Origin of the sequence: Microbacterium ginsengiterrae (genome assembly GCF_014205075.1) — a bacterium.
Classification (GTDB): Bacteria; Actinomycetota; Actinomycetes; order Actinomycetales; family Microbacteriaceae; genus Microbacterium; species Microbacterium ginsengiterrae.
The window spans coordinates 1,691,271-1,801,558 of the sequence record NZ_JACHMU010000001.1 but is presented as its reverse complement, the minus strand read 5'-3'; the positions used below and the strand labels follow the sequence as shown (position 1 = coordinate 1,801,558).

At 68.2% G+C, this 110,288-nt stretch carries 114 protein-coding genes, 3 tRNA genes and 2 pseudogenes (1 of these 119 only partly in view); 54 read left to right on the top strand and 65 right to left on the bottom strand.

Annotated elements, in window-relative coordinates; genetic code table 11:
• Positions 1-39: 39 nt before the first annotated feature.
• Complete coding sequence (locus HD600_RS08965; protein ID WP_184283097.1) at positions 40-963, bottom strand: TetR/AcrR family transcriptional regulator; 924 nt, start codon at positions 961-963, stop codon at positions 40-42.
• A 118-nt stretch (positions 964-1,081) separates the two neighbouring features.
• On the opposite strand from HD600_RS08965, the gene HD600_RS08960 reads away from it, so the two are divergent.
• Together HD600_RS08960 and HD600_RS08955 are read left to right on the top strand one after the other, a co-directional pair.
• Positions 1,082-2,008, top strand: coding sequence for an ATP-binding cassette domain-containing protein (locus tag HD600_RS08960; protein WP_184283094.1), 927 nt, complete (start codon positions 1,082-1,084; stop codon positions 2,006-2,008).
• Complete coding sequence (locus HD600_RS08955) at positions 2,005-2,817, top strand: ABC transporter permease (RefSeq protein WP_184283092.1); 813 nt, start codon at positions 2,005-2,007, stop codon at positions 2,815-2,817. The genes HD600_RS08960 and HD600_RS08955 overlap by 4 nt, the downstream gene beginning before the upstream one ends.
• 52 nt (positions 2,818-2,869) lie before the next feature.
• On the opposite strand, the gene HD600_RS08950 is transcribed toward HD600_RS08955, so the two are convergent.
• Positions 2,870-3,286 carry an ArsR/SmtB family transcription factor gene (locus HD600_RS08950; RefSeq protein ID WP_184283090.1) on the bottom strand — a complete coding sequence of 139 codons (417 nt, stop codon included), beginning with the start codon at positions 3,284-3,286 and terminating at the stop codon, positions 2,870-2,872.
• A 95-nt stretch (positions 3,287-3,381) separates the two neighbouring features.
• On the opposite strand from HD600_RS08950, the gene HD600_RS08945 reads away from it, so the two are divergent.
• Entirely contained in the window at positions 3,382-4,812 is a 1,431-nt protein-coding gene (locus tag HD600_RS08945; RefSeq protein ID WP_184283088.1) for a TrkH family potassium uptake protein, read from the top strand.
• The gene (locus tag HD600_RS08940) at positions 4,805-5,476 is read left to right on the top strand and encodes a potassium channel family protein (RefSeq protein WP_144794840.1); all 672 of its coding nucleotides are present in this window, start codon (positions 4,805-4,807) and stop codon (positions 5,474-5,476) included. The genes HD600_RS08945 and HD600_RS08940 overlap by 8 nt, the downstream gene beginning before the upstream one ends.
• 18 nt (positions 5,477-5,494) lie before the next feature.
• Here HD600_RS08940 and proC read toward each other — a convergent pair whose 3' ends face one another.
• Positions 5,495-6,334 (bottom strand): pyrroline-5-carboxylate reductase, encoded by an 840-nt coding sequence (proC, locus tag HD600_RS08935; RefSeq protein WP_184283086.1) that lies wholly within the window; start codon positions 6,332-6,334, stop codon positions 5,495-5,497.
• Positions 6,335-6,414: 80 nt separating this feature from the next.
• Between proC and HD600_RS08930 the strand changes: the two genes are divergently transcribed.
• Positions 6,415-6,723: a cation transporter dimerization domain-containing protein gene (locus HD600_RS08930; protein ID WP_144794817.1), complete on the top strand. Its 309-nt coding sequence runs from the start codon at positions 6,415-6,417 to the stop codon at positions 6,721-6,723.
• Positions 6,724-6,747: 24 nt separating this feature from the next.
• Here HD600_RS08930 and tadA read toward each other — a convergent pair whose 3' ends face one another.
• Positions 6,748-7,203: a tRNA adenosine(34) deaminase TadA gene (tadA, locus tag HD600_RS08925; protein WP_144794815.1), complete on the bottom strand. Its 456-nt coding sequence runs from the start codon at positions 7,201-7,203 to the stop codon at positions 6,748-6,750.
• A 42-nt stretch (positions 7,204-7,245) separates the two neighbouring features.
• Between tadA and upp the strand changes: the two genes are divergently transcribed.
• Entirely contained in the window at positions 7,246-7,878 is a 633-nt protein-coding gene (upp, locus tag HD600_RS08920; protein WP_144794813.1) for a uracil phosphoribosyltransferase, read from the top strand.
• Positions 7,879-8,048: 170 nt separating this feature from the next.
• On the opposite strand, the gene HD600_RS08915 is transcribed toward upp, so the two are convergent.
• Positions 8,049-11,522 carry a TM0106 family RecB-like putative nuclease gene (locus HD600_RS08915; protein WP_184283084.1) on the bottom strand — a complete coding sequence of 1,158 codons (3,474 nt, stop codon included), beginning with the start codon at positions 11,520-11,522 and terminating at the stop codon, positions 8,049-8,051.
• A 174-nt stretch (positions 11,523-11,696) separates the two neighbouring features.
• Positions 11,697-12,515: an ammonia-dependent NAD(+) synthetase gene (gene nadE, locus HD600_RS08910; RefSeq protein WP_184283082.1), complete on the bottom strand. Its 819-nt coding sequence runs from the start codon at positions 12,513-12,515 to the stop codon at positions 11,697-11,699.
• A 118-nt stretch (positions 12,516-12,633) separates the two neighbouring features.
• Here nadE and HD600_RS08905 point away from each other — a divergent pair, with 118 nt between their 5' ends.
• Positions 12,634-13,584, top strand: a complete 951-nt coding sequence (locus HD600_RS08905) for an aldo/keto reductase (protein ID WP_184283080.1) — start codon at positions 12,634-12,636, stop codon at positions 13,582-13,584.
• A gap of 35 nt (positions 13,585-13,619) precedes the next feature.
• On the opposite strand, the gene HD600_RS15190 is transcribed toward HD600_RS08905, so the two are convergent.
• The 4 genes from HD600_RS15190 to HD600_RS08885 form a co-directional block, all read right to left on the bottom strand.
• Complete coding sequence (locus HD600_RS15190) at positions 13,620-16,598, bottom strand: AAA family ATPase (protein ID WP_184283078.1); 2,979 nt, start codon at positions 16,596-16,598, stop codon at positions 13,620-13,622.
• Positions 16,598-17,755, bottom strand: coding sequence for an exonuclease SbcCD subunit D (locus tag HD600_RS08895; RefSeq protein ID WP_184283076.1), 1,158 nt, complete (start codon positions 17,753-17,755; stop codon positions 16,598-16,600). The genes HD600_RS15190 and HD600_RS08895 overlap by 1 nt, the downstream gene beginning before the upstream one ends.
• A gap of 69 nt (positions 17,756-17,824) precedes the next feature.
• On the bottom strand, positions 17,825-19,279 hold the full coding sequence (locus HD600_RS08890) for an MFS transporter (RefSeq protein WP_184283074.1): 1,455 nt from the start codon (positions 19,277-19,279) through the stop codon (positions 17,825-17,827).
• A 149-nt stretch (positions 19,280-19,428) separates the two neighbouring features.
• Positions 19,429-19,737 (bottom strand): GNAT family N-acetyltransferase, encoded by a 309-nt coding sequence (locus HD600_RS08885; protein WP_144794799.1) that lies wholly within the window; start codon positions 19,735-19,737, stop codon positions 19,429-19,431.
• 328 nt (positions 19,738-20,065) lie between these two features.
• Here HD600_RS08885 and HD600_RS08880 point away from each other — a divergent pair, with 328 nt between their 5' ends.
• The 3 genes from HD600_RS08880 to HD600_RS08870 are packed head-to-tail and all read left to right on the top strand — an operon-like array spanning position 20,066 to position 22,043.
• Entirely contained in the window at positions 20,066-20,788 is a 723-nt protein-coding gene (locus HD600_RS08880) for a winged helix-turn-helix domain-containing protein (RefSeq protein ID WP_184283072.1), read from the top strand.
• Between the two features lie 55 nt (positions 20,789-20,843).
• Positions 20,844-21,800 carry a DNA-3-methyladenine glycosylase family protein gene (locus HD600_RS08875; RefSeq protein WP_184283070.1) on the top strand — a complete coding sequence of 319 codons (957 nt, stop codon included), beginning with the start codon at positions 20,844-20,846 and terminating at the stop codon, positions 21,798-21,800.
• Between the two features lie 33 nt (positions 21,801-21,833).
• Positions 21,834-22,043 carry a hypothetical protein gene (locus tag HD600_RS08870; RefSeq protein WP_144794793.1) on the top strand — a complete coding sequence of 70 codons (210 nt, stop codon included), beginning with the start codon at positions 21,834-21,836 and terminating at the stop codon, positions 22,041-22,043.
• Positions 22,044-22,094: 51 nt separating this feature from the next.
• Here the strand turns inward: HD600_RS08870 and HD600_RS08865 are convergent, their stop codons facing one another.
• From HD600_RS08865 to HD600_RS08850, 4 genes are all read right to left on the bottom strand, one after another.
• Positions 22,095-22,850 carry an ATP-binding cassette domain-containing protein gene (locus HD600_RS08865; protein ID WP_184283068.1) on the bottom strand — a complete coding sequence of 252 codons (756 nt, stop codon included), beginning with the start codon at positions 22,848-22,850 and terminating at the stop codon, positions 22,095-22,097.
• The gene (locus HD600_RS08860) at positions 22,847-23,896 is read right to left on the bottom strand and encodes an iron chelate uptake ABC transporter family permease subunit (protein ID WP_338402195.1); all 1,050 of its coding nucleotides are present in this window, start codon (positions 23,894-23,896) and stop codon (positions 22,847-22,849) included. The genes HD600_RS08865 and HD600_RS08860 overlap by 4 nt, the downstream gene beginning before the upstream one ends.
• Positions 23,889-24,890: an ABC transporter permease gene (locus HD600_RS08855; RefSeq protein WP_144794789.1), complete on the bottom strand. Its 1,002-nt coding sequence runs from the start codon at positions 24,888-24,890 to the stop codon at positions 23,889-23,891. The genes HD600_RS08860 and HD600_RS08855 overlap by 8 nt, the downstream gene beginning before the upstream one ends.
• A 62-nt stretch (positions 24,891-24,952) precedes the next feature.
• Positions 24,953-25,945, bottom strand: a complete 993-nt coding sequence (locus HD600_RS08850) for a siderophore ABC transporter substrate-binding protein (RefSeq protein ID WP_184283066.1) — start codon at positions 25,943-25,945, stop codon at positions 24,953-24,955.
• 81 nt (positions 25,946-26,026) lie between these two features.
• Here HD600_RS08850 and HD600_RS08845 point away from each other — a divergent pair, with 81 nt between their 5' ends.
• Positions 26,027-26,791 (top strand): siderophore-interacting protein, encoded by a 765-nt coding sequence (locus HD600_RS08845; RefSeq protein ID WP_184283064.1) that lies wholly within the window; start codon positions 26,027-26,029, stop codon positions 26,789-26,791.
• A gap of 22 nt (positions 26,792-26,813) precedes the next feature.
• Here HD600_RS08845 and HD600_RS08840 read toward each other — a convergent pair whose 3' ends face one another.
• Together HD600_RS08840 and HD600_RS08835 are read right to left on the bottom strand one after the other, a co-directional pair.
• Complete coding sequence (locus tag HD600_RS08840; protein ID WP_184283063.1) at positions 26,814-28,286, bottom strand: MFS transporter; 1,473 nt, start codon at positions 28,284-28,286, stop codon at positions 26,814-26,816.
• A 28-nt stretch (positions 28,287-28,314) separates the two neighbouring features.
• Positions 28,315-29,658 carry a M20/M25/M40 family metallo-hydrolase gene (locus HD600_RS08835; RefSeq protein ID WP_338402194.1) on the bottom strand — a complete coding sequence of 448 codons (1,344 nt, stop codon included), beginning with the start codon at positions 29,656-29,658 and terminating at the stop codon, positions 28,315-28,317.
• 108 nt (positions 29,659-29,766) lie between these two features.
• Here HD600_RS08835 and HD600_RS08830 point away from each other — a divergent pair, with 108 nt between their 5' ends.
• Entirely contained in the window at positions 29,767-30,783 is a 1,017-nt protein-coding gene (locus HD600_RS08830; RefSeq protein ID WP_184283061.1) for an FUSC family protein, read from the top strand.
• A 32-nt stretch (positions 30,784-30,815) separates the two neighbouring features.
• Here HD600_RS08830 and HD600_RS08825 read toward each other — a convergent pair whose 3' ends face one another.
• Positions 30,816-31,775, bottom strand: coding sequence for a LysR family transcriptional regulator (locus HD600_RS08825; protein ID WP_184283059.1), 960 nt, complete (start codon positions 31,773-31,775; stop codon positions 30,816-30,818).
• Positions 31,776-31,846: 71 nt separating this feature from the next.
• Between HD600_RS08825 and HD600_RS08820 the strand changes: the two genes are divergently transcribed.
• Entirely contained in the window at positions 31,847-33,577 is a 1,731-nt protein-coding gene (locus tag HD600_RS08820) for an L-aspartate oxidase (RefSeq protein ID WP_184283057.1), read from the top strand.
• An 85-nt stretch (positions 33,578-33,662) separates the two neighbouring features.
• On the opposite strand, the gene HD600_RS08815 is transcribed toward HD600_RS08820, so the two are convergent.
• From HD600_RS08815 to HD600_RS08800, 4 genes are read right to left on the bottom strand one after another with little or no spacing between them, the layout of a single operon-like run.
• A complete protein-coding gene (locus tag HD600_RS08815) occupies positions 33,663-34,427 on the bottom strand; it encodes an ABC transporter permease (protein WP_144794777.1) in 765 nt (254 codons plus the stop codon).
• A gap of 1 nt (position 34,428) precedes the next feature.
• Entirely contained in the window at positions 34,429-35,184 is a 756-nt protein-coding gene (locus HD600_RS08810; RefSeq protein WP_184283055.1) for an ABC transporter ATP-binding protein, read from the bottom strand.
• Positions 35,181-35,564, bottom strand: a complete 384-nt coding sequence (locus HD600_RS08805) for a DUF1048 domain-containing protein (RefSeq protein WP_184283053.1) — start codon at positions 35,562-35,564, stop codon at positions 35,181-35,183. The genes HD600_RS08810 and HD600_RS08805 overlap by 4 nt, the downstream gene beginning before the upstream one ends.
• Before the next feature lie 2 nt (positions 35,565-35,566).
• The gene (locus tag HD600_RS08800) at positions 35,567-35,914 is read right to left on the bottom strand and encodes a PadR family transcriptional regulator (protein WP_184283051.1); all 348 of its coding nucleotides are present in this window, start codon (positions 35,912-35,914) and stop codon (positions 35,567-35,569) included.
• Between the two features lie 235 nt (positions 35,915-36,149).
• Here HD600_RS08800 and HD600_RS08795 point away from each other — a divergent pair, with 235 nt between their 5' ends.
• Positions 36,150-36,974, top strand: coding sequence for an aggregation-promoting factor C-terminal-like domain-containing protein (locus HD600_RS08795; protein ID WP_184283049.1), 825 nt, complete (start codon positions 36,150-36,152; stop codon positions 36,972-36,974).
• 54 nt (positions 36,975-37,028) lie between these two features.
• The gene (locus HD600_RS08790) at positions 37,029-37,925 is read left to right on the top strand and encodes an SMP-30/gluconolactonase/LRE family protein (protein ID WP_338402193.1); all 897 of its coding nucleotides are present in this window, start codon (positions 37,029-37,031) and stop codon (positions 37,923-37,925) included.
• 17 nt (positions 37,926-37,942) lie between these two features.
• On the opposite strand, the gene HD600_RS08785 is transcribed toward HD600_RS08790, so the two are convergent.
• The gene (locus HD600_RS08785; RefSeq protein ID WP_184283048.1) at positions 37,943-38,827 is read right to left on the bottom strand and encodes an alpha/beta fold hydrolase; all 885 of its coding nucleotides are present in this window, start codon (positions 38,825-38,827) and stop codon (positions 37,943-37,945) included.
• A gap of 94 nt (positions 38,828-38,921) precedes the next feature.
• Here HD600_RS08785 and HD600_RS08780 point away from each other — a divergent pair, with 94 nt between their 5' ends.
• Positions 38,922-39,395: a MarR family winged helix-turn-helix transcriptional regulator gene (locus HD600_RS08780; RefSeq protein WP_184283046.1), complete on the top strand. Its 474-nt coding sequence runs from the start codon at positions 38,922-38,924 to the stop codon at positions 39,393-39,395.
• 25 nt (positions 39,396-39,420) lie between these two features.
• On the opposite strand, the gene HD600_RS08775 is transcribed toward HD600_RS08780, so the two are convergent.
• The 6 genes from HD600_RS08775 to HD600_RS08750 form a co-directional block, all read right to left on the bottom strand.
• The gene (locus tag HD600_RS08775; RefSeq protein WP_206705713.1) at positions 39,421-40,035 is read right to left on the bottom strand and encodes an HAD family hydrolase; all 615 of its coding nucleotides are present in this window, start codon (positions 40,033-40,035) and stop codon (positions 39,421-39,423) included.
• Positions 40,036-40,061: 26 nt separating this feature from the next.
• A complete protein-coding gene (locus HD600_RS08770; protein ID WP_184283044.1) occupies positions 40,062-40,466 on the bottom strand; it encodes a hypothetical protein in 405 nt (134 codons plus the stop codon).
• 108 nt (positions 40,467-40,574) lie between these two features.
• On the bottom strand, positions 40,575-41,213 hold the full coding sequence (locus HD600_RS08765; RefSeq protein ID WP_184283042.1) for an ABC-2 transporter permease: 639 nt from the start codon (positions 41,211-41,213) through the stop codon (positions 40,575-40,577).
• Positions 41,210-42,058 (bottom strand): ABC transporter ATP-binding protein, encoded by an 849-nt coding sequence (locus HD600_RS08760; RefSeq protein ID WP_184283040.1) that lies wholly within the window; start codon positions 42,056-42,058, stop codon positions 41,210-41,212. The genes HD600_RS08765 and HD600_RS08760 overlap by 4 nt, the downstream gene beginning before the upstream one ends.
• Complete coding sequence (locus tag HD600_RS08755; RefSeq protein ID WP_184283038.1) at positions 42,051-42,434, bottom strand: GntR family transcriptional regulator; 384 nt, start codon at positions 42,432-42,434, stop codon at positions 42,051-42,053. The genes HD600_RS08760 and HD600_RS08755 overlap by 8 nt, the downstream gene beginning before the upstream one ends.
• 80 nt (positions 42,435-42,514) lie before the next feature.
• Positions 42,515-43,267, bottom strand: coding sequence for a phosphotransferase (locus HD600_RS08750; protein WP_184283036.1), 753 nt, complete (start codon positions 43,265-43,267; stop codon positions 42,515-42,517).
• Positions 43,268-43,310: 43 nt separating this feature from the next.
• Between HD600_RS08750 and HD600_RS08745 the strand changes: the two genes are divergently transcribed.
• The gene (locus HD600_RS08745; protein ID WP_206705712.1) at positions 43,311-43,760 is read left to right on the top strand and encodes an NUDIX domain-containing protein; all 450 of its coding nucleotides are present in this window, start codon (positions 43,311-43,313) and stop codon (positions 43,758-43,760) included.
• A gap of 110 nt (positions 43,761-43,870) precedes the next feature.
• On the opposite strand, the gene HD600_RS08740 is transcribed toward HD600_RS08745, so the two are convergent.
• Positions 43,871-44,278, bottom strand: a complete 408-nt coding sequence (locus tag HD600_RS08740; protein WP_184283032.1) for a Rid family hydrolase — start codon at positions 44,276-44,278, stop codon at positions 43,871-43,873.
• Between the two features lie 67 nt (positions 44,279-44,345).
• Positions 44,346-44,798: an AAA family ATPase gene (locus HD600_RS08735; protein WP_184283030.1), complete on the bottom strand. Its 453-nt coding sequence runs from the start codon at positions 44,796-44,798 to the stop codon at positions 44,346-44,348.
• 63 nt (positions 44,799-44,861) lie between these two features.
• Between HD600_RS08735 and HD600_RS08730 the strand changes: the two genes are divergently transcribed.
• Positions 44,862-45,668, top strand: coding sequence for a class I SAM-dependent methyltransferase (locus tag HD600_RS08730; protein WP_184283028.1), 807 nt, complete (start codon positions 44,862-44,864; stop codon positions 45,666-45,668).
• Between the two features lie 94 nt (positions 45,669-45,762).
• Entirely contained in the window at positions 45,763-46,143 is a 381-nt protein-coding gene (locus tag HD600_RS08725; RefSeq protein ID WP_184283026.1) for a hypothetical protein, read from the top strand.
• Positions 46,144-46,176: 33 nt separating this feature from the next.
• Here HD600_RS08725 and HD600_RS08720 read toward each other — a convergent pair whose 3' ends face one another.
• The gene (locus tag HD600_RS08720) at positions 46,177-46,587 is read right to left on the bottom strand and encodes a hypothetical protein (protein ID WP_184283025.1); all 411 of its coding nucleotides are present in this window, start codon (positions 46,585-46,587) and stop codon (positions 46,177-46,179) included.
• 80 nt (positions 46,588-46,667) lie between these two features.
• Here HD600_RS08720 and HD600_RS08715 point away from each other — a divergent pair, with 80 nt between their 5' ends.
• The gene (locus tag HD600_RS08715; protein WP_184283023.1) at positions 46,668-47,654 is read left to right on the top strand and encodes an arsenic resistance protein; all 987 of its coding nucleotides are present in this window, start codon (positions 46,668-46,670) and stop codon (positions 47,652-47,654) included.
• Position 47,655: 1 nt separating this feature from the next.
• On the opposite strand, the gene HD600_RS15050 is transcribed toward HD600_RS08715, so the two are convergent.
• Both HD600_RS15050 and HD600_RS15255 read right to left on the bottom strand, forming a co-directional pair.
• A complete protein-coding gene (locus tag HD600_RS15050) occupies positions 47,656-48,060 on the bottom strand; it encodes an alpha/beta hydrolase fold domain-containing protein (RefSeq protein WP_206705711.1) in 405 nt (134 codons plus the stop codon).
• Positions 48,061-48,073: 13 nt separating this feature from the next.
• Positions 48,074-48,493: pseudogene (locus tag HD600_RS15255) on the bottom strand (alpha/beta hydrolase); the annotation flags it as partial.
• Between the two features lie 398 nt (positions 48,494-48,891).
• Between HD600_RS15255 and HD600_RS08705 the strand changes: the two are divergent.
• From HD600_RS08705 to hrpB, 3 genes are all read left to right on the top strand, one after another.
• Positions 48,892-49,320 (top strand): MarR family winged helix-turn-helix transcriptional regulator, encoded by a 429-nt coding sequence (locus tag HD600_RS08705; protein WP_184283021.1) that lies wholly within the window; start codon positions 48,892-48,894, stop codon positions 49,318-49,320.
• Between the two features lie 91 nt (positions 49,321-49,411).
• Positions 49,412-51,046, top strand: a complete 1,635-nt coding sequence (locus HD600_RS08700; protein WP_184283019.1) for an SPFH domain-containing protein — start codon at positions 49,412-49,414, stop codon at positions 51,044-51,046.
• A 104-nt stretch (positions 51,047-51,150) separates the two neighbouring features.
• Entirely contained in the window at positions 51,151-53,715 is a 2,565-nt protein-coding gene (hrpB, locus tag HD600_RS08695) for an ATP-dependent helicase HrpB (protein WP_184283017.1), read from the top strand.
• Positions 53,716-53,757: 42 nt separating this feature from the next.
• Here hrpB and HD600_RS08690 read toward each other — a convergent pair whose 3' ends face one another.
• From HD600_RS08690 to HD600_RS08680, 3 genes are all read right to left on the bottom strand, one after another.
• Entirely contained in the window at positions 53,758-55,254 is a 1,497-nt protein-coding gene (locus tag HD600_RS08690; RefSeq protein WP_184283015.1) for an L-serine ammonia-lyase, iron-sulfur-dependent, subunit alpha, read from the bottom strand.
• A gap of 67 nt (positions 55,255-55,321) precedes the next feature.
• A tRNA-Arg gene (locus HD600_RS08685) sits at positions 55,322-55,394 on the bottom strand.
• 73 nt (positions 55,395-55,467) lie between these two features.
• On the bottom strand, positions 55,468-56,028 hold the full coding sequence (locus tag HD600_RS08680; RefSeq protein ID WP_144794741.1) for an asparagine synthase: 561 nt from the start codon (positions 56,026-56,028) through the stop codon (positions 55,468-55,470).
• A 129-nt stretch (positions 56,029-56,157) separates the two neighbouring features.
• Between HD600_RS08680 and HD600_RS08675 the strand changes: the two genes are divergently transcribed.
• Complete coding sequence (locus tag HD600_RS08675; protein ID WP_184283013.1) at positions 56,158-56,994, top strand: SDR family NAD(P)-dependent oxidoreductase; 837 nt, start codon at positions 56,158-56,160, stop codon at positions 56,992-56,994.
• A 2-nt stretch (positions 56,995-56,996) separates the two neighbouring features.
• Here HD600_RS08675 and HD600_RS08670 read toward each other — a convergent pair whose 3' ends face one another.
• The 6 genes from HD600_RS08670 to HD600_RS08645 form a co-directional block, all read right to left on the bottom strand.
• Positions 56,997-57,701 (bottom strand): GntR family transcriptional regulator, encoded by a 705-nt coding sequence (locus HD600_RS08670; RefSeq protein WP_184283011.1) that lies wholly within the window; start codon positions 57,699-57,701, stop codon positions 56,997-56,999.
• Between the two features lie 27 nt (positions 57,702-57,728).
• Positions 57,729-58,370, bottom strand: a complete 642-nt coding sequence (locus HD600_RS08665) for an NADPH-dependent F420 reductase (RefSeq protein ID WP_184283009.1) — start codon at positions 58,368-58,370, stop codon at positions 57,729-57,731.
• 35 nt (positions 58,371-58,405) lie between these two features.
• A complete protein-coding gene (sufU, locus tag HD600_RS08660) occupies positions 58,406-58,849 on the bottom strand; it encodes a Fe-S cluster assembly sulfur transfer protein SufU (protein WP_184283007.1) in 444 nt (147 codons plus the stop codon).
• Positions 58,846-60,141 (bottom strand): cysteine desulfurase, encoded by a 1,296-nt coding sequence (locus HD600_RS08655; protein ID WP_184283005.1) that lies wholly within the window; start codon positions 60,139-60,141, stop codon positions 58,846-58,848. Before HD600_RS08655 ends, sufU begins: the two co-directional genes overlap by 4 nt.
• 47 nt (positions 60,142-60,188) lie before the next feature.
• Positions 60,189-60,374: a hypothetical protein gene (locus HD600_RS08650; RefSeq protein ID WP_184284880.1), complete on the bottom strand. Its 186-nt coding sequence runs from the start codon at positions 60,372-60,374 to the stop codon at positions 60,189-60,191.
• Positions 60,375-60,451: 77 nt separating this feature from the next.
• Positions 60,452-60,784: a DUF6804 family protein gene (locus HD600_RS08645; RefSeq protein WP_184283003.1), complete on the bottom strand. Its 333-nt coding sequence runs from the start codon at positions 60,782-60,784 to the stop codon at positions 60,452-60,454.
• 125 nt (positions 60,785-60,909) lie between these two features.
• On the opposite strand from HD600_RS08645, the gene helR reads away from it, so the two are divergent.
• Positions 60,910-63,045 (top strand): RNA polymerase recycling motor ATPase HelR, encoded by a 2,136-nt coding sequence (gene helR / locus HD600_RS08640; protein ID WP_184283001.1) that lies wholly within the window; start codon positions 60,910-60,912, stop codon positions 63,043-63,045.
• 3 nt (positions 63,046-63,048) lie between these two features.
• On the opposite strand, the gene HD600_RS08635 is transcribed toward helR, so the two are convergent.
• From HD600_RS08635 to HD600_RS08625, 3 genes are all read right to left on the bottom strand, one after another.
• Positions 63,049-63,351: a hypothetical protein gene (locus tag HD600_RS08635; protein WP_184282999.1), complete on the bottom strand. Its 303-nt coding sequence runs from the start codon at positions 63,349-63,351 to the stop codon at positions 63,049-63,051.
• A 2-nt stretch (positions 63,352-63,353) separates the two neighbouring features.
• Positions 63,354-64,238 (bottom strand): SDR family oxidoreductase, encoded by an 885-nt coding sequence (locus HD600_RS08630; protein WP_184282997.1) that lies wholly within the window; start codon positions 64,236-64,238, stop codon positions 63,354-63,356.
• 117 nt (positions 64,239-64,355) lie between these two features.
• A complete protein-coding gene (locus tag HD600_RS08625; protein ID WP_144794720.1) occupies positions 64,356-64,688 on the bottom strand; it encodes a DUF7882 family protein in 333 nt (110 codons plus the stop codon).
• Between the two features lie 18 nt (positions 64,689-64,706).
• On the opposite strand from HD600_RS08625, the gene HD600_RS08620 reads away from it, so the two are divergent.
• From HD600_RS08620 to HD600_RS08600, 5 genes are all read left to right on the top strand, one after another.
• The gene (locus HD600_RS08620; RefSeq protein ID WP_144794718.1) at positions 64,707-65,024 is read left to right on the top strand and encodes a DUF7882 family protein; all 318 of its coding nucleotides are present in this window, start codon (positions 64,707-64,709) and stop codon (positions 65,022-65,024) included.
• Positions 65,025-65,101: 77 nt separating this feature from the next.
• Positions 65,102-65,623: an FHA domain-containing protein gene (locus HD600_RS08615; protein ID WP_144794716.1), complete on the top strand. Its 522-nt coding sequence runs from the start codon at positions 65,102-65,104 to the stop codon at positions 65,621-65,623.
• Positions 65,624-65,714: 91 nt separating this feature from the next.
• Positions 65,715-66,140 carry a CBS domain-containing protein gene (locus HD600_RS08610; RefSeq protein ID WP_184282995.1) on the top strand — a complete coding sequence of 142 codons (426 nt, stop codon included), beginning with the start codon at positions 65,715-65,717 and terminating at the stop codon, positions 66,138-66,140.
• Positions 66,137-66,625, top strand: coding sequence for a CinA family protein (locus HD600_RS08605; protein ID WP_184282993.1), 489 nt, complete (start codon positions 66,137-66,139; stop codon positions 66,623-66,625). Before HD600_RS08610 ends, HD600_RS08605 begins: the two co-directional genes overlap by 4 nt.
• A gap of 39 nt (positions 66,626-66,664) precedes the next feature.
• A complete protein-coding gene (locus HD600_RS08600; RefSeq protein WP_144794710.1) occupies positions 66,665-66,937 on the top strand; it encodes a DUF7218 family protein in 273 nt (90 codons plus the stop codon).
• Positions 66,938-66,962: 25 nt separating this feature from the next.
• Here HD600_RS08600 and HD600_RS08595 read toward each other — a convergent pair whose 3' ends face one another.
• Together HD600_RS08595 and HD600_RS08590 are read right to left on the bottom strand one after the other, a co-directional pair.
• The gene (locus HD600_RS08595; RefSeq protein WP_144794708.1) at positions 66,963-67,097 is read right to left on the bottom strand and encodes a methionine/alanine import family NSS transporter small subunit; all 135 of its coding nucleotides are present in this window, start codon (positions 67,095-67,097) and stop codon (positions 66,963-66,965) included.
• Entirely contained in the window at positions 67,094-68,716 is a 1,623-nt protein-coding gene (locus HD600_RS08590; RefSeq protein ID WP_184282991.1) for a sodium-dependent transporter, read from the bottom strand. The genes HD600_RS08595 and HD600_RS08590 overlap by 4 nt, the downstream gene beginning before the upstream one ends.
• A 59-nt stretch (positions 68,717-68,775) precedes the next feature.
• Between HD600_RS08590 and HD600_RS08585 the strand changes: the two genes are divergently transcribed.
• Complete coding sequence (locus HD600_RS08585) at positions 68,776-69,969, top strand: PIG-L family deacetylase (protein WP_184282989.1); 1,194 nt, start codon at positions 68,776-68,778, stop codon at positions 69,967-69,969.
• Between the two features lie 21 nt (positions 69,970-69,990).
• On the opposite strand, the gene HD600_RS08580 is transcribed toward HD600_RS08585, so the two are convergent.
• Positions 69,991-70,836 carry a substrate-binding domain-containing protein gene (locus tag HD600_RS08580; RefSeq protein ID WP_338402191.1) on the bottom strand — a complete coding sequence of 282 codons (846 nt, stop codon included), beginning with the start codon at positions 70,834-70,836 and terminating at the stop codon, positions 69,991-69,993.
• Positions 70,837-70,875: 39 nt separating this feature from the next.
• A pseudogene (locus HD600_RS15250) lies at positions 70,876-71,037 on the bottom strand (LacI family DNA-binding transcriptional regulator); the annotation flags it as partial.
• Positions 71,038-71,239: 202 nt separating this feature from the next.
• On the opposite strand from HD600_RS15250, the gene HD600_RS08575 reads away from it, so the two are divergent.
• The 8 genes from HD600_RS08575 to HD600_RS08540 all read left to right on the top strand — a co-directional run bounded on the left by HD600_RS08575 (position 71,240) and on the right by HD600_RS08540 (position 79,469).
• Positions 71,240-72,289: an autoinducer 2 ABC transporter substrate-binding protein gene (locus HD600_RS08575; protein WP_184282985.1), complete on the top strand. Its 1,050-nt coding sequence runs from the start codon at positions 71,240-71,242 to the stop codon at positions 72,287-72,289.
• A 65-nt stretch (positions 72,290-72,354) separates the two neighbouring features.
• Positions 72,355-73,869, top strand: a complete 1,515-nt coding sequence (locus HD600_RS08570) for a sugar ABC transporter ATP-binding protein (protein WP_184282983.1) — start codon at positions 72,355-72,357, stop codon at positions 73,867-73,869.
• A gap of 1 nt (position 73,870) precedes the next feature.
• Positions 73,871-74,884, top strand: a complete 1,014-nt coding sequence (locus HD600_RS08565) for an ABC transporter permease subunit (RefSeq protein ID WP_184282981.1) — start codon at positions 73,871-73,873, stop codon at positions 74,882-74,884.
• Positions 74,885-74,898: 14 nt separating this feature from the next.
• Positions 74,899-75,942 carry an ABC transporter permease gene (locus HD600_RS08560; RefSeq protein WP_184282979.1) on the top strand — a complete coding sequence of 348 codons (1,044 nt, stop codon included), beginning with the start codon at positions 74,899-74,901 and terminating at the stop codon, positions 75,940-75,942.
• Positions 75,939-76,502, top strand: a complete 564-nt coding sequence (locus HD600_RS08555) for an RpiB/LacA/LacB family sugar-phosphate isomerase (RefSeq protein ID WP_184282977.1) — start codon at positions 75,939-75,941, stop codon at positions 76,500-76,502. Before HD600_RS08560 ends, HD600_RS08555 begins: the two co-directional genes overlap by 4 nt.
• Positions 76,503-76,519: 17 nt before the next feature.
• Positions 76,520-77,272: a glutamine amidotransferase gene (locus HD600_RS08550; RefSeq protein WP_184282975.1), complete on the top strand. Its 753-nt coding sequence runs from the start codon at positions 76,520-76,522 to the stop codon at positions 77,270-77,272.
• Positions 77,245-78,678: a rhamnulokinase gene (locus tag HD600_RS08545; RefSeq protein WP_241731651.1), complete on the top strand. Its 1,434-nt coding sequence runs from the start codon at positions 77,245-77,247 to the stop codon at positions 78,676-78,678. Before HD600_RS08550 ends, HD600_RS08545 begins: the two co-directional genes overlap by 28 nt.
• A 29-nt stretch (positions 78,679-78,707) precedes the next feature.
• Complete coding sequence (locus HD600_RS08540; protein ID WP_184282973.1) at positions 78,708-79,469, top strand: class II aldolase/adducin family protein; 762 nt, start codon at positions 78,708-78,710, stop codon at positions 79,467-79,469.
• A gap of 42 nt (positions 79,470-79,511) precedes the next feature.
• On the opposite strand, the gene HD600_RS08535 is transcribed toward HD600_RS08540, so the two are convergent.
• From HD600_RS08535 to HD600_RS08525, 3 genes are all read right to left on the bottom strand, one after another.
• Positions 79,512-81,014 carry an MFS transporter gene (locus tag HD600_RS08535; protein WP_241731650.1) on the bottom strand — a complete coding sequence of 501 codons (1,503 nt, stop codon included), beginning with the start codon at positions 81,012-81,014 and terminating at the stop codon, positions 79,512-79,514.
• A gap of 135 nt (positions 81,015-81,149) precedes the next feature.
• A complete protein-coding gene (locus tag HD600_RS08530; protein WP_184282971.1) occupies positions 81,150-81,935 on the bottom strand; it encodes an ABC transporter permease in 786 nt (261 codons plus the stop codon).
• Complete coding sequence (locus HD600_RS08525; protein ID WP_184282970.1) at positions 81,935-82,684, bottom strand: ABC transporter ATP-binding protein; 750 nt, start codon at positions 82,682-82,684, stop codon at positions 81,935-81,937. The genes HD600_RS08530 and HD600_RS08525 overlap by 1 nt, the downstream gene beginning before the upstream one ends.
• Before the next feature lie 112 nt (positions 82,685-82,796).
• Here HD600_RS08525 and HD600_RS08520 point away from each other — a divergent pair, with 112 nt between their 5' ends.
• From HD600_RS08520 to HD600_RS08510, 3 genes are read left to right on the top strand one after another with little or no spacing between them, the layout of a single operon-like run.
• Complete coding sequence (locus HD600_RS08520; RefSeq protein WP_184282968.1) at positions 82,797-83,987, top strand: sensor histidine kinase; 1,191 nt, start codon at positions 82,797-82,799, stop codon at positions 83,985-83,987.
• Positions 83,984-84,640, top strand: a complete 657-nt coding sequence (locus HD600_RS08515) for a response regulator (protein WP_184282966.1) — start codon at positions 83,984-83,986, stop codon at positions 84,638-84,640. The genes HD600_RS08520 and HD600_RS08515 overlap by 4 nt, the downstream gene beginning before the upstream one ends.
• 57 nt (positions 84,641-84,697) lie before the next feature.
• Positions 84,698-85,738 carry a 1-aminocyclopropane-1-carboxylate deaminase gene (locus tag HD600_RS08510; RefSeq protein ID WP_184282964.1) on the top strand — a complete coding sequence of 347 codons (1,041 nt, stop codon included), beginning with the start codon at positions 84,698-84,700 and terminating at the stop codon, positions 85,736-85,738.
• 33 nt (positions 85,739-85,771) lie between these two features.
• On the opposite strand, the gene HD600_RS08505 is transcribed toward HD600_RS08510, so the two are convergent.
• Positions 85,772-85,863 (bottom strand) — tRNA-Ser (locus tag HD600_RS08505).
• 264 nt (positions 85,864-86,127) lie between these two features.
• On the opposite strand from HD600_RS08505, the gene HD600_RS08500 reads away from it, so the two are divergent.
• The 6 genes from HD600_RS08500 (at position 86,128) to HD600_RS08475 (ending at position 91,616) form a co-directional block, all read left to right on the top strand.
• A complete protein-coding gene (locus HD600_RS08500) occupies positions 86,128-86,322 on the top strand; it encodes a ferredoxin (RefSeq protein WP_144794698.1) in 195 nt (64 codons plus the stop codon).
• On the top strand, positions 86,319-87,548 hold the full coding sequence (locus tag HD600_RS08495) for an NAD(P)/FAD-dependent oxidoreductase (RefSeq protein ID WP_184282961.1): 1,230 nt from the start codon (positions 86,319-86,321) through the stop codon (positions 87,546-87,548). Before HD600_RS08500 ends, HD600_RS08495 begins: the two co-directional genes overlap by 4 nt.
• A gap of 53 nt (positions 87,549-87,601) precedes the next feature.
• Positions 87,602-88,855 (top strand): cytochrome P450, encoded by a 1,254-nt coding sequence (locus HD600_RS08490; RefSeq protein WP_184282959.1) that lies wholly within the window; start codon positions 87,602-87,604, stop codon positions 88,853-88,855.
• 17 nt (positions 88,856-88,872) lie between these two features.
• Complete coding sequence (locus HD600_RS08485; protein ID WP_184282957.1) at positions 88,873-89,739, top strand: helix-turn-helix domain-containing protein; 867 nt, start codon at positions 88,873-88,875, stop codon at positions 89,737-89,739.
• A gap of 156 nt (positions 89,740-89,895) precedes the next feature.
• Positions 89,896-90,876 (top strand): aldo/keto reductase, encoded by a 981-nt coding sequence (locus HD600_RS08480; protein WP_144794691.1) that lies wholly within the window; start codon positions 89,896-89,898, stop codon positions 90,874-90,876.
• Positions 90,873-91,616, top strand: coding sequence for a creatininase family protein (locus HD600_RS08475; protein WP_144794689.1), 744 nt, complete (start codon positions 90,873-90,875; stop codon positions 91,614-91,616). Before HD600_RS08480 ends, HD600_RS08475 begins: the two co-directional genes overlap by 4 nt.
• Positions 91,617-91,680: 64 nt before the next feature.
• Here HD600_RS08475 and rhaS read toward each other — a convergent pair whose 3' ends face one another.
• From rhaS to HD600_RS08450, 5 genes are all read right to left on the bottom strand, one after another.
• Positions 91,681-92,724 carry a rhamnose ABC transporter substrate-binding protein gene (gene rhaS / locus HD600_RS08470; RefSeq protein WP_184282955.1) on the bottom strand — a complete coding sequence of 348 codons (1,044 nt, stop codon included), beginning with the start codon at positions 92,722-92,724 and terminating at the stop codon, positions 91,681-91,683.
• Positions 92,725-92,784: 60 nt separating this feature from the next.
• Positions 92,785-93,843 carry an ABC transporter permease gene (locus HD600_RS08465; protein WP_184282953.1) on the bottom strand — a complete coding sequence of 353 codons (1,059 nt, stop codon included), beginning with the start codon at positions 93,841-93,843 and terminating at the stop codon, positions 92,785-92,787.
• A complete protein-coding gene (locus HD600_RS08460) occupies positions 93,840-94,871 on the bottom strand; it encodes an ABC transporter permease (protein WP_260980424.1) in 1,032 nt (343 codons plus the stop codon). Before HD600_RS08460 ends, HD600_RS08465 begins: the two co-directional genes overlap by 4 nt.
• Positions 94,868-96,382 (bottom strand): ATP-binding cassette domain-containing protein, encoded by a 1,515-nt coding sequence (locus HD600_RS08455; protein WP_184282951.1) that lies wholly within the window; start codon positions 96,380-96,382, stop codon positions 94,868-94,870. Before HD600_RS08455 ends, HD600_RS08460 begins: the two co-directional genes overlap by 4 nt.
• Before the next feature lie 180 nt (positions 96,383-96,562).
• Complete coding sequence (locus HD600_RS08450; protein WP_184282949.1) at positions 96,563-97,567, bottom strand: LacI family DNA-binding transcriptional regulator; 1,005 nt, start codon at positions 97,565-97,567, stop codon at positions 96,563-96,565.
• A 150-nt stretch (positions 97,568-97,717) separates the two neighbouring features.
• Between HD600_RS08450 and HD600_RS08445 the strand changes: the two genes are divergently transcribed.
• From HD600_RS08445 to HD600_RS08430, 4 genes are read left to right on the top strand one after another with little or no spacing between them, the layout of a single operon-like run.
• On the top strand, positions 97,718-98,086 hold the full coding sequence (locus HD600_RS08445; protein WP_144794680.1) for an L-rhamnose mutarotase: 369 nt from the start codon (positions 97,718-97,720) through the stop codon (positions 98,084-98,086).
• Positions 98,083-99,249 carry an L-rhamnose isomerase gene (gene rhaI / locus HD600_RS08440; protein WP_184282947.1) on the top strand — a complete coding sequence of 389 codons (1,167 nt, stop codon included), beginning with the start codon at positions 98,083-98,085 and terminating at the stop codon, positions 99,247-99,249. Before HD600_RS08445 ends, rhaI begins: the two co-directional genes overlap by 4 nt.
• Positions 99,250-99,284: 35 nt before the next feature.
• The gene (locus HD600_RS08435) at positions 99,285-101,321 is read left to right on the top strand and encodes a bifunctional aldolase/short-chain dehydrogenase (RefSeq protein WP_184282945.1); all 2,037 of its coding nucleotides are present in this window, start codon (positions 99,285-99,287) and stop codon (positions 101,319-101,321) included.
• Complete coding sequence (locus tag HD600_RS08430; RefSeq protein ID WP_184282943.1) at positions 101,318-102,748, top strand: rhamnulokinase; 1,431 nt, start codon at positions 101,318-101,320, stop codon at positions 102,746-102,748. The genes HD600_RS08435 and HD600_RS08430 overlap by 4 nt, the downstream gene beginning before the upstream one ends.
• 16 nt (positions 102,749-102,764) lie before the next feature.
• Here HD600_RS08430 and HD600_RS08425 read toward each other — a convergent pair whose 3' ends face one another.
• The 4 genes from HD600_RS08425 to serS all read right to left on the bottom strand — a co-directional run bounded on the left by HD600_RS08425 (position 102,765) and on the right by serS (position 106,289).
• Entirely contained in the window at positions 102,765-104,015 is a 1,251-nt protein-coding gene (locus tag HD600_RS08425) for an LCP family protein (RefSeq protein WP_144794673.1), read from the bottom strand.
• An 18-nt stretch (positions 104,016-104,033) separates the two neighbouring features.
• Positions 104,034-104,118, bottom strand: a tRNA-Ser gene (locus HD600_RS08420).
• Between the two features lie 48 nt (positions 104,119-104,166).
• Complete coding sequence (locus tag HD600_RS08415) at positions 104,167-104,994, bottom strand: HAD hydrolase family protein (protein ID WP_184282941.1); 828 nt, start codon at positions 104,992-104,994, stop codon at positions 104,167-104,169.
• The gene (gene serS, locus HD600_RS08410) at positions 104,991-106,289 is read right to left on the bottom strand and encodes a serine--tRNA ligase (protein WP_184282939.1); all 1,299 of its coding nucleotides are present in this window, start codon (positions 106,287-106,289) and stop codon (positions 104,991-104,993) included. Before serS ends, HD600_RS08415 begins: the two co-directional genes overlap by 4 nt.
• 55 nt (positions 106,290-106,344) lie before the next feature.
• Here serS and HD600_RS08405 point away from each other — a divergent pair, with 55 nt between their 5' ends.
• Positions 106,345-107,343 (top strand): diacylglycerol/lipid kinase family protein, encoded by a 999-nt coding sequence (locus HD600_RS08405; RefSeq protein ID WP_184282937.1) that lies wholly within the window; start codon positions 106,345-106,347, stop codon positions 107,341-107,343.
• A 30-nt stretch (positions 107,344-107,373) separates the two neighbouring features.
• On the opposite strand, the gene HD600_RS08400 is transcribed toward HD600_RS08405, so the two are convergent.
• The 3 genes from HD600_RS08400 to HD600_RS08390 form a co-directional block, all read right to left on the bottom strand.
• Complete coding sequence (locus HD600_RS08400; RefSeq protein ID WP_184282935.1) at positions 107,374-108,108, bottom strand: hypothetical protein; 735 nt, start codon at positions 108,106-108,108, stop codon at positions 107,374-107,376.
• Positions 108,109-108,138: 30 nt separating this feature from the next.
• On the bottom strand, positions 108,139-109,593 hold the full coding sequence (gene cls, locus HD600_RS08395) for a cardiolipin synthase (protein WP_338402189.1): 1,455 nt from the start codon (positions 109,591-109,593) through the stop codon (positions 108,139-108,141).
• Positions 109,594-109,675: 82 nt separating this feature from the next.
• Positions 109,676-109,849, bottom strand: a complete 174-nt coding sequence (locus tag HD600_RS08390) for a hypothetical protein (RefSeq protein WP_184282934.1) — start codon at positions 109,847-109,849, stop codon at positions 109,676-109,678.
• 117 nt (positions 109,850-109,966) lie between these two features.
• Between HD600_RS08390 and HD600_RS08385 the strand changes: the two genes are divergently transcribed.
• Positions 109,967-110,288 carry the start of a DUF4192 family protein gene (locus tag HD600_RS08385; RefSeq protein ID WP_184282932.1) on the top strand. 809 nt of this gene lie beyond the right edge of the window, so the window shows 322 of its 1,131 coding nt (coding positions 1-322); the start codon lies at positions 109,967-109,969; its stop codon lies beyond the right edge, outside the window.

Genomic DNA, 110,288 nt, shown 5'->3' with positions numbered 1-110,288 from the left:
AACCCACGGGGAGGATGTGACGGATGTGACTGACGGCGGTCAGTTCCGGCGTACTGAGCGCTCGCGCGCCTCCTTCCGCACTTGCCGCTCGTGCTTGCGCGCGTCACGCAATGCCTTCTCCGCCGCGCGCACCGCCTTCGCCGCCTCCCTGACGCGCTTGTCCGACGCCACTTCCGCGTGTTCCTCCGGAAGCCAGGCCGTCTCGACCTCGTGCGTCTCGCCCCGGTCGAGAGCGGCGATATACGACTCGAGGCCATCGAGAGTGCGCTCGAGCGCGAACCGGAAGGGGTCGTCCTCAGCGGTGAAGATCCCCGCGTCGATCGCGTGGCGCAGGTGCGGGAATTCCTCCTCGGTGATCACCCGGTCGAAGAGGGCGGCCTCGCGCGCACTGACCTGCTCCGCCGTCAGCCCGGTGAGCCGCGACTGCTCGGCGTACCCCGAGAGGACCATCCCGTACCAGCGCGCGTGGCCGGACACGGCGAGCGCCGCGGCCATCCGCTCCCGCTCGTTCAGCGGCGTGCCCGACAGCGCCTCCAGACCGGCGTCCATCCATGCGGAACTGTTCGGCGTGATCGGGGACCCGGTGATCGGCAACGACAGGATCCACGGGTGCTGAAGGAAGATCAGGGTCTGCGCCTCGAACAGCGCCCGCAGCTTCGCCCGCCAACCGTCGTGGTCGCGGAAGGCCTCCGGCGGGAGGCCGGTCGCCTCCTCCTGCATCAGCAGCAGCAGGTCGTCCTTGGCACTGACGTAGCGGTAGAGGGACATCGGGGTGAACCCGAGTTTGGCGGCCACCGCCGCCATGGACACCGCACTGATTCCTTCGGCGTCGGCGAGTGCGACCGCGGCCTCGACGATCTTCTCCACGCTCATCTCTCGCTTCGGGCCGCGCTGCGGGTTCGCAGCGACGCCCCAGGCGAGCGCGATGCCCCTGGGGAGTTCGGGAGTCTCGTCGTCCGTCATGTCGACCATCCTAGGTCTGTTTATCTCGTAAACAGTGTGTTACCGTCATACACCAAAGTATGCGACATACACAGTTTCGCGTCTACACAGAAGGACAGCGACAGGAAGAGAGAACGACATGACGACATCCGCCATCGAGGTCCGCGCGCTCCGCAAGGCATTCGGGTCGAAACCCGTGATCGACGGACTGGACCTCACCGTCGCCCGCGGCGAGATCTTCGCCCTGCTGGGCCCCAACGGCGCAGGCAAGACCACGACGATCAACATCCTCACCACACTCATCCCGCCGGACTCCGGCAGCGCCACGGTCAGCGGGTTCGACGTGGCATCCGCACCGGCACAGGTGCGCCGGCGGATCAGCCTCACCGGTCAGTCCGCCGCGGTCGACGACGCACTCAGCGCGACCGAAAACGTCGTGATGTTCGGGCGTCTCGCCGGACTCTCCGGCTCCGCAGCGCGACGCCGCGCGAAAGACCTCCTGCACGGCTTCGGATTGGACGACGTCGCGTCCCGGCGCGTCGCGACATTCTCCGGCGGGATGCGCAGACGTCTCGATCTCGCGCTGAGCTTCGTCGTCACCCCCGAGGTGCTCTTCCTCGACGAGCCCACCACAGGGCTGGACACCCGCAGTCGCCGCGACCTGTGGGGCATCATCCGCGCGCTGGCATCGGCGGGGACCACGGTGTTCCTGACCACGCAGTATCTGGAGGAGGCCGACCAGCTCGCCGACCGCATCGCGGTGCTGCACGACGGGAGGGTGGCGGCCCTCGGGACCGCCGCAGAGCTGAAATCCCGCATCGGCGGAGACACCGTCGAGCTGCACGATTCGTCCGGTGACCTGCTGCGGGAGATCGCCACCGACGGCTCGGTCACCGGGCTGCGACGCGCGCTCGACGAACTCGACCGCGAGGGAGCCGACGGCGTCATCACCCTGCGGCGACCGACACTCGACGACGTGTTCCTCGCCGTCACCGGCTCCATCGACTCCGGTGCGTCGTCGAGGCATGACCCACATGACACGCTGAGCGAAGGGACATCGAGATGACCACTGCACTGTCCGCCGTCGCGGCATCCACCCCCGCCGTCCGCCCGCCGCTGCGCGGCCTCACCGCCGAGTCCGTGTTCTTCGGTCGGAGCCTTCGCCATTCGCTCCGCGACGGCGAATCGCTCCTGATGGCGATCCTGCTGCCGGTGATGCTCATGCTGATGTTCACCTGGGTCTTCGGCGGTGCGATCGACCCGTCCGGGGCCTACGTCGACTACGTCGTCCCCGGGATCATCCTCACGTGTGCCGGCTTCGGGGCCTCCTCCACCGCCGTGTACGTGGCCAATGACATGCGTACCGGCATCATCGATCGCTTCCGCACCATGCCCGTGCGGGCGGGAGCCGTGCTCACGGGGCACGTCATCGCCAGCCTTGTGCGCAACCTCGTGGCCACGTCGATCGTCGTCGGGGTCGGCGTACTGGTGGGCTTCCGACCGACGGCGTCGTTGGGCGACTGGATCCTCATGGCGCTGTTCCTCACGCTGTATCTGCTGGCGATCACCTACCTCTTCGCCGCGATCGGGCTCGCGGCGGGGTCGCCGGAGGGCGCCAACGGGTACGGCTTCATCCTGCTGTTCCTGCCGTACCTCTCCAGCGCGTTCGTGCCGGTGTCGAGCATGCCGGACTGGCTGCAGCCGATCGCTGAGCATCAGCCGATCACCCCGATCGTCGAGACGATCCGCAGTCTGTTGATGGGATCCTCGGCGGGCACGCAACCCGCCTGGGCCATCGTGTGGTGCATCGGCATCCTCGCCACGGCAGTGGTGTGGGGAGCGTGGCTGTTCCGCCGGAAGGCGGGAGCGCGCTGACCGCCCCGCGCATGCGCAGGGTCCTCGGCGCAGCCGGGGGCCCTGTCCCGCGTCAGGCGCCGAGGCGCCGAAGCGCGGTGGTGACGACGTGCTTGGCGGATGCCGCGGCGCGGCCGACGACCTCTGCGGCGTGCGCCGCGCCGTCGGGCAGCGGCACCGTGGTCCAGTCGATGTCCGGCGCGTCCTCGCCGAACGCATCGACGAGGAAGGGGACCAGCCAATCGTCGACGACCTCGAGGGGGTCGACTTCGAGGCTGTAGAAACGGCGCTGCCCGTCTTCGCGGACGCTGACGAGTTCGGCATCCCGGAGGACCTTGAGGTGCTTCGACACGGTCGGCTGGCTGATGCCGAGCTCACTGACGATCTGCGACACGCTCGTGCCGGACTCCCCCTCCGTCGACCGCCGCAGCAGAAGCTGGAGGATGTCTCGCCTCGTGCCGTCCGCGATCACGTCGAAGATGTCCGTCATGAAGTTCAGATTAGCCGCCCCCTGGTCGGAGTACCATGACGAGGGCTCGTTACGACGCCGTGTCGAGCGGCCACTGACGAGCACGGGAGGATGCGATGTCCGGCAACAGCTGGTCGGCGTCCTCTCGCGGGCGCTGGGGGGACCTGGCGCACGCGGTGCGCCGGCTCATCACATCGTCGCCGTCGCGCTTCGCGATCCTCATCTTCGCGACGCTGATCCTGCTGTTCACCGCCCTGTTCTCCCTGCCGATCGCATCGGCCTCGGGAACCGTGACACCGCTGAACGATGCACTCTTCACCGCGGTGTCCACCATCTGCGTCACAGGGCTCTCGACGGTGGACATGGCGACCCACTGGTCGCCCTTCGGCCATGTGCTCACGTTCCTCGGCGTGAACATCGGCGGAATGGGCGTGCTGACCCTCGCCTCCGTGCTGGGCCTGGTGATCTCGAAGAAGCTCGGCCTTCGGGCCAAGCTCCTGGCAGCGGGAGACAGCAACCCGCTGCGCGCGCACGGCGGGGTCGTGAACGAGGGGCAGACCGTGCGACTCGGCGAGGTCGGTCAGCTGCTGATGACCGTCGCCATGTCGCTGATCCTCATCGAACTGGTCGTGGCCGCTCTGCTGTACCCGGGCCTCGTGATGGCGGGCATCCACCCGCTCACCGCCCTGTGGGAGGCGCCGTACTACTCCGCGATGGCGTTCACGAACACCGGCTTCGCCCCGAACGCCACCGGCGTCGTCGAGTTCGTGGACGACTACTTCGTGCTCACCGTGCTCATGATGGGCGTCTTCCTCGGCAGCATCGGCTTCCCGGTCATCTACACGCTCGCCAAGCACCACTTCCATGTCAAGCGGTGGTCGCTGCACTCGAAGCTCACCCTCATCACGACGGCGATCCTGCTCGTCGTCGGCGCGGTCGTGTTCATCATCCTCGAGTTCGACAACCCGAAGACGTTCGGGGCGATGGATGCCGTCGACACGACGTTCCAGTCCTTCTTCCTCTCCGCCATGACGAGGTCGGGCGGTTTCAGCGTGATCGAGATCAGCGAGCTGAACGGATCGTCGAAGCTCGCGATCTCCATGCTCATGTTCGTCGGTGGAGGGTCGGCGTCCACCGCCGGCGGCATCAAGGTCACCACGCTCGCCGTGCTCGCCCTCGCCGTGTGGTCCGAGGCGCGCGGCCGGCAGTCCGTGCAGGTGTTCGGTCGCCGCATCCCCAGCGACGTGCAGCGCGTCGCTCTGAGCGTCGTCGCATGGGGCGCGACGATCGTCGCTCTGTCGACGATCGTGATCACCCAGATCACGAAGGCCTCGACCGAGGACGTGCTCTTCGACGTCATCTCCGCGTTCGGCACCGTCGGCCTCTCGACGGGACTGACCGCGGAGCTGCCCCAATCCGCGACGTACGTCATGGCCGCGACGATCTTCATGGGGCGCGTTGGTACAGTGACACTCGCCGCGGCGGTCGCCGCGACGACGAGAACGCAGCTCTATTCGCTGCCCGTCGAAAGGCCGATCGTTGGTTGAAGGAATCCGCGGCGACGCACCGGTCCTCGTCATCGGACTGGGCCGTTTCGGCGCAGCCTGCGCGGGAGAACTGGACCGTCTCGACCGCGAGGTGCTCGCGATGGACGCGAACCTCGAACTCGTGCAGAAGTGGTCGGATCGGGTCACCCACACCGTGCAGGGCGATGCGCGCAACATCGACGCGCTCAAGCAGATCGGCGCGCAGGACTTCCAGGTCGCTGTCGTCGCCGTCGGCTCGCTGATCGAGGCATCCGTCCTCATCACCGCGAACCTCGTGGACCTGAAGGTCCCGCAGATCTGGGCGAAGGCGGTCTCGCAGTCGCACGGCAAGATCCTCGCCCGCGTCGGAGCGAACCACGTGATCTATCCGGAGCGCGAGGCCGGCGAGCGCGTCGCCCACCTCGTGAGCGGCCGGATGCTCGACTTCATCCGCTTCGACGATGACTTCGTCCTGGCGAAGATGTACCCGCCGAAGTTCATCCGCGGCGTCGGTCTGAACGAATCCGGCGTGCGGACGAAGTACAAGGTGACCGTCGTCGGTGTGAAGAGCCCCGGCAAGCCGTTCCGATACGCGGAGGCGAACACGGTGGTCACCAACCACGACCTCATCATCGTGTCCGGCACCAACAGCGACATCGAACGGTTCGCGTCGCTCGACCGTTGAGCGCGTGACGGGCAGGGACTACCTCCCGGCGGCCATCTCCTTCGCCCGCGCGAGCGCGGCATCCGTGGCGCGGGCGAACACCTCATCGAGGCCGGCATCCTGCAGCACGGCGACCGCACGCTCCGTCGTCCCCTTCGGGCTGGTGACGCGACGGCGCAGTTCGGCGGGCTCCTCGCCGGAGGACTCCAGTAGCGCCGTCGCGCCGATGAACGTCTGCTCGACCATGAGCCGCGCGTCGGCCTCAGTGAAGCCCTTGCCGATCGCCGCCTTCGTGAGTTCCTCGATGAGAAGGAACACGTAGGCGGGGCCCGAGCCGGAGATCGTCGACAGCGCGTCGATCTTGTCCTCCGGCACCTCGATCACCGCACCGACGAGCTCGAAGAGCCGCCGCACGATCGCGAGGTCGTCCCCGCTCACCCCGGCACCGGGCGCGAGGCCGGTGACGCCCTTGCCGACCGTGGAGGGGGTGTTGGGCATGGAGCGGATGACGCGCGCATCGTCGCCGAGGCCCTCGGCGAAGGTCGCGAGCGTGACCCCGGCGGCGAGGCTCACGACGATGGCGTCCTCACGCAGCACCGGTGCGACCTCGCGGAGCAGATCGGGAACCATCGCCGGCTTCACACCGACGAGGACGATGCGGGCGGATGCCGCGGCATCCGTGTTCCCGGATGGGGTGTCGGCGAGGGCGACGGCACGGACGCCGTGGAGACCGTCGAGCGTCGCCGCCTTCTCCGCCGTGCGGTTGGTGGCGACGATCCCGCCGTCGACGGGGATGCCGGAGGCGACGACGCCACGGAGGATCGCGCCTCCCATGGAGCCGGCACCGAGGAACGCGAGGGACGGGAGGGAAACGACCATGCGGCAATCCTATGCGGGCCGCGCGGACGGTCCCCGAGGTGCCTCATGCGGATCATGGACGGCGGAACTAGACTCGCCGCATGAGCGGATCTGCCAGCACACACGACCTCGACCAGATCATGGATGCCATCCTCGGGTGCTCCGACGTCGAGAAGCTCATCAGCCTCAAGACGTACCCCGTCGACGACGCGTTCGTCGTCGCGGCGAAGATCGCCCTCCCCGCGGAGAAGACCGTCCGCGACGTCGCGGACTGCATCAACGACATCGACGAACGCATCCGTGCGACGGTCCCCGCGGCCCGCGCGGTGTACGTCCAGCCCGACATCTACCGCCCGTCGCTGGATCCCGAACCGTCGACCGACGTCTTCGTGCTGAAGTCGGAGGACTGAGCGGGCTCGTCTCCGAGGTGCTGCTCAGCGCCGCTGCTCGAAGAAGTCGCGCAGCAGCCGGGTGGCCGGGACCTCCGCCACTCCCCCGATCACCTCTGCGCGATACGGCAGTCGCCGATCGCGCAACACGTCGTACATGGAGCCGGCGGCACCGGCCTTGTCGTCCCACGCGCCGAAGACGACGCGCCCGACACGCGCCTGAAGGATCGCTCCGGCACACATGATGCACGGCTCGAGCGTGACGACGAGCGTGTGATCTTCGAGGTTCCACGACCCGATGGCCGCTGCCGCCGCGCGAAGGGCGATGATCTCCGCGTGACCGGTCGGGTCGTGCGTCGTCTCGCGAAGGTTCCGCCCTTCGCCGACCACGCGACCGGCCGCATCGAGGACCACGGCTCCGACCGGAACCTCGCCCGCCGCGGCTGCCTCCTCGGCGAGCTCGAGGGCGCGCAGCATCCCGTCGTCGTCCGCTCTGGCCATGATCCGAGCGTATCCGCAGCCGCGGCGCATTACCCTATGGGTATGCGTGTTCACGTCGCCGACCACCCTCTCATCACTCACAAGCTCACGGTGCTGCGCGACGCGCGCACCTCGTCACCGGTGTTCCGCCAGCTGACCGAGGAACTCGTGACCCTGCTCGCCTACGAGGCGACGCGCAGCGTCAAGGTGTCCCCCATCGAGATCCAGACGCCCGTGACGACGACGATGGGTGTGAAGATCTCCGAGCCGCGCCCGATCGTCGTGCCGATCCTGCGTGCCGGACTCGGCATGCTCGAGGGCCTGGTCAAGCTGCTCCCCACGGCCGAGGTCGGTTTCCTCGGCATGGTGCGCGATGAGACGACGTTCGAGCCCACGACCTACGCCGAGCGTCTGCCGGACGATCTCAGCGACCGCCAGTGCTTCGCGATCGACCCGATGCTCGCCACCGGCGGATCGCTCGGCGCCGCGATCCAGTTCCTGTTCGACCGCGGGGCGAAGGACGTCACCGCGATCTGCCTGCTCGGCACCCCTGAGGGTGTCGCGGCGATCGAAAAGCTCGTGGGCGACCAGGACGTCACACTCGTGCTCGGTGCGCTGGACGAGCGCCTCAACGAACAGGGATACATCGTCCCCGGTCTCGGCGACGCCGGAGACCGCCTCTACGGCACCGTCTGACTCGCACGGTCTGACCGCGGCCTGAACCGCGGCGACCGAACGACCCTCAGCGACCTCGTCGGGACAGCCTCGTCGCGTGGGCGGCATGGCGCCGTCAGTCGCGACCGGCTCCGTCAGTCGCGACCGGCGCCGTCAGTCGCGGTCGGCGCCGTCGGTCGCGACCGGCGCCGTCAGTCGCGGTCTGCGCCGACGAGGTGCGCGAAGGCGCTGAGCCGCGCGACCCCTTCCGGCGTCCGCGGGAGGTCGTCGAGCAGTGCCGGCGAGTACACGAGGTACGCCGCGACCTGCGCGCGTGAGATCGCCACGTTGAGCCTGTTCTGCAGGAGCAGGAACTCGGGGCCGCGAGGTGCATCCCGTCCGCTGGAGGCGGCGAGGGTCGTGATGGAGACGACCGCTTCCTTGCCCTGGAAGTTGTCCACCGTACCGACGGGCACCTCGGGGAACCCTGCCGCCGCCAGAGCGTCGTGCACGAGCTGTTTCTGCGCGTTGTACGGTGCGACGACGATGAGGTCCGTCTCGCGCAGCGGTCGGGGCCGGCCCTCATCGACGGTGTCGACGAAGTATCGGCCGATGAGGTCCTGGACGATCCGCACGACCTCCTGCGCCTCTTCAGGAGACTGGGTGGCGTTGCCGCGGTGCCGCAACGGTCGGAGGTGGAGTCCTGCCTCGACCCCCTCGACCGCGCGGCCCTCTGTGCCGGGCGCCGACGCCAACTGCCCCGCGTACGACAGCCGGGACACCGGCGCCGCGACGGCCGGATGCATGCGCCAGCTGCGGTCGAGGAAGTATCCGTACTCGGGGCGGACGACGGCGTCGCCGTCCATCACCCAGCCGAGCGCCGACGTGTCGACCGGCTCAGGGTGCGCGCCCTGGCTGACCTGCGGGAGCTGCTGCGGGTCCCCGAGCAGCAGCAGGCGCTTCGCTCCGGCCGCGACGGCGATGGTGGAGGCGAGGGAGAACTGGCCCGCCTCGTCGATGACGATGAGGTCGAGGCCGCCGCGCTCCACGCGGGTCGTGTTGCTGAAGTCCCACGCGGTTCCCCCGACGACGACGCCCTGCCCTTCCCGCTCGGCGAGGAATGCGGCCATCCCTGACTTCGGGATGGGCGTGTATGCAGGGTCGGACCCCTTCTCCTTCGGGCTCTTGGCGACCTGACCGGCCGGCACACCGGCGGCGACGACGCGTTCCAGCAGCGTCTCGATGATCGCGTGAGATTGCGCCACCACACCGATGCGGAAGCCGTGCTCGTTCACGAGCCGCGCGATCACGTGCGAGCCGGTGTAGGTCTTGCCCGTTCCCGGGGGCCCCTGCACAGCGAGGTAGCTGCGGTCGAGATCGCGGACCGCCCGCACGATCGCGTCGATGACGTCGCCGTCGGCCGGCGGCAGCCCCGCGCCGGTGATCGTCCGCGGGGGCGTGCGCCGGAGGATGTCTGTGGCGGCGTCGGCGGGGAAGGACGGAGCAGCGTCGTGCACGGCATCCGCCCACTCATCGATCGCACCCTGCAGCGACACCACGCGAGGCGGCGCGGCCGGCGTGAGCGCCAGCGGGAACTCGTCCCAGGTCTGCCCTCCCACCGACGTCTCGGCGATGACGTAGCCGTCGTCGAGAACCTCGATCACCGTGACCGTGCGTGCCACATGCACCGCGCGCGACGGCGCCTCGACGTCGAACGGGGCGGGGATCGGGTACAACGCGAACGGGTTCGCCCCCTCACCGAGCGTCGTGCCGGGAGAGATCTCGCCGCGGATCTCGATCTCGCGCGACGTGACCCGTCGGCCCTCTTCGATGCTCCAGTCCCGACGCAGCGTGGAGGCGGCGGCATCGATGCGCACGACATCCCTCGTCTGGTCCCACATCGATACCGGCTCGCGCAGCCGCTGGAAATGGCCGATCCAGAAGCTCTTCGCCTCGCGCGGGTAGTAGTCGATCGCGGCGGCGGCGACCCGATGTGCCTCACCGTCCCCGCCGGCGGCGACGTCGCGCTCGGCATCGGCCAGGAGCGCCACCGACCGAGGGGACGGCTCGTAGATCAGTTCGTCCGGCACGTCGGGCGGCGCGGGGTGGACGCCCTTCTGCCGCGCGATGTCGATCAGCCAGTTGCGCAGCCTTCTCGTCGACACGCAGTCGTAGCGGTTGTAGTCGGCGAGGTCGGCGAGCACGGCCTCCGCCTCACCGGTCTCGCCTGCAGCGGCGAGCTGCCGCGCGGCGACGTACTGCACGATCGAGTCGTCGCCCTTCTGGACGTCGCTCGTGCGCACCTCATCGCCCATGTACAACGGCTCGAGCTTCTTGATCGAGTATGACCTCGACCCCACGCGCACCGTGCGCAGCACGAGCGGGTAGAGGTCGACGAACACGCCCTCGCGCAGGAGCTGATCCACTTCGCCCTCACGGATGCCGTGTCTCGCGGCCATCGCGACGAGGTGCGAGGTCTCGTAGGGCGCGTAGTGGTAGATGTGCATGTCGGGGTGCGCTGTTCGACGCGCATGCACGAAGTCGAGGAACAGTTCGAGCGCGCGCTTCTCGTCAGCGAAGGTGTGCGCCCACAGCGGCGTGTACTGATCGTCGTTGTCGACCCAGCCGAACAGGTAGTCGATGCCCCACTGCGCGTGGCCGTCGGTGACCGCTTCGGTGTAGAGCGGGTCGCCCTCGAAGTCGAAGAAGATGTCGCCGCGGCTGGGGCGGGGCAGGGTGTGGATGGCGTCGGGGTGGTAGACGTCATACGTGGGGGAATCCGCAGCCTCCGCGCGGATCTGCAGCCGCGCCTGTGCCCGCAGCGACTCGAAGGTGTCGACGTTCATGCCGGCCGGCGGAAGGGTCGCCGCCGCGAGGGCGTCGATCGTGTCGATGCCGGCGTCGCGCAGCCGCGCGCGTTGCACCGGTCGCATCCGCGCCACCATCAGGAGGTCGCGCGCCGCGTCGACCTGCTCGGTGCAGGTGGCGCAGCGACCGCACGCGACGATGCCGATGTCGCCGCGCTCATCGCCCCACGCCAGCGGCGCGCCGGCGGATCCTGCTGCGATGTCGCGGTCGGTGATGAGCGTGCGCAGCCGAGCGCGGCGCACGTGGAAGAGCGGGAGCAGGTCGGCGACGCAGTGCGTGCTGGTCGTCCCGTCGCCGAGCAGGAGGTCGACTTCGTCGGACCGAGGGATACCGAGCCGGTCGAGCTGGTCGACATATGCCGCGAGCTGCATGAGAGCCGTGACGCGCGCGGTGCGGGCGAGCTTGGAGTCCTGGACTCGCCAGCGGCCGTCGTCTTGACGCAGCAGGAAGTCGGCGAAACCAACGAACTCGTCCGTCGCGAAAGCCGCCTGGAACACGAGCTTCGCGTCGGATCGCAGCGCCGAGATCGTCTCTTCGACCACCGCGGCGAGTGCGTCCGCGTCCCCGGAGTTCACCCGGGAGAGCTCGTGCACGGCATCCGCGCCGAGCTGCTCGCGATACGCGGCGAGTACGGCCGCCTCATGACGGTCTCCGAGCTCCGCTGCCCGCGCGAGCGTCGCGTCTTCCGGCTCTTCCACGGCGGGCACCCGACCGAGCTTCGCGTCGATCGCCCGCGACCACGCGAACTCGCACTCAGCGGCCGCTTTCAGGTCGCTCGCGCTGAAGATGACGCGCTGCGCCTGAGTGTCGATCCGCATGTTTCGAGCGTAGCCGGGGGCGCGGACACCGGACTTCGGTGTCCGGCTTCGACTCGCTGCGCTCGCTCACCCCGTTTCGGCACTTCGGCTCGCTTCGCTCGCTCAGCACACCGCTGCGGCGCTTCGCGCCTTCGCTCAACGACCCGTGGCTATACGCTCGAGGACCGCCTTAGCTCAGCGCCACCAGTCGTCATCCGGCCCGACGGGCATCTCGCGCTTGTGCCTGGTCGCGAGGTACTTCTGTTCGATGCGCTCCGCGGCCTCGGCATCCACCTGCTTGCCGAGGAGGTAGTCGTCGATCTGCTCGTAGGTGAGACCGAGCTCGTCCTCGTCGGCGCGGCCGGGCTGATCGTCGAGCAGGTCGGCGGTGGGGACCTTCATCCAGAGTCGCTCCGGCGCGTCCAACTCGCGCAGCAGCTGCTTGCCCTGCCCCTTGGTCAGCCCGGAGAGCGGCAGCACGTCCGCTGCGCCGTCGCCGAACTTCGTGTAGAAGCCGGTGACGGCCTCGGCGGCGTGATCGGTTCCGATCACGAGGCGGCCGTCATGCCCGGCGAGGGCGTACTGGGCGACCATGCGGATGCGCGCCTTGATGTTGCCGCGGTTGAAGTCGGAGACCTCGGCGCCTGCCGCCTGAGCGATGTCCTTCTCGACGCCGTCCACGCCGTTCTGGATGTTCACCTCGACCACTCGATCCGGGGCGATGAACTCGACGGCCGCCTTCGCGTCGTCCTCGTCATGCTGCACCTTGTACGGTAGCCGGACGGCGATGAACTCGGCCGTGCCGCCCCCGTCGCGCACCCGCTCGACAGCGAGCTGCGCGAGGCGACCGGCGAGAGTGGAGTCCTGTCCACCGGAGATGCCGAGCACGAAGCCGCTGCTGCCGCTTGCGACGAGATAGTCCGCGAGGAACTGCACCCGCCGTTCGATCTCACCTGCCGGCTCGATCTCCGTCCGTACACCGAGGGTCTGAGCGATCTCCTGCTGAAGCGTCATGCGACCAGTATCACCCGAGGCTGTTACAGGCGGATGACGCTTGACAGATCCACCGTCGGTAGGGTGGCGAGCGGCCGATCGCATCCGCGATCGCCACCCGAGAACGAAAGCGAGCACCATGCCCCTCATCGGCACCAGCGACCTCGATGTCTTCCCGCTCGCCCTCGGCGGCAACGTCTTCGGATGGACCGCCGACCGCGACGCGTCCTTCGAGATCCTCGATGCCTTCACCGAGGGAGGCGGCGATTTCATCGACACCGCCGACTCGTACAGCGCCTGGGTCGACGGAAACAGCGGCGGAGAGAGCGAGCGCATCATCGGCGAGTGGCTCGCCTCTCGCAGGCCGAAGGGCGTGACCGTCGCGACCAAGGTGAGCCAGCACCCCGAGTTCCGCGGGCTGTCGGCGAAGAACGTGCGCGCCGCCGCGGAGGCGTCTCTGCAGCGCCTCGGCGTCGAGGCGATCGATCTGTACTACGCGCACTTCGATGACGAGGAGACGCCGCTCGCGGAGACCGTCGCCGCCTTCGGAGCGCTCGTCTCGGACGGGCTCGTGAAGCATGTCGCCGTCTCGAACTACACCGCCGACCGCATCCGCGAATGGATCGAGATCGCACAGGCCTCGGGAACCGCACTCCCCGTCGCGGTGCAGCCGCACTACAACCTCGTGCACCGCAACGACGTCGAGGAGGACATCATCCCCCTCGCGCAGGAGTTCGGCATGAGCCTCGTGCCGTATTACGGGCTGGCCAAGGGATTCCTCACCGGGAAGTACCGCTCGACGGACGCCGCTGGGGCGTCGCCGCGGGCTGCCGGAGCCGCGCAGTACGCGACGGCCCACGGTCTGAGGGTCATCGGCGAGCTCGAGCGCATCGGTGACGAGCACGGCTCGTCCGTGGCCGCCACCGCCCTCGCATGGCTGCGCTCCCGCCCGACGGTCGCCGCTCCCATCGCGAGCGCATCGCACGCCGGGCAGGTGGCGGATCTGCTCGCCGGCGGACGGCTGGAGCTCACGCCGGAAGACATCCGGGCACTGGATGCCGTGTCGGCGTGGAGTCCGCAGACGGCCTAAGCCGACGACGGCGAGGGGCGCTCCCCCGCCGGCCGTCAGTCGCGGATGCGGCTCGGACCGGCGGCGGTCTGCTCGACCACGAGTTGTGCGGGGATCTGCTCCTGCATCGACTCGACGTGGCTGATGATGCCCACCGTCCGCCCGCCGGAGCGCAGTTCGTCGAGCGCGCGCATGGCGACTTCGAGGGTGTCGGCGTCGAGAGAGCCGAATCCTTCGTCGATGAAGAGGGTGTCGAGTTGGATGCCGCCGGCACGCGCGGTGACGACCTCGGCGAGGCCGAGCGCCAGCGCGAGCGAACTGAGGAAGGTCTCCCCGCCGGAGAGAGACTGCGGCGGACGCGTCTGCCCGGTGAAGGCGTCGAACACGACGATCCCCAGGCCGGATGCCGCGCCCCGGGAGGCGAGCGCGTCCGAATGCTGCAGACGATAGCGTCCGGTCGACATGTCGCTCAGGCGACGGTTGGCGGCGTCGACGATCTCTTCGAGTTCGGCGGCGAGCACGAAGGTCTCGAGCGTCATCTTGTGGGTGTTGCCTGCGCGGCCGGCGATCGTGTCGGCGAGAGCGCGGAGCACCTCGTGCTCGTCGCGCTGTCCGGCGCTCCGGGCGTGCGCGGATGCGGCCGACTCGATGAGACTCGCGAGCTGCTCCGACGTCGCCGTCGCTCGGCCGGCCTCGGCGACGGCGGCCTTCCAGGCCGTACGTGCCTCGGTCGCGGCGAGCTCCGCCGGAGCGATGTCGATCAGCTCCTCCGGCAGCGTGCGGAGTTCGAGGTCGAACAGCGTCGCCCGCTCCTTCTCGCGCTGCGCCGCGTGGGCGGTGATGCGGGCTTCGAGTGATTCCTGCTCCTGGGCGGAGCGCATCGCCTGCTCGGCCGCCTCGACGTCCTCGAAATCCGACGCGGCGAGAGCGTCGCTCTGTCGGCCGATGGCCTCCGAATGCGCCTGCGTGGCCCGCCTGCTCTCGGCGAGAGCGGCGGCCAGTGCACGGGCGGCCTCGATGTGGCCCCGTGTGGTGTCGATCCGTTCGGCGACGGTGGCGAACCCGCCGCGCGCCTCGATGATCTGCTGTGCGGCCTGCTCGTCGCGCTGGCTCGCCAGGGCGAGGGATTCGTGCGCGGCGGCCAGGGTCGCGGCGGCCTCTTCGCGGGTCTCGTCGAGCCGTGCGATGCTCGTGCCGACCTCCGCCACCTGCGCGTCGACGGCGGCGAGGGCGTCCGCGGCGGCGACAGCCTCCGCATGCGCGCGTTCGGCTTCGGCCTGTTCTTCCTGCGCCGCGGCGGTCGTGCGTCCGTCGGCGACGGCGTGGGCCGCCGCCACATCGCTCCGCGCCGTGCTGACGCGTTCCTGCGCCGCCTTCTCAACGGACTGGGCGGCGTCCCGCGCCTGTTCCGCCGCGTTGATGTCGTCGGCCGAGACAGGGTCGCTGTGCTCGGCGGGCGCCGGATGTTCGGTCGCGCCGCAGACGGCGCACGGCTCGCCCGCGACGAGGGCGATGGCGAGCTCTCCGGCGAACCCGTCGAGGCGTCGCCTCCTCAGCTGCGCGAGAGACGCCTGGGCGCCGGCAAGGGCCTCGCTCGCTTCAGCGAGGCTTCGCTCGGCGGTCTGCAGGGCGACCTCCGCGGCTGCGGCCCTCTTCGCCGCCGACGTCCGCGTTTTCGCAGCGGCGAGCGCGCTCGCGAGGTCGTCCACGCGGTCCGCGCTGCGCCGCAGCGCATCGCGCCGCTCGGTCAGTTCCTGCAGCCGTGCGGGCAGCTCGGCGCGCTCCGCTTCTCCGGCTTCGACGAGAGCGGCTGCGACGGACACCTGCCGTTGCGCCTCCTCGAGCTCCGCCGCGCGCGCAGGCGTGTCGCGTTCGAGCGTCGCGGCGTTCTGCCAGCCGCCGGTCTCCCGCGTGCGGTCGGCCGCCCACGCTTCGAGAGCCTCCGCGGAGGTCTCATCGATCGTCATGCCTGCGGCGTCCCACTCGGCGCGCGCTTCCCCCTCCGCCGTGAGGGCGGCGTCACGCACCTGCTCGGCCCGCCACACGGCCGCGATCGTCGCCCGCAGCGCCTCGGCCGCTCGCGCGCGCTGCAACGTCGACTTCGCCTCGTCGATGCTCGGCTGTTCGGCGTCCAGTCGCGCCAGCGCGGCGCGTGCTCTGTCGCGCTCCTCCTGCGCTCGTCGGTCGTCGCGCTGCGCCGCCAGTGCCGCATCCGCGAGGCTGAGGCGTTCTTCGGCCGCGTCGCGGTCCGCGGCCCGACGCTCCGCGCGATATTCGGCTCTGGCCAGGGCGGCCCGGAGCGCATCGATGCGTTCCGACGTCGTGGCGACGAGCGACGCGTCGTGCTCTCCCCACAGTTCTCCGTCGGTGATCACCCGCTCCGCCTCATCGATGCGCGCATCGACGGTCGCCATCACACCGGAGAGCGCGCTCTCCGATGCCCGACGACGCTCATCGAAGCGGGATTGCACGTCCTCGAAGCGCTCGGTGCCGAACAGCCGTCGGAGCAGCCCCTGACGTTCCTTGCTGTCGGCGAGGAGGAACCGCGCGAACCGGTTCTGCGCGAGCAGGATGACCTGCAGGAACTGCTCACGACTCAGCTGGAGGATCTCGTCGAGCTCGTCTGCGACCCGCTTCTCCTTGGTCGCGCGCGTCACCCAGTCGCCGCCGGCGTCGAGCATGTCGAGGCGTACGGCGGACGCCTGCTTGGTCAGTCCACCGCCGCGCTTGGCGGGGCGCAGGTACTCGGGCGATCTCACCACCCGGTACCGGCCGGAGCCCGTGCTGAACTCCACCACGACCTCGGTGGGGTCGTCCGGTTCGCAGTGGTCGCTGCGCAACCTCTTGTCACCGCTCTCGTAGCGCGGGACCGACCCGTAGAGCCCGAAGCAGACGGCATCGAGGATGCTCGATTTGCCGGCGCCCGTCCGCCCGGCGATGAGGAAGATCCCGTCATCGGAGAAACTGTCGAAATCGACGACCTGCCGATCGAGGAAGGGACCGAACCCCTCGATCTCGAGGCGATGGAGGCGCACTATACGAGCGCCTCGGCGATGACGCGATCGTCGAGCACTTCGCGGATGAGTTCGCTCTCGCGCTCCTTCGGCCCCTGCCCTGCGCGCACGTGCTCGAGGAACGCCTCGATGCGCTCGACGTCGGTGACCGCGGCCTTCAACCGAGCGGAGTACGACTGTCGGCTCGCGTCGTCCGTGGACTGCGCCGGAGTGTGCTGCACCATCGCGCAGTAGGGAAAGCGCTCCTTCAGCCGCCGCATCGGCTCGGCCTGGGGCAGGGTGTCGGTGTACTCGGCGCACACCCAGTCGTCGGCATGCGCGGTCACGTTCTCGTCCGACAGGATGTCGTCGAGCGGGCCCGTGAGCGTGACCAGACGCCGCGGCACCGGCAGCGCCGACCAGCGCACCTCGGCGAGGCCGTCGGCGTCAAGATCGATGATCCAGGAGCCGCGCTCCTTGTGCTGCTCGCCGAAGCTGTAGTGGAGCGGCGCACCCGCGTAGCGCACGCGGTCACTGAGAGCCTGGCGGCCGTGGATGTGGCCGAGAGCGACGTAGTCAGGGCCGTCGAAGACCTCGAGCGGAACGACGTCGAGGCCGCCCTGGCGCACCTCGCGTTCGAGACCGACCGTCGCGTCGACCCCGGCGGCGAAACAGTGCGCGATCGCGACCGAACGCCCCTCGCGCTCGGCCATCGCGCCGCGCACCAGACCCATCGCATGCGACATGGTCTGTGCCTGCGTGCGCAGCCCGGCCTCCGGCCAGTGCTGACGCACGATGGCCGGCTCGAGGTACGGGATGCCGAAGAAGTGCACGGGGCCTGCCTCGTCGTCGATCGTGACGGGACGAGCGATCGCCTCGGGATCCGTGAGCACGTGGATCCCGTCGCGCAGCAGCCCTGCCTGGAATCCGAGGCGGGCGGCGGAGTCATGGTTGCCGCTCGTGACGATGACCTTGGCCCCGGTCTCGTGCAGGCCGACGAGCGTGTCACCCAGCAGCGTGTACGCCGGACCGGCAGGCGTCGCGGAGTCGAACACATCACCGGCGATGATGACGACGTCAACGTCGTTCTCTCGCACCTGCGCGATCAGCGCACCGAAGACCTCGGCCAGCGCATCCATGGTCGAGTTGCCATGGAAGGTGCGGCCGATGTGCCAGTCGGAGGTGTGCAGGATTCGCATACTCACACCGTAGATTCGCCCACGGACATTCCCGCCGAGGCGTGCCGCAGCACGCCTCGGCGGGACGGCTCAGCGGCCGGCGACCGGCTCCGCACTCGAGGCGACCGACCCCTGCGGGAGCAGATCCTCCTTGCGTCCGCGCACCATCACGATGGCGATGCCCGATGCGATCAGCATCCCGATCGCCGCCGCGACGAACGTCGCACCGTATCCGTCTGCCAGCGCCTCAGGCGACACGCCACCGGCGCTTCCGCCGACAGCGACGGCGTACACGGCCGTGAAGACCGACAGGCCGATCGAACCACCGATCTGCATCGCCGAGTTCGTGACGGCCGAGGCGACACCGGCGTCATGCGGCGCCACACCCGTGAGCGCGACGTTCTGCAGCGGGATGAAGACGAACGACATGCCCAGCCCCATCACCAGCAGCGCAGGAGCCACCTGCACGAAGTACTCGCCGTCCGCAGTGATGAACGAGAGGTAGAAGAGCCCGGCGGCGACCACGAGCGGTCCGGTGATGAGCATCGGACGCGGTCCGATCCGGCCGAGCATCTTCGTCGCGAGCGGAGCGAGCACCATCGTCCCGAGCGGAAGGGGGAGGCTGGCCAGTCCCGCCTGCAGCGCACTCTGACCGAGGACGATCTGCAGGTGGAAGGTGAGGTACACGGTCGCGCCGATCATGACAGTGCCGGCGACGGCCTGAATGAGGAACGCTCCGCCGCGGACGCGGTTCGTCACCACCCGCAGCGGCAGCAGCGGGTTGGCGACCTTCGTCTGCACCCGGACGAACAGCGCCAGAAGCAGGATGCCGGCAGCGAGGAATCCGATCGTGAGCGGGTCACCCCAACCGGACTCGGCGATGCTGAACCCGTAGACGAGCGCGCCGAGGCCTGCCGTGACGAGCAGCGCGCCCCAGATGTCGTAGCGGTTGTCACCGGCGGCCTTGCTCTCGGCGAGGAACAGTGCTCCGCCGATCAGTCCGATCGCGACGAAGAAGAGGTTCACCAGAAGGCACCAGCGCCAGTCGAAGAACTCCGTGAGGAACCCGCCGAGGACCAGACCGACAGCGGCGCCGGCACCGGCGACCGTTCCGAACACGGCGAAGGCGGTGTTGCGCTCCGTGCCGGACGGGAACAGGGTCGTCAGCAGCGCGAGGGCTGCGGGCGCGAGCATGGCGGCGAAGACACCCTGCAGACCGCGACCGAGGATGAGCTCCCCGCCGGTACCGGCGACACCGGCGTACAGCGAGGCGAGCCCGAAGCCGATCATGCCGACCATGAAGGTGCGCTTGCGCCCCCAGTAGTCGGCGATGCGACCGCCGAGCAGCAACAGCGCGCCGAAGGCGAGCGCGTACGCGGTGACGACCCACTGACGCAGATGATCGTCCATGTTCAGCGCGATCTGCGCCTGAGGGAGGGCGATGTTGACGATGGTCCCGTCGAGGACGACGACGAGCTGCGTCAGAGAGATGACGAACAGCGCCCACCATTTCGCCGAGGGGCGTGCGCGCAGGGATGACGACATGGAAGAACCTCCGGTGTCTTGTGAAGGATGCCGGAGGTTTCAAGCCTCGGACCAGCCGCCGTTCCCGGGGCCGACCGCCTCAGCGAACGGTGCTGAGCAGACCTGCATCTTATCGGAGGTCGTGTCGCAGTCCCTGGCGCGGCGAGGGCTCAGCCGCGGCGGAGCAGGCCCTCGTGGCCGGGGTTCTGAGCGAACCACTCGGCGACGTACCAGCACACCGGTTCGACCTTCCGGTCCCCTCGGCTCTCGATGTCGGCGATCGCGCCGGCGACCACCTTCGCCGCATAGCCGTTGCCCCGGTACGTCGGGATCGTGAACGCCCTGGTGAGCGCCATCGTCTTGCCGTCATCCCGGTAGTCCAGAGCGCTCACGAGCACTCCGTCCCTCGTGAGGGTGTAGCGCGAGGCATCCTTCTCGTCAGTGACCAGGAACCCGTCGACCATCATGGAATCCGTCATCCCCCCACGCTATGCCACGCCGGAACGGGCGGACTCGCTTTGACACGGGGGGACATCATCGGACATAATCGCCCCCATGACCACCAACGCGCGCCCTTTGTCCGCCCAGGAGGCGAACAGGACTGCCGGGATGATGATGCCCGGCTGCGTTGGCATGTGTTGCCGAATGTGTCGCTGATCTCTCAGCCACTCTGTCCGGTTCCGCCCTTCGCCATCTGCGAGGTGTGAACCCCGAGCATCCACCCGTGTGCTCGCTCTCGGCCCTCAGGGTCATTCACGCAACACATCGGAGCCGTATCGGCTCACCCGTCCAAGGACTCCCATCATCATGTCGAACACCGCCCTCCTCGAGCGTCCCTCCACTCGCGCCCCTCACCTCCGCCCCATTCCGCGCTTCGTCGAATCGGATGCCCCGGCCGCACCCGCAGCCCCCGCCGACCTTCCCGCGACGCGTTCGCCGCGCGGCTTCGCCCTCTACGTCGGACTCGACGAGATCAAGGCCGCAGAAGCCGGGGTCAGCCTCCCCCTTCTCGTCGACGCCCTTCGCCGTACGCTCGCCGAGCTCGCACCGGGCGCGGAGACGCACGCCACGGTGGCTCTCGCCCCGCACGGCTCCGGCGGCCGTGACCTCGACGTCGTGCGCCTCGCCCTGCAGGAGCCGGGCGCCGTGGCCCGCGCGAAGGCGGCGACGGAGGCGGAGCAGAAGGATGAGGACTACGGCGTCACCGTGGACATCTCCCGCAAGCGCGTCCTCATCGACGGCGAATCGGCCGCCTTCACGTACAAGGAGTTCGAGCTCCTGCAGTACCTCGTGCTGCGCGAGGGCCGCACGATCGAGCGCGCCGAGCTCGTCGAGGCCCTGTGGCAGTCGCCCGAGGACGAGACCCCTGGCGAGCGCACCATCGACGTGCACGTCCGCCGACTGCGCGCCAAGCTCGGTCGCTACGAGGACATCGTCCGCACCGTCCGCGGCGTCGGCTACCGGTTCGACCGCCACGCCGACGTCGTCATCCGCTACGGCCACGGCACGCCTTCGCCCGACCGCTTCTGACGCTCGCTCCCCGCGACCCGACCCGACTGTCAGGGCAGGGACGTAGGGTGTTCGCATGACCATGACAGCGGATGCCGCGACCGCCGCATCCGCGCACGCCGAGCCGCTTCGCACGGTCTATCGACCACCTCATCCGCTGAACCTCCTCCGCACGGTGGGCGTGCTCGCGCGCGGGCCGAAGGACCCGACGATGTTCGTGGAGGGCTCGACTCTGTGGCGCGCAGCGCGGACCCCCGCCGGCGTCTCGACGGTCGCGCTCCGTCAGACGCATGAGGGAGTGCATGCCACGGCCTGGGGACCGGGCGCCGAGTGGACGCTCGGCCAGCTCCCCCGCCTGTGCGGCGCCGACGACGATGCGAGCGGCTTCGACGTGTCAGGGCACCCGATGCTCGCCGCGATCGCGCACCGCACCGTCGGCACGCGCCTGACCCGCACCGATCTCGTGTTCGATGCGCTGGTGTGCGCGACGCTCGAGCAGAAGGTCACCTCTCTGCAAGCCTTCGGCGCATGGCGGGTCCTCGTCACCCGCTTCGGTGAACGCGCCCCGGGGCCCGCCCCTCGCACGCTGTTCGCTCCCCCGTCCGTGGACGGGTGGCGACGCATCCCGTCATGGGCGTGGCATCGAGCGGGCGTCGAGCCTCCGCAGTCGCGCACGATCGTCCGCACCGCCGAGCGTGGGCAGCGCGTCGCCGACGCCGTACTCGCCGCGCAGGGCGGCGCCGAGCGCGAGCGCGTCCTCACCAGCCTGCCCGGCATCGGGGCGTGGACGTCCGCAGAGACCCGCATCCGGGCCCTCGGCGACCCCGATGCGGTCAGCGTCGGCGACTACCACCTCGCGCATCAGGTCGGGTACGCGCTGACCGGCTCCCGCGTCGACGACGACGGCATGCTGGAACTGCTCGCCCCCTGGGCCGGTCACCGCCAGCGCGTCATCCGGCTGATCCTCGCGGGCGGTCCTCGTGAACCGCGCCGAGGCCCACGACTGGCGCCGGAGGATCACCGGCGCCGGTGAGCGGCGCGCAGGGGCCACGGATAGGCTGACACCATGGCGGCGACGAAGAAGCAGCGGTGGACCTGGCTCGGCGGCACGGTCGTGCTGTTCATCCTCGGAGTGGTGATCGGCCTGATCCTGCAGAACGTCTGGCTCGGGCTCCTTCTCGCTCTCATCGTCTCGGTGGTGTGGCTGATCGCCGCGGAATCGCGCAAGGGCGGCAACGCCGGCGTCAACGACGAATCGCACGGCATCGAGGTCTGACCGGCGCCGCGGCCTCGTGGCCTCTGTCGGGCTCGCTGAGCGACGACCGGCTCAGTAGTAGACGGCGAGCGGTCCGCGCGGGCCGTCGACGACCTGCACCTCGGTGTCGAAGACATCCGTGAGCACGGCATCCGTCATGATCTCGTCCGGCGGGCCGAACCGGACCACACGGCCGTCCTTCACGGCGCAGATGTGATCGGCGTAGTGCCCGGCGAAGTTGATGTCGTGGAGGACGATGACGATCGTCTTCCCGAGCTCAGCCGCAGCGCGCCGCAGGTGCTGCATCATCTGCACGGAGTGGCGCATGTCGAGGTTGTTGAGCGGTTCGTCCAGCAGCACGTAGTCGGTGTCCTGGGCGAGCACCATGGCCACGTACGCGCGCTGACGCTGTCCGCCGGAGAGTTCGTCGAGGTATCGTCCCTCCAGTGCGGAGAGGCCGAGGAAGTCGATGGCCTCGCTGATCACTCGTTCATCCTCGACGTTCAGTCGTCCCTTCGAATACGGGAAGCGGCCGAAGCCGACGAGCTGCCGGACGGTGAGCCGCGTGATGAAGTGATTCTCCTGCCGCAGCACGGAGACGATCTTGGCGAGGTCCTTGGACGGCGTGCGCACCACGTCGTATCCGCCGATCTCGATGGTTCCCTCGTCGAGCCCGAGCAGGCGCCCGATCATGGTGAGCAGCGTCGACTTGCCCGCGCCGTTGGGGCCGACCAGGGCCGTGATGCCACCGGCGGGGATCTGCAGGTCGACGGGACCGATCGCGACCTCGTCGCTGTACTGCTTGCTGACGTTCGCGAGCTGGATCACAGCCTGCCCTTTCTGAGGATGACGATGAGGAAGAGCGTCCCGCCGACGAGCTCGATGATGATCGAGACGACGCCCTGCGCGTAGAACAGGTTCTTCATGACGAAGTAGGCCCCGGCGAGCACGACGAAGCCGGTCAAGACCGCGATCGGGAAGATGAGGCGGTGGTCGTAGGTGTCGGCGAACTGGTAGGCCAGCGTCGCCACGAGGAAGCCGAGGAACGTCATCGGTCCGACCAGAGCCGTCGAGACGGCCATGAGCACCGAGACGAGCACGAGCGTGCGGATCAGCTCGCGACGGTGGTGGATGCCGAGGCCGGCGGTGATGTCCTTGCCCATGGCGAGGACGTTGAGCCGGCGGGTGTTCGACCACAACAGGATGCCGGCGGTCAGCGCGAGCGGAATGGCGATGGGGAGCTGATCGGGATCGGCGTTGGACACGCTCCCGAACATCTGCGCCGTGAGCACGTCGAACTCACTCGGCGTCAGCAGCCGCTGCATGAAGGCGGAGACGGATCCGAGCCCGCCGCCGATGATGATCCCGATGAGCAGCATGACCTGCAGGTTCGCGTAGCGACCGGACAGCAACCAGCCGTACAGCAGGACGGACAGACCCACCATGATGACGATCTGCAGCACGAACTGCGCGTTGCCCTGCAGCGCCACGAGGCCGGCGATTCCGAAGAAGTACACACCTGCCGTCTGCACGGCCATGTAGAGGGCCTCGAAGCCCATGATCGACGGGGTGATGATCCGGTTCTCCGTGACCGTCTGGAAGCTCACCGTGGCGATCGCCTGGCAGAAGGCGACCAGCGCCATGACGACGATGCTCGTGCCGCGCATCTGCGCGATCCGCCAGAAGCCCTCGGAGCCGGCGGGCATCGGGTTGTCCCACGCGAGAAGCCCGACGGCGAAGCCGACGGCGAGCACGATGAGGATGCTGAGGACGACGATGTACTTCCGCCGCGCCGCCCGCGTCGGAAGGGCGCCCGCGCGCCGCTCCGACGCCGGACGGGCCGGCAGGCTGCGGCGTGTCTCCGACCTAAGCACGACGGCGCTGCTTCAACAGAAGGGCGATGAAGACCACGGCGCCGACGACGCCGAGGATGAGCGACACCGGCACCTCGAAGGGCATGATGATCGTGCGACCGATGATGTCGCAGACCGTGACGATCGCGATGCCCAGCAGGCACACCCACGGCAGGTTGCTGCGCAGGTCGTCGCCGCGGATCATCGAGACGATGTTGGGGACGATGAGCCCCAGGAAGGGGAGGTTCCCGACGATCACGGTGACCACACCGGTCGCGACCGCGATGAGGCCGGTGCCCAGCAGGACGACCCGGTGGTAGTTCAGGCCCACGTTCGTCGAGATCTCCTCACCGAGTCCGGCGACGGTGAACCGGTCGGCGACGATGAAGATGACCACGCCGACGATGGCGACGATCCACAGCGCCTCGTACTGTCCGCGCAGGACGGATGTGAAGCTGCCGGCGAACCAGACGCCGAGGCTCTGCAGCGTGTCGGTCTCCAGCGCGATGAACGTCGTGACGGAACCGACGACGGCGCCGAGCATGATGCCGACGATGGGCACGATCAGTGAGGACCGCAGCGACACGCGCCGCAGGAACAGGAAGAAGACCATGGTGCCGACGAATGCGGCGATGACCGCTCCGACCATCTTGGGAACGATGCCCGCTGTGGGGGCGAGGATCATCACCGCGAGCAGGCCGAGGCCCGCCCATTCCGTCGTCCCCGTCGTCGTCGGCTCGACGAAGCGGTTCTGCGTGAGCAGCTGCATGACGAGGCCCGACATGGCCATGGCCGCTCCGGCGAGCATGAGCGCGACGGTACGGGGGATGCGGGTGATGGCGAACATCTGCGCGCCGTCGTCGGCGCCGAAGACGTCGTAGACGCCGACGAACAGCGAGGCGACGAGCAGCAGCGCGACGACCGCGATGCCGATCAGCAGCGCGGGGTCGAACAGTCGCCCCCGGGTGCGAGGGGTGTCTGCGGCCGCGGGCAGCGGCGTACCGGTCCGGGTCATCTCACTCCGGTCGTTCCTTCCGAGCGACGGGACCGGCCGGATCGACCGGTCCCGTCAGGCCATCACTTGCGTGCGTCGAGTGCGTCGGCGAACGCGTTGAGGAACTCGGTGTAGGTCTGGATGCCCTCGTTCGTGTAGGTGTCCGCAGGCATGTAGACGATGTTCCCCTCGGCGATGGCGGTGACGTTCGCGAGGGCCTCGGAGTTCTCGAGGATGTCGGCGGCGGGTGCGTAGTTCGGGTCATCCGCACCGACGGCCGCGTCGCGGTCCATCACGAGGATCCAGTCCGGGTCGGAGTCGGCGATCGCCTCGACCGCGATGTCGTCTCCCTGGTGGTCGTCGCTGGCGTCGGCCACTTCGAGTGCGGGGGTGAGTCCTGCGAAGTCGAACACCGGGCCGAGCGTGCGACCGACGGTCGGCGCGATGTAGCCGATCTGTCCGCCCGACGTGGTGACGGCCATGACCGTCTCGCTGTCGTCGTAGGCGGCCTTCACCCGTGCGATGGCCTCGTCGAGCGCGTCGGTGAGCTCCTTCGCCTCGGCCTGCTTGCCGAAGATCTCGCCGAGAACCGTCGTCTGGCGCTTGAGCTCCTCATCGAAGGGCTCCCCGTCGCGGGGATCGAGTTCGAGCACGACGGCATCCGGCGCGTACGTGACGAAGTCGTCATGGAACTGCGCGAAGCGCTGGCCGTTGATGATGAGGTCGGGCTCGACGGCCACGATGGCCTCGAGGTTCGGTTCCCGGTGGCTGCCGAGGTCGATGATCGAGGAGTCCTCGGTGTAGGAGATCGTGTTGGGCATGAGGGCCACGGCGGCCGCCGAGAGCTCGATGCCCCAGGAGTCGAGCGTCTCGAAGGTGCGGTTGTCCGTCGCGACGACCGAAGTGAGCGGCAGGTCGATCGTGTGCTCGCCGTTGTTGTCCTCGATCGTGACCGTGTCCCGTGCGGCGGAGGTCGGCTGTTCCTGCTCTGCGGCGGGAGTCGACGCACATCCTGCGACGGCGAGAGCGGAGACGAGGACGGCGGATGCTGCGGCCAGCGAACGGCGCGATGACATGGGTGGCTCCTTGGATGATGAATGGCGACCGATTTAGGTTAGGCAACCCTGAGTACGCCGCAGTCAGGCTAACCTAAGTTCATGACCGATCCGAAATCCTCCTTCGCCCTGGAGCGTCGTCGCCTCGATCTCCAGTTCCGCGTCGTGACGCTCACGGCGCGGGAGCAGCTCGCGCCCGACTACGTACGCGTCCGACTCGAGGGCGACGACCTCTACGGCTTCACCTCACTCGGCAGTGACGACCACATGCGGCTGTTCTTCCCTGATGAGATGCCGGAAACGATCGAGGAGCTCCGTGCGGCACCGAGCCGCGAGTACACGCCCCTCGTGTGGGGCGAGAACTGGCTGGAGGTCGAATTCGCGATCCATGGTGACGAGGGCGTGGCAGCGCGGTGGGCGGCGACAGCGCCCATCGGGGCGCAGATCGGCGTCGGTGGCCCCCGCGGCTCCGCCGTGCTGACCGGCACACCGGGCTCCTGGTTCCTCGCGGGCGATGAGACGGCGATTCCGGCGATCCGCCGCTTCTCGGCGCTCATGGGTGATCAGCCGGCGCGCATCGCGGTCGAGGTGCGCGGCTCGGACGATGAGGTCGCGATCGAGGCTCCGGTGAAGGTGGAGTGGCTGCATCGCGGCGATGCCCCGGCGGGATCCGCCCTGATCGCGTTCCTCGATCGGCTCGACGCATCGGATGCCGTGGGTGCCGACCCCTTCGTGTTCATCGCCGCCGAGCAGTCCGTCGTCTCCCCCGGCCGTGCACTGCTCGCTCGATGGGGCATCCCGACCGATCGCGCCGTCGTGAAGGGCTACTGGAAGCGCGGCACGGCCGAGTACCACGCCCCGCACTGACCTCGCGCCCTGAGGCCGGCCCTCACACCGACGGAGCAGGGTGCGCGATCGCGGCATCGACGCGATCGGTGAACGCCTGCGACGGGACGAACAGCAAGAGCACAGCGGCCGCGAGCGCCGTTGCGCCGCAGACGACCCACACCGTCATGTAGCCCTCCAGCGACCCCGCAGTGCTATCGGTCGCACCGGCGCTCGACGCGACCCCCTGCAACAGGGCGATGCCGAACACGCACGAGGCGATCGCGCCTCCCACGGTCTTGACCGAGTTCGTCAGGCCGGTCGCGACGCCGGTCTGCGTCTCTGGTGCGGCGGATGCCGCTGCCGCAGGGAGCGCGGCAACGAGCGCGCCGGATCCGACGCCGACGATCACCATGTTCACGACCACCTGCAGGTACGACCCGTGCAGCGGGAGGAACAGCAGGAACCCGAGCGCGACCAGGCCTGACGCTCCGATGAGGGTGAGCCGCGGTGTCGTCAAGCGCGAGATCACGGGGAACAGCAGCGCGCCGACGATCATGCCGATCAGGTAAATGCCGATGATGAGCGACGTGGCGAACCCCGTGGTGCCGAGTCCGTAGCCGTACACGTCGGGATCTGTGCGGGCGAAGGTCGACAGCGGCGCCTGCGCACCGAGCACGCTGACCCCGAACAGCCCGGCGGTGAGGAACACCGGCCCCAGTGCGGGCGAACGGAACATCCGCACGTCGATCAGCGGGTCGTCGTGACGCAGTTCCCACATGACGAACGGCACGATCAGCACGAGCCCGAGCACGACGACGGCCCACGACCACGGGTTGACCAGCCCGCCCTCGAGGCGCAGAAGGCTGAGGCCACCGGTGAAGCAGATCAGCGCCACCGAGATGAGCGAGAGACCCCCGATGTCGAGGAGACCGCCGGTGGAGTCCGGGGACTCCTTCACCCCGAACAGGATGACGAAGAAGCACACGACGATCAGCAGTGCAGGCACCAGCAGCACGACCGTCAGCGGCAGTGCGTCGACGAGCGCCCCGCCGGCGAGCGCACCGACGATCGCGCCCGTCTCGAGCGCGGCGACGAGGAGGCCGGCCGCACGAGCGGTGATGATCGACCGCCCCTCCATCCGACGCGAGCGCGACCAGATGAGGGCGATCTCGAGCGGCAGCCAGACGACGTAGAAGCCCATCAGCGTCCACGCGACGAGGAACACCCAGAACGAGTCCGTGAACGGCAGGGCGAGTGCCGCGGCTGCGGTGAGCGCGGTGGAGATCAGGAGCATCCGCTTGTGGCCGACCATGTCGCCGAGCTTCGCGAACGCCGGCACGACGAGCGCGGACAGCATGAGCTGCGTCCCCTCGAACCAGTTCACGTCGGCGTCGTGGATCTGCAGGTGGCGCGCGATGTCGGAGAGCATCGGCGTGTAGTACCCCTGCAGCACGCCGCTGGTGAACTCGACGAACGCGAGGAAGCCGACGACGGCGGCGAGCGCGCCGAGGGTCGCGGTGCGGGTACGGGGCATCATCGCTCCATTCGGGTCGGTGGGTCGATCACGACGCATGGGTGAGGCGCTGCAGCAACGATCGGTGGAACTTCTCGCCTCGCTCGAGCGTCGCGATCTCGACGCTCTCGTCGACGCCGTGGATCGCCGCGCGCTGAGCATTGGACATCTCGAGCGGTGCGAAGCGGTACACCGCCGGGGTGAACCGGTGGAAGTGGCGCGAGTCCGTCGCCGCCATCATCACGTACGGGACGGGCCGCACACCGGGGAACGCGGCCTCGAGTGCCTCGCCGATCAGCGCGAACTGCGCGTTGTCGGTGGGAGACTCCGGAGACGGATCGATGCCCTCGACCACTTCGAGGGAGACGAGCGGATCACGAATGCGGCGACGTACGCGCGCCACTGCCGAATCGACGCTCTCTCCCAGCGCGATGCGCAGATTGATCGTGGCGGATGCCTGGGAGGGGATGACGTTCGCCGCCGTCCCGCCGGACTGCATCGTCGGCGCCACCGTGGTGCGGACCATCGCCGCAGACTCCCCGCCCAGCACCGCGAACACTCTGGCAGTGAGCGGTGGCACGGCGGCGAGCAGTCTCAGCAGAAACCGCGAGGCTCCGGTCGCCTGCGCGGAGAACTGCGACAGCATCCGCGAGATCGCCCTCGGTGTGCGAGGCCGGAACGTCGTCGGCCCCAGCCGCTCGACCGCCCGTGCGATCCTGCGCACGGCTGTGAGCGTCGGCGGCGCGGAGGCATGACCGCCGTCGCCGCGCGCCGTGAGCTTGAGAGTCAGCACGCCCTTCTCGCCGACGCCGATCATCGCCGCTCTGCCCTGGACGAACGACAGCGGCGCGTCCACGACCGCCCCACCCTCGTCGATGACCATCCACGGCACGACCCCGCGCTGCTGGAGGGACTGCGCGATCTCGGCAGCGGCGGCGCCGAACGTCTCCTCGTTGCCGCCGAACGACAGGTAGACGTCGCGCGCCGGCGTGAAGCCCTCGGCGAGGAGGTTCTCCACCGCCTCGAGTATGACGATCAGCGGGCCCTTGTCGTCGAGGGCACCGCGCCCGTGGACCCGTCCGTCGGCGATCACCCCGGCGAACGGCGGATGCGTCCATGCGTCGGACTCGTCGACGGGGACGACGTCGTAGTGCGCCATGAGCACGAGGGGCGCGGAATCGGAACGTCCGCGCCAGTGGAACAGCAGGCCGAAGTCGGTGTGGCGCTCCAGCGTCAGTCGCGTGTGCGTGAGCGGATACAACTCGGCGATGAGCGCGACGAACTCGTCGAACGGTGCCATGCCGCGCTCGTCGACCTCGGCCGACACGGTCGGCAACCGGATCATGCGGGACAGCCTCTCGGCGATGCCAGGCCTGGCCGTCTCAGTACTCACGGGCTCATGCTATTCCAGCCGCGCACTCCACCCTGCCCTCCGCCGCGGAAGCCGACGCGGATCGTCGAGGCGGCGGAGACCGCACCGCGCGAAAGGGAGAATGGGCAGGTGAGCCTGTTCGCCTTCGCCCCGTCCCGCGGCCCCCGCTGGCAACTGGGCGTGCAGGCCGCGATCGGCATGGCCGTCCCGATCGCCGTCATGACGCTGATCGGCCAGCCGACGCTCGGCTTCATCGCCGGGTCGGGCGCCTTCACCGTCCTGTTCGCCGGAGCCGCCCCTGTCGTCGAACGCGCGAGGGTCCTCCCGCTGGTCGGGGCGGGGCTGCTCATCTGCGCGACGCTGGGTGCACTCGCCGGGGCGAACCTGTGGCTGACCAGCATCGGCATCATCGGGGTCGCGACCGCGACGGCCGCGCTCGCCTTCGGGTTCCGCCTCGGTCCGCCTGGGCCCCTGTTCTTCGTGCTCGTCTTCGGACTGTCCGGGCAGATCGTCGGCCAGGGAGTCATCGCTCCCCTCGGCTACGTGTCGGCGATCGCCGCCGGATGCCTGTTCTCCTACCTCGTCGCGCTCTCGCCGTTGGCGATCAGGCGCGTCCGCGCGCGGGAGCCGCGGCCGCTGCGGGAGATTCTTCCCGGCCCCTCATTCGACGACGCTTCCCGCCTGCTGCTTCTGCGGGTCATCATTGTCGCCGTTCTCGGCGTGCTGATCGGAGTGATCGTCGACCCGCACCGCAGCTACTGGATCGTCGGGGCGGCCGTCGCCGTGATCGGCGTCGCCGCGGATCGCCGGGCCGCGTTCCAACGCGGACTGCACCGGATGCTGGGAACGGTCGTCGGCGTCGGCGTGTACGCGCTGCTCGTGCTCCTCCACCCGTCGGGTCTCTGGATCGCTCTGCTGCTGGGCGTCATGCAGTTCTCGATCGAGCTGGTCGTGGTGCGCCACTACGCGATCGCACTGATGATCATCACGCCGCTCGTCCTGCTGCTCACCGGCGCCGCCACCGGACAGATCGGGGCGATGGACGTCGCCCTGGAGCGGGTCGTGGACACCGTCGTCGGCGCTGCGCTCGGCGCCGCATCCGGGGTGCTGCACCCGCGAGCGAGTGCCGGCTCGCAGAGGAACTGACGCAGTCTCGAATCCTGCGGGCCCGACCGGGGTCACGGAGCGGGCGGGGAGATGACCGCCTGCTCATCCACGAGATGCAGGGTCTCCGGCGAGCGCGCAGCGAGCTCACGCGCGGTCCGCGCGATCACCGTGCGCATGGCCGCCGCCGCACGCGTGGGGTTCACGTCGTTGCGGTGGGCGATCACGATCGTCCGCTCCAGCTGCGGGTCCGTGAGGCGGGTGGCACGGAGCGACGGGCGGTCGACGGGCACGGTTGCGGGGACGACCGCGACACCGATCCCCCGTTCCACGAATCGCAGCACGGCATCCATCTCGGCCCCCTCGACCACAGGAGAGGGTGTCAGGCCCGCCGCGCGGAAGGCGGCATCGGTCGCATCACGCAGGTCGTAGCTCTCAGCGAGCGCGACGAGGGGCAACCCGGCGAGGCCGCGCAGATCGATCGTCGGCGTGACGATCATCGGCTCGGCCGCGGAGGAGACGACGACGAGCTCCTCGGTCAGCAGCGCGGTGCGAGAGAGCGCTGTGCCGGTGACGGGACGCGAATCAGTCATCGTGACCAGCGCCATGTCGACCGTCCCCGCGGCGAGCTGCTCGATCAGCAGATTCGAGCCGCCCTCGACGAGCTGCAGCTCGACACCCGGGTAGACGGAGCGGAACGACCGCAGCACCTCGGCGACGAGGCTGATGCACAACGTCGGGGTCGCCCCGAGCCTGACCCGCCCGCGCTGCAGCCCGGCGAGCTCTGCCATCTCGGTCCTGATCGCCTCGGCATCCGTCAGCATGCGCCGCGCCCGCGGGAGTAAGGTCTCGCCCGCCGCCGTGAGGGTGATGTTGCCGCGGGCACGGTGGAACAGTTCTGCGCCCAGCTCCTGCTCGAGCGTCGAGATCTGGCGACTCAGTGATGGCTGCGCAAGATGAAGGGTCTCCGACGCGCGGGTGAAGTGCCCGAGCTCCGCGACGGCGACGAATCCCCGCAATTGCTCCAGGTTCATGCGATGAGTCTATCGTGACCACACTCACAATGCATTGGAGTAATCACGAACTCGCTCGTAGCGTGGACCGCATGACTGCTCGCGAACGCCAGATCTCCACGACCGTCCTCGTCATCGGAACGGGTGGCTCCGGCCTGCGCGCGGCGATCGAGGTCGCCGAGCACGGCGTCGACGTGCTCGCCGTCGGCAAGCGACCGCGCAACGATGCGCACACCTCGTTGGCCGCAGGAGGCATCAACGCGGCGCTCGGGACCATGGACGTCGATGACACGTGGCAGCAGCACGCCGCCGACACGATCAAGGAGAGTTACTTCCTCGCCAACCCGCACACGGTCGAGGTCGTCACCCGGGGTGCGGAACGCGGCATCCGTGATCTCGAACGCTGGGGCATGGACTTCGCACGCGAGGACGACGGACGCATCTCGCAGCGCTTCTTCGGAGCGCACACCTTCCGCCGCACCGCCTTCGCCGGCGACTACACGGGACTCGAGATCCAGCGCACCCTCGTGCAACGGGCCGAACAACTGGACGTGCCCATCCTCGACGGCGTCTACATCACGCGCCTCCTCGTGCGCGACAACGTCGTCTTCGGCGCGTACGGCTTCGACCAGGCCGACGGCACCCGGTACCTGATCCATGCGGATGCCGTCATCCTCGCCGCCGGCGGGCACAACCGCATCTGGCGCCGCACCTCATCGCGCCGCGACGAGAACACCGGCGACTCGTTCCGCCTCGCCGTCGACGCCGGCGCCCGCCTGCGCGACCCCGAGCTCGTGCAGTTCCACCCCTCCGGGATCATCGAACCCGAGAATGCGGCCGGAACCCTCATCTCCGAAGCGGCGCGCGGCGAGGGCGGCATCCTGCGCAACGCCCTCGGCGAGCGCTTCATGGCGAAGTACGACCCTGAGCGGATGGAGCTGTCCACCCGCGACCGCGTCGCGCTGGCCGCGTACACGGAGATCGCCGAGGGCCGCGGCACGGAGAACGGCGGAGTGTGGCTCGACGTCTCTCATCTGCCGCGCGAGACGATCATGACCCGCCTGCCGCGCGTCTACCAGACCATGATGGAGCTGCAGATGCGCGACATCACCACGGACCCGATCGAGATCGCCCCGACAGCGCACTACTCCATGGGCGGCGTCTGGGTGCGGCCGGAAGACCACGGCACCGATGTCGACGGACTCTACGCGATCGGCGAGGCCTCCAGCGGGCTGCACGGCGCGAACCGCCTCGGCGGCAACTCCCTCATCGAGCTGCTCGTGTACGGGCGGATCGTCGGACAGGCGGCGATGGCCTACGCCGGGGCCCGCGACGCGCAGCATCGATCGGCGGATGCCGTGACCGCCGCCCGCGCCGAGATCGACGACCTCCTCAACGCAGACGGGCGTGAGAACGTGCGTGCACTGCAGCGCAGCATCCGCGACACGATGACCGCGCACGCCGGCGTCGTCCGGTCCGAGGAGGGCCTTCGTGCCGGACTCGAGGAGCTCGCGTCGATCGAGGACCGGATGACCGACGTCGGCATCCACCCCGACATCGCCGGCTTCCAGGATCTCGCGCACGCGTTCGACCTCAAAGCGTCCGCCCTCGCCGCTCGCGCCACTCTCGAGGCCGCGCGGGAGCGTCGCGAGACCCGCGGATGCCACAACCGAAGCGACTTTCCGCATGAGGACCCCACCCTCCGCGTCAACCTCGTGTGGTCGCCGGCCACAGGGGTGACGCGGGAGGAGATCCCGCCGGTGCCCGACGAGATCTCCGCACTCATCCGCGACGTCTCCAGCGACGGCAAGCTCGTCGAGTAGGACGCTCCCCCAGCCGGTATGGATGCCGTCGGTCATCCGGTCGCAGAACCGTCAGCATCCATCCGGCCCGCGCGTCCGGGTGACGCTATCGGAGGCGGCGGCGATACACCACGACGGCGGCACCGTACGCCACGACGAGGATGCCGACGAGCCAGGCCAGCGCGATCCAGATGTCGCCGCCGACCGGGTGGCCGGCGAACAGCGACCGGAGGGTGTCGACGATCGAGGTGACCGGCTGGTGCTCGGCGAACCAGGCCACCGGCGCCGGCATCGACGCGGTCGGCACGAACGCCGAGCTCACGAAGGGCAGGAAGATGAGCGGATAGCTGAACGCGCTCGCGCCGTCGACGGTCTTCGCCGACAGTCCGGCGATGATCGCCAGCCAGGTCAGCGCAAGAATGAACAGCAGCAGGATGCCGGCGGCCGCGAGCCACGCTCCGAACGAGGCGCCCGTGCGGAATCCCATCGCGAACGCGACCGCGGTGACGATCGCCACGGAGAGGATGTTCGCCACGGCGGACGTGAGCACGTGCGCCCACAGCACGCTGGAGCGGGCGATCGGCATCGACTGGAATCGTTCGAAGATCCCGCCCTGCATGTCGAGGAAGAGTCGGTACGACGTATAGGAGATGCCCGATGCGATCGTGATGAGCAGGATGCCGGGGAGCATGTAGTCGATGTACGACCCTGCACCGCCGGTGTCGATGGCCCCGCCGAACACCCAGACGAACAGCATGAGCAGGGCGATCGGGGTGATGGCGGTGGTGATGATCGTGTCGGGGCTGCGAAGGATGTGACGCAGCGAACGCCCGGTGAGGACCCGGGTGTCGCCGAGGACGTGACCGGACATGTCAGTTCCCTTCTGCGGGTCTCGGGCCGACGAGGGCGAGGAAGACGTCCTCGAGGCTGGGCTGCTTCTCGACGTACTCGACCTCTGCCGCCGGCAGGAGTCTCTTGAGCTCGTCGAGTGTGCCGTTCTGGATGATCGTCCCCTCGTGGAGGATGGCGATCCGGTCGGCCAGTTGCTCGGCCTCGTCGAGGTATTGGGTCGTCAGCAGGACGGTGGTGCCGGCATCCGCCAGCGCACGAACGGTCTGCCAGACCTCGATGCGTGACTGCGGGTCCAGCCCCGTGGTCGGTTCGTCCAGGAACACCACCTGGGGATGCCCCACGAGGCTCATCGCGATGTCCAGGCGACGCCGCATGCCCCCGGAGTAGGTGCCCGCTCGGCGACCACCCGCCTCGGTCAGCGAGAACCGTTCGAGCAGTTCGTCGGCGACACCAGCAGGGCCGGAGACGTGCCGCAGCCTCCCGACGAGGATGAGGTTCTCCCGCCCGGTGAGCACCTCGTCGACGGCGGCGAACTGTCCTGTGAGGCTGATCGACTCGCGCACGTCCGCCGCCGAGGTGACCACGTCGTGGCCGTTGATGACGGCGGTTCCGGCGTCCGCGTTCAGGAGGGTCGAGAGGATGCGGATGAGCGTCGTCTTTCCTGCGCCGTTCGATCCGAGCAACGCGAAGATCGTGCCGCGCTCGACATGGAGGTCGACACCTTTCAGAACGTCGAGGCCGTGGAAGGACTTCGTGATCCCGCTGGTGGAGATCATGATCGCTCCTCCTCCGGCGGCTCTCCCTCGACGGCCGCATCGACGGCATCCGCGAGGCGTCTGCGCTGTTTGTCCGCCCAGTGCCTGCCGGAGTACGCCTGGGCGAAGGTGTCGGCGAACTCGGACGGCTCCTCCCCCACGATGTCGCGCACCGGAGTGCCGTCGGCCGCCGCCTGTTCCCAGAGGTCGGCGAGATCGGCGAACATCGTGACCATCGTGTCGCCGTCGACGATGCCGCCGGAGGCGAGGAGGTAGCGGTGCAGCGCCTTGGCGGTGCTGCGGTACGGTTCGGGCAGTCCGTCGATGCGCGCGACGCTCTGCCGATATTGCTTCTTCTGTTCGAGCGATCCGGTGAGCGCTTCGATCCACTTCGCAGCCATGGTCATTCTCCTTCGTCGTCGCGGGAATCGGGTCGGTGGAGATGTTCGATGCGCTCGGCGAGGAAGCTCCACGTCTTCCAGAAATCGCCGAGCTGGGTGCGGCCCTTGGCGGACAGCGAGTACACCTTGCGCGGTGGCCCCTTCGCCGATGGCACCTTCTTCACATCGACGAAGCCGCGCTGCTCGATGCGGACGAGCAACGCGTACACCGTGCCCTCGACGAGATCGGTGAACCCTTCGTCGCGCAGTCGGGACGTGATCTCGTATCCGTACGCAGGGCGCTCGGCGAGGATCGCGAGCACGATGCCCTCGAGTGTGCCCTTGAGCATCTCGGTCATCTGACTTGCCATCGGCGCCCTCTTCTACTCAGTGTCATTGACTACCGGTAGACGGTAACACTGAGTAGCAGTACTTGGCAATACCGAGTACTGCTCCTCAGCGGGCGCCGTTCACACGAGGCATCCAGGCGCCACGGAGGTGCCGCCCAGCAAGCATGATGCAGAATCGTTACCTTGTGCGCTCGACCCGAAGGTGCACGTGCCGCCCCGAAGCGGCCCCGCTACGTCAAAGGATCATCACTTCCCCATGCCCGAAACCCGATTGATTTCACCCACCCGCCGCCGTGCCATCGCGCTCACGCTCGCCGCTGGAGCTGCGCTCGGGCTGCTCGCCACCGCCGGCCTCACGACTGCGGCCCCCGCCGCCGCTGACGTCTCCGGCCGCGCCGTGGCGATCGATCGCGCCGACCTGCGCGCCGAGCTCGCGACCACTGCCACCGCCGTCGAGGACGGTCGCGCCGTCGTCGCCGAGGCCGCGAAGGCCGTCACCGAGATCAAGGACTCCGGCTACGACCTCGGCGAGGTCTCCATCGACACCGTCGGCCTCGCATCGGCGCTGAACGCGCTCTCCGCGGAGGACGCCGTCGGCGCCACGCGCGCCACCCTCACCGCGAACGCGATCGTCGAGACGGAGATCGTCGAGGCGGCGACGGAGTCCCTGCGCGGACGCCTGGACGCCGCAGTCGCTCAGAAGGAAGCCGAGGAGGCCGAGAAGGCGGCAGCCGCAGAGGCCGCTGCCGAAGCCGCCGCCCTCGCGAGCGCGAACACCCCGGACGGCGCGCGAGCCGTCGCCGCGCAGATCGCCGCGAGCGACTACGGCTGGGGCGCCGACCAGTTCTCCTGCCTCGACTCTCTGTGGATGAAGGAGTCCGGCTGGAACTACCAGGCCTACAACCCCTCCGGCGCAACGGGCATCCCGCAGGCTCTGCCCGGCGACAAGATGGCGACGTTCGGCTCCGACTGGGCCACCAACGCCACCACGCAGATCCGCTGGGGCCTCGACTACATCTCGCAGGTCTACGGCGCACCGTGCGCCGCGTGGGGTCACTCGCAGTCCGTGAACTGGTATTGATCTCTCGGCCGCGGCCGCGCCTCTGACGCGCGGCCGCGGCACTAATCTGTTGGCGTGAGCCGAGAACAGCACCCCCTTCTGGCGCCCGGAACGTCCCTCGAGAGACTCGCCACGGGAGCGACATGGAGCGAGGGCCCATTGTGGATGCCGGACGAGCGCGCGGTGCGCTGGAGCGACATCCCCGGTGACCGGATCCTGCGGTGGGATGCCGCGACAGGGGAGGTGAGCGTCCATCGCGACCAGGTGGAGTTCACCAACGGGCGGATGCTCGACAGCGACGGCAGCGTCGTGCAGTGCTCGCACGGACACCGACGACTGGAGCGCGAGGCGTCCGACGGCACTGTGACCGAAATCATCTCCCGTTGGGGAGAGTACCGTCTGAACTCCCCGAACGACGTCGCGCTCGCGCCCGACGGCTCCTACTGGTTCACGGATCCGCACTACGGGATCGTGCAGCCTCGAGAGGGACACCCCGGCATCCGCGAGTACGGCGACTGCCGCGTCTTCCGCTGGTCAGCCGAAGACGGACTGACTGCGGTCATCGACGACATCGACCAGCCCAACGGGATCGCCTTCTCCCCCGACGGCGGCACGGTCTACGTCACCGACACCGCCGTCGCACTCGGCGACGGACCGGGTCACTGGATCCGCGCGTTCGACGTCGACGGCGCCACTGCTCGACGGGGCCGTCTGTTCGCGACGATCGAGGTCGGGGTGCCCGACGGCATCGCCGTCGACGTCGAGGGACGCGTCTGGTCCTCCGCGGGTGACGGCGTGCACGTGTTCGAACCCGACGGCGCCGAAGTGCTCTTCGTCCCCGTGTCGGAGGTCGTGGCCAACGTCACCTTCGGCGGCGACGACGGTTCCGACCTCTTCATCGCCGCCACCACGAGCCTGTATCGCGTGCGAACGACGACGCGAGCAGCGACCTTCTCGGACTCTCAGCGCTGAGGCCGCCGGAGCGGAGATCAGAGCCCCGCGGCATCCAGGAATTCCAGGATCGCGGCGGCAAGCTCATCGGGAGCCTCCAGAGCGACGTAGTGGCCGACGCCGTCCAGGATCGTCGAGGCGACCTCGCCCGAGACGATGCCCTCCACCGTCGCCGCTGTGAACGGGCCGCCGAATCCACCCACCGCCAGCGCGGGGACAGCCAGCGCCGAGCGCTGCGCCATGGCACGGAACTCTTCTCCTTCGCTGAGGATGGAGCGGTAGATCCCGGCGGCGCCGTTCCAGCCACCCTGCCGAGCGAATCCACGCGCGAATTCGGTCACGTCCGCGTCCGTGATCGATCCGGGCACCGCGGTCATGGACGGGAACGCCCAGTGCCCGAGGATCTCGGCCTCGCGACCGGCGAACAGCATGTTTCCGATGCCGGGGGCGGCCAGTGCGCCGATGTGCCAGGAGCCGCCGTTCGTGATGTCCGCGAAGGCCTCGAGTCCGAATCCGGCGAGCCCCATCTCGACAGCGACGATGGCAGCCACATCCTCCGGGTGGGTCATCGCGAGTCGGTAGAGGGCTCCGCCGGCGATGTCCTGCCCCAGCACCGTGAACGCCCCGAGGTCCAGGTGCCGGATCAGGGCGTGAAGGTCGTCGGCGGCGACTGCGCTGCTGTGATCCTCCGCGGCGACCGACGAGTCGCCGAACCCGCGCAGGTCGACGGCGAAGACGCGGTGATCGTGTGCGAGGAGCGGGATCACCCGGTGGAAGGCCCACCACGACTCCGGGAAGCCGTGGACGAGAAGGATGGGCGATCCGTCGCGACCCGCCGAGACGTAGTGCAGCTCGCCCCCGTCCACCGCGATGCGATGGTGGGAGACCTCGGCGATCGTGCGCCCGATGGGAGGGATGTTCATCTGTGCACTCCTGCTCATATAGACAACCTAGTTGACTAATAATCGCAGAAGACAAGACGGTTGTCCATCCTTCGAGTCGCCGTAGGATCGGAACATGGAGGCGACACCAGGGGCGCGATTGGCATCACTGCTCGACCAGACCTTCCGCGCGATGGTCGCGCACGCTGTCGAGGAGCTCGGTCGCCGCGGGCACCCTGGAGTGACCGCCACGCTCGAGTTCGCGCTCGTCGAGATCCGGGCCGGTGCGACCGACGCATCTGCGCTCGGCAGGGCGCTGGGAGTCTCCAAGCAGGCCGCAGCCAAGACGATCGCGACGCTGGAGCACCTCGGATACGTGCGACGCGAAGCACACCCCACCGACGCGCGACGGCGACACGTCGCGGTGACCGCACGCGGCGAGGAGATGACCGCGATCGGCGCAGCGGCGTTCGATGACCTGCGCCGACGATGGATCGACTCGCTCGGCTCCGCCGATGCCGAACGTGCCGAGGCTGCCCTTCAGGTCCTTCTGGAGCAGAGCCGCGAGGACGCAATCGCGCGCGCCCAGGGCAGCTCGACAGCGACCTGACCGCGGGCGGTATCCCTCCCCGAGATCATTCCGCGAGGAAACTCTCGATCGCCGCGATCGTCACGGCGTTGTCGCGATGCAGGACCGTTCGGAGCCCGCAGGCCTCTGCCCCGCGGATCGGCCCCTCGTTGTCGTCGATGAAGAGGACGTCCTGCGCAGATGCACCCATCCGCTCCAACGCGCTCAGGTAGGCGCCGGGGTCGGGCTTGGCCACTCCCTGCTCGTGGCTGTAACAGATCGGATCGAAGATCGACGCAAGCCCGAAGCGACGCTCCTCCTCCTCACGCGCACCGTCGCCGGAGTTCGACAGGATGGCCAGGCCGGCGCGCCCGCGCAGTGACCGCGCATGGTCGAGGAGCTCCTGATTCGCTTCACCGCAGTACGCGTCCCACATCTGGGATCGCATCTCCTCGACGTCAGCGGTATCGATTCCCAGTGCCGCGCCGAACCCGCGCCAGTACTCCTCGGCCACCCCGGACCGGAGCGTCGTGTCGGGGAGGTCCGCCGCGTGCAGACACCGGCGCAGTTCGTCGACGCTGAGGCCGAGGCGTGCACCCCAGCGTTCCTCCAGCTCCCCGGGCCAGCGATGATCGTCGACCATCTCGATCACGCCACCGATGTCATAGAGGATCCATCTCATCCCGTTCCCCCAAACAGGGTCGGCGCTCATTGCGCGTAGACGTTCTCGGAGATCATGGTCGCTCCATCCGGGGCAGGGGCGCCATCGGCGACGACACCGAACGCGCCGGCTGCTCCGCTGAAGCGCGTCGACCCGTCGCCGCATCCGACGCGCCACTCGTCCGAATCCAGAACGACGATGAGGCACTTCATGTCCGCTTCCGATCCCTCCGCGATCCACAGCGCGAAGCCGTCGTGTTCCCCGACGTATCGGCTCGACGACTCATCAACACCTTCATAGGGATTGTCGGGCAGCAGCGGCAGTTCATCGGCCGGTCGCCGGTCTCGCTGCAGGTCGGAATACGTCTCGAGATCGCTGGCACAGCCGCTCAACGCGAGCGCTGCGGCGAGAGGAACGGCGGCGGCCGCGGCGACACGGCGTGAGAAACGCATGCCCACGATCCTCACCGATCGGCGCCGGATGCGCCACCCGTCCGTCGAGGCAGCCCAACCGCGCGCCCCCGTCGGCACCATCCTCTGCGAGCGGCGGCGAACGCCGCCTCAGCGCAGCTCTCGCCTCACATAGAGACGTACGGCGACGGCGGTGCCGATGATGATTCCCAGCAGACCGACGCCGACGCAGATCCCCGCGCCGAGCCCGAGAGGGATCGACGCGAGCGCCTTCGTGTCGAGGAGACCGGTGGCCTGCGCGAGCCAGGCCGCCCCCGCGATGAGGACGGTGGGTGCGTAGACGACGAGGCGGCCACGGGAGTATCCGACGCGGAACAGCACCGGCAGCTGGACGCCGACGGACACCCCGACGATCGCGAACGCAGCCGCGTATCCGAGCACGAGCCCGTCACCGGTGATCGTGGCGCCTCGGGCGGCGGCGGTGATGAGCGTGGTGACGGTGGCGATGATCATCGCGATGATGCCGTAGAGGAGGATGGATGCCGTTCGCCCCAGCACGACCGCACGGCGCGAGATCGGGAGGACGCCGTAGAGCCTGTCGAGGCGGTCGCGCTCGTCACCGAGGAATGGCGCCGAGAGCATCAGCGAGGTGACGAAGGCGGCGGTGACGATCGCCATGCCGGGGACGGGAAGCACGACGCCGACCACGATGATGAAGGCGAAGGGGACCAGCGTCGCGCGTCGAGGGAACCACGACAGCACATCGAAGCGGGTGAATGCGAAGCTCATACTCGTGCCTCCTCGTGTGCGGCGGCCAGGTGGATGATGATGTCATCGATGGTCGCTTCATCGATGACGACGTCCGGCCCGAAGGCCGCGGAGTCCTCGGTACGGATCAGCGCAGACCATTGCGCGCCGGAGTACTGCGGGCCGAAGGTGCCATCGGGCACCTCGCCGGTGCCCCGCGCCATGGCGAAGTCGTCCTTGGCATCGGGAAGGATGCCGCGGTGCGCGACCCGACCGCCGACCAGCACGATGAGCTGATCGGCCAGGTCGTCCAGGTCTGTGGTGATGTGCGTCGAGAAGAGCACGGCGTGCTGCGGGTCCACCATGAACTGCCGGATGACATCGCCGATGTCGCGGCGGGATCGCGGATCGAGGCCGCTGGACGGCTCGTCGAGGATGAGCAACTCGGGCCGCTGTGCAAGGGCGGCGGCAAGCGAGAGCTTGACCCCCTGACCGCGCGAGAGTTCGTCCACCCGCTGATCGCGGGGCACACCGAACTGGTCGACGAGTTCGAGGAAGCGATCCTCATCCCAGTTCGGATAGAACGGGCCGAGCCGCCGGCCGAGAGAATGCACCCGCCAGTCGCCGGCGGCGGTGGGCTGGTCAAGGACGACGCCGATCTTGGACAGCGCCGCGCTGGACCCGGCCGGTTGACCGAGGACCTCGATGCGGCCGGCATCCGGATGCACCAAGCCGAGCAGAGAGCGGATGACGGTGGTCTTTCCCGCTCCGTTCGGACCGACCAGGCCCACCACCTGACCACGGGGGATCACGAACGAGACCTCACTGACCTCGAAGTTCGGTCGGGTGACACGCAGATCGGCGATCCGCGCCATGTCGTCAGTCATCGGGGTCACTCCTCCATGCCTCGTCGAGGCGTCGGTGTATGTCGTCGATGTCGATGCGCGCGTGACGGGCGGCGAGCCGGAGTTCGATCAGCGCCGCATCGACGCGCTTCTCGAGGGCTTCCGCGGCGATCACAGGATCGACGTCCTGCACGACGAATCCACGCCCATGCTCGTTGTGGACCAGCCCTTCCGCCACGAGATCGTTGTACGCGCGTGTGACGGTGATGACGCTCACTCGCAGGTCTGCTGCGAGCTGTCGCAACGAGGGCAGCGAGCTGCCGGCCGAGGCTTGGCCGGACAGGATCGCCGCGCGCACCTGCGTCTTGATCTGCTCATAGATCGGCACAGATGCGCTCGTCGAGATCACCACACGCATACGTTCTCCTTCTGTATATAAACACCATAACAGTTGGATGCGAATGCGTCACACGGAAAGGGCCGAGCACGCTCCGGGCTTCAGGCCTCCGGCGTGAGCGCGGCCGCCCAGACGGCGCGGTGTGAGGTCACATAGCGAACCACGTTCTGCCAGTACTCCCCGTGCCCAGCCACGAACATGCTCGCCCAGGGCTCGATCCCCGCCTCATGAGACGAGCGCAGCAACGCATACATCGCCTCTGTACGCTCGACCAGCGCCGACGGCAGTTGAGCCCGCATGGTCGCGTCCGCGCCGTAGCCCGCGACGAACGCCGCAAGGTCTCGCGCCGATTCTTCGGTCGTCCGCGCGGGATCGGACAGCGTGAAGGCCTGGGCCGCGTAGGCGACGTCCCACAGGCGGGTGCTGGGAGCGGCGGCATCCCAATCGATGAACACCCAACGTTCGCCGATGATGAGGTTCCACGGGGCGAGGTCGTTGTGGCAGATGAGCTCGTCGCCCGGTGCGGGGATCGCCGTCTCCCAGACGTCGTCCGCATGGCAGGCGAAGCGCGCGCTCGCGTCATGGATGCTCCGCACCATCGCCCCCACGCGGCGGAGGTCGGATGCCGACAGACGAGGGCCGTCCATCGCAAGTCGTCCGGGAACGAACTCCAGGACCTGTCGCCCCGCGTCATCCCGCCCGAAGAGGGTGGGCGCGTCGATCCCCTTCGTGCGGAGAGCGGCGACGAATCGGGACACACTGGGTGTCGACCGAGCCCAGGGCTTGCGCACCGTGTCTCCGACTCGGACGACCGCACCGGATGCATTGCCTCCGGCCAGGATCTCTTCCCGCATGGGGGAAGAGTATCGGACGCGTTCGTCAGAGAGGATGGGTCGCATGCCCATTGATCGTTCCTACATCCGAGTGAAGGCCATGCTCATCGCTCCGAGCACCGACGGCCTCCGTCATCTCGTCAGTGTCAACGCGCCATCCGAGGAGAATCCCGTCGGCTTCCACCGGCTGATCGGTGGGAGCGTCGAGCTGGGCGAGACGCACCAGGAAGCGATCGTCCGCGAGGTGGACGAAGAACTGGGCGCGCGAATCGTCGACCTCAGGCACCTCGGAGTGGTGGAGAACATCTTCCGCTACAACGGCGAACTCGGCCATGAGATCGTCGCGCTGTACTCCGGAACATTGGACCCCGCGCCTGCCGATGAGGGAGGCACGTTGGTCGAGTCGGACGGTTCTGTGGTGCCGGTGGTCTGGCGCCCGTTCGAGGACGAAGGCATGGCGACGCCGCTCTACCCGACGAACGCGAACGACTGGATCCGCCGGGTGAGGACGTAGCCCGTTCATCCGTGGTTCTACGATCCAGCGAACTGGAGCGAGCCGGCGTCCCCGGCGGATGACCAGGGCTGTCTGCGCTCCCGATCATCCCTGCTGGAAGACTCGGCCCCTCAGTCCGTCACGGCGGCGACCGCTTCGATCTCCACCAGTTGATCGTCGTATCCGAGGACGGTGACGCCCATCAGCGTGCTGGGCACATCGTGATCACCGAACGCATCGCGGACGACGTCCCATGCTGCGACCAGGTCTGGCTGTCGCGCCGATGCCACCAGAACTCGCGTGCTAATGACGTCGCGCAGGTCGGCACCCGCGTCGGCGAGAGCGACGCGCATGTTCTCGATGCACTTCGCAGCCTGTGCAGCGAAGTCCCCGACACCGACCGTCGTTCCGTCGTGATTCAACGGGCATGACCCCGCGAGGAAGATCAGCCGCGCCTCGGCCGGCGCCGTCGCCGCGTAGGCATATTCCGCGACGTCGGACAGGGACGACGACCGGATGAGAGTCACTGCTTTGGGCACTGTGCACCTCCGTCATTGGCAGGTCGGCCCCACCCTCTCATGTCGCGCCGCCTGTCGGGTCAGTGAGCTACCGACGATCATCGCCCCGCAGCGATTCGAGTGCATCCGCGATCTGCTCTACGGGCAAGCATCCATCCAGCACCACTGATGCGCCCGCTCGAAGGAGCGGTTCGACCTCGGCGACGTAGGTGCGTATCTCGCGTTGCTGTTCGACAGAGCGACCGTACGGGTTCGCTCGTGAGGCGACTCGTGCGATGAGCACCTCAACTGGCGCACTCAGCAGGACCATGTGGTCGAACCGATCGTAGAAGCGCCGCTGATTCTCGGCGGTCCCGGACACGAAGACATGGCTCGTCGATGCCAGCAGCGCAGACATACGGCTCTCATTCCATGGACCACCGTGACCATCAGTCCATCCGTCGTAGTCGGTGTCGACCGTGAGATGGCCACGCCCGGCGAGCTCAGCGAGAACGGTCGACTTCCCAGCTCCGGACATCCCCGTGATGAGCACTCTCGCCATGTCGCAACGTTAGCTGCACCGCCCCGACCGGATGCCACGCGGCCAGGTGGCTACCATTCACGCATGGACCAAGCGGAGCGGGACCAGTGGATTCAGGACTATTACGCCAGGCGGTTCGCCGAGTCGGATCGCCTCACGACTCGCTCCGCCAATGGACAGATCGAGTTCCTCCGCGTGCAGCAACTCGTGTCCTCGCGACTTCGGGAAAGCAGCCGTGTGCTCGATGTCGGTGGTGCGACCGGAGTTCACGCCCGGTGGCTCGCCGCGGACGGGCACTCCGTCACGCTGATCGATCCTGTGCCCGAACAGGTGGCGGCCGCTGCGACCCACATCCCTGACGCTCGCGCACTCGTCGGCGATGCACGCGACCTGCAGGTGGAAGACGGCTCAGTCGACGCCGTACTCCTGCTGGGCCCGCTCTACCACCTTCAGGACAGGGCCGACCGTCGTCGCGCCTGGCGCGAGGCATACCGGGTTCTCGTCCCGGGCGGGCTCGTGTTCGGCGCGGGGATCTCTCGCGCCGCCGCAGCGCTGAAGATCGTTCTCGCACGTTCCTTCCACGACCTCCCGGCGAACGCGCTCCTGGCTCTCCTCGAAGACGGCACAGATGTGAGGGCCATTCCGACCGAGGGGTTCCCGGGCGGCCACCATCATTCGGCGGCAGAGCTCACCGATGAGGCCGTCGCCGCCGGATTCACGGGCGTGACCACGGTGGGTATCGAGGGACCCGCAGGACTCGGCTTGGAGATGCTGCCGCCGGAAGATTCCCTCGTCTCAGCGGGGCTCACGATCGCGGATGCTGCGACTGCTGCTCCGCCCATCGCGGACCTCTCGCCGCATCTGCTTGCCATCGGCACCAGGCCGACGTGACGCGCGACGCGGCCTCGGCCGCCGCCTCCCCCGAACCGCCCAGTGCCGAGCGGAGCGCTGGGACCCAAGACCCTTCCTTGTTACCGCAGCTCGCATGCGCGCGACCCTCACAGCGGACGATGACGCAGCGATGAGCCGTTCCGTTCGGCTTCGGCCGATCGCCATAATGGCGCTGGGCACCATTGTCTTGCCACTCGCGATCGTGGCGATGTTCAACAGTTACGGACCGCTGACGGAAGAGGGTGCGATCCGTATGGCCTTCGCGAGCGTCGCCGGCCAGGTCGTGGCGATTCTCAGCGGCATCGTGGCGGTCGGCATCGCCGTACAGCGGCGTTACAGTATCCCGCGCATCGCGATCCTGGGCACGCTTACACTCGTCATCGTCGCCGTCGCGGTCGGGGTGTGCACGTCGGCCGGCGATCTCCTGCTGTCTCGCCTCGACCTGATCGCCGAAACCGATCTGCTCAACCAGTGATCAGACCGCGTTCGCGGCTGCAGAACGCCCGATCTATTCGAGGACGAGCGCGACGCTCTCCGGCCGGTCTTCGTACCTGATCTCCACGGTGACAGGGTGGTCGGTGATCTCGTCCGGCAGTTCGAACTCGTGGGTGATCGGGGCCATGTCGGCGGTGCACGGATCGTTCGGCGAGGGCGCGAACGTCACCGCGAGGCGGTTCATCGCCTCCGGCGAGAGGATCGTGGGAACAGGGGGACAACTGCCGCTCCCCCACGTGACGGTCGCGAAGGTCTCGCCTTCCTCGAGCCAGGTCACCGCTGGACCACTGAGCGGATCGGCATCAAGACCCGCCGGGACGCCGGACCTCGTCGCATAGGCAACGCTGGCGGGGGTCGCGCTGCAACCGGCCAACACGCAGACGGCGAGCGCGACGCCGATCGAGCTGATTCGCCATCTCTTCACGGGGCCATTGTCCCTGAACCCCGCGCGGGTCGCTTCTCCGCTGTCACAGACCGCGGACGCCGACACGAGAAGATGGGAACATGCGCGTCGGCGTCGAGTGGATGGAGCGGCACCAGGTCCCGCTCTATGTCGGCGCGCTCGCGCTCAGCGCCGCGGTGGGGCTGCTGATACCGGCGGTCGCACATCCGGCGGAGGTGGCGATCACTCCCGCGCTCGGCCTGCTGCTCTACGTGACGTTCCTCGGCGTGCCCTTCGGCAAGATCGGGCACGCGTTCCGCGACTGGCGGTTCCTGTCCACCGTTCTCGTCGTGAACTTCGCCCTCGTCCCGATCGTGGTGTTCCTGCTGTCGCGGTTGGTCGCCCACGACCAGGTGCTCCTCGTCGGGGTGCTGTTCGTACTGCTGACCCCCTGCGTGGACTACGTGATCGTGTTCACCGGCATCGCCGGCGGCGCGAGGGAGCGGCTGCTGGCGGCCGCTCCGCTGCTCATGCTCGCGCAGATGCTCCTGTTGCCGCTCTACATGTGGATCTTCGTCGGCGATGGATTCGTGCGGACGATCGACCTTTCCCCCTTCGTCGAGGCGTTCCTCCTGTTGATCGCGCTTCCGCTCGTCGCCGCCGCACTGACTCAGCTCATCGCTGCCCGCACTCGATGGGGCGCGGCGGTGCAGCACGCGGCGCTGGGCGCGATGGTGCCGCTGATGATGCTCACCCTCGCGGCGGTCGTCGCCTCCCAGATCGCCGGCATCGGCCGCCGTCTCGATGCGCTTCTGCTCGCGGTCCCCGTCTTCGTCCTCTTCGCCGCGGTGATGGTCGCTGTCGGAACCGCCGCGGGAAAGGTCGCAAAGCTCGACGTTCCTGCACGCAGAGCGGTCGTGTTCAGCGGCGCGACCCGCAACTCCCTCGTCGTCCTGCCCCTCGTCCTCGCGCTCCCGCCCGCGTACGGTCTCGCCGCACTCGTGGTGGTGACGCAGACCCTCGTCGAGCTGCTCACGATGGTGATCTTCATCCGCCTCATCCCGCGGCTGATCCCGGCGCGATCTTTCACGACCACAACCCCGGACTGATTCAGCGCAACAGGGTTCCGAAACGTTCGAACGCGCGATCTGTGGCCCGCGCCGCGGCGGGCGAGATGTGTGTGAGCCCGAAGAAGCCATGAACGAGCCCACATTCCTGGTGATGCTGAACCGGAACACCGGCGCGGCGCAACTTCTCGGCAAGCAGTTCGCCCTCATCGCGCAACGGGTCGTGCTCCGCAGTGATGAGCACGACCGGCGGGAGGCCGTCGGCCGTCGCGTGAAGAGGGCTGTTCTGCGGATGAGCGCGGTCCCTGGGCGCCGGTACCCATTGCTCGATGAACCATGCAAGGTCCGGTTCGTCGAGACCCCAGCCCTGGCCTTTCTCCGAGATGCTCGGTTGGCTCAGCGTCATATCCGCGTTCGGGTACCCGAGAAACAGGGCCGACGGCAACATGGATTCCTCGACCTAGTCGCACCGCTGCCAGCATCGCGATCGCGCCTCCGGCGCTGTCTCCGGCCAATGCGATGCCATTCCGCAACGAGGCTCCCAACTCCGGCAGATGCTCAATTGCCCAGCGGAACGCGCCGACGGCATCTTCGACAGCCGCGGGGCTGGGGTGTTCCGGCGCGCGTCGGTAGTCGACGGCCATGACCGATACATCCCCCGTGGACGCCAAGCGCCGGCACACAGCATCGTGAGTGTCCAGGTCACCGATGACGAATCCGCCGCCGTGCAGATAGATCACCAACGGTCTGTCATCAAGGGATGGCCGATACAACCGCAGCCTCAACCCCGAATGGGTGCGAACGTCCCGAACGACGGGCAGCTCCGGGCCGGCAGGCCGCGACCTGGCCCGCGCTTCGGCTCGGCGGCGCAGGGCGTACACGCCGACGTCCGCACACGACGGCCCTGGATCTGCGCGGATGCCGGCGAGCCACCGTTCGAGTTCAGCGTCTGCGATCACCGGAGATGCGTCCTGCGAGGACGTCAGCTTTGATGTCCGCAGGGGCGATGATGTCTTATCCGGATCGACCACCCGTGGATTCTATTCTCTGAGCGGGATGCCGCGATGAGCGGTCGCCGACAGCGATCGGCGGTTGGGTCCTCAGGAAACCGTGACAAAACCGTTGCATTCGTTACCTCGCCGTTATACAGTGATCGCACGGTGAATGTTTGCTGTGGCATCCACCGCATGTGATTGCAGGACACTCTTGGTGCAAGGGACAAGGGCCGGTCGGGAGCCTCTCCGACCGGCCCTTCACCGTTCCGTTAGTCTTGGTTCTCATGACAGACCGGAAGCTCGCGCTCGAAGCGTGGGAGGGCCTGTTCCGCGCCCAGCACGAACTCCTCGCGGCGATGAGTGCCGACTTCGAGGACACTCCGATCACCCAGGCGGAATACGACGTGCTCCTCACCGTCACCCGCGGCCCGAACATGACCGCCCGTCTCCGCGACGTCACGACCCACATGCTCATCAGCCAGCCGAGCGTTTCCCGACTCGTCGACCGGATGGTCTCCCGCGGCCTGATCACCAAGACCGGAGACCCGGAGGACGGGCGCGGTTCCGTGCTCACGGCGACGGATGCCGGGGCCCACGCCTTCCGCGAGGTGGCCACCGTGCACAGCCACTCGATCATCGGCCACATGTCGGCGCTCGACGACGACGAGCTGCGCACGCTGCGCCGCCTCACGCAGAAGCTCCGCGACCACTGACAGCAGAACTCCCCATTGCCCTCGCGCGACTGTCTGGCATAGTCGAACGCGAATGTCTCCGCGACGTCCGCGGTGACAGGGAGGGGAAGTCATGGAGATCGCCGGACTCGTCGGCATTCTGATACTCGTCGGCATCGGCGTCGTCATCCTGATCGTCGTCGGCCTGATCGTGCTGCTTTTCGCGCGCAGCTGGATCAAGGTCGCTCGGGCGGATGAGGCGCTGGTCATCTCGGGTCGGAAGCAGAAGATCCAACGGGCCATCCTGGCCGCCGACGGTACGAGCAGTTCCGAGAGCGTCGACTCCCCCGTCACCGTGATCGTCAACGGCAAGTCGCTGGTCAACCCGATCACGCAGCGCCACGAGATCATCTCGCTGCGCTCACGCCAGGTGTCGCTCAACGCCGAAGCGCAGTCGCTCGACAGCGTCACGCTCAACGTCGACGGCGTCGCGATCGTGAAGATCGGCTCCGACCCGCTGTACGTCCGTCGTGCCGCCGAGCGCTTCGCGTCGCAGGACAAGGCCATCGAGCAGTTCACCACCGAGCAGCTGGAAGGTGCACTCCGCGGCATCGTCGCCACGCTCTCGGTCGTCGAACTCATGCGCGAACGCAAGAAGTTCTCCGACCAGATCGCCGCCGACGTCTCGCAGGAGCTCGCCGAGCAGGGCCTGATCCTCGACTCGTTCCAGATCAAGGGAATCACCGACAAGGTCGGCTACATCCAGTCGCTCGGTGCCCCCGAGATCCAGTCGAAGCGCCAGGCAGCGGAGATCTCGCAGACCAACGCCGACCGCGCGATCAACCAGAAGAACATCGCCAACCAGGAAGCCAACCTGATCGAGCAGACCGCGCTCGACACGAACACCGCCAACGCGAACGCCGGCATCGGTCGTGCCCGCGCAGAGGCCGAGCAGGCGGAGTACCTCGCACGCGCCCAGGCCGAGCAGGCCGTCCTCCAGCAGCAGGCAGAGAACCGGCAGGCCCAGCTGGATGCCGACGTCAAGCGCGTCGCGGACGCCCAGCGGTACGAGGCCGAGACTCGCGCTCAGGCCGAGCTCTACACGCGCGAGCGGGCCGCAGAGGCCGCCGCGATCGAGCAGGTCAAGCAGGCCGAGGCGCGCACGAAGATCGCCGAGCAGCAGGCCGAGGCCGACCGCGCACGTGCCGCCGGTGAGGCCGCCGCAGCAGAGGCGAAGGCATCCGGTGAGGCGAACGCCCTCCGTGCTCTCGCCGACGCAGAAGCCGAGGCACGCCGCCTCCGCGCGAACGCCGAGGCCGATGCCATCCGCGCAGAGGGTGAAGCGCGCGCCGCGGCGACCGAAGCCGAGGCCAAGGCCATCGCCTCCAACCAGGAGGCCTTCCTGTCGCAGCGTGTGCTCGACGTGCTCCCCACGATCATGGGCGAGTTCGCGAAGGGCTACGCCACGATCGGATCCGTGTCGATCATCGGCGGCTCCGGCGAGGACGGCGCGTCCGGCGTCGTCGGCGCCGACAGCGCGAAGGCGCTGAAGTCCGTGTTCGACAGCGTGAGCTCGGCGACCGGGCTCGACCTCGCCGCCATCATCCAGGGTCAGGCCGTCGGCCAGGGCATCGGTGCGGGCATCGCGAAGACGCAGGCGTCGGCCGCAGCGCCGGCGACGGCATCCGCTCCGAAGCGGTCCCGCGCGACAGCGGCGGATTCCGGCACCGGGTCCTCCGCCGACGAACCAGCAGAATCCGCAGAGTGATCTGAGGCGGCGCCGCCCGTTCGTGTCCCGCGTGTTGCGGGGGCCCACGAGCGGGAGGCGCCGCTTCTGCATCCCCACCCATCGGAACGCGCGAAGATGGAGGGGTGCAGAGATCTCCGTTCGACGTCGAGGCGCTCGGCACCGGTCTCGCCTTCGCCGCCGCGCTCGGCGACCTGGACGCCGCACTCGCGGACAGCACGACCGCCGTCATCAGCGCGCCGCCCGGCACCGGGAAGACGACCCTCGTCCCCGCCGTGGTCGCGAACCGGTCCGAGGGACGCGTCATCGTCACCCAACCCCGCCGCGTGGCCGCCCGCGCCGCGGCCCGGCGACTCTCCGAGCTCGACGGTTCGCCCCTCGGCACCCGCGTCGGCTTCACCGTCCGCGGCGAGCGCCAGGTGGCCACGGACACCCGCATCGAGTTCGTCACCGCCGGAGTACTGCTGCGGCGGATGCTCTCGGATCCCGGCCTCGAGGGGACGGCCGCTGTCATCATCGATGAGGTGCACGAGCGGGCGATCGAGACCGACCTGCTGATCGGCCTGCTCGGCGAAGCCCGGCAGCTGCGGGACGACCTCGCCGTCATCGCGATGTCGGCGACACTCGACGCCGACCGTGTCGCCCACGTCCTCGGCACGGACGCCGCACCCGCCCCGGTGGTCACCCAGACCGTGCCCGCCCATCCGCTCAAGGAGCGCTGGATGCCGAGCTCCGCTCCTCGGCTCGACGGACGCGGTGTCACCCGGGGCTTCCTCGACCATGTCGCCGACGTCGCGGTCTCCAGTGGGCGAGAACTCTTCCGCACCGACCGCACCGCCGACGCCCTCGTCTTCGCGCCGGGCGCACGCGAGGTGTCCGAGATCGCCCGTCGTCTCCACGAGAAGGCGGGCGACATCGACGTCCGCGAGCTCCACGGGCAGATGCCCGCTGCCGAACAGGATGCCGTGATCCGCGGACGCCGTGCCGATCAGCCGCCGCGCATCATCGTCACGACCTCACTGGCGGAGTCCTCTCTCACCGTTCCCGGCGTCCGGCTCGTCGTCGACACCTGCCTCTCTCGCCAGCCGCAGCGCGACGCCGCTCGCGGCATGAGCGGCCTCGTCACCGTGCCGACCTCGCGCTCCTCCGCCGTCCAACGAGCGGGGCGCGCCACGCGACAGGGCCCGGGCACAGTCGTGCGCTGCGTCGACGAACGGACGTACGCCGCAGCACCGGCCAGGCCGGCGCCCGAGATCGCGACCACCGACCTCACCGACGCCGCCCTCTTGCTCGCCTGCTGGGGCACACCGGGCGGGGCAGGGCTGCGCCTGCTCGACCCTCTGCCCGCCGACAGCCTGCGCGACGCCGTGACCGTGCTGCGCGGACTCGGCGCCATCGACGACGACGGACGCGCGACCGACGCGGGGCGCGAGCTCGCGCGCATCCCCACGGATCCGCGGCTCGCCCGTGCCCTCCGCGACGGAAGCCGGATCGTGGGCGAGCAGCTCGCCGCCGAGGTCGTCGCGCTCCTCGGCGGAGACGCCCGTGTGGCCGACGGCGACGTCGCGGCCGCTGTCTCAGCGCTGCGGCACCGGCGCGACCCCGAGGCCCGCCGGTGGACGCGCGAGGTCTCGCGGCTCCGGAGGTTCACGCCAGCAGGCGTGCCCCACCGAGAGAGCCCGGCAGCGGATGCGGTCGGACTCGTCATCGCCCTCGCCTTTCCCGACCGCATCGGGCGACGCGTCGATCGCTCGTCGCACGGGGCGACGTTCCTGCTCGCGTCCGGTACCCGCGCCGGGGTCACCGGCGCACTCGCCGACGCCGAGTGGCTGGCCATCGCCGACGTCGCACGCGCCCAGGGGCGAGCCGCGGCGGGCACCGGCGCCGTGATCCGCGCCGCCGCCGTCATCGACGAAGACGACGTCGAGCGCGCGGCCGGCCATCTCCTGACGGATCGTGTCGAGGCCGAGTTCGTCGACGGCCGTGTCACGGCTCGCCGCGAACGGCGGATCGGCGCGATCCTGCGCTCCTCGGCGCCGGTCAAGGCCGGCACGGACGGAAGCGGTCACGACGCCGTCCGGCGGGCGATCGAGCGCAACGGCCTCGACGTCTTCCGCTGGTCGGATGCCGCCACGCACCTGCGCCGACGGTTGGCGCTGCTGCACCGCGAGATCGGTGACCCGTGGCCGGACGTGTCGGACAAGGCCCTGCTCAGTGACCTCGAGTCCTGGCTCGGCCCCGAGCTCACCACCCTCGCCGGCGGCACACCCGCATCGCGGATCGACCTGGCACCGGCGCTCAGGCGACTCCTGCCGTGGCCCGCGGCCACGGACTTCGACGCTCTCGCACCGGAACGGCTGACCGTACCCAGCGGATCGAACGTGCGCATCACCTACCCTCCGTCGGACGACCCCACCGCGCGACCCGTGGTGGCCGTCAAGCTGCAGGAGTGCTTCGGATGGGCCGAGACACCCCGTGTGGCGAACGGGCGGGTGCCTGTCCTGTTCCACCTGCTCTCCCCGGCCGGTCGGCCCCTGGCCGTCACCGACGATCTTGCGTCGTTCTGGTCGGGCCCGTATGCCCAGGTGCGCGCCGAGATGCGCGGGCGGTACCCGAAGCACCCCTGGCCGGAGGACCCGTGGCAGGCGGTCCCGACCCGGCACACGAAGAACCGCGCCGCGCGGGGGTGAGGGTGGTCAGCGCGTGCGGCGGCGCGACGCGCACCGCGCCCCTCAGCATTCGATGACGTTGACGGCGAGCCCGCCTTCGCTCGTCTCCTTGTACTTCGTCGACATGTCGAGCCCGGTCTGCCGCATCGTCTCGACGACCGCATCCAGTGAGACGTAGTGCTGCCCGTCCCCACGCAGGGCGAGTCGTGCGGCGGTCACCGCGGTGGACGCTGCGATCGCGTTGCGCTCGATGCACGGGATCTGCACGAGGCCACCGATGGGGTCGCAGGTGAGACCGAGATGGTGCTCCATCGCGATCTCCGCCGCGTTCTCGATCTGCCGGTTGGTGCCACCCATGACGGCGGTGAGGCCGCCGGCGGCCATGGCGCATGCCGAGCCCACCTCGGCCTGGCAGCCGCCTTCCGCGCCGGAGATGGACGCATTGGCTTTGAACAGAGACCCGAGCGCCGTCGCGGTGAGGAGGAATCGACGGATGCCGCGGCGACGATTCGCCTCGACGACGAGCTCTTCACTCGCCGGATCGTGCGCCTCCGCGCTGGCGGCATCGCCGTGGAAACCGAGCAGGGCGCTGCCGACGAGTTCACCGTACGGCGTGACGGCGTTGCCGGACCCGAGTCCGGACCCGGCGAGGAACCGCCACCAGTACATCGCGACGGCGGGCAGGATTCCGGCGGCGCCGTTCGTGGGCGCGGTCACGACGCGGCCGCCCGCCGCGTTCTCCTCGTTGACCGCGAGAGCGAACGCGCCCAGCCATTCCCCGGGGATCTCTCTCGCCCCCTCAGCCTCGATGGCCTGGAGCTGCTCCCGGATGGCGCCGGCCCGACGCTTGACCTTCAGGATGCCGGGGAGGACACCGTCGGCGTGCAGGCCGGCGTCCACGCATCCGGCCATCGCGTCCCAGATCGCGTCGAGACCGGATGCGACCTCCTCCTCCGACCGCAATGCCATCTCGTTCTCGCGCGCGACGTCGGCGATCGTGATCCCGCGTTCGTCGCACAGCGCCAGCAGCGAGGCGGCATCCGTGTAGTCGAGCGGAAAACCGCCGGCGGCGATCCGGGCGCTCTCACCCTCGCGCCGGATGAACCCGCCGCCGATGGAGTAGTACGTCTGCTCCGCGAGCACCTCACCGTCGGCAGCATGGACGCGGAGAGTCATGGCATTCGGATGCCCCGGCAACCGGGTACGGGGCGCGAACTCGATGTCGGCCTTCCGGAACGGCACCGTGTGCGCGCCGGCGATGATCAGTCCTGCCCCCTCGGGGAAGTCCGCCCAGGCCGCGCGCACGTGGGCCGGTTCGCACGTCTCCGGTTCCCGTCCTCGGAGTCCGGCGACGACCGCATCCGGGGTACCGTGGCCGATCCCCGTGGCCCCGAGAGACCCGTACAGGACGCAGCTGACCCTCGCCACCTCGGGGAGACGCGGATCTGCGCGCAGGCGCCGCGCGAAGTCGAGCGCCGCCCGCATCGGTCCAACCGTGTGGGAGCTCGACGGCCCCACACCGATGGAGAACAGGTCGAAGGCCGAGACGTACGCAGTCACTCCCCCAGGCTACGCCGGGAAATGAGAAGAACCCCGCCGCTTCCGCGACGGGGTTCTTCAGGCACTGTGCGCCACAAGGGACTCGAACCCCTAACCTTCTGATCCGTAGTCAGATGCTCTATCCATTGAGCTAGTGGCGCATTTCCCGGCCTGTTTCAACGAAACGGGCCTCAGCAAGAATACATGACGGAGGACAGGAACGCGAAACGAGGCTCAGGATGCACCCTTGGCCTTGCGCCGGGCCCGCTGCTGCGACGACAGCGCCTGCAGATCCACCAGCCGCAGCGCCTGCATCCGCGCCTCGCGCATCGTCGCGTAATCGGGGTCCTGATCGGGCCTCATGCCCTCGACGACCAGTCTGCGATCGAGGTTTCCGCGCACGTCGGCCCATGCGGCCTCCCGCGCCTGCTCGACGAGCGCACCGAGCTTCTCCTCGTCCTGCGCCATCGCCGTCAGCCGCTCGGCGACCCCGGCGGACTGCTTGGCGCGGCGACGGAGGTTGCGCACGTCCCGGTCGCGATAGTCATGCGTGCCGGCCGGATCGGAGTAGCGCCCGCGCGCGCGCTTGCGCAGTCGCGTCGCCGTCTCTGCCGCCTGCTCGGACTCTGCGGCCATGGCCAGGAGCGCCTCTCTGGCATCCGCGAGATAGCGGTCGGCATCGAACACCCCACCGCCGGCGATGGTGCCGACCAGGATCCTGTTCTTCACGTCGAGGCGCGCGGCGGCAGTGGCGATGGCGACGCCTTCGGCAATCGCATCAGCTGTTCTTCCCACTGCGACCTCCTCCTGATCTGATCGTATCGTCCACGTCTGACGCCCGTGTCGGTCAGAATGGAAGTCGACAGGTTCTCCACCTGCGACGAAGCGACCGGTGCGGCCCGAACCGCTCCGCGAGGAGGATGGATGCGACGGCTCACCCTTGCCGGGAACACCACCGTGATCACCGGTGCCGCGAGCGGCATGGGAGCGGAAGTCGCCAGGCAGCTCTCCGCCTCCGGCGCGCGGCTCGCCCTCATCGACCACAACGCCGAGGGCCTCACCGCCTTGGCAGAGCAGTTGGGCGAGGGTGTCACCACACACATCGTGGACCTCCGCGATGACGATGCGGTCTTCGCCGCCGCGGCGGACATCGTCGCGGCGCACCCGCGCATCAACGCGCTGATCACGTGCGCCGGCTCCTCGATGCTCGGCACGCTGGAGCAGCTCACCATGGAGGAGATGCGCTGGCTGATCGACGTGAATCTGTGGGGCACGGTCTCCATCACGAAGGCGCTCCTGCCTGTCATGCGTCGTCAGCCCGCCGCGCACATCACGCACCTCGCCAGCGTGTACGCCCTCGCCGCCCCTGCCGGGCGCATCCCGTATTCCATGAGCAAGTTCGCCGTCCGCGCGTTCTCCGAGTCCCTGCGCCACGAGCTGGAGGACTCCTCCGTGACCGTGGGTGCGGTCTACCCTGCGGGCGTGCGGACCGGGATCATCCTGCACGGCCGCTACGCGGCATCCATCGACCCGTCCGTCGCCGCCAGGGCCGCATCCGCCCAAGCGGCGATGTACCACACGGAGCCGTCCGACGCGGCGGCACGCATCGTCCGCGCGACCGTCCGCCGACGCGCGCGCACCATGGTCGGACGCGAGGCACGGCTCATCGATGTGCTCGTCCGCTTCTCCCCCTCGCGCTACTGGCGTGTGATGCGCGGTCCTTTGCGTCAGGCGGTCGACACGACCACTCCGACGGTCTGACGTCAGTCGCCGACGGCGACGTCCTCATCTCCGTCGTCGGTCCGAGGGTCGGCCGAACGGCGCGACATCCGCTCGAGGAAGCGCCGCTCGGTGGCCTCGCGGCCGGCTTCCAGGTGCGCCTCCACCAACTGTCGCACCTCTGGCGCCTCTCTTGAGGCGATGGCGTCGAACAGCTCGCGGTGCGAGGCGGCCATCGCGCCAGCATCCTCGTATGTCCCGAAGATCCACCGCAGACGTGTCACGAACGTCTCCGTCAGCTCGGCGAGCACATCGTTGCCCGCGAGGACGACCATGTACTGGTGGAACGCGGCAGCTGCGGAGCGCGCGGCGAGGACGTCGCCCTCGCGGGCCGCCGCCTCCTCGCGTTCGACGATCTCGTGCAGGTGCGTCAGCGTCTCGTCGTCGTGCCGCTCAGCGGCGAGGACGAACAGCGCGGTCTCGAGCATGAGGCGCACCTCCGAGAAGTTGCGCACGTCCTCGAGGGTGTACTCGCGCACCACGGCCCACTTCCTCGGCCGGGTCACGACGACGCCCTCCGAGACGAGCATGCGAATCGCCTCGCGCACGGGAAGACGGGATACCTGCAACTCGGCGGCGATGTCGCGCTCGACGAGCTTCGTGCCCGGCGCTCGACGTCCGAGCACGATGTCTTCTCGCAGGATTCGCGCGACGCGCGCCGACTCCAGTTCCCCTTCTGTTGCCCCCATGGGCACAGTCTGGCACTGATCAGGCGTTTAAGGCAGGCGATTTGCGACGGCGAGATTCTCCTCGAGTTCCTGGGCATTCTGACGCCGCACGTACGCCGGACGATCGCGCTCGACGCGCCAGGACTCGCTGAGCGGGCCGACGTCGACGGTGTCGAAACCGATCTCGTCGTAGAACGCCGTCACGAACGCGGCCGCCTCGCTGAAGTCGCTGGAGGTCGCCAGCGCTCGGCGGTTCGGGGTGCCGGCGGGGGTGCCGTCCGTGGTGATGTCGCTCCACGTGATGTGGTTGAAGGCCTTGGCGACCTTCGAGGCCGGGAGATGCTCCTGCAGCAGCTGCGAGGTGGTCGTCTCACCCTTGTCGAGCGCCTCGATGTGACCGTCCCGTTCGAAGTAGTAGTTGTTCGTGTCGAGGACGATCTTGCCCGCAAGCGGCTCCACCGGCACCTTCGACAGCGCATGCAGCGGCACACTGACCACGACCACGTCTCCGGCGGCGCCCGCTTCCTCCGCCGTGGCGGCGCGCGCTCGAGGGCCCAGCTCCTCGACCAGGTCGCGCAGGGTCTCCGGGCCGCGGGAGTTCGCGATCACGACCTCGTGTCCGTGTGCCACGGCCGCTCGTGCGACCTGGCTGCCGATGTGTCCTGCGCCGATGATTCCGAAAGTCGTCATTCCAGGGACAACGCCTCGGGAGAGCGTGTATTCCGTCAGGTGAGCTTCCGCAGCGCATCCTCCGCGGCGACCCAGCCGAGCATCGCGCACTTGACCCTGGCGACGTAGCGCGAGACGCTGCCGAGCGCGGCGGCGTCACCGAGGAGTTCCTCGTCGGGCTCGATCTTCCCGCGGGAGCGCATCGCCTCGCGGAACACGTCGATGCGCTGCTGCACCTCGGGCACCGTCATGCCCTCGACGAGTTCGGCGAACAGTGAGGCGGAGGCCTGCGAGATGGCGCAGCCGTGCCCCTCCCACGCGATGGCCTCGATGGTCCCATCGGCGGCCGCGTGCACCTGAAGCGTGATCTCGTCGCCGCAGGTCGGGTTCAGCTGATGGGACTGGGCGGCGACCTCGTCGCGCAGCCCGAAGCCGTGCGGCGTGCGGGAGTGGTCGAGGATGAGCTCCTGGTAGAGGTTCTGCAGGTCGCTGGAAGTCATGAACGCACTCCGAAGAATTCGATGGTCGACCGCACGCCGTCGAGGAACGCGTCGACCTCGGCCTCGGTCGAATACAGGTAGGTGCTCGCCCTGGTGGAGGCCGTCACCCCGAGCCTTCGGTGCAGTGGTTGCGCGCAGTGGTGCCCGACACGGACGGCGATGCCGCGATCGTCGAGGAACTGGCCGACGTCGTGCGAATGGATGCCGGGGACGTCGAAGCTCGCCAGTCCCACGCGCGGCAACTCGATGCCCGCACCGAGGACGCGGACGCCGTCGATCGCCGCCAGCCCGTCGACGAGCCGCTGCCCGAGCACGGCCTCGTGCGCGGCGATGCGCGGCATCCCGACGGCGGAGAGGTAGTCGATCGCCGCGGCGAGCGCGACGGCCTGCGAGACCTTCTGGGTTCCTGCCTCGAAGCGCTGCGGCGGGGGCAGATACGCGGCCGAGGTCGTCGTGACCGTGGTGATCATCGATCCGCCGGTGAGGAACGGGGGCATGGCCGCCAGCAGTTCTCGGCGCCCGTACAGCGCGCCGATGCCCGTCGGACCGAGCATCTTGTGGCCGGACAGCACCGCGAAGTCCACGTCGAGGGCACGCACGTCCAGGGGAAGGTGCGGGGCCGACTGGCAGGCGTCGAGCAGGACGAGAGCGCCGACCTCACGTGCCGCGGCGACGATCGGCGCGAGAGGAGTGATGACGCCGAGGACGTTGGAGACGTGCGTGACGGCGACGATCTTCGTCCGCTCCGAGATCTGCATCTCGTCGAGGCGGAGCGCGCCGTCGTCGTCGAGCGGGATCACCCGCAGGGTCGCCCCGGTGCGGGCGGCGAGCTCCTGCCAGGGCATGAGGTTGGCGTGGTGCTCCATCTCGGTCGTGACGATCTCGTCGCCCTCACTCAGGCGGAATCGTTCCGCCTCGGGGCCGCCGCGGCCCACTGACGCGTTCGAGAATGCGTAGGCGACGAGGTTGATCGCCTCCGTGGCATTGGAGGTCCACACGATCTCGTCGTCATCGGCGCCGATGAACCGCGCCACGGTGCCTCGGGCGTCCTCGAAGACCTCCGTCGCCTCAGCGGCAAGGGTGTGCGCGCCCCGGTGCACGGCGGAGTTCAGCGTCGTGACGAAGTCGCGTTCGGCGTCGAGGACCGCAAGCGGGCGCTGCGATGTCGCGCCGGAATCCAGGTAGACGAGCGGATGCCCGTTGACCTCGGTCTGCAGGATCGGGAAGTCCGCCCTGATCCTCTGGACGTCAGCCTCGGTGAGAGGAGCATCGGTGATTGCCGGGGAGCTCATCCTTCAAGCTTCTCACCTGTCGGCGCTTCCCGGGCGGCGACAGGTGCTCAGGCGGGCGGGTCGTCGGGGTTCAGCGCCTTGAGCGCGTCCTCCTCCACCTCGTTGTCGGCGTCCAGCTGCTCCTCCGTTGCGCTGGACCCGCCGAGAGGCGTCCCGTCCGAGTCAGCGGTACGGTCAGCGGCGAAGTCGTCGGGTCGGGTTTCCTCAGCAGGGTCGGGTCGGTGGTCGTCCATACCCGCACGCTACGCCGGTTCACGCGCCTGCGCCATCCATTCCGCACCCCTCGCGCTCGCCGCCGCAATGCGGTATGTCAGGCGGTGACGCGGTCGTTCTTGATGAGGATGCCGGCGGCGATGAAGACGAGCGCGGCGACGAACTGCGCTCCCGTCCAGATCCAACCGTCGAACCCGAACGGGTAAACCGGGTTCCACACCACGGCGACGGCTGCGAACACGACGGTCCACCACCACTGCCGTGCCTGCCAGGCGAACCACGCGACGATGAGCGCGAGGATGGCGACGACGAACAGGATGATCGTCTCCACGAGGCCCTGCGTGAACAGCGGGGACAGGAACAGTGCGATCGCTGCGAGGAGACCGGGAGCCAGAGCGTTGCGCTGCGTCTGCGGTGTGGGAGAGGCCATGCCTCCATCTTCCCGCACTTCCATTCTATCGGCGGGCCCGGGGCTTGCGGCAAGGCCCCCTCCGCGGCGCATACTTGTCGGTCGTGCGCGGCCATCCACCCGTCGCGCACCGGATCGGAGCCCTCGTGAATCCCCTGACCATCAGCCCTTTCCACCTGCCCGAAGCACTTGCCGCGAAGGCGGATCCTGCACTCATCGCTCGCGACGAGGAACGGCTCCGCACCATTGCGGCAACACTGCATGACAGCATCACCACCGAGACCGCCCGACTCGAGAGGATTCTCGCCGCCCCGTCCGGCGTCGGGGGCGCCGCCGTCGAGCGCGATCTCGAGATCCACCGTCTGAACGCTCGCCTGTCGATGCTGCGGCGCTACGGCATCGACATGTGCCTCGGCCGGATGGTGACGACCGAGGGCGAGCACCTCTACATCGGGCGCGTGGGTCTGACCGGTGCGGACGGTGGGCAGCTCCTCATCGACTGGCGTGCTCCGGCGGCTGAGCCGTTCTTCGGGGCGACGCTCGCCGAGCCGATGGGCCTCGTCAGCCGGCGACGCTACCGCTGGGCGGACGGCCGCATCCGCGACTACTGGGACGAGGCGTTCACACCGGAGGCGCTCGCGGACGGGGGCGCACTGGACGATCAGTCCGCATTCATCGCGAGCCTCGGTTCCGCCAGGTCCAGCCGGATGCGCGATGTTCTCGCGACGATCCAGGCGGATCAGGATGCCGTCATCCGCGCGGGGTCCGCAGGAACGCTCGTCGTCGACGGCGGTCCGGGCACGGGGAAGTCGGTCGTGGCCCTCCATCGTGCCGCGTACCTGATGTACTCCGACGCCCGCATCGCGAACGGAGGCGGCGGCGTGCTCGTCGTCGGTCCACATCGGCCCTATCTGGCCTACGTCGACGATGTCTTGCCCAGCCTCGGCGAGGACCGCGTGCGCACGTGCGTCCTGCGCGACCTCGTTCCGGAGGGCAGGAACGCACGCGCAGAGCACGATGAGGACGTCGCCCGGCTCAAGGCGTCGGGGCGTCTCGTCGATGCGGTCGAGACGGCCGTCCGCCTGTATCGACAACCCCCGCAGCACGATGTGTCCGTGGAGACACCCTGGGGCGACCTGCGGATACGTCCTGACGACTGGGCCGAGGCCTTCGCGACCGACACGGGCGCCGCGCATAACGATGCGCGCGAGGAGGTCTGGGAGGTGCTCGTCGACATCATCGCGGATCGCATCGACGGGTGGATCGAGCTCCAAGTCCTGCGTCGCGTGCTCGCTGCGGACGAGACCCTCACGCGGACGTTCGATCGCGCCTGGCCGCTGCTGGACGCGGTGCCGCTGGTGGCCGCTCTGTGGACCGATCCGGGGTTCCTGCGGGCCGCGGCCCCGTGGCTGACCGACGACGAGGTGCGGATGCTGCAGCGCGACGACCCCACGGCCTGGACGGACTCCGATCTGCCCCTCCTCGACGCCGCACGTCGCGCGGTCGGCGACCCGGACGCCGGTCGGATCCGACGTGTGCGTGAGCGGGTGAGGGCAGAGGAGCGGGCGTACCGGGAACTCGTCGCCGATTCTCTGGCGGAGGTGTCGGACGACGACCTCGGACTCATGTCGATGCTGAGCGGCGAGGACGTCCGCAACAGCCTCGATGACGACGGCCTCCTCCCGACCATCGCGCACGATGCCCTCGCCGGGCCCTTCGCGCACGTCATCGTCGACGAAGCGCAGGAGCTGACCGACACCGAATGGCGGATGCTGCTGAGCAGATGCCCGTCGCGCAGCTTCACCGTCGTCGGTGACCGCGCGCAGGCACGGCACGGTTTCCGGCGCACCTGGGAGGAGCGGCTCGCCGACGCCGGACTCCGCGACATCGTGCGGGCTTCACTGACAGTGAATTACCGCACTCCGAGGGAGGTGATGGCCGAGGCGGCCCCCGTCATCCGTGCCGCGCTGCCGGACGCGAACGTCCCCGTGTCAGTGCGCTCGAGCGGCATCCCGGTTCGGCACGGCCGTCGCGAGAACCTCCAGGCGATCGTCGACAGATGGCTCACCGAGAACGAGAAGGGAACGGCCGTCGTCATCGGCGATCCGTCGTTCGCGGAGGTCGAGCGCGTCCGGTCCCTCTCCCCGGAGACGGCGAAAGGCCTCGAATTCGACTTCGTCGTGCTTGTCGAACCCGAGGCCTTCGGCGATGGGATCACGGGGGCCGTCGATCGTTACGTCGCGATGACGCGCTCCACGAGGGAACTCGTCATCGCGACGTGAGGGTCAGATGCGCGGTGGGAAGTGCGGGATCTTCCGCGGCCGATCCGCCCGCGGAACGACCGCCGCGGCGGCGGCGTCGTCGAGGTCGGCGAGCAGTTCGTTCAGGCTGCGATAGCGGGAGCGCGTCGGGCAGGGGCTGCGAAGCCACAGCACGTCGTAGGTACCCGTCTCATTCCGGTCGACGTAGCCCACCAGGCGGGCGGCGTCGTTCTCGGTGAGGGCGCTGTCGCAGATGCGCCAGGCCGTGCGGGCGATCGGAATGACTTCCCAGACGGATGCCGGTTTGGGGGGTTCCGGCGCTGTCATGGTCACAGTGCCTTCCCTCCGGTGACGGCGAGGATCGCGCCGGAGGTGAACGAGGACTCCGCCGAGGCGAGGTAGACATACGCGCCGGCGAGCTCCGCGGGCTGACCCGCGCGCCCCAGCGGGGTGTCGCTGCCGAACTCCGCGACCTTCTCCTCGTCCCACCCTGTTCCCGGGATCAACGGCGTCCAGATGGGCCCGGGCGCCACGGCGTTGACGCGGATTCCGCGCTCGCCGGCCTCCTCCGCGAGTGCCTTGACGAACGCGACCTGAGCGGCCTTCGTCATCGCGTAGTCCACGAGACCCGGCGACGGGTTGTAGGCCTGAATGGATGCCGTGACGATGATGCTCGCCCCCGGCTTGAGGTCGGGGAACGCGGTCCTCGCCGTGATGAGCATCCCCTCGAGGTTGGTCTCGAAGACTCGACGCATCTGGTCGGAGCGGAGGTTCTCGAAGCCGTCGATGTCGTGCTGGTAACCCGCGTTGAGCACGAGGACGTCCAGGTCCCCGAGTCCGTCGCGGGTCTTCGCCACCACGTCGGCGGCGAACTCGTCGTCGCGGAGATCTCCGGCGAGGCTCAGCCCGGTCCGACCGGCCTCACGGACGTATTCGAGAGTGGCATCGGCATCCGCCTGCTCCTCTCGCATGTGGGCGATCGCCACGTCTGCGCCCTCACGGGCGAACGCGATCGAAACGGCGCGCCCGATCCCGGAGTCGCCGCCGGTGATCAGCGCCTTGCGGCCTTCCAGCCGCCCGTGGCCCTGGTAGCTGTCCTCGCCGTGATCGGGCTCCGGACGCATCGATGTGGTCTGGCCCGGCTGATCCTGGGTCTGCCCGGGGAACTCGCCGTCGTGGTGCGTGTGTCGCGGGTCGGGGGTGCTAGCAGTCATGCGGGGCTCCTTGGGGGATCGGCGGTATGACCACCCTCCCCCGGACCCCCGATCCGAACCAGGCCCTTGACAGGCTCAGCCGAATCCGGATGATGTCACATCCCGGTAGCCGGAACCTCAGCCGCCCAGGTCGCCCGAGCCCGCGTCGTTCGTCTCCGGCGGCTCCGGAACGAGGTAAAGGCCCGTCGGAGCATTCGCGGTGAACGCGAGCGCGTCGACCCAGGCGCGGTTGATGGAGGGCTGGCGCCCCCCGTAGTACTTGTAGACGATCGAACTCCCGGGGTGCACCCAGACGGTGGTGCGCCCTCCCCCGACACTGGCGTCTTCGCGCCAGCTGAACGCAAAGGGCTCTCCGCGGCGCAACTTCGCACTGATCACAAGCTGCAGGTGTGTGAGCGCACGGTCCTCGATCTCGACCTTGACGCCGCCCTCATAGATGAACTTGCCCATGATCTGTAGCGTAGTCGTATGGGCATGATGTTCTACGGCGGCGCGAAAGAACCGATCTTCATCGACGATCGGGCTCTCGCCCACCTCAAGGTCGTGATCGCGACGAAGCTTCGCCGCAATGAGAGCTTCACTCTGTCGTGGCGGCACCACGACGGCTCCGGTCGTTCGACGATCTGGCTGCATCCCGCCATACCGCTGCGATTCACCTTCGATGAGCCCGAGACGCCCAAGCTCTCGGCGGAATGGATCACCGCGATGGCGAACTCCGCGAACTCCAGCGGCGGGATCTCGCTGGTGGAGGAGCACGTCACCCCGGGTGGTTCTGCACAGAGCTGACCGCAAGGTCAAGCCCCTCGTGCCGGATCACGGCCGTGAGTAACGTGGCTCCTCACAGACCGATCGAGGAGGAGCATATGAGTTCTCAGGATGCACCGCAGCCGCCCCAGCCGACGACGACCCACGCGGAGTGGGGCGCAGGAAACCCCCATCTGAAGGTCTCGCGCGACGGCGAGCGCTTCGAGTTCGCACTCGACGCGGAGTCTGTGCGAATCGGGTCGGCCGAGGGCAACGAGCTGCGCCTGGCGGACACGGACCCCGTGCACGCCGAGATCCTGCATGACGACCAGGACGAGTATGTGCTCACCCTGCACGGCGCAGGCGAGATGAACGCGAACTCCGGCGCCGCGGAGACCGGCGCCCCCGAGCGGTCGGAGATCCTTCGCACCGGCGCGAGCTTCACAGCGGGCCCGTGGCGGCTCGTGTTCGGACGCGAGGAGTTCGCCGATCATGGACGCCCGTATGGTGGCCGCACCGGCGGCGAGCTCTCCGATCAGCCTCCGCAGCCCGCGCGCCCGGACTACAGCGAGGGCGAGACGCGCGAGTCCGACGGTGCCCGCTCCCCCGAGGGCGAAGGTCTCGAGGTCAAGGACGGCTGAGGCTGCGCTGTCAAGGCCCCTCTTCCCTGTTCCGGCTGACCCTATCGTCGGGGTTCCGGCATCGCCCGCGCACCACGGAAGGACCACACGCATGACTCTCACCAGCGACATCATGACCCCCGCGCCGAGGTGCATCGGAGAGAACGATGCGCTGAGCATCGCGGCATCCGTCATGGCGGAGCTCGACGTCGGAGCACTCCCGATCTGCGGGGAGGATCGCAAGCTCAAGGGCATGCTCACCGACCGCGACATCGTCGTGAAGGCCGTCGCGATCGGCCTCGACCCGGAGACCACCCCGGCGCGGAGCCTTGCGGAGGGCGTCCCGGTCACGGTCGACGCGGGGGAGGACATCCGCATCGCCTTGGATCGGATGAAAGAGCATCGCGTTCGCAGGCTCCCCGTTCTCGAGGACCACAGGCTCGTCGGCATCGTCAGCCAGGCCGACATCGCACTCTCGTTGAGCCCGCAGGCCACCGGGGAGACCGTGGAGAGCATCTCTCGGCAGGCCGCCGCATGAGCCTCGACACCTCTTCCGCACCGGACGACGTCGCGACGCTCAGCGAGATGGCTCAAGACCGCGGTCTGCGGATCGCCGTCGTGGAGTCGCTCACCGCGGGTGGTCTCGCCCACGCCGTCGGGGCCGGCGAGAAGGCGTCCGAGTGGTTCGCCGGCGGCATCGTCGCCTACATGGTGGACGTGAAGGAACGCCTGCTCGGTCTCACGCCGGGTACCGATCCCTGCTCGCCCGAGTGCGCTGAGCAGCTCGCGACCGGTGGACGCGAACTCTTCGACGCCGACATCTGCGTGTCCACGACGGGCGTCGGCGGCCCGGACCCGGAGGGTCCTCACCCGGCAGGGACCGTGTATCTCGGTTGGTCCGTGGAGGGCGACCAGGGACACAAGTTGCTGGAGGTCGACGGATCTCCGGAGGATGTGATGGCCGCGGCCATCGCCGCCGCCACCGAACTGCTCGTCTCGCACGGCGAGAAGATCCGCGCGTGATCTGACGGGCGACGACCAGGACGACAGAAGGAGAACATCATGCCTCGCGGCGCGAACTCACGACTGAAGGACCCGGAACTCTACGAAGAGCTGAGGAAGGACGGCGCCTCGAAGGAGAAGGCCGCCCGCATCGCGAATGCCACCGGCGGCACGAAGAAGGGCCGTTCGGAGGTCGGTCGACGGGGTGGGAAGTCCGGCGACTACGAGGACTGGACGGTCGACGAACTCCGCAAGCGAGCGAAGGAACTCGGGCTGACCGGGTACTCCCGCAAGAAGAAGGCAGACCTCATCTCGGCGCTGCGCAACCACTGAGTCGCGCAGCGCCGCACCGACGGAACTACAGCTCGACAGGCGGGCTGGGCTCCGCTTCCGAGGCCTCGGGGTGCCGCACGAGGTTGACGATCGCGGCGGCGAGCCCGCCCCAGACCGTCACCATGGCGATGATCATGAAGATGATGGCACCGGTGGTCATCGGCCCGCTCCCTTCTGCGTGGAATCCGTCTGCACCTGGATCGTGCCGGTCTCAGCATCCGGCTCGTACTTCTCCTCGACGAGGAACTCGTCGTACTCCGGATCGTCCTTCGCGTGCGAACTCCTGCTCCACGGCAGGAGCGAGAGCAGGATCGCGATGACGACGAGAGCGATGACCATCCCCCACCCGAAGACCGACACGAACCAATCCGGGTATCCGCCGTACGTCTCCGACGCCTTCGAGACGATCTCACTGATGAACAGATAGCCGAGCACGACCGGCGCGAGCACCCCGACGAGCAGCTTCCAGATCAGACCGACGCGGAAGCTCGACCGGCGGTTCAGGTGCTCCTGCAGGACCGGCAGCTTGTGCAGGACCCAGGCGACGACGATCACCGCGGCGAGCGCGACGGCCATGATCCCGAACGCGTTCACGAAGGCATCCGTCGTGTCGAGCACCGCGAGCGCGGTCGTCGTCGAGAAGAAGGCCATCGAGATCACGGCGAGCGGGATCGTCACCGTCAGCGTCGCGCGCACGCGGCCCCAGCCGAGTTTGTCCTGGATGGCGGCCACGATCACTTCTAGGACCGAGATCATCGAGGTGAGGCCGGCGAAGGTGAGGGCTCCGAAGAAGAGCACGCCGATGATCGGACCGCCTGCGGCCTGCGACACGATCGTCGGGAACGCCACGAACGCGAGCCCGATCCCGGCCGATGCGACCTCGGACACCTCGGCCGCCTGGGCCTGGGCCATGAAGCCGAGCGCGGCGAAGACGCCGATGCCGGCGAGGATCTCGAACCCGGAGTTCGCGAATCCGACCACGAGGCCCGAGCCCGTGAGGTCGGTCTTGCGCTTGAGGTACGACGAGTAGGTCACCATGATGCCGAACGCCACCGAGAGGGAGAAGAAGATGTGGCCGTAAGCGGAGGCCCACACGCCGGGGTCGGCGAGGGCGGCCCAGTTCGGAGTGAAGAAGGCGTTGAGTCCGTCCATGGCACCAGGCAGGAACAGCGCCTGGATCACGAGGACGATGAACATCAGCGTGAGCAGCGGAAGAAGCACGGTGTTGGCCCGCCCGATGCCGCGCTTCACACCGAAGCCCATGATCACGATCGTCACGATCCAGACCACGAGCAGCGGGACGCCCACCTGCGGGACGAACTCCAGGGACAGACCCGTCGAGACGTCGCCCATCTGCAGGAAGTCGCTGAAGAAGAAGTCGTTCTCGTTGCCAGGGCCCCACGTCAGCAGGGCGGAGAACCATGTGTACATGGCCGCCCACGCGATGATGACCGCGTAGTAGACGGAGATCACGACGCAGATGAGCACCTGCCACCAGCCGAGCGGCTCGGCTGCCCGGTGCATGCGCCGGAACGCGAGCGGCGCGGAGCCGCGGAATCGGTGCCCGATGGAGTAGTCGAGGAAGAGGAGCGGGATGCCAGCGGTCAGCAACGCGCACAGATAGGGAATGAGGAACGCTCCGCCACCGCCCTCGTAGGCGACGTAGGGGAACCGCCAGATGTTGCCGAGGCCGACGGCCGATCCGATGGCCGAGAGGATGAAGACGTTCCGCGATCCGAAGGCCTCGCGCTTCGGAGGACGCGCCACTGCGTTGCTCATGCGCCGACCATACCCGAACGTACCCCTATACTGAGCCTGACTCGGGGGAGAACAGGCACATGCATCGGTGCAAGACGGTGTGGGGAACGGGCGCGCTGTTGGCGTTGACCTTGGTGTTCTCGGCGTGCGCGATGACGCCTAGTGCTGCAGTGCCGACCGCTGCCGCGATCGTCGAGCCGACCGCGACGCCGACTCCGACTCCGACGCCTCCTCCCCCGCCGCCTCCCAACGATCTCGGGGAGGAGCGGATCACGCAGATCGTGACGGTCGACTGCCCCGGCGCGATCGGTGCCGAGAGCGTCCGGATGCTCGTGCAGGCGAAGGCGGACGCCGTTGATTTCTTCGCCACCACCCACCAGTGCGGTGATCTGCCGCTCGTGCTCGCCGCCGGGGACGACGTCACCGCGTTCACCACACCGCTGCAGTACGTCGACGCTCCGTGCCAGGCCGGGACGATGTTCACGGTCTGGGCGCACTACGACGACGACCTCATCTTCGGCAGCCCGTCGATCCCCCTCGCGCTCGACGCAGGGCAGTGCGTCCGCAACCTGTATTTGACTGGTTCGGATGCCGGAAAAGGGCTGGAGTACGCGCGCGAACGCGAGAACGGCCTGCGCCACGCGTACGACGCACTGCTCGGCGGACCGCGCGAATGGACGGAGCGCACCGTCACGCTCGCGAACGGCCTCACCCTGGCGATGAGCCGCCCCGCGGAGGACGCACGGGTGGCGTTCTTCTTCCTTCGACTTCCCGACGGCGGTCTGGATGCGGAGGGCTTCGAATCCACGGGGTGGACGAGCCTGCCGAAGCTGTTGGCAGGGACCATCGGGCAGCTGCAGATGATCGACACGGGCGCACCCGTCGACCTCGACGGCATCGGCTCGACCGTCGCCGAGCTCTACGGTGCATACGACCCGCTGAGCGTCATGGCTCACCTGCCCGGTCGGGCGAAGGGGACGTCCGGAGATCACCCCGACCATCAGGTCACCGGCGACATCGTGATGATGACGACCGACTCCGGCCGGATCGACGCCTCGCGCGTCGTGTACTCGCAGGGATACCCGATCGAGAACCGGGACGTGAACCTCGGCGGGGAGCTGCTCGCGCGGAAGCTCGAGGCCTTCGCCATCTACGCCGCGCACGACCCGATGGTGAAGTGCACGACCGTCGACACATGCCTGAAGACCAAGCGTTTCGGACCGTGGCTGCTGCGTCAGTACCTGACTCCGCACACCGAGATCATCCGTCCGTAGCCGAGGCGTCCTGAGCCGCGCTCAGTTCGCAGACCGGCGGCGATCACTGGAGCGCCGCACCACGAGTTCGGGCTCGAGCACGACGTGACGATGCACGTGTCCCTCGTCGTTCGACGAGTGTTCAAGGAGCAGCTGTGCAGCGTGCGCCCCCAGATCATCGATGGGCTGACGGATGGACGTCAGCGGCACGATCCAGTCCTTCGCGAAGTCGATGTCGTCATAGCCGACGAGCGCGATGTCGTCCGGCACGCGCAGCCCGGCGGCGACGATCGCACGGTACGCGCCGAAAGCGAGCATGTCATTGCCGCAGAAGATCGCATCAGGAGCACCGCCGTCGAGGAGCAACTCGGCCGCTCTCCGCCCGTCGCGGATTCCGATGCCCGAGACACTCACCTCAGTGAGGTGACGGTCGGGGTCGAGGCCGGACGAGATCATCTCCTGGCGCGCCCCGGCGGCTCGCTGCGCGAACTGACGCAGATCGGGCGAGCCTCCGATGAACGCGATGTTCTCATGGCCGAGATCGAGCAGATGCCGGACAGCCAGTCGCCCGCCGAGGAAGTTGTCCACGGTGACAGAGCAGTGCTGCTCCCCTCCGTCGAAGTCGAGCAGGACGACCGGCAGTTCGCCGGGCAGATCCAGGTACCGGTCCGCATGGCGTTCCGGTGTGGCCGGAGCCAGGAGCACCCCGCGGACGCGCTGCGCCGCGAGCATCGTCAGCAGCGCGTCTTCCCGACTGAGATCACCTTCCGAGTTGCACAGCATCACGACGTGCTCCGATTCGCGCACGGCACGTTCGAGAGCGTGGGCGGTCTCCATGTAGAACGGACTTTCCACGTCGAGTACGACGAGCCCGATCACGTTGCTCACAGCCCCCGTGAGCACTCGAGCCTGCTGATTGGGTACAAAGCCCAGTTCACGAATCGCCTCTTGGACGAGCATCCTGGTGCGAGGATGCACCCGCTCGGGATGATTCAACGTGTTGGAAACGGTCCCCGTGGACACGCCTGCACTCTCCGCGACATCCCGAAGTCGTACGGACGCGCGTGGTTGCCCCTCCGATCCGGTCATTCGTTTCCCCCGTCGTCGCACTCGCGGTGGTGCTCGCTCACTATATGGCTCTTGACGTCCCTTGCGGAGACCCTTGCTGCCATGTAGATTTTGAAGCGCTTCAGAAAATGAAGCGCTTCAAAATCGTTATACCACGCAACGACGCGGTGGTCCCTTACCTTGTCGTTGCGATCCCGATTCGCAGTCGCATCAAGGAGAGATCATGAAGCAACGACGCTTTACCGCGCTGGCGATGGGCATCGCCGCCGTCCTCACACTCGGACTCGCCGCCTGCACTCCCGGCGGTCAGTCAGCCGACCCCGGCGCCGCACCCGCCGAGGGCGGCGACGGCGACTACACGATCGCCATCGTCCCCAAGGACTCGACGAACCCGTGGTTCGTGCGCATGGAAGAGGGTGTGAAAAGGTTCGCTGCCGACACCGGCCTCGATGTCTACCAGAAGGGTCCCGCCGAGACGGACGCGACCATGCAGGCTCAGGTCATCCAGGACCTCATCGCCCAGGGCGTCGACGCGATCGGCGTCGTCCCGGTCGACCCCGGCGCTCTGGAGACGGTCCTCAAGCAGGCGATGGACGCGGGAATCGTCGTGGTCACCCACGAGGGCGCCAGCCAGGAGAACACGATGTACGACATCGAGGCGTTCAACAACACCGACTACGGCGCATTCATCATGGACAACCTCGCCGAGGCGATGGGCGAAGAGGGCGTGTACACCACCATGGTCGGCCACGTCACGAACGCCTCTCACAATGAATGGGCCGACGGCGCGGTCGCCCAGGCGGAGGCCAACTACCCGAACCTGACGCTGCTCGAGGCGGAGCCCAGGGTCGAATCGCAGGATGACGGCGAGGTGGCATATCAGGCGGCGAAGGAGCTGCTCAAGAAGTACCCCGAGATCAAGGGCATCGTCGGAACGTCGTCGTTCGATGCGCCCGGCGTCGCCCGCGCGATCGAGGAGCTGGGGCTGACCGGCAAGGTCTTCGTGAGCGGAACGGGCATGCCCGCCGCCAACAAGTCGATCCTCGACAAGGGCCTGGTGAAGACCCTCACGCTGTGGGATCCGGCTGACGCCGGCTACGCGCTCGCCGCGCTCGCCGAGAAGATTCTCAACGGCGAGGAGATCACTGACGGACTGGACCTCGGTGTCGCCGGTTATGAGGACATGAACTTCGCCGAAGGCAGCGACAAGGTCCTTGAGGGCAACGGCTGGGTCGTCATCACGAAGGACAACGTGGACGAGTTCGGATTCTGACCGAACCGGGTGCGGCAGGCGACGCGCCTGCCGCACCCACCGCTCGAACACGAAAGGAAGCACCGATGGGCGACAACGTCATCGCCGTGCGGGGTGTCAGCAAGGCCTTCGCCGGAGTCCAGGCGCTGCAGGACATCTCGTTGGAGATCGCTCCCGGCGAGATCCACTGCCTGGCCGGAGAGAACGGCAGCGGCAAGTCGACGCTGATCAAAGTCATCTCCGGCGTTCACTCCCCCGACGCCGGCACTGTCGAACTCGGGGGCGAGACTTTCACGAAACTGAACCCCCGCGAGGCGATCGCACATGGTGTCCAGGTCATCTATCAGGACTTCTCGGTCTTCCCGAACCTGTCGGTGATGGAGAATCTGGCACTGACCGCAGAGCTCTCGGACGGTCGCCCCCTCGTGAGCTGGCGCCGCATGCGCCAGGTCGCCACGCAAGCGCTCGAGAAGATCGGTGTCGAGATCGACCTCGAAGCCAGGGTCGGCACGCTTCCCGTGGCGCAGAAGCAGCTGGTCGCCATTGCGCGCGCCCTGATGAGCGACGCGCGTCTGATCATCATGGATGAGCCCACCACCGCGCTGACGCGCCGCGAGGTGCGACGACTGTTCGGCATCATCCTCGATCTGAAAGCCCGCGGGATTGCCACCCTGTTCGTGAGCCACAAGCTCGAAGAGGTCTTCGAGATCAGTGAGCGCTTCACGATCATCCGCAACGGCAAGCACGTGATCACCTGCCTGCCCGAGGAACTCGACCGCAAGTCGTTCTCCACGTACATGACCGGTCGTGAGTTCGACGAGACGCGCTTCGCTCCCGTGATCGAGGACGCATCGCCCGTGCTGGAGGTCTCCGGTCTCGGACATGACAACGCATTCGAGGATGTCGACCTGTCATTGCGTCCTGGCGAGATCCTCGGGATCACAGGGCTCCTCGGCTCGGGACGCACCGAACTGGCACTTGCGCTGTTCGGTGCGCTCAAGGCAGAGACCGGGGAGATCCGGATCAACGGCGAGACCGTTCACCTCAACGGCGTTCGCAGCGCGATCGCACACGGCATCGGCTACGTGCCGGAGGACCGTCTCACGGAAGGACTCTTCCTCGAGCGCTCGATCGGATCCAACATCGTGATATCCGAGATCGACGCCTTCGTCTCGTCGCTCGGAGTACTCGATCAGCGGAAGGCGGATGCCGAGGCACAGCGCTGGGTCGACGAACTCCGCATCGCCACGCCTGATCCGGAGAATCCCGTCAACACCCTCTCCGGAGGAAATCAGCAGCGAGTGGTGCTGGCGAAATGGCTCGCGACGAATCCGCGCGTGCTCATCCTCAACGGCCCCACCGTCGGCGTCGACATCGGGTCCAAGCACGACATCCACCGCGTCCTGCGGGCACTCGCAGCCGAGGGGCTCGCCGTGATCATCATCTCCGACGACATCCCCGAGGTCCTCGAGAACTGCAACCGGGTACTCGTCATGAACGCCGGTCGCATCGTCAGCGAACTCGACCCCGCGACCACGGACGAGCACGATCTGGCAGCGCTGATGTCCGAAGACGTCGATGCCACCTCGAAGGGAGCCTGACGTGCAGAGTCTCATCCACCGGATGCTGCGGGCGAACGAGTTCTATCTGCTTCTCGTGATCGTCGCGCTGAGCCTCATCATCCAGGCCCGCAGCGGGCAGTTCTTCAGCGCGAACAACATCGTCGACCTCGCGAACGCGATGGTCGTCCCCGGAATCTTCGCGGTGGGAGCGTTCCTCGTTCTCGTCTCGGGCGGCATCGACGTGTCCTTTCCGGCGCTGGCATCGCTCGCCGTGTACGCGACCACTCGGATCCTCGTGGACGCCGGCTGGAGCGGCGGGGTGTGGCTCCCGTTCCTCCTCGCGATCGCGTTCGGGGCAATTCTGGGTGCGTTCAACGGCCTGTTCACATCCCGGATCGCCGTACCGGTGCTGATCATCACGCTCGGCACGGCCAACGTCTTCTCGGGATTCATGCAAGGTGCGCTCGGGTCGGTGCAGATCCCGAACATCCCCGCCGGGATGAGCGAGTTCGGTCGCGCGACGCTCTTCGTCGCAACGAACCCCGCTTCGGGATTGACCTCGAACATGCCGGTGTCGTTCCTGCTGCTAATCGCGGTCGTCGTCGGCGCCTTCCTGCTTCTGCGCTACACGAAGTTCGGGCGCGGCATCTACGCGATCGGTGGCGATGAGAGCGCCGCTTCTCGAGCCGGGTTCAACGTCCGCCGCATCAAGTTCTGGCTGTACGTCATCGTCGGAATGACCGCCGCCATCGCAGGGCTCGTCCGCACCAGCATGATGGAGCAGATGCACCCCACCAACCTCCTCGGTATGGAGCTGATGGTCATCGCCGCGGTCGTCCTCGGTGGGACCGCGATCACCGGCGGGACAGGAACCCTCACCGGCGCGATGCTGGGCACTCTTCTGATCGTCATCGTGCAGAACAGCATGATCCTCGTCGGCATCCCCACTTTCTGGCAGGGATTCGCACTCGGCGTACTCATCATCGTCGGCACCGGAATATCTGCCGTCCAGTTGACACGTCGTTCCCGCAAGCGCTCCGCGGCGCTGGTCTGAGAACGGAATCGAACATGTACTCCACAGGCACCACCTCTCCCCGACCGAGGCTTGCTGTGCTGCGCGACCAGCACGTCGTCCGGCTGGCCGCAGTACTGGCCTTGCTGCTGATCTTCTTCGCTGTGATGAAGCCGCAGTATTTCTTCGGCCCGGCGACCTGGCAGTCGATGGCCGTCCAGTTCCCGGAGTTCGCGCTGATGGCACTCGGCGTGATGCTCACCATGATTCTCGGAGGGATCGATCTCTCCGTCGTGGGCGTCGCCAACATGACCGCCATCGGGAGCGCTTCACTGATGCTGGCCATCGCCCCCACCGGAGCGGATGCCGGCCAGGGCCATCTCGCCGTCGTCTGCGCGATCGTGTTCTCGCTCGTCCTCGGTGCCGCGGCCGGCGCGTTCAACGGTTTCCTCGTGGCCAAGGTGAGGATCCCCGCGATCCTCGTCACTCTCGGCACCTTCGAGCTGTTCACCGGCGTCGCCATCATCATCAGCGCGGGGAAACCGATCAGTGGTCTGCCTCCGCAGTACGCGGAGGTGATGGCCGCCCGAGTCGCGGGCATCCCGATGCCACTGGTCATCTTCGTCGTCGTCGCTGCGCTCATCGGGCTCCTCATGACCAAGACCGCGTTCGGCACGAAGCTCTACATGCTCGGTTCCAACGAGACTGCCGCCAACTTCAGCGGGCTGAAGACGACCAGTCTCATCATCCGCACGTACATGCTCTCCGGAATCCTGGCCAGCGCGGCCGGCCTCGTGATGCTCGCGAACTACAACTCCGCGAAAGCCGACTACGGTTCCACGTACACACTGCTGGCGGTCCTCATCGTCGTGCTCGGAGGGATCAACCCGAACGGCGGTTCCGGGCGACTCACCGGGGTGATCCTGGCCGTGGTCGTGCTGCAGGTGCTCTCGTCGCTGCTGAACACCTTCCCCAACATCAGCAACTTCTACCGACCGCTCATCTGGGGTGGCGTGCTGCTGCTCGTGATCGTCGTCAACCAGTGGGACAAACGCGGCAACCTCATGAGGCTGCTGCGATGGAAAGGAACTCAGTCATGAGACTCGTCAAGGACCGCCATGTCGTCGTGGGAGCTGATTTCGCGGGCTTCCCGCTCAAGGAGGCGGTGAAGAAGCACCTCGAGGAACGCGGGTGGACCGTCGAGGACGTGACGCCATCCAAGGACGACACCCCCATGTACCACCGTGTGGGGTTCATGCTGGGCTCGAAGATCGCCGAACGCGAGTACGAGAAGGCCCTCGCGTTCTGCGGTTCCGGCATGGGAATCCACATCGCGGCGAGCAAGTGCCCACACGTGCATGCCGCGGTATGCGAAAGCGTGCCGGCGGCCAAGCGCGCCTCGACGGCGAACAACGCCAACCTGCTTGCGATGGGCGGTTTCTTCATCGCCCCGCGCCTGGGCAAGGCCATGGCGGATGCGTTCCTGGACAACGCGTTCGGCGCCGGGTATGAGGACTGGGACGGCTTCGAGGAGTACCACCGGATCGGATACGACGAATGCGAAGGATTCGACTACGAGGCCTACCGCGCCAACGGGTACAGCGTGCCTCATCCACGTGAGGCTGCGCTCGGACCGGAGCCGCGCGGACTGGCGTTCTGACCGGTTGAGGAGACGACATGGCACAGGTCCTGCTGGCGGGCGAATCATGGTCGACCACCACCATCCACACCAAGGGCTTCGACACCTTCACCACTTCGTCGTACGGTGAAGGTGCAGCCGACTTCATCAGCGCCCTCGAGACACGCGGTCACGCTGTCGAGTTCCAGCCCAACCATGTCGCGGCCGAACGGTTCCCGTCCGATCGCGCGGCTCTCGCCGACATCGATGTGGTCGTGCTCAGCGATATCGGGTCGAACACCCTGCTCTTGCCGGACGGCGTCTTCTCCCGCGGAGAGCGCTTTCCGAACCGGCTGCAGCTCCTGGTCGACTGGGTCCGCGACGGCGGTGCTCTGCTGATGGTCGGTGGGTATCTCAGCTTCCAGGGGATCGAAGGGAAAGCGAATTACCGCGGAACAGCGCTCGCCGACATCCTCCCTGTCGAGATGGAGATCGGCGACGACCGAGAAGAGACCCCGCAGGGGGAGCAGCCGCGCGTCGTCGCTCAGCACGCGATCACCCACGGGCTGGATCCGCACTGGCCGCACATTCTCGGTCATCACAGGGTTCGGCCGCGCCCCGGGGCAGAGGTACTGGTCGAAGCGGGCGCGCACCCGCTTCTCCTCGTCGACGACGAAGGCGCTGGGCGGGTCGCTGCGTTCACGAGCGATATGGGCCCACATTGGCTGCCGCCGGAGTTTCTGGCCTGGAGCGGGTCCGCAACCATGTGGTGCAACCTGGTCGAATGGCTCGCCGAAGGCCGTCGCGGATGAATCCGAGCTTCGCGGCGCTGGACTTCGGCGCCACGAGCGGGCGGGTGATCATCGGAGAGCTGGAGTCGGGTCGCGTCCGTATGCGCGAGGCGGGGCGGTTCGCCAACTCACCTGTCACGATCGGCGGACGCATGCATTGGGACGTGCTCTCCCTGTGGGACAGCGCCATCACCCACTTGCGCGACGCGGTGCGAGCGGACCGCGGACTGCTCTCGGTCGCAACCGATACCTGGGGGGTGGACTACGGACTCTTCCGTCGCGGGCGGATGCTGAGCAACCCCGTGCATTACCGCGACGAGCGCACGTTGGAGCAGGTCGATCGCGTGCACGCGCGCGTGGCGGCCGCCGAGATCTACGCCATCGCGGGGACCCATTCGCTGCCGATCAACACGATCTATCAGCTGGCATCCGACGCGTCCGAAGGCGCGATCGAGTGTGCCGACACAGCTCTGCTGATGCCTGATCTGTTCACGTACTGGCTCAGCGGTGAGCGCATCGCGGAGCGCACGATCGCCTCGACGACCTCGCTGATGAATGCTCGCACGGGCGAGTGGGACGCTCGACTGCTGCAGGCCGCAGAGACAGATGCGACTCTTCTGCCGCCCATCGTCCCTCCCGGCACCTCTCTCGGCGCCGCCACGGCCGAGGTCGCAGAGGCCATCGGCACGTCGGTCGAGGTCGTGGCAGTCGGCGCCCACGACACGGCGTCCGCGGTGGCCGCGATCCCGATGACAGGAGAAGGCTCCGCGTTCGTCTCCTGCGGAACGTGGGGGCTGGTCGGGGTGGAGCGAGACGAACCGGTGCTCACCGAACGGTCTCGGACGGCGGGTTTCACGAACGAGTCGGGCATCGACGGCCGCCACCTCCTGATGCGCAACGGCATGGGCTTGTGGATGCTGAGTGAGTCCATCCGACTGTGGGAGACTGAGCGCGGCCCCGTCGATCTGCTGTCGTTGCTCGCCGCTGCGGGGACGGTCGACCGCCGACTCGCCGTTGTCGACGTCGACGATCCCGTCTTTCAGACGCCAGGTGACATGCCGGCGCGGATCGCCGCATGGTGCGCGGAGCGCGGGCTGCCTATGCCCGTCGGAATGGCCGAGACCGCGCGTTGCATCATCGATTCCCTCGCGCAGTCGTTCGCCGACGCAGCGCTGGAGTCCACCTCTCTCACCGGCCAGACGCTCGCCCGCATCCATATCGTCGGCGGCGGCTCGCGCAACGCGTTGCTGTGTCAACAGCTGGCCGCGCGTGCCGGTGTGCCGGTGTTCGCCGGCGCTGACGAATCGACGGCACTCGGCAACATCCTCGTGCAGGCCCGCGCGATGGGTGAACTGAGTGGAACGCTGGATGACCTTCGCGCCGTCGCGGCGCGCACGGTTGCACCCAAACGATACGCCCCCCGATGACCCCCACCGCAGGAAAGAGACCAGCACGCATGAACGCTCGCGTCAGCCCGAACCTCGTCAGCGCGGAGCTGATCGAACTCACCCGCCGCCTCGGCCTCCCGGAGCGGGACCTCGTGATCCTGGCTGAGGGGAACACGAGTGAGCAGATCGACGACAGGACGCTCGTCGTGAAGGCCTCTGGGTCTTCGATGGCGGACGCGACGGCTGACACGTTCGTCGCTGTCGATCAGGAGGAGCTTCTGCGCATCCTGCGCGACCCGGGCATGAGTCAGGACGACCTGACGACTGCGCTCACGGCGGCGACCGGGATCAGGGCATCGATCGAGTCACTCGTGCATGTCGCCGTCAGGGCGTTCGGGCCGAAGAGGTACGTCGCGCACACGCACCCCACGGATGTCGTGGCGCTGTTGGCAAGCGCAGAGGCCGAGACATCGTTCGCATTGCCGGTGTACTCCGAGGAGTACATGATTCTCGGACGCCCGCTGTTCGTCCCCTACGCGCAGCCGGGCATGGAACTCGGCCGGGTCTTCCTGGATCTCTTGGGCGAGTACGTCACGGAGCATGGCGAGCTGCCATCGCTCGTCTTGCTGGGCAACCACGGCATCGTCGCGATCTCCGACACTGCGGCCGGCGTTGAGGCCATCTCGCTGATGGCCGTCAAGAGCGCGCGCGTACGTCTGGGAGCGCGTGCGGCAGGCGGTGTCGCACCGTTGGATGCCGCCACGATCGCGTCATACTTCGACCGCCCGGACTTCCGCGAGCGCCGGGCAGGTCTCGCAGGTACCCAGTAGAGCCGTGGCTGCTGCGTCAGTACCTGACTCCGCACACCGAAATCATCCGTCCGTAGCCGAGGGGCTCTCGGCCTTCTTGCTCTTGCCCTTCCCTGCCTTCTCCTGCTCTTCGGAGACGAGCGAGAGCGGGTCGGCGATGTCCTCCAGCGACTTGCCCGCGGCGCTGACGCCGAAGATCCCGCAGATCACTCCGCCGAAGATCATCACGGCCGATCCGAGCACGTAGCCCCAGAACAACGGGGTGCGGTCGGTGCCGTCGCCGATGAACGACCCGTACAGCGTGGGCGCGATCGCGCCGACGGCCTGTCCGATCGAGAAGACGTAGGAGATCACCTGGCTGCGCAGCTCGAGCGGGAAGATCTCGCTGACCGTCAGGTAGGCAGCGGATGCGCCGGCCGACGCGAAGAAGAACGAGGCGCACCAGAAGATCGTCTGCGTCGTCGCGTTGAGGACGCCGGCGTTGAAGAGGAAGGCGCTCACGAGCAGGATGAGACCGGCCATGACGTACGTGCCGAACAGCATCCGCCTGCGGCCCCACGTGTCGAAGAAGTGTCCGAGCACGAGCGCACCGGTGAGGTTGCCGACGGCGAAGACGATGAAGTACGTTCCGGCCGACGCCGGAGGAGTGTCGTAGAAGTTCTCCAGGACGAGCGCGTACGTGAAGAAGATCGCGTTGTAGAGGAACGACTGGGTGACCATCATGGTCACCCCGACGAACGTACGGCGCGGGTACTGCTTGAACAGGACCTTCGCGATGACCATGAACGGCACCCGGCCGTACTCCTTGACGGTGATCGCCTTCGACTCGTCGACAGGAGGGATCTCTTCACCCTCCTTGCGGATGCGATCCTCGATCTCGGAGACGTTGCGCTCGGCCTCCTCCTCACGGCCGTGGGTCATCTGCCAGCGCGGGCTCTCGGGGATGTGGCGGCGCATGTAGATCAGCAGCAACCCGAGGACAGGGCCGACGAAGAAGCTCAACCGCCACCCGATGTCCTGCGCGAAGATGTCGGTGTTGAGGAAGAACACGCTCGCGACCGCTCCCAACGCCGCGCCGCCCCAGTAGGTGCCGTTGATAGCGATGTCGACGCGTCCGCGGTACTTCGACGGGATGATCTCGTCGATCGCGGAGTTGATCGCGGCGTACTCTCCGCCGATCCCGGCGCCGGCGACGAACCGCCAGATGTAGAAGAACCACGGGGCGAAGGAGAGGCCTGCGATCGCGCTGCCGATCAGGTAGACAGCGAGCGAGATGAGGAAGAGCTTCTTGCGGCCGAGCTTGTCGGTGAGCCGGCCGAACACGAGAGCGCCGCAGACCTGACCGAGCAGGTAGAAGGTGCCGGCCATGCCCACTTCGACCGCGCCCATGTCGAGCGTCTTGGCGAACCCGTTCGCCGCGACGATCTGCACCTCCAGGCCGTCGAGAATCCACGAGAATCCCAATCCGACGACGATCAGCCAGTGGAACCGGGACCACGGCAGTCGGTCCATCCGCGCCGGAACGAGTGACATGACTTCTTTGACCTTCGCCGCCGGTGATGACATGCGCGATCCTCCCTCTGAGAAGGACCCTCACCGGATCCCTGAGCATTTCTACTCCTGCTCACGGATCTGCGGAGAAGGGTTGACCGGGCACCCGCTCGGGTGTACATCCGCCTGGAGGATGCACACCCGAGCCGCTCACTCCCAGCGGAACAGTGCCGCGGCGACACCGATCCCGAGGATCGTCGTCGCAGCGAGGCTCGCCCAGTTCTGCAGGCTCACCTGTTCGCCCTGCCAGGTCGCCTGGAAGGCCTCGACCGCAGCGCCGAACGGCAGCCATGAACCGATCTCGGACAACTGCGGCGGCAGGTTGTCCGCCGGCCCGAACATGCCCCCGAGCGCGGCCATCCCGAAGAAGGCGACCAGTCCGATGGCCGCGGCGGCATTGGGCGTCGGTGCCACCGATGCCACGATCATCCCGACCGCGTACATCGCCGTGCACAGGGCGAGGAGGACGAGCACAGCCATGGGCAGATCCTGCGGCAGCCGGGCACCGAAGAAGACGATCGCGATCCCGCAGGCGATGACGATGCCGCACACCATCTGGAGGAAGCTGACGACGATCTGCGCGATGAGCACCATCGCCGGTGAGGCCGGTGTGACCGCCAGGCGCCGGAGCACTCGCGTCTTCCGGTAGGTGGCGAGGTAACCGGGGAAGTTCATCACCGCGATGATCGTGACCACGAGGCTGAGCACGACGGGGACCGCGTAGAGGTCCAGCACGGTGATTCCCGGGCGCACCTCCTCTCTCGGGTTCTCCAGCGACAGACCGTTCATCACGAGCAGTAGCACGGGAAGTGCCAGAGGGATGATGATGTTCGCGGGATCACGGAGGATCATCCGCGCCTCGGTCTGGATCATCCGCGCCCAGGCCTTCGCGCCGGGGCGACGGGCGATGACGGGGAGCATGGTCGTCACAGTCATCAGGCGTTCTCCATCTCGTTCACGATCGATTTTCCGGTCAGACGCACGAACGCCTCCTCGAGGGTGTCGGCGGACACCTGCGTCTTCACCTGCGCCGGAGTGCCCTGGGCGATGACGCGTCCGGCGTCGATGACGGCGATCCTGTCGCAGAGTCGCTCGACCTCATCCATCGCATGACTGATGAGGATCACCGTCTGCTCCTTCAGTGACTCGATGGTCGCCCACACCCGGCGCCGCGCCGTGGGGTCCAGACCGGTCGTCAGTTCGTCGAGCATGACGACGCGTGGTCGTCCCACGAGCGCGAGCGCGATCGACAACCGCTGCTTCTGACCGCCGGAGAGCCGGGCGAACCGGGTCCGGGCCTTGTCCTGCAGCTCGACCATCGCCAGAGCGCTGTCAGCATCCAGTGGGTTCGCGTAGAAGCTCCGATAGAGGTTCACGAGTTCGCGCGCGGTCAGAGAATCGTGCAGGTTCGCCTCCTGCAACTGCACGCCGAGGACCTGCCGCACCCGGCCGACGTCGCGACGAGGGTCGATTCCGAGGATGCGCACGCTCCCTGCTGTCGGGCGCCGGAGTCCTGCGAGCATCTCGACCGTCGTCGTCTTCCCTGCTCCGTTGGTGCCGAGGATGCCGAAGGTGTCGCCGACCGGGATGCGCAGACTGATGTCGTTCACGGCCGTCTTCCTGCGATATCGCTTGACGAGATGTCGCGCGTCGACGGCGAGTGGAGTCGTTCGTTCGTTATCCATGACGGCCAGCCTGTGCGCTTCCTCCCCCCTGCACATGTGCCATCGGTCATGGCCGCGGCCGTGACTTTCGGCACCTGTGCAGCCGCCGCAGGTCCGAATAGGGTGGAGCACCATGAACCGTTTCCCGGCCACCGTCGGCGTCGGTCACAGAGCGGGCCGGCGCGCCGACGATCTGGCCCGGTATGCGATTCTCGGGCTCAGTCTCGCCGTCGGCGTGGTGACCGTGATCTCGGACGAGCTCGCCGTGCAGGGGTGGCTGTGGAGCGGCGTCCTCGTGGCATGGTTCCTGACCACCAACCTCGCCGTGAGCCGGCGCCCCGGCCGCGCGGTGCGACTCGCGCTCTACGGGTGCGCCGTCCTCGCATCATGGGCGCTGCTGTTGACGGTGTCATCCCGAGGGAGTCTCGTCGTCATCCTGCTGATCGCTGTCGCCGCCATCGGCAGTTCACTGCTCCCGCTGCCGTGGGTGCTCGCCGTGGTGACGGCGAACTGCGTCGTCGTCCTCGTCCACGCATGGTCGACCGGCGCGGACGCTCTGGATGGCATCGGCGCGTCGATCTTCTATCTGGTGATCCACCTCGCCGTCGTCTTCACCGCCTATGCGATGTCGCGTGAGGCCCTGCTGCGCGCCGAGCTCGAGCAGAAGAACGTCGCGCTCGAGGCAGCCAGTGTTCTGCTGGAGGACTCGACCGCGGCATCCGAACGGTTGCGGATCTCCCGCGACCTGCACGATTCGATCGGGCACCAGCTCACGGTCCTCAACCTGGAGTTGACGGCCGCCCGGCATCGTCTCGACGCCGACGCCGACCTGCAGCGTGAGGGGCCGGCCGTCCGCGCGCACGTCCGACGTGCGGGCGGCGTGGCGAAGGATCTGCTCACCGACGTGCGCACGACGGTCGGCGAATTGCGTGCGGCTGGTCCCGTCGATCTCCGTCGGGACCTGGAACGCCTGGCGCGCGCTGTTCCGAGTCTGCAGATCCACGTCGCGGTCGACGAGGGCATCGATGCCGGCGAGCAGACCTGCGCCGCCGTCGTGCGTGCGGCGCAGGAGATCATCACCAACACCATCAAGCATGCCGAAGCCACGGAACTGGAACTGGAACTGGTACGGGAGGAGGATCGGTTGGTCCTCCGCGGGGCCAACGACGGCACGATCCCGGCCGGCATCACACCGGGGCACGGCCTCACCGGACTGTCGGAGCGTCTCGCCCTCCTCGGCGGGGAACTCGTCATCCGCACCACCGACCAGTTCACCGTCGAGGCCCGGCTGCCCCTGGACCCGGAGCGGCGGGCTCCACGATGACCGGCGCTGCTCCGCGTGTCGTTGTCGTCGACGACCAGACACTGGTCCGCCAGGGCATCCGTACGCTGCTCGAACTGGCGGGTGTCGATGTGGTCGGCGAGGCATCCGACGGGGCCGAGGCGATCCGCGTGTGCGCAGAGCTTTCCCCCGACGTGGTGCTGTTGGATCTTCGGATGCCGGCCTACGACGGCATCTGGTTCCTCGAGCAACGGGCTCGCGAGGGGCTGCACGTCCCCACCCTCATCCTCACGACCTTCGATGACGACGCCCTGGTGATCGACGCGTTGCGCGCCGGTGCGCAGGGATACCTTCTCAAGGACGTCACGGTCGAGCAGCTCTCCCACGCGGTGGCGTCGCTCGCCGACGGGGGAACGTTGATCGGCCCATCGATCACGGACGGTCTGGTGCGCTTCATCCGCTCCGGCCCGCCTCCCAACGGAGCAAGGGGCGACATCGTCGAAGACCTCACCGATCGTGAGATCGAGGTCCTGCGTCTGGTGGCCGAGGGCTATTCCAACAGCCAGATCGCCGGCCTCATCCACCTCGCGGAGGGAACCGTGAAGAACCACATCTCATCCGTCCTCGCGAAACTCGGTGCGCGCGACCGCACGAACGCCGTGTTGCGCGCCATCCGCGAAGGGATGCTGGGCTGATACGCGCATCCTGATACGACCTGCCGGTGATCGCGCCGAATGCAATATATTGGCAACATGTCGGTCACAGACTTTCCTCGCTACCCGCTCACCTTCGGCCCCAGCCCGGTCCACCCCCTGACCAGGCTGAGTCATCACCTCGGCGGCGCCTCCATCTGGGCGAAGCGCGAGGACTGCAACTCCGGTATCGCATTCGGCGGCAACAAGACCCGCAAGCTGGAGTACATCGTCCCCGATGCGCTCGCACAGGGCGCCGACACCCTGGTCTCCATCGGCGGATACCAGTCGAACCACACCCGCCAGGTGGCGGCCGTGGCCGCACACCTGGGTCTGAAGGCCGTCCTCGTGCAGGAGAAGTGGGTGGACTGGCCGGATGCCGTCAACGATCGGGTCGGGAACATCCTGCTCAGCCGGATCACGGGAGCGGAGGTGCGCCTCGATCCCGCCGGCTTCGGCATCGGCTTCAAGGACTCCTGGAAGCGAGCGCTCGACGACGTCGCCGAACGCGGCGGTAAGCCCTACGCGATCCCAGCCGGCGCCTCCGACCACCCGCTCGGCGGCCTCGGATTCGCCAACTGGGCCCACGAGGTCGCCCAACAGGAACAGGAGCTCGGCGTGTTCTTCGACACGATCGTCGTGTGCTCGGTGACGGGCTCAACGCACGCCGGAATGATCGCCGGGTTCGCGGCCCTCGAGGACGCAGGCGGTCGACCGCGGCGCGTGATCGGCATCGATGCCAGCGCGAAGATCGACGAGACGCGGGATCAGGTCGAGCGGATCGCGCGTGCGACCTCGGGACTCATCGGTGTCGAACGAGAGCTGCGCGCCGACGAGATCACCGTGCTCGAGGGCTGGGCAGGAGACCTGTACGGCATCCCCGTGGAGTCGACGATCGATGCGATCCGACTCACCGGCCAACTCGAGGGGATGATCATCGACCCCGTCTACGAGGGGAAGTCGATGGCCGGTCTGATCGACCTCGTCCGCACCGGCGACATCCCTCGAGACTCGAACGTGCTGTACGCGCACCTCGGCGGGCAGCCGGCGCTCAACGCGTACAGCGCGCTGTTCACGAACAGTGAGCCGCTGCCGGTGTGACGGAGCCCGATCAGCTTCTGATCAGGGATTTCATGGCGGAGACGGAGGGATTTGAACCCTCGGTCCCCGTGAGGGGACTCCACCTTAGCAGGGTGGTGCACTAGGCCTGACTATGCGACGTCTCCAGGCATCCGACCCCAGGGGTGCAGATGCACTCAGTAATCATAACGGGTTGCGGCAGTGCGGTCGAACCACACCCACCTCGGTGGAGGATGTCGGATCCAGCATCGCAGGGCGGCGCCGCCGCGCACAGCATCGGCCATGGTTGTCCAGTCCATGTTCTGGGCGAACCGAGCATGGGAATCCACGCTCCGCGCGACTTGAATGACCAGTGCGGGCAAGCTCGTCGCTGACGCTGCACCGCACCCATCGACAACGAAGGAGCATCGATGAGCATCGCAGTCCAGACCGGAGCATGCGTCGGCGCAGGACAGTGCGCCCTGGTCGCCCCCGACGTCTTCGACCAGGATGACGACGGGATCGTCCTGCTGCTCGAGCCGGACCCTCAGGGCGCCGATCTCGATGCGGCGACAAAGGCCGTCAGGCTCTGCCCCGCGCGCGCGATCAGCCTGACCGCGGCATGAGCAGCCCCGCACGAGTCGTCATCGTCGGGGCCTCCATCGGCGGGCTGACGGCTGCGGAGACGCTGCGCCAGGAGGGCTTCGACGGCGAGATCGTGCTCGTCGGCGATGAGCCACACCTCCCCTACACACGCCCGCCGCTGTCGAAGCAGATCCTTCTCGGCGACTGGACTCCGGCGCACGCGACGATCCTCACAGCCGGCCAGCTCGACGATCTGCACATCGAGATTCGCACGGGATGCAGCGCCGTCGGCCTCGACACGGAAGCGCGCGTCCTGCAGACGTCGGCGGGGTCGATGCCCTACGACGAGCTGATCATCGCCACCGGCACCATGCCGCGTTCGCACCCGCTCATCCCTTCGGCGTCGTTGCGCACGATGGACGACGCGATCCGCGTGCGCGACCGGATGGAGGCCGCACGCCGCGTGGCCGTCGTCGGATCCGGCATCCTCGGATCAGAGGTCGCCTCCGCGGCACGCGCGCGCGACGCGGAGGCGCTGCTCATCGGCCGTTCCGGCATCCTCAGCTTCGGCGGCGCCGGCACGCTCCTGGATGCACAGCTCCGCAGCCTGCACGTCGCGAACGGCGTCGAGCTCGCGCTTCGCACGCGCATCCTCGCCGCACGCTCCACGGAGTCCGGCACCACGGAGCTCGTCTTCGAGGACGGCAACGCGCAGACCTTCGACCTCGTCGTGACGATGATCGGCAGCATCCCCTGTACCGACTGGTTGGCATCGTCGTCGCTCGACGTGACCGATGGAATCGGCTGCGACCCCCACGGGTCCGCGGCCGACGGCGTCTGGGCGGTCGGCGACGTCGCCGCATGGTTCGATCCGGTGCGTGGGCGCCGGGTGCGCATCGAGCACCAGAGCAACGCGATCGAGCAGGCGATCGGAGTCGCCACCCGGATCGTGCACGGCACCGACTCTCCTCAACCGGTTCCGCTCTTCTGGTCGGAGATCCACGGCGCGCGCATCCAGGCATATGGCCGCTTCGCGCCGGAACGACCGCTCGAGGACATCTCCGACGGCGACGGGACAGGGCCCGTCTACGCCAGCAGGGACGCGGCAGGAGAAGTGCGCGGAGTCATCGGCTGGAACACCCCGCCCCGCGCCTTCCGCGATGCACGCGCCGCAGTCGTCACGGCCGCCCCCGACCTCATCACGCACCCCACCACCACCCCGTCCCCCGCTGTCGTCCCGCCCCCCGCTCTCGTTCCGAACCCGTGAGCACCGAACACCCGAGCATCCCGAATGCCCGAGATCCCGAAGGAAACAGATCGATGACGATCCCCGCCCAGTGCCCATTCCTCGCCCGCTCCCTCCCCGGCGACGGAACGCCACTGACACCCTCCCCTCAGCTCGCGGAGTGGCGCGAGGCCGGCGCCTTCGTGCCGCTGGACTTCCAGGACGGGCACGAGGGCCTCGTCGCGACCCGATACGACGCGGCCGTCGCGGTCCTACAGGACCCCCGCTTCAGCATGCGACCGTCCCGGATGCCGGTCGGCCCTCCCGCGCACGGCGAGGAGGACAAGGCCGAGAGCGCCGCCGTGCCGCTCGAGGCACCGGGTGAACTGGATGCCGCGGGTCAGGCATCCGACGATCTCAACCTGCTCAACCTCGACGGCGATGTGCACTCCCGGCTCCGTCGCGCCGTGACGGCCCGGTTCTCCGTGCGGCAGGCCCGCGCTCGCGAACCGTGGATCCGCGGGATGATCGCAGAGCAGATCCAGAAGCTGCGCGAGCGCGGCCCCGAGGCGGACCTGTGGCGCGACTACGGCATGCCGATCTCCGCGCGGACTCACTGCCACGTGATCGGCATCCCGGAGCACCACTACGAGACGTTCGTCTCGCTGTTCGTCGAAGAGTCCACGGCCCAGCAGAAGTACGACTTCATCCGCGCCCTGCTGGAGGAGCGTCGGGATGACCCGGGCGAGGATGTGATCTCCGATCTCCTCCGCAATGAGGACCTCAGCAGGGTCGAGATCGAGGCGCTCCTGCGGCTCCTCATGGGCGCGGGACGCGACTCCGTCGCGTATCTGATCGCCACCGCTTCGGTCGCCATCCTGACGCACCCCGATCAGCTCGCCGTGCTCCGCGAGGACCCGGAGAGGATCCGCGCCGCGGTCGAGGAGTTCATGCGCACCGGCGCGATGTTCGTCACGCTTTTCGCGCGCACGGCGACCGAGGACATCGAGATCGAGGGCACGACCATCCCGTCGGGAACCTCCGTCGCCGTCTCCCCCGTGGCTGCCAACCGCGACCCCGGTCATTGGGGCGACGACGCGGAGAGTTTCGACGTGTCGCGCGACGCCTTCGGTCACCTCGGCTTCGGCTACGGTATCCACGGCTGCATCGGTCAGCAGGTCGCCAGGGTGGAGATCCGTGAGGCCATCGCCGCACTCATCGAGTCCTTTCCCGACATCGCGCTCATCGACGCCGACCAGCTTCGGCCGCAGCCGTTCGCGCACCCCGTCGCCGTGTACGAGGCCGGCACGGTGTCGGTCCGCCTGGAGGGTGCTCCGACACCCGCGTGAGACCTACCATTGTCGATGTGACGCTGCTGCCCTCCGACGACGACCCGATGGTCGTCGGAGCCAACTGGTACCGCTTCACCTCGGGCGAGCAGATCATCAACCCGCACGTGATGAGCGTCTCGTTCATCTGGATCGTCAGCGGCGGCGGAGAGATCCGCGCCGGCGGGCAGACGTTCGCCGTCGACGCGCAGCACGTGATCCGCCTTCCCTGGCACCATCACGTCGAGTATCGCGCCAACCGTCGAGGGCCGTTCCACATCGGCACGCTGCACGTCGTCCCGCGGTACGACCGAACAGGTGAGGTCGTGCCCCGCGTGGCGCACCTCCCCGGTGATCCACTGCTCGACGACACGGCTCGGCACGGCGACCCCACCGCGTTCCGCCCCGGCCTGTCGACGATGCGCAACGCCGCCGCACGGCGAATCACCGACTACGGCACGATCGCGATCGAACGTCTCGGCGAGGGCGCATTCGACGAGGAGTACTTCCGGGCGCTCGGACGCCTCATCATGTTCGAGAACGCCGCGTGGGCCGACACGCATGCCCAGCAGACCACCCTGCCCGGATCGCTCGAGCTCATGATGACTTTCATCCGACACCACATCGCCGAGCCGCTCACCGTCGCGCGCGTCGCGGAGGCCGCGCGGTGCAGCGAGACCACGGCACAGCGTCTGTTCACCCGGCACACCGGCGAGTCCATGCAGGCCTGGATCCGGCACACGCGTCTCCGTGAGGCGGGGAGCCTCCTGCGCACGACCGGCATGCGCGTCAGCGAGGTGGCGCATCTGGTCGGTTACCCCGATCCGCTCTACTTCTCGCGGGCCTTCCGGAGAGCGTACGGAGTCGCTCCGACGCAGTTCGTCCGCGAGACCATGCGTCCCTGACGCCGCTCGGAGTCACCGGCGGACATCGACCTGGGCCGGTGCTCGTCCAGTCCATGTTTCGGCGTTCACACCACCTTCGACCCGCCCCCCGCGGTGCGTAGATTCGACACATCGTCGCGCAGAGCGCGCGCCCGAGCGTGAAGGAGCGCACACCACATGACCGTTCATCGTCGACCCTTCGGCCGCACCGGATGGGACATCAGCGAGGTGTCCTACGGCGCCTGGCAACTCGGCGGACAGTGGGGGCATGTCGACGACGATGCCTCGGTCCGCTCGCTGCTGACCGCGTACGAGTCCGGCATCAACTTCGTCGACACCGCCCAGATGTACGGGTCCGGGCACAGCGAGGAAGTCATCGGCCGGTCGCTGCGGGAGTGGCGCGGCGAGCGCATCTACGTCGCCTCCAAGGTGCAGCCGCCGAAATGGCCGCACCCCTCGGTCGACGATCCGGACATCGCCGCAGCGTACCGTCCCGAGTATCTGCGCGACCAGGCCGAACAGTCCCTGCGCAGGCTCGGCGTCGAGCGCATCGACCTGTACCAGTTGCACTGCTGGATGCCGAGCGGGATGCGCGACCTCGGATGGCTCGAGACCCTCCACGAGTTGCGCGACGAAGGCAAGATCGACCGCATCGGCGTCTCCCTTCGCGATTACCGTGCCGACGAGGGCGTCGCACTCGCGGAGTCCGGCCTCGTCGACTCGATCCAGGTCATCCACAACATCTTCGAACAGCGACCGGAGGAGGCCCTCTACCCCGCGGCGGCAGCGTCCGGGACCGCGATCATCGTCAGGGTGGCGCTGGACTCGGGCTCCCTCAGCGGCGCGTGGACGCCGGACACGTACGACCAGTGGGAGGACGATTCCGTGGTGAAGACGATGTTCCGGGGTGAGCGCTTCACCGAGACGCTCGCACGGGTCGAGGCCATCAAAGCCGTCACCGCACCGCACTACGCCGGTCTCGACGAAGCCGCCATCCGCTTCGTGCTCGATCGACCGGAGGTGTCCACCGCGATCGTCGGCATGAGCTCAGACCGCCGGATCGCGCGCAACCTCTCCTTCGCCGACGGACGCGGCCTGGTCAGCGGCCTTCGCGAGCAGCTCGCACCGTTCAACTGGGAAAGGAACTTCTACGTATGAGCACAAAGAGCGCCGCCGCAGAGCGCCTCACTCCGGCGCAGATCGAAGAGCGCCTCGATCACGCGTCCGTCGCCTACCTGCCTCTCGGATCGTTGGAGTTCCACGGGCCGCACCTGCCGATCGGTCTCGACGCCCTCACCGCACACGGCATCTGCCTTGCCGCCGCCGAACAGTACGGGGGCATCGTGCTGCCTCCCTACTACCAGGCGGTCGGCGGCGAGCACACGGTGTACCCGTGGACGCTGATGAGCGGCGCGCCCGATGCGATCGAGACGCTTCTCGGGGAGACTCTGTCTCGCCTGAGCGCGCTCGGCGTCCGCCGCGCCGTGCTGTTCAGCGGCCACTTCGCCGATGAGCAGCGCGATCTCGTGACGCGCGTCGCCGGATCGTGGAACGCGCGGGACGCGACGATGCACGCGGTCGCCCGCACGCTGGGACAGGCGCCGGAACCTCCCGTGGCCCCCGACCACGCCGGACGTTTCGAATCACTCGTGCTCCACGCGCTGCACCCCGAGCTCGTCGATGTGACGACTCTGCCCGACGCCAGGACCCATCCGGCGCCGGCGGGCGAGGACCCGTACGGACCGGACCGGCACCGCCCGGACCACCCGCTCCACGGGATCTTCGGAGCGGACCCCCGCGACCTCGACATCGACACCGCGGATCCCCTGTTCACGCACCTCGTGTCGTGGGTGGCGGGTCTCGCCGACGAAGGCCGAGAGACGACAGTCTCGATCTGAGGCGTCCACACGAGGAAACCCCCGGCCGCGAGCGGCCGGGGGTTTCCTCGTCAGACTGGTCGACTCAGAAGTCGAAGTCGCCGATGTTGTCCGCGTCGAACACGTACGGGTCGCCCAGCAGCACCGTCGAGTCGGCGCCGACCGTGTACGAGCCGAGCTTTCCGGCCTCGAAGGTGTCGCCCTCTGCGCCGGTGATCTCTCCGGTGATCAGCGCAGCCGCGGCGTACGCCGACAGGTAGCCGAGGTCCTCGGGGTTCCACAGCGCGAACGCGGTGACCGTGCCGTCCTCGATGTACTCGCGCATCTGGTTGGGCGTGCCGAGACCGGTCAGAGCGACCTTGCCCTTGTAGTCCGAGGTGGACAGGTAACGGGCAGCTGCCGAGATGCCGATCGTGGTCGGCGAGACGATGCCCTTCAGGTTCGGGTGCGACTGCAGCACGGCTGCGGTCTTGTCGAACGAGATCTGCTCGTCGTCATCGCCGTAGACGACCTCGACGAGCTCGATGTTCGGGTGGTCCGCCTCCAGAAGCTCCTTCATCTTGTCGATCCAGGCGTTCTGGTTCGTGGCGTTGGCCGTGGACGAGACGATGGCGATCTCTCCCTCGTCACCGATCTGCTCGGCGATGAGATCGACCTGCACCTGGGCGATGCCGTCCGCGGTGGCCTGGTTGACGAACAGGTCGCGGCATTCCGGGTTCGTGTCGGAGTCGAAGGTGACGACCTTCACACCGGCGTCGCGGGCCTCGTTGAGCGCATCGCAGATGGCCTTCGGGTCGTTCGCCGAGACGACGAGCGATCCGACACCCTGCTGGGTCGCGGTGTTGATGTAGCTCACCTGGGTGTCAGGGCCCGACTCCGCGGGGCCGACTTCCGAGAAGTCGCCGCCGAGTTCGTCGACGGCGGCGAGGCCGCCCTTGCTGGACGTGTCGAAGTACGGGTTGCCGAGGCTCTTGGGCAGGAAGGTGATCGCGAGGTTCTCGCTGTCGCCGCCGGAGGCGTCACCGGAGTCGCCGTTCGAGCCACCGGTGTCGGCGCAGCCGGCCAGGACCAGCGTTGCTGCCACGAAGGCAGCGGCCACGGCGGCCACACGCTTGTGTGCAAACTTCATTGTTCATTCCTTTCGGGCGGAAGACCGCGGCGGGTACCGACGGTCAGGGGCGCAGCGTCGTCATGATGCTGTGGGTGCTGCGACGGAGGTGGGAGGTCCTGTTCTGCTTCGGACCTTCTGGAGCCAGGCGAACACGCTCGCGCTGACCACGGACACCACCAGCAGCGTGCCGGTGATGACGTTGATGACGTCGGAGGTGACGTTGGCCAGGCGCAGCGCGCTGGAGAGGACGCCGATCAGGAGGACGGCGGCCACGACGCCGTAGAGCTGTCCTCGGCCCCCGAAGACGGAGACACCGCCGAGGACGACCGCGGCGATCACCTGCAGTTCGAGCCCGGTCGCGTTGTCTCCTCGCGCATTACCGAAGCGGAGCGTGTAGAAGATCCCGGCGAAGGCGGCGACGAGACCCGCGGCCATGAACAGCAGGAACTTCGTGCGCTCGATGTGCACGCCGGAGAAGCGGGCGGCATCCTTCGACTGTCCGATGGCGTAGATGCCGCGACCGAACGGAGTGAAGTGCAGCACGACGACGAAGATCGCCAGGAGGATCAGGAACGGGATCATGATGTAGGGGATCGTCGTCCCCGCGATCTTCGCCTTCGCGAGCGCCGTCCAGGCTTCGGGGAAGTCGGTGACCGCAGTGGTGCCGAGCAGCCCGACCGCCAGTCCGCGGAACAGCGCGAGGGTACCGATCGTCACCGCGAGCGACGGCAGTCCGATCACGGTCACGAGGAAGCCGTTGAGCGCGCCACCGATCATGCCGACCAGGAGCGCGGCGATCGCGGCGACCTCGAAGGGCAACCCCATGTGGACGCCGGCGCCGGTGACGACACTCGCAAGGCCCACCATGCTGCCGACGGACAGGTCGATCTCGCCGGTGATCATGATGAGGGCCATGGGCAACGCGATCAGCAGGATCGGTGCGACGTCGAGGAGCAGGTAGTTGAGGGTGATGGGCTGAGCGAATCCGCGCACGGTCGCCATGGAGTAGGCGACGACGAGGATCAGCAGCCCCGCGATGGCGGCTTCCGGAGTGAAGAGCACACGCCGCCATGCCGGCTTGGCGAAGTCGCGCGACACGCGATTGGTGGTCGTGGTCGGGGTGGCCGTGGTGGTCATGACTCGTCCCTCGATTCGATGAGTCGCTGTCTCTGTCGCACGGCGAGCCAGCGGTCGAGCACGATGGCGCCGATGATGAGCACGCCGACGACGGCGCGTTGCCAGAAGTCCGGGATGCCGAGGATCGGCAGCGCACGGTTGATCGTCATCAGCAGCACAGCGCCGATCGCCGCGCCCCAGATGGTGCCGATGCCGCCGGTGATCGCGACGCCGCCGATGACAGCCGCGCCGACCGCGTCGAGTTCCCAGCCCGCACCGGCCTGCGAGCTGACCGTGCCGTATCGGGCGACGTAGAAGACACCCGCGAGACCGGCCAGCGCGCCCGAGAGCACGAACGCGCTGAGCACGCGACGCGTGACGCCGAGCCCGTACAGTTCCGCGGCAGCCGGGTCGGAGCCGATCGCATAGTACTCACGACCACCGCGGGTGTTGCGCATGTACCAGGCGGCGAAGGCGAGGATGATGACGGCCACGATCGTGAGGATCGGGATGGTCAGCACCTGCCCCGTCCCGATCGCGAGGAATTCCCGGGGGATATCGGACGCGTTCACCCTGGTGGAACCCGCCCACATCACGTTGATGCCGCGGTAGGCGTAGAGGGTGCCGAGGGTGATCACCATGGCGGGGACCCGGGCGAACGCGACGAGAGCACCGTTGATGAGGCCGAGGACTCCGCCGAACAGCACCGCGAGCAGGATGACGACGGGAATGGGCAGCCCGGGGGCGTCGATGAACAGCCGCCCGGTGAGATAGGCCGACAGCCCCATCACCGAGCCGACCGAGAGGTCGACGTTGCGCGTGATGATGACGATCGCCTGACCGGCGGCGACGAGCATCAGGATCGACGGGGTGAGCAGGAGGTCGCGCCACCCGTCTGCGGAGAAGAGGAAGCTCGGATTCGCGGAGGTGGCGGCGATGACGACGACGGCGAGCGCGATGAGGATGCCGAACTCCCGGGCCTTGCCGAGCGCGCCGATGTGCTTGGTGATCCCCGAGACGGGGATGCGGGTGGTGGGAGAGGAAGTCACGAGTGCTGCTCCGATGCGTGGGTGGCGGCGAACATCACGTTCTCGCTGGTGGCGTCCGCCCGGTCGATCTCCGCGGTGATCCGCCCTTCTCGCACCACCAGGACGCGATCGGCCATGCCGAGGACCTCCGGGAGCTCGGACGAGATCATCAGGATGCCCATTCCCTGTCCCGCGAGCTCGGAGAGGAGACGGTGGACCTCGGACTTCGTACCGACGTCGATGCCGCGGGTCGGCTCATCCACGATGAGGACATCCGGCTTCGTCGCGAGCCATTTGGCGAGCACGACCTTCTGCTGGTTCCCGCCCGACAGCGTCGCGGCGACGGTGTCCAATGCATAGGACTTCACCTCGAGGCGGCTGGCCCACTCCCGCGCGGCACGGTTCTCCATACCCGTCGTGAGCAGCCCGAAACGCGCGAGCTCACGACGGATCGCGATCGTGATGTTGCGACCGACCCCGGAGTCGATGACCAGGCCCTGCTTGCGGCGGTCCTCCGGGACGAGCGCGAGGCCCGCCCGCATGGCGTCGGTCGGACGTCCACCGCGGATACGGCGCCCACGGACGGAGACTGTGCCCTCGCGATAGGTGTCCACACCGAAGATCGCACGGGCGATCTCGCTGCGACCGGCGCCGACCAGGCCTGCGAGCCCGACGATCTCACCCGAGCGGACCGTGAAGGTGATGTCGTGGAAGACACCAGGAGTGGTGAGTCCTTCCACCTCCAGGAGCGGCTCTCCGATGACGGCATCCTGCTTGGGGAACAGATCCGTGACCTCCCGCCCGACCATCTGGCGGACCAGTTCCTGCGGGGTCGTCTCGTCGATCGGGCTCGTCGCGATGTAGGCGCCGTCGCGCATGACGGTGACGGTGTCGCACAGCGCGAACACCTCGTCGAATCGGTGGGAGATGAAGATGAGGCCGCGACCCTCGTCCCGCAGGCTGCGCGCGATCGCGAACAGACGCTCGGCCTCGACGTTCGACAGTGCCGCCGTCGGCTCGTCCATGATGAGGACCTTCGCCTCGAGTGAGACGGCCTTGGCGATCTCGATCACCTGCTGGTCGGCGATCGAGAGTCCCTCGGCGGGGCGATCGGGATCGATGGTGACACCGAGCCGGGTGAACAGACGCTCCACCTCGTGACGCATCGCCTTCCGGTCGATGCGTCCGAATCGTCCCGTGATCTGCCGTCCCATGAAGATGTTCTCGGTGACTGAGAGGTCGGGGAAGAGCGTCGGCTCCTGATAGATCACCGCGACGCCGGCGGCCTTCGACTGCGCCGTGGACGTGAAGTCCACATCCTCACCGTCGAGGCGGAACACACCGCGGTCGCGGCGGTAGAGTCCGGCGACGATCTTCACGAGCGTCGACTTGCCCGCGCCGTTCTCGCCGATGAGCGCGTGGATCGAGCCGGCGTGGAGACGGAGGTCAGCGGATCGCAGCGCGACGACGGCGCCGAAGGACTTGGCGACCTCCGAGAGCTCGAGGACCAGGGGGGCATCGCTGCTCGGCACAGGTTCCTCCTCGTTGAGGGATAGGGATCGGGTATGAATCGATTCATTTTTCGATTCAGGGCAACTGTAGGGACACACCGGGCATCGGTCAAGTCTCGAAACGGACACGGTCGTGTCTCAGAACGGACACGGGTGGGGCTCGCCGCCGAGGCTGCGGTGACTGTGCCGGAATCCGCGCTCTCAGCGCCCCGTCGACGCGCGCACGACGAGCTCGGGCTGGAAGCGGACGTGCCGGATGGCCGCACCGGAAGAGTCGAGCGACTCCAGGAGCAGCTCGACCGCCTCCGCACCGATCGTGCGCGCGGGCTGGCGCACGGAGGAGAGCGAGACGACGGCCGACTCCGCGAAGTCGATGTCGTCGTATCCGATGAGCGCGAGGTCCTCCGGGATCCGCATCTCGCCGAGAATGGCGGTGCCCTGCATCACACCGAGGGCGAGCAGATCGTTCGCGCAGAAGACGGCGTCCGGCCGTTCGGAGATCGGACGACGGGCGATCTGCTCGCCGGCATCCCGACCGTGCAGCACCGTCAGCGCACCCTGCTCGATCACCTCCAGCGTGGCGTCCGGCACGCGGGCGAGCGCGCGCCGCGCACCTTCGAGTCGGTCGGCCACCTGCCGGATGCCCGCGGGACCGCCGACATAGGCGATCCGGCGGCGACCGGTCTCGAGCAGGTGCTCGACCGCCAGCATCCCCCCGCGGACGTCGTCGACGGCGACCGAGGGAACACGCCCTCCCGGCATCTCCCCATCGACGATGACGAGCGGGGTCCCACTGTCGGTGAAGTGCCGGAGCATGTCGGCGTCGACGTCCGTCGGAGTGAGCAGTACGCCATTGACGCGTTGTTCGCGGAACAGATCGAGGTAGTTGCTCTCGCGCTCCGGCACCTGATCGCTGCTGCCGAGCAGGACAGACATCCCCTCCCGAGCTGCGCGTTCCTCGGCGCCTCTGGCGACCTCGGCGAAGAAGGGGTTGGCGCTGTCCAGGATGATGAGACCGATGCTCCGGCTGCGCCCTGCGCGCAATTGACGAGCGGCGTCATTGCGTACGAAGCCGAGCTCATCGATCGCCGCCTGGACACGGGCGACGGTCGCCGGCGACACCTTGTCCGGACGATTCAGCACGTTCGACACGGTGCCCACCGAGACGGACGCCGCAGCGGCGACGTCCTTGACGCTCACGGTCATGCGGTCCCCCGACCTCTCCGGCTCGTGAATCGCGTCTCTTGACGGATTCTTACCCTCACACTATCGTTTGAAACGATTCACGGTTGGATCGTTTCATATTCCGTCCTCCCGAGACCTCCACAGCCAGCGCGAGCCACACGAAGGAGTGCCATGCCCCGCGTCGCCTTCACCCTCCACGTCCGCCCGGAAATGATGGACGCCTACATCGAGCGGCACAGTCCCGTCTGGCCCGACATGCTCGCCGAGATCGCCGCGGCCGGTCGCCGGAACTACTCCATCTTCCTCGACCGCGCGTCCAGCACTCTGTTCGGGTACTACGAGACCGACGACGACGATGCGGCGCGCGCGTACCTCGCCGGATCTCCGGTCGCGGCCCGATGGGAGGCGTCCATGGCGGAGTTCTTCGTCGATCTCGACGGACGCGCCGACCAGGCGGCAACCTCCCTCTCCGAAGTCTTCAACCTCGACGATCAGCTGGCGGCGTCTGCCGGCTCCGAACACGAAAGCCCCGCATCATGAGCGTCCTCTCCCCCGCCGTCCTCTCCGAACTCGAGAAGCAGAGCATCGAGCTGCCGTCCTGGGCGTTCGGCAACTCCGGAACACGCTTCAAGGTGTTCGGCACTCCGGGCACGCCGCGCGACCCGTGGGAGAAGATCGCCGATGCCGCCCAGGTGCACCGGTACACCGCGCTGGCACCGAGCGTCGCGCTGCACATCCCGTGGGACCTCGTCGACTCCTTCGAGGATCTGCGCAAGCACGCCGAGGATCACGGCGTCGCCCTCGGCACCGTCAACTCCAACACCTTCCAGGACGACGACTACAAGTTCGGAGCGCTGACCCACGAGGATGCCGCGATCCGCCGGAAGGCGATCGATCACCACCTGGCGTGCATCGACGTCATGGACGCCACGGGTTCGCGGGACCTGAAGATCTGGCTGGCCGAGGGGTCGAACTACCCCGGACAGGCCGACCTCCGCGGCAGGCAGGACCGCCTTCAGGATTCGCTCCAGGAGATCTACGCCCGCCTCGGCGACGATCAGCGGCTCGTGCTCGAGTACAAGTTCTTCGAGCCGGCGTTCTACCACACCGATGTTCCGGACTGGGGAACGTCGTACGCCCAGGTCAGCGCTCTCGGCGAGAAGGCCATGGTGTGCCTGGACACCGGGCACCACGCCCCGGGGACGAACATCGAGTTCATCGTCATGCAGCTGCTGCGCCTCGGCAGGCTCGGCTCGTTCGACTTCAACTCGCGCTTCTACGCGGACGATGATCTGATCGTCGGCGCCGCTGACCCGTTCCAGCTGTTCCGGATCCTGTTCGAGGTCGTCCGCGGTGGCGGACTCAACAACCCGGACGTGGCGTTCATGCTCGATCAGTGCCACAACATCGAGGACAAGATCCCCGGGCAGATCCGGTCGGTGCTGAACGTGCAGGAGATGACGGCCCGCGCGCTGCTCGTCGACACGGATGCCCTCACCGCAGCCCAGCGCTCCGGCGATGTCCTCACGGCCAATGCCGTCTTCATGGATGCCTTCTACACGGATGTGCGTCCCGCTCTGGCAGAGTGGCGGGAGTCGCGGGGGCTGGCCGCCGACCCGATGGCGGCGTACGCAGCTTCCGGCTACCAGGAGAAGATCGCCGCCGAGCGCGTCGGCGGCGTGCAGGCGGGCTGGGGCGCCTGAGCGCGGCCCCGACAGGTATCGAACAAGGATTGAGAATGACGAACCCCACAGCAGCAGCCCTCATCGAGCGATCGAACCGGCTCGGCGCTGACCCGAAGAACACCAACTACGCCGGCGGCAACACCTCGGCGAAGGGAACGGCGACCGACCCCGTCACCGGTCAGCCCATCGAGCTGCTGTGGGTGAAGGGCTCCGGCGGCGACCTCGGCACGCTGACGGAGGACGGCCTCGCCGTGCTGCGACTCGACCGCATGCGCTCCCTCGTGGATGTCTATCCCGGCGTCGAACGCGAGGACGAGATGGTCGCAGCGTTCGACTACTGCCTGCATGGCAAGGGCGGCGCAGCCCCGTCCATCGACACCGCGATGCACGGGCTCGTCGACGCCGCGCACGTCGACCACCTGCATCCGGATTCCGGCATCGCGATCGCGACCGCCGCCGACGGCGAAGCCCTCACCTCGACGATCTTCGGCGATCGCGTCGTGTGGGTCCCCTGGCGGCGCCCCGGCTTCCAGCTCGGCCTCGACATCGCTCGGATCAAGGCCGCCCACCCGCAGGCGATCGGATGCATCCTCGGCGGTCACGGCATCACGGCGTGGGGTGACACGTCGGAGGAAGCCGAGACGAACTCGCTGTGGATCATCGACACGGCCGCCGCATACATCGCAGACCACGGCGCCGCCGAACCCTTCGGCGGCGTGCGTTCCGGCTTCGAGGCGCTCCCGGAGACGGACCGTCGCGCCCGCGCAGCCGCGCTCGCGCCGACGATCCGCGGCATCGCCTCGACGGACAAGCCGATGATCGGCCACTTCACCGATGCGGACGTGGTGCTCGACTTCCTCGCCTCCGAGAAGGCGCCGGCCCTCGCCGCCCTCGGCACGAGCTGCCCGGACCACTTCCTGCGCACGAAGGTCAAGCCGCTCCTGCTCGATCTGCCGGCGACCGCCTCCCTCGAGGAGCAACTGGCCCGCCTCGGCGAGCTCCACGCCGAGTACCGCGCCGACTACCAGGCCTACTACGACGCGCACGCGACGGACGACAGCCCCGCCATCCGCGGCGCCGACCCCCTCATCGTGCTCGTCCCCGGCGTCGGCATGTTCAGCTTCGGTGCGAACAAGCAGACCGCTCGCGTCGCCGGCGAGTTCTACGTCAACGCCATCAACGTCATGCGCGGCGCCGAGGCGCTGTCGACGTACTCGCCCATCTCGGATGCCGAGAAGTTCAAGATCGAGTACTGGGCGCTGGAAGAGGCGAAGCTGCAGCGGATGCCGAAGCCGAAGTCCCACCAGGGGCGCGTCGCGCTCGTGACCGGCGCGGCGAGCGGAATCGGCAAGGCCGTCGCCACCCGGCTCGCCCGCGAGGGCGCCTGCGTCGTCGTCGCCGACCTCGATCTCGAGAAGGCGCAGTCGGCAGCGGCCGAGCTCGGGAGCACCGACGTCGCCATCGGCGTCGCCGCGAACGTCGCGGATGCCGAGGCGATCCAGGCAGCCTTCGACGCTGCGGTCCTCGCCTTCGGCGGTGTCGACCTCGTCGTCAACAACGCCGGGCTGTCGCTGTCGAAGCCGCTGCTGGAGACGACCGAGAAGGACTGGGATCTGCAGCACGATGTGATGGCGAAGGGATCCTTCCTCGTGTCGAAGGCCGCCGCCCGTGTGCTGATCGACCAGAAGCTCGGCGGCGACATCGTCTACATCTCGTCGAAGAACTCCGTCTTCGCCGGCCCGAACAACATCGCCTATTCGGCGACGAAGGCCGACCAGGCCCATCAGGTGCGCCTGCTGGCGGTCGAGCTGGGTGCACACGGCATCCGCGTCAACGGCATCAACCCCGATGGCGTGGTGCGCGGATCCGGCATCTTCGCCGCCGGCTGGGGCGCCAATCGTGCCGCAACGTACGGCGTCGAGGAGAAGGACCTCGGCCAGTTCTATGCGGACCGCACGATCCTCAAGCGCGAGGTCGTCCCGGAGAACGTCGCCGACGCCGTGTTCGTCCTCACCGGCCCGGAGCTCAGCCGGACGACGGGGCTGCACATCCCCGTCGACTCCGGTGTCGCGGCGGCGTTCCTGCGATGACAGGGGCGCCCGACGGCGCGGCCGTGCGCGCCGTCGCGGCCGTCGACCTCGGAGCGACGAGCGGCCGCGTCATGATCGGGCGGATCGGCCCGCAGACCCTCGAGCTCGAGCTCGTCTCCCGCTTCCCCAACGGGCCCGTCGAGACACCGGAGGGACTGCGCTGGGACTTCGACGCGCTCTTCGAGAACGTGGTCCGCGGACTCGCCAAGGCCGTCCGCCGGGAACCGTCGATCGAGAGCATCGGCATCGACGCCTGGGCGGTCGACTACGGCCTGCTCCACGATGGCGTCCTGCTCGCCCCGCCGTTCCATTACCGTGACGGCCGCACGTCGCGAGGAGTGGAGGAGGTGCACGCGCGCGTGCCCTTCTCCGACCTCTACGCTCGCAACGGCCTGCAGTTCCTGCCGTTCAACACCCTCTACCAGTACCGCGCAGATGCGCGGACATCGGATGCCGACACCGCACTGCTCATCCCGGATCTGATCGCGTACCTGTTGACCGGCGTCCGCGCCGCCGAACGCACGAACGCCTCGACCACCGGACTGCTCGACGTGCACACCCGCGAGTGGGACATCGACCTCGCCCACGCGCTCGGCATCCCGTCGGGGATGCTGCCCGCCATCGTCGACCCCGGCACCGTGCTCGGCACCCTGACACCAGGGATGGCCGCGCGGATCGGCGCCGACCTCCCTGTCATCGCCGTCGGTTCGCACGACACCGCATCCGCCGTCGTGGCTGTGCCGATGACCTCGCCGGATGCCGCCTACATCTCCTGCGGAACGTGGGGGCTCGTGGGCGTGGAGATCGCGGAGCCCGTTCTCAGCGACGCAACACGCGAGGCGAATTTCACACACGAGCTCGGCGTCGACGGGGGGATCCGGTTCCTGCACAACGTCACCGGACTCTGGCTGCTCAGCGAGACGGTCCGCGCGTGGGAGGCGGAAGACGGCGCGAAGATCGACCTGCCCGCGCTGCTGGAGGCCGCCTCCGCCGTGGACGGCCCCGTCCCCGTGTTCGACGCGAACGACCCGTCGCTGAGCGCCCCAGGGGAGATGCCGACCCGCATCGCGGACGTCCTGCGCGCGCAGGGTCATGCCGTTCCGGACGGGCGTGCCGCGTTCGCCCGGAGCATCATCGAGTCCATCGCCGCCGCCTTCGCCGGTGCGATCCGCTCCGCGGCCGAACTGTCCGGGCGCCCGATCCGGACGATCCACCTCGTCGGTGGCGGATCGCTCAATCGGGTGCTGTGTCAGGCGACGGCGGACCGCTCCGGCGTGCCGGTGCTCGCAGGCCCGGTCGAGGCGACGGCACTGGGGAACGTCCTCGTGCAGGCCCGCACGCTGGGCGCCGTGCCTTCGACACTCGAAGAGCTTCGCGCGCTCGTTTCGCGTACCCACTCACCGGAGCGTTACACGCCGCGCCCGTAGGCGAGGAGGCGGACGACTACTGCCGGACGTTGCCGTTGGAGCAGGTCTGCTGCGCGGCCGAGTTGCCCTTGATGGTGTCCGGGAGAGCGGCGACGCCGTCAGCAGGGGTCTCGGGGTCGGCGGGCTCGGTCGGCTCCGTCGGCTCCTCGGGCGCCTCAGGCTCTTGCACGACGACACCGTCGTTGGCGGTGTTCTCGTGCGTGACCTGAAGCTGCTGGTTCGCGTTGATCGCATCCCACATCGCCTGCGCCGACTGCATGTCCGGGACCACCTTGTTGGGATCGCTCGGGTCGTCGTAGGTCGGGTACTGGAGGAAGACGATGTCCTCGAACGGCACGTCCTTGACCGCGAGACCGATCTGGACGATCGTCATCGGGTTGGTGAGCGACGTGCTCGCCTCGACGTTGCTGAGAGCAGTGTGCGCCAGGCGGAGCATGACGGGGACGTTCCCGAGCACCTCACCGCTGATGAGCTTGCGGGCAAGGCTCGACATGTACTGCTGCTGGTTGCCGATGCGGCCGAGGTCGCTGCCGTCGCCGACACCGTGGCGGGTGCGAAGGAACTGCAGCGCCTCGAGACCCTTCACGGTGTGCGTGCCGGCCTCCATGTCGAGACCGGTGTAGTAGTCCTTGATGGGGTTCGCGAGGCAGACGTCGACACCGCCGATGGCATTGGTGATCTCGATCACGCCGCCGAAGGTGACGGATGCGGCGAACTCGATGTCCTGCCCGGTGAGCTCCGTGATGGTCCGCGCGACGCAGTTGAGGCCGGCGTCCATGTACGCGCTGTTCAGCGGCTGCTTGCTCATGGCCCAGGTCGTGCTGCCGTCGTCGCGGGTGCACTCGGGGATCGGCAGCATGAGGTCGCGCGGGAAGCTGACTGCCGTGATCCGACGCGGCTCCTCGGAGACGTGCACGAGGATGTTCACGTCATTGAGGTTTCCCTCGGAGTCGGGACCGGTGCAGCGGTCGCCGAAGTAATGCGCGTAGTCCTCTTCGCAAGTGTCCGTGCCGACCAGGAGCAGGTCGAAGCCGCCCTCGTACTCGCTGATGTCCGGCGGGACGGGCTTCTGACCTTCGAGCTCGACCGCATCAGCCGTGGCGGTGCCGTACAGGTCGCTGACCACGAAAGCGCTGACTGCTGCCCCGCTGACGAGGACGACGGCCAGGGCGATGCCGAGGATCTTGAGGAACTGGCTGACCGGCCCCGGGGTGCGCAGCTGACCGTGGCGTGCCACAGTCTTGCGACGACGGATCTTCGCGCTCACTCAGTGCCTTTCAATCTGCGGAGGGCGTGGGATTCGAACCCACGAGACATTTCTGCCCACTGGTTTTCAAGACCAGCTCCATCGGCCGCTCGGACAGCCCTCCATCGACGGACGAATCCGGCGATCAGTGGTCGAGTCTAGCCGGTTTCGATTATCCCGGGCTGACCTGGGCGGCTCCTGGATGCAGCAGCAGCGCGTCGAGAGCCTGTGCGAGGCCGCCGTCTTCGACGACGGCGGTCACCTCGCCCGCGGCATCCTTGACCTCGTCAGGGGCCTGCCCCATCGCGACCGCACGCCCGCCGATCTCGCGCGCCCACTGGAACATGCCGATGTCGTTGCGACCGTCGCCGACGACGAGGACGCGCCCGCCGTCGAGGCCCAGCTCACCGTGCACCCTGGCCAGCGCACTGCCCTTGTCGACACCCTGCGGCGCGATGTCCAGCCACGCCGTCCAGCCGATCGCGTACGAGACCTCGTTCAACCCCGTCTCGGCGACGATCCGATGGAAGTCGTCCTCGTCATGTTCCGGTGAGACGACGACGACGCGCGAGACGGGCAGCTCGCCCAGCTCGTCGAGGTCGACCAGGCGCCCGCCGTCCATCGACCAGTCCGCGAGGGACCCGGTGAACAGGCGCGTGCCGTCCTCGATCTCCACCATGTAGTGCGCCTCGGGGAGCCGCTCGGTGAGCAGCGCCAGCACCTGGCGTGGGTCGAACGTCTCGACGTGCCAGCGCTCCCACCCCGACGCGCCGCGCCGCATCGTCACAGCACCGTTCGAGCACACCACATAGTCGGCGACGAGGCCGAGCTCCTCGACCCAGTGCTCGGTCGCCGTCCAGCTGCGACCGGTCGCGATCGTCACGACGTGACCGGCGTCCCTGACGCGCGCGATGGCCTCCGGCACGCCGGGGCTCATCGTCTCGTCCTGCAGGATGATCGTGCCGTCGACATCAAGGCCGACGAGCCAGGGCGAGGTCACTGCGCGTCCTGAGACGCGGCAGTCGCGCCCGCCGGGGTGATCACGTCGATGCCGCCCAGGTAGGGTCGCAGCACCTCCGGCACGACGACGGACCCGTCCTCCTGCTGGTGCGTCTCCAGCAGCGCGACGATCCAGCGGGTGGTCGCGAGCGTGCCGTTGAGCGTCGCGACGTGCTCGGTCTTGCCCGCCCCATCCGGCCGGTGGCGCACGTCGAGCCGACGCGCCTGGAACGTCGTGCAGTTCGAGGTGGATGTGAGCTCACGGAAGGCCTGCTGGGTCGGCACCCACGCCTCGATGTCGTACTTGCGTGCGGCGCTGGAGCCGAGATCACCGGCGGCGACGTCGATGACACGATAGGACAGGCCGAGAGCGGTGAGCATCTCCTCCTGGAGTGCGACCAGGCGCAGGTGCTCGGCCTCCGCGTCGGCCGCTGCCGTGTACACGAACATCTCGAGCTTGTTGAACTGATGCACCCGGATGATGCCGCGGGTGTCCTTGCCGTAGGAACCGGCCTCGCGGCGGTAACAGGTGGACCAGCCCGCGTAACGCAGAGGACCGCGGGACAGATCGACGATCTCGTCCTTGTGGTAGCCCGCCAGCGCCACCTCGCTCGTACCGACGAGGTAGAGGTCGTCGTCCTTGTCGAGGTGGTACACCTCATCCGCGTGCTCGCCCAGGAATCCCGTTCCCTGCATGATCTCCGGCCGCACAAGCGTCGGAACGATCATCGGGGTGAAGCCCGCCTGCAGCGCCTTGTCCAGCGCGAGGTTCATCAGGGCGATCTCGAGGCGCGCACCGATGCCCTTGAGGAAGTAGAAGCGGGCGCCGGAGACCTTCGCGCCGCGCTCCATGTCGATCGCGTCGAGCATCTCGCCGAGCTCGAGGTGGTCGCGCGGCTCGAACGGGAACACGGGCGTCTCACCGACCCGCCGCAGCTCGACGAAGTCGGCTTCGCCGCCCGCGGGGACGCCCTCGATCACGACGTTCTCGATCTGTGCGAGAGCGGCGGCGGCGGCATCCGCTGCCTGGTTCGCCTCCTGCTGTGCCTGCTTGACCCGCTCGGCGAGTTCCTTGGCCTGCGCGACGAGCGCGGTCTTCTCCTCCTTGGGAGCCTTCGCCACCTGCTTGCCGAAGGCGTTCTGCTCCGCGCGCAGGTCCTCGAACGCGGTGAGCGCCGCACGACGCGATCGGTCGGCCTCGATCGCCGCATCGACGGTGGTGACGTCGTGACCGCGCGCAACCTGCGAGCGGCGGACGATGTCTGGTTGGTCGCGGAGAAGGGCGAGGTCGATCATTACTGAAGTCTAACCAGCGCGCGCCCTGGAGCAGGAAGCTCGTAGAGTGAACGCCATGACCAAGACCCCGGCACTCCCCCGCCAGGCGGCTCTGGTCTTCAACCCGATCAAGGTGGACGAGAAGCGCCTTCGCGCCTCGCTGCGCGCGCATTCGAAGGACGCCGGCTGGGCGTCACCGCTCTTCCTCCCGACGACGGTCGAGGATGCCGGCCAGCAGGCCACCCGCGACGCGATCGCCGCCGGCGCCGATGTGGTGCTCGTCGCGGGCGGCGACGGCACCGTCCGCGCCGTGGCGGAGGCGATGGCCGGGACCGATGTACCGCTGGCGATCGTCCCGAGTGGAACAGGGAATCTGCTCGCCCGGAACCTCGGCCTGCCGCTGATGGATCCCGACAGGATGATCCGCGCCGCACTCGGCGATTTCCGCTTCCCCATCGACATCGGCTGGGCCGAGCTGACCAGGGAGGACGGGCAGAAGACCGAGCACGCGTTCGTCGTGCTGGCAGGGATGGGTCTGGACGCCGACATGATCGCCAACACCAGCCCCGACCTCAAGAAATCCGTGGGGTGGGTCGCGTACGTGGACGGCGCGGCACGTTCACTGCCCAGCGCGAAGCCCTTCCGCATCGTCTACCAGGTCGACGACTCGCGGCTGCACTCCGCCAAGGTGCACAGCGTACTGTTCGCCAACTGCGGCACGCTCCCCGCCGGGATCGCTCTGATCCCCTCGGCGTCGATCGCGGACGGGACGATGGACGTCGCCGTCATCCAACCCACCGGCCCCTTCGGGTGGCTGGGGGTGTGGCGCAAGATCTGGTGGGACAACTCCGTGCTCCGCCGAACCCGCGCCGGGCGCCTCGTGCTGCAGCGGCGGGGAAAGGACGCCTCCGTGCGCTACCTGCGCGGGAAGGACGCCGAAGTGGCGCCCATCACGCCGACGGCCATCGAGCTCGACGGCGACGAGTTCGGGCTCGCCGTGCGGATCCGCTGCCGGGTCGCGCCATCCGCACTGCTTCTGGCGCTCCCCGACGGGCATCCGATCGACAGGCTCTGACGCCCGGCGAACTCAACCGCGCAGGTGAGTTCAGCCGCGCAGGACGTCGACCGTCGCGTCGAGGTCGTCTCCGACGAGCGTCAGCGTGTAGTCCGCGTCGTCGTCGACTTCGCCCTCCAGGCCGATGAGGGTCGCGCGAGGAGCCATGTCCATGGTGCAGGCGCGGTCCTCGGTCTTGAAGTTCACCGTCGCGCCGGTGGCCTGGGTGTCGATGCTCTCGACGACCGGCGGGCAGCCGGACGAACCCCACGTGAGCAGCACGATCCCGGCGTCGTCGAACCATCCGGCGCTCGGCTCGTAGTCCGTCGCCTCACCGGGGACGCCGGTCAGTGCGGGGTTGCCGTCGAGATCGACGTCGTCGGTGATCTCGTCGAGGGTCACGAGGAACTCGACATCCTTCGTCGGGTCGACGCCCTCCGGGAGCGCTCCGACGCTCGCGCGCGGCGCGAAGTCGGCCGTGCACGCCTGCTGATCAGAACTGAGCGTGAGAGCGACGGTGACGTTCTGCCCCTCAGCGGAGACCTCGTCGACGAACGGGATGCAGGTGGACGATCCCCAGGTGACGATCGCGAACATCCGGCCGTCGTCGAGCCACGCCGCCTCGAAGTCGTCGCCGTCGGCCGGCGTGCTCGTGCTGCCCGTGTCGTCGGGCTCTGCACTGCTCGTCGGGCCCTGCTCGCCGGGGGATGCCGTGCATCCGGTGACGATCAGTGCGGCGGCGAGTGCGGCGGCGGCGGACAGGACCAGTCGCGTCGGGTTCTTCACGGGATCAGACTATCGCGCGAAGACCGCCGCTCACTGCAGAGCGGACGTCAGTCGCGCGAGGTTGTCCAGGACGGTCGACCGCAGCGGCTGACGGAGCCACTCCTCGAGCGTGAGTTCACGGCTGAGGGTGCGGTACTGGTCCTCGACAGCGCGCATCTCGGAGACGAACTCCCCACCGCGCACGAGCATCGACACCTCGAGGTTCAGGCCGAACGATCGCATGTCCATGTTGCTCGAACCGATGACGGCGACCTCGTCGTCGATGGTCAGGCTCTTGGTGTGCAGGATGTACGGCTTGCGGTACATCCAGATCCGGACGCCGGCGCGCAGCAGCGCTTCGTAGTAGCTGCGCTGGGCGTGGTAGACCATCGCCTGGTCGCCCTCTTCGGAGACGAACAGTTCGACCTCGACGCCGCGGTCGCACATCGAGCTCACCGCGAGCAGCAGCGCCTCGTCCGGGACGAAGTACGGGCTGACGATGACGATCTTCTTCTTGGCGGCGTAGAGCAGGGCGAGGAACAGGCGCAGGTTGTTCTCGACCTCGTATCCCGGCCCTGAGGGCACGATCTGGCAGTCGAGGTCTCCGGTGCCGATCTCGGCGTTCGTGATGTCGATCTCGCTGAGGATCTCGTCGGTCTCGCTGTACCAGTCGCTGAGGAACATCGCGTTCAGGCTGAGCACGACGGGACCGTCGACACGGACCATGAGGTCGACCCAGTGCAGCCCTCGTTTGATGTTCTTGGGCAGGTTGTACGAGGAGTCGGTGATGTTCTGTGAACCGAGGTAGCCGACCTTCCCGTCGATCACGAGGAGCTTGCGGTGGTTGCGCAGATCGGGCCGTTGCATCCGGCCCTTCAGCGGCTGCATCGGCAGCATGAGGTGCCAGTTCGCCCCCATCGCGTTGAGGCGCTTGACCGTCGCGCGGTAGCGCGGTTTCCACCGGTTGGCCCAGTGGTCGAGGAGGACGCGGACGGAGACCCCGCGCGCGGCGACCTCTTCGAGGGCGCGGAAGAAGTTGTCGGTCGAGTCGTCGGACTGGAGGATGTAGAACTCCACGTGGACGTACTCCTGGGCGGAGCGGATCGCCTCGGCCATGGCGTCCAGGGATTCCTGGTAGTCGCTGATCAGGTGCGCGCCGTTGTCCCCGGAGATCGGCAGGGCACCGAGGTTCTGGTTCATCGTGACGACGGAGCGGAACCAGTCAGGGGCGTTCGGGCGCAACGTGCCGAAGTGGAGCTTGTCGCTCGTCGCGGCGATGTACCGGTTGATCTGATCCTGCTTGCGACGGCGTGCGCGCGGAAGACGCGGGTTGCCGATGACGAGGAACAGCACGACACCGATGTACGGGATGAAGAACACCGCGAGCAGCCATGCCATCGCGGACATCGGACGCCGGTTGCGCGGGATCACGATGATGGCGGTGATGCGGATGGCGATGTCGACGACGAATGCGATCGCCAGCACCCACCACGGCCACTGCTCCACGCGCCACCCCAGGATCCGTTCTCACGCGCCGAGACCGGCGCACCCTCTCAGCGTAGCCGGTGCCGGGGGCGGGGCCGTGCCGTCAGGCGCGGGGAGGCAGACCGCGCGCCGCGCGCTCTTCGGCTTCGATCTCGGCGTGCACCTTGCGCTCGGTCCGATCGAACCGGATGATCCCCCGCAGGACGAAGAAGAAGATGACGCTGACGGCCAGGGTCGGCAGGAGCGACCACACCACCGCACCCCAGAAGCTGTCCATGCCTCCATGGTACGCGCTACGGCGGGGAGGACGGCGACTCCTCCTGCACGGCTGAGCCCACGCACGGCCCCCTGTGGACCACGGTTCCCACCGCGCCTGGTGCGCCACACTCGCCGCATGACCACCGTCCTGCACGCCTCTGATCCCGCCCAGTTCCTCAGCCTCGTCCCCGCACTCGCCGGGTTCACGCCTCGCCGGAGCCTCGTGCTCCTCCCGTTCGCGCAGTCCAGGGCACACGGCGCGATGCGTATGGACCTGCCGGTCGACCGCTCGGCGCTCGACGAGTACGTCGATGCCGCGATCGGCCTGGTCTCCCGCGTGACCGGCACGGAGGCCATCGCCGTCGTCGTCTACAGCGACGACCACCCGCAGCGCACCCCCGACGGCGTCGTACTCCCGGAGACGGTCCTCGTCGAGGAGCTCGTCACGCTCGCCGTCG

Coding starts and splice junctions, on each gene's coding strand:
- HD600_RS08655 (WP_184283005.1), bottom strand. CDS start 60,141: ATGAGCTCCCCGGCAATCACCGATGCTCCTCTCACCGAGGCTGACGTC.
- HD600_RS08610 (WP_184282995.1), top strand. CDS start 65,715: ATGACTCTCACCAGCGACATCATGACCCCCGCGCCGAGGTGCATCGGA.
- HD600_RS08850 (WP_184283066.1), bottom strand. CDS start 25,945: ATGTCATCGCGCCGTTCGCTGGCCGCAGCATCCGCCGTCCTCGTCTCC.
- HD600_RS08705 (WP_184283021.1), top strand. CDS start 48,892: ATGACAGACCGGAAGCTCGCGCTCGAAGCGTGGGAGGGCCTGTTCCGC.
- HD600_RS08755 (WP_184283038.1), bottom strand. CDS start 42,434: ATGCGTGTGGTGATCTCGACGAGCGCATCTGTGCCGATCTATGAGCAG.
- HD600_RS08785 (WP_184283048.1), bottom strand. CDS start 38,827: ATGAACATCCCTCCCATCGGGCGCACGATCGCCGAGGTCTCCCACCAT.
- HD600_RS08635 (WP_184282999.1), bottom strand. CDS start 63,351: ATGACAGCGCCGGAACCCCCCAAACCGGCATCCGTCTGGGAAGTCATT.
- HD600_RS08500 (WP_144794698.1), top strand. CDS start 86,128: ATGAGCATCGCAGTCCAGACCGGAGCATGCGTCGGCGCAGGACAGTGC.
- sufU (WP_184283007.1), bottom strand. CDS start 58,849: ATGACTTCCAGCGACCTGCAGAACCTCTACCAGGAGCTCATCCTCGAC.
- HD600_RS08615 (WP_144794716.1), top strand. CDS start 65,102: ATGAGTTCTCAGGATGCACCGCAGCCGCCCCAGCCGACGACGACCCAC.
- HD600_RS08960 (WP_184283094.1), top strand. CDS start 1,082: ATGACGACATCCGCCATCGAGGTCCGCGCGCTCCGCAAGGCATTCGGG.
- HD600_RS08510 (WP_184282964.1), top strand. CDS start 84,698: ATGTCGGTCACAGACTTTCCTCGCTACCCGCTCACCTTCGGCCCCAGC.
- HD600_RS08825 (WP_184283059.1), bottom strand. CDS start 31,775: ATGAACCTGGAGCAATTGCGGGGATTCGTCGCCGTCGCGGAGCTCGGG.
- HD600_RS08805 (WP_184283053.1), bottom strand. CDS start 35,564: ATGGCTGCGAAGTGGATCGAAGCGCTCACCGGATCGCTCGAACAGAAG.
- HD600_RS08465 (WP_184282953.1), bottom strand. CDS start 93,843: ATGACCACCACGGCCACCCCGACCACGACCACCAATCGCGTGTCGCGC.
- HD600_RS08675 (WP_184283013.1), top strand. CDS start 56,158: ATGCGACGGCTCACCCTTGCCGGGAACACCACCGTGATCACCGGTGCC.
- HD600_RS08535 (WP_241731650.1), bottom strand. CDS start 81,014: ATGTCATCACCGGCGGCGAAGGTCAAAGAAGTCATGTCACTCGTTCCG.
- HD600_RS08890 (WP_184283074.1), bottom strand. CDS start 19,279: ATGTCGTCATCCCTGCGCGCACGCCCCTCGGCGAAATGGTGGGCGCTG.
- HD600_RS08770 (WP_184283044.1), bottom strand. CDS start 40,466: ATGCGTTTCTCACGCCGTGTCGCCGCGGCCGCCGCCGTTCCTCTCGCC.
- HD600_RS08540 (WP_184282973.1), top strand. CDS start 78,708: ATGAACGCTCGCGTCAGCCCGAACCTCGTCAGCGCGGAGCTGATCGAA.
- HD600_RS08700 (WP_184283019.1), top strand. CDS start 49,412: ATGGAGATCGCCGGACTCGTCGGCATTCTGATACTCGTCGGCATCGGC.
- HD600_RS08520 (WP_184282968.1), top strand. CDS start 82,797: ATGAACCGTTTCCCGGCCACCGTCGGCGTCGGTCACAGAGCGGGCCGG.
- HD600_RS08430 (WP_184282943.1), top strand. CDS start 101,318: ATGACAGGGGCGCCCGACGGCGCGGCCGTGCGCGCCGTCGCGGCCGTC.
- HD600_RS08795 (WP_184283049.1), top strand. CDS start 36,150: ATGCCCGAAACCCGATTGATTTCACCCACCCGCCGCCGTGCCATCGCG.
- HD600_RS08600 (WP_144794710.1), top strand. CDS start 66,665: ATGCCTCGCGGCGCGAACTCACGACTGAAGGACCCGGAACTCTACGAA.
- HD600_RS08775 (WP_206705713.1), bottom strand. CDS start 40,035: ATGAGATGGATCCTCTATGACATCGGTGGCGTGATCGAGATGGTCGAC.
- HD600_RS08530 (WP_184282971.1), bottom strand. CDS start 81,935: ATGACTGTGACGACCATGCTCCCCGTCATCGCCCGTCGCCCCGGCGCG.
- nadE (WP_184283082.1), bottom strand. CDS start 12,515: ATGACGCTTCAGCAGGAGATCGCTCAGACCCTCGGTGTACGGACGGAG.
- HD600_RS08905 (WP_184283080.1), top strand. CDS start 12,634: ATGCCCCTCATCGGCACCAGCGACCTCGATGTCTTCCCGCTCGCCCTC.
- HD600_RS08575 (WP_184282985.1), top strand. CDS start 71,240: ATGAAGCAACGACGCTTTACCGCGCTGGCGATGGGCATCGCCGCCGTC.
- HD600_RS08480 (WP_144794691.1), top strand. CDS start 89,896: ATGACCGTTCATCGTCGACCCTTCGGCCGCACCGGATGGGACATCAGC.
- upp (WP_144794813.1), top strand. CDS start 7,246: ATGCGTGTTCACGTCGCCGACCACCCTCTCATCACTCACAAGCTCACG.
- HD600_RS08585 (WP_184282989.1), top strand. CDS start 68,776: ATGCATCGGTGCAAGACGGTGTGGGGAACGGGCGCGCTGTTGGCGTTG.
- HD600_RS08815 (WP_144794777.1), bottom strand. CDS start 34,427: ATGTCCGGTCACGTCCTCGGCGACACCCGGGTCCTCACCGGGCGTTCG.
- HD600_RS08820 (WP_184283057.1), top strand. CDS start 31,847: ATGACTGCTCGCGAACGCCAGATCTCCACGACCGTCCTCGTCATCGGA.
- HD600_RS08665 (WP_184283009.1), bottom strand. CDS start 58,370: ATGACGACTTTCGGAATCATCGGCGCAGGACACATCGGCAGCCAGGTC.
- HD600_RS08605 (WP_184282993.1), top strand. CDS start 66,137: ATGAGCCTCGACACCTCTTCCGCACCGGACGACGTCGCGACGCTCAGC.
- HD600_RS08780 (WP_184283046.1), top strand. CDS start 38,922: ATGGAGGCGACACCAGGGGCGCGATTGGCATCACTGCTCGACCAGACC.
- rhaS (WP_184282955.1), bottom strand. CDS start 92,724: ATGAAGTTTGCACACAAGCGTGTGGCCGCCGTGGCCGCTGCCTTCGTG.
- rhaI (WP_184282947.1), top strand. CDS start 98,083: ATGAGCGTCCTCTCCCCCGCCGTCCTCTCCGAACTCGAGAAGCAGAGC.
- HD600_RS08760 (WP_184283040.1), bottom strand. CDS start 42,058: ATGACTGACGACATGGCGCGGATCGCCGATCTGCGTGTCACCCGACCG.
- HD600_RS08450 (WP_184282949.1), bottom strand. CDS start 97,567: ATGACCGTGAGCGTCAAGGACGTCGCCGCTGCGGCGTCCGTCTCGGTG.
- HD600_RS08750 (WP_184283036.1), bottom strand. CDS start 43,267: ATGCGGGAAGAGATCCTGGCCGGAGGCAATGCATCCGGTGCGGTCGTC.
- HD600_RS08840 (WP_184283063.1), bottom strand. CDS start 28,286: ATGCCCCGTACCCGCACCGCGACCCTCGGCGCGCTCGCCGCCGTCGTC.
- HD600_RS08930 (WP_144794817.1), top strand. CDS start 6,415: ATGAGCGGATCTGCCAGCACACACGACCTCGACCAGATCATGGATGCC.
- HD600_RS08405 (WP_184282937.1), top strand. CDS start 106,345: ATGACCAAGACCCCGGCACTCCCCCGCCAGGCGGCTCTGGTCTTCAAC.
- HD600_RS08880 (WP_184283072.1), top strand. CDS start 20,066: ATGTCGAACACCGCCCTCCTCGAGCGTCCCTCCACTCGCGCCCCTCAC.
- proC (WP_184283086.1), bottom strand. CDS start 6,334: ATGGTCGTTTCCCTCCCGTCCCTCGCGTTCCTCGGTGCCGGCTCCATG.
- HD600_RS08545 (WP_241731651.1), top strand. CDS start 77,245: ATGGCTCGCCGAAGGCCGTCGCGGATGAATCCGAGCTTCGCGGCGCTG.
- HD600_RS08885 (WP_144794799.1), bottom strand. CDS start 19,737: ATGACGGATTCCATGATGGTCGACGGGTTCCTGGTCACTGACGAGAAG.
- HD600_RS08590 (WP_184282991.1), bottom strand. CDS start 68,716: ATGAGCAACGCAGTGGCGCGTCCTCCGAAGCGCGAGGCCTTCGGATCG.
- HD600_RS08515 (WP_184282966.1), top strand. CDS start 83,984: ATGACCGGCGCTGCTCCGCGTGTCGTTGTCGTCGACGACCAGACACTG.
- HD600_RS08435 (WP_184282945.1), top strand. CDS start 99,285: ATGACGAACCCCACAGCAGCAGCCCTCATCGAGCGATCGAACCGGCTC.
- tadA (WP_144794815.1), bottom strand. CDS start 7,203: ATGGCCAGAGCGGACGACGACGGGATGCTGCGCGCCCTCGAGCTCGCC.
- HD600_RS08800 (WP_184283051.1), bottom strand. CDS start 35,914: ATGGCAAGTCAGATGACCGAGATGCTCAAGGGCACACTCGAGGGCATC.
- HD600_RS08625 (WP_144794720.1), bottom strand. CDS start 64,688: ATGGGCAAGTTCATCTATGAGGGCGGCGTCAAGGTCGAGATCGAGGAC.
- HD600_RS08955 (WP_184283092.1), top strand. CDS start 2,005: ATGACCACTGCACTGTCCGCCGTCGCGGCATCCACCCCCGCCGTCCGC.
- HD600_RS08810 (WP_184283055.1), bottom strand. CDS start 35,184: ATGATCTCCACCAGCGGGATCACGAAGTCCTTCCACGGCCTCGACGTT.
- HD600_RS08735 (WP_184283030.1), bottom strand. CDS start 44,798: ATGGCGAGAGTGCTCATCACGGGGATGTCCGGAGCTGGGAAGTCGACC.
- HD600_RS08875 (WP_184283070.1), top strand. CDS start 20,844: ATGACCATGACAGCGGATGCCGCGACCGCCGCATCCGCGCACGCCGAG.
- HD600_RS08765 (WP_184283042.1), bottom strand. CDS start 41,213: ATGAGCTTCGCATTCACCCGCTTCGATGTGCTGTCGTGGTTCCCTCGA.
- HD600_RS08650 (WP_184284880.1), bottom strand. CDS start 60,374: ATGGACGACCACCGACCCGACCCTGCTGAGGAAACCCGACCCGACGAC.
- HD600_RS08570 (WP_184282983.1), top strand. CDS start 72,355: ATGGGCGACAACGTCATCGCCGTGCGGGGTGTCAGCAAGGCCTTCGCC.
- HD600_RS08730 (WP_184283028.1), top strand. CDS start 44,862: ATGGACCAAGCGGAGCGGGACCAGTGGATTCAGGACTATTACGCCAGG.
- HD600_RS08645 (WP_184283003.1), bottom strand. CDS start 60,784: ATGGCCTCTCCCACACCGCAGACGCAGCGCAACGCTCTGGCTCCCGGT.
- HD600_RS08490 (WP_184282959.1), top strand. CDS start 87,602: ATGACGATCCCCGCCCAGTGCCCATTCCTCGCCCGCTCCCTCCCCGGC.
- HD600_RS08950 (WP_184283090.1), bottom strand. CDS start 3,286: ATGACGGACATCTTCGACGTGATCGCGGACGGCACGAGGCGAGACATC.
- HD600_RS08895 (WP_184283076.1), bottom strand. CDS start 17,755: ATGCGAATCCTGCACACCTCCGACTGGCACATCGGCCGCACCTTCCAT.
- HD600_RS15050 (WP_206705711.1), bottom strand. CDS start 48,060: ATGTTGCCGTCGGCCCTGTTTCTCGGGTACCCGAACGCGGATATGACG.
- HD600_RS08475 (WP_144794689.1), top strand. CDS start 90,873: ATGAGCACAAAGAGCGCCGCCGCAGAGCGCCTCACTCCGGCGCAGATC.
- serS (WP_184282939.1), bottom strand. CDS start 106,289: ATGATCGACCTCGCCCTTCTCCGCGACCAACCAGACATCGTCCGCCGC.
- HD600_RS08390 (WP_184282934.1), bottom strand. CDS start 109,849: ATGGACAGCTTCTGGGGTGCGGTGGTGTGGTCGCTCCTGCCGACCCTG.
- HD600_RS08560 (WP_184282979.1), top strand. CDS start 74,899: ATGTACTCCACAGGCACCACCTCTCCCCGACCGAGGCTTGCTGTGCTG.
- HD600_RS08495 (WP_184282961.1), top strand. CDS start 86,319: ATGAGCAGCCCCGCACGAGTCGTCATCGTCGGGGCCTCCATCGGCGGG.
- HD600_RS08915 (WP_184283084.1), bottom strand. CDS start 11,522: ATGCGGATCGACACTCAGGCGCAGCGCGTCATCTTCAGCGCGAGCGAC.
- HD600_RS08745 (WP_206705712.1), top strand. CDS start 43,311: ATGCCCATTGATCGTTCCTACATCCGAGTGAAGGCCATGCTCATCGCT.
- HD600_RS08945 (WP_184283088.1), top strand. CDS start 3,382: ATGTCCGGCAACAGCTGGTCGGCGTCCTCTCGCGGGCGCTGGGGGGAC.
- HD600_RS08725 (WP_184283026.1), top strand. CDS start 45,763: ATGCGCGCGACCCTCACAGCGGACGATGACGCAGCGATGAGCCGTTCC.
- HD600_RS08870 (WP_144794793.1), top strand. CDS start 21,834: ATGGCGGCGACGAAGAAGCAGCGGTGGACCTGGCTCGGCGGCACGGTC.
- HD600_RS08965 (WP_184283097.1), bottom strand. CDS start 963: ATGACGGACGACGAGACTCCCGAACTCCCCAGGGGCATCGCGCTCGCC.
- HD600_RS08670 (WP_184283011.1), bottom strand. CDS start 57,701: ATGGGGGCAACAGAAGGGGAACTGGAGTCGGCGCGCGTCGCGCGAATC.
- HD600_RS08620 (WP_144794718.1), top strand. CDS start 64,707: ATGGGCATGATGTTCTACGGCGGCGCGAAAGAACCGATCTTCATCGAC.
- HD600_RS08715 (WP_184283023.1), top strand. CDS start 46,668: ATGCGCGTCGGCGTCGAGTGGATGGAGCGGCACCAGGTCCCGCTCTAT.
- HD600_RS08630 (WP_184282997.1), bottom strand. CDS start 64,238: ATGACTGCTAGCACCCCCGACCCGCGACACACGCACCACGACGGCGAG.
- HD600_RS08550 (WP_184282975.1), top strand. CDS start 76,520: ATGGCACAGGTCCTGCTGGCGGGCGAATCATGGTCGACCACCACCATC.
- HD600_RS08855 (WP_144794789.1), bottom strand. CDS start 24,890: ATGACCCGGACCGGTACGCCGCTGCCCGCGGCCGCAGACACCCCTCGC.
- HD600_RS08845 (WP_184283064.1), top strand. CDS start 26,027: ATGACCGATCCGAAATCCTCCTTCGCCCTGGAGCGTCGTCGCCTCGAT.
- HD600_RS08595 (WP_144794708.1), bottom strand. CDS start 67,097: ATGACCACCGGTGCCATCATCTTCATGATCATCGCCATGGTGACGGTC.
- HD600_RS08525 (WP_184282970.1), bottom strand. CDS start 82,684: ATGGATAACGAACGAACGACTCCACTCGCCGTCGACGCGCGACATCTC.
- HD600_RS08555 (WP_184282977.1), top strand. CDS start 75,939: ATGAGACTCGTCAAGGACCGCCATGTCGTCGTGGGAGCTGATTTCGCG.
- HD600_RS08445 (WP_144794680.1), top strand. CDS start 97,718: ATGCCCCGCGTCGCCTTCACCCTCCACGTCCGCCCGGAAATGATGGAC.